At 72.6% G+C, this 89604-nt stretch carries 77 protein-coding genes and 1 pseudogene (1 of these 78 cut by a window edge); 34 read left to right on the top strand and 44 right to left on the bottom strand.

Features of this window, described 5'->3' with window-relative positions; genetic code table 11:
- Positions 1-200 precede the first annotated feature (200 nt).
- The 8 genes and pseudogenes from Q3W68_RS25980 to Q3W68_RS25945 form a co-directional block, all read left to right on the top strand.
- Positions 201-1247, top strand: coding sequence for a LacI family DNA-binding transcriptional regulator (locus Q3W68_RS25980; protein ID WP_302907928.1), 1047 nt, complete (start codon positions 201-203; stop codon positions 1245-1247).
- 40 nt (positions 1248-1287) lie between these two features.
- Complete coding sequence (locus Q3W68_RS25975) at positions 1288-2883, top strand: FAD-dependent oxidoreductase (protein WP_064445379.1); 1596 nt, start codon at positions 1288-1290, stop codon at positions 2881-2883.
- Between the two features lie 21 nt (positions 2884-2904).
- Entirely contained in the window at positions 2905-4188 is a 1284-nt protein-coding gene (locus tag Q3W68_RS25970) for an ABC transporter substrate-binding protein (protein WP_302907927.1), read from the top strand.
- Between the two features lie 11 nt (positions 4189-4199).
- Positions 4200-5147, top strand: coding sequence for a carbohydrate ABC transporter permease (locus tag Q3W68_RS25965; protein WP_302907926.1), 948 nt, complete (start codon positions 4200-4202; stop codon positions 5145-5147).
- Complete coding sequence (locus tag Q3W68_RS25960) at positions 5137-5979, top strand: carbohydrate ABC transporter permease (protein ID WP_302907925.1); 843 nt, start codon at positions 5137-5139, stop codon at positions 5977-5979. The genes Q3W68_RS25965 and Q3W68_RS25960 overlap by 11 nt, the downstream gene beginning before the upstream one ends.
- The gene (locus Q3W68_RS25955; RefSeq protein WP_302907924.1) at positions 5976-6896 is read left to right on the top strand and encodes an ROK family protein; all 921 of its coding nucleotides are present in this window, start codon (positions 5976-5978) and stop codon (positions 6894-6896) included. Before Q3W68_RS25960 ends, Q3W68_RS25955 begins: the two co-directional genes overlap by 4 nt.
- The gene (locus Q3W68_RS25950) at positions 6893-7606 is read left to right on the top strand and encodes an N-acetylmannosamine-6-phosphate 2-epimerase (protein ID WP_302907923.1); all 714 of its coding nucleotides are present in this window, start codon (positions 6893-6895) and stop codon (positions 7604-7606) included. The genes Q3W68_RS25955 and Q3W68_RS25950 overlap by 4 nt, the downstream gene beginning before the upstream one ends.
- Positions 7603-8940, top strand: a pseudogene (locus Q3W68_RS25945) (DUF4127 family protein); the annotation flags it as partial. The gene Q3W68_RS25950 and the pseudogene Q3W68_RS25945, both read left to right, overlap by 4 nt.
- Before the next feature lie 340 nt (positions 8941-9280).
- Here Q3W68_RS25945 and Q3W68_RS25940 read toward each other — a convergent pair.
- From Q3W68_RS25940 to Q3W68_RS25900, 9 genes are all read right to left on the bottom strand, one after another.
- On the bottom strand, positions 9281-9997 hold the full coding sequence (locus tag Q3W68_RS25940) for a VOC family protein (protein ID WP_302907922.1): 717 nt from the start codon (positions 9995-9997) through the stop codon (positions 9281-9283).
- A gap of 92 nt (positions 9998-10089) precedes the next feature.
- Positions 10090-10422 carry a TfoX/Sxy family protein gene (locus tag Q3W68_RS25935; RefSeq protein ID WP_302907921.1) on the bottom strand — a complete coding sequence of 111 codons (333 nt, stop codon included), beginning with the start codon at positions 10420-10422 and terminating at the stop codon, positions 10090-10092.
- Between the two features lie 39 nt (positions 10423-10461).
- The gene (locus Q3W68_RS25930; RefSeq protein ID WP_120569019.1) at positions 10462-11055 is read right to left on the bottom strand and encodes an NTP transferase domain-containing protein; all 594 of its coding nucleotides are present in this window, start codon (positions 11053-11055) and stop codon (positions 10462-10464) included.
- A gap of 140 nt (positions 11056-11195) precedes the next feature.
- Complete coding sequence (locus Q3W68_RS25925; RefSeq protein ID WP_302907920.1) at positions 11196-12899, bottom strand: bifunctional 3'-5' exonuclease/DNA polymerase; 1704 nt, start codon at positions 12897-12899, stop codon at positions 11196-11198.
- Between the two features lie 103 nt (positions 12900-13002).
- Positions 13003-13953 carry a carbohydrate ABC transporter permease gene (locus tag Q3W68_RS25920; protein WP_302907919.1) on the bottom strand — a complete coding sequence of 317 codons (951 nt, stop codon included), beginning with the start codon at positions 13951-13953 and terminating at the stop codon, positions 13003-13005.
- Positions 13954-13966: 13 nt separating this feature from the next.
- Positions 13967-14908, bottom strand: a complete 942-nt coding sequence (locus Q3W68_RS25915) for a carbohydrate ABC transporter permease (RefSeq protein WP_120569017.1) — start codon at positions 14906-14908, stop codon at positions 13967-13969.
- Between the two features lie 22 nt (positions 14909-14930).
- Positions 14931-16343: an N-acetylglucosamine/diacetylchitobiose ABC transporter substrate-binding protein gene (gene ngcE, locus Q3W68_RS25910; RefSeq protein ID WP_302907918.1), complete on the bottom strand. Its 1413-nt coding sequence runs from the start codon at positions 16341-16343 to the stop codon at positions 14931-14933.
- Positions 16344-16366: 23 nt separating this feature from the next.
- Positions 16367-17116, bottom strand: a complete 750-nt coding sequence (locus Q3W68_RS25905; protein ID WP_120569015.1) for an SIS domain-containing protein — start codon at positions 17114-17116, stop codon at positions 16367-16369.
- Positions 17113-18060: a MurR/RpiR family transcriptional regulator gene (locus Q3W68_RS25900; protein WP_120569014.1), complete on the bottom strand. Its 948-nt coding sequence runs from the start codon at positions 18058-18060 to the stop codon at positions 17113-17115. Before Q3W68_RS25900 ends, Q3W68_RS25905 begins: the two co-directional genes overlap by 4 nt.
- A 157-nt stretch (positions 18061-18217) precedes the next feature.
- On the opposite strand from Q3W68_RS25900, the gene Q3W68_RS25895 reads away from it, so the two are divergent.
- A complete protein-coding gene (locus tag Q3W68_RS25895) occupies positions 18218-19207 on the top strand; it encodes an N-acetylglucosamine kinase (protein WP_302907917.1) in 990 nt (329 codons plus the stop codon).
- Between the two features lie 150 nt (positions 19208-19357).
- Here Q3W68_RS25895 and Q3W68_RS25890 read toward each other — a convergent pair whose 3' ends face one another.
- The 4 genes from Q3W68_RS25890 to ngcE (Q3W68_RS25875) all read right to left on the bottom strand — a co-directional run bounded on the left by Q3W68_RS25890 (position 19358) and on the right by ngcE (Q3W68_RS25875) (position 23232).
- Positions 19358-19894 (bottom strand): hypothetical protein, encoded by a 537-nt coding sequence (locus tag Q3W68_RS25890; protein ID WP_302907916.1) that lies wholly within the window; start codon positions 19892-19894, stop codon positions 19358-19360.
- An 85-nt stretch (positions 19895-19979) separates the two neighbouring features.
- Positions 19980-20912 carry a carbohydrate ABC transporter permease gene (locus tag Q3W68_RS25885; protein WP_302907915.1) on the bottom strand — a complete coding sequence of 311 codons (933 nt, stop codon included), beginning with the start codon at positions 20910-20912 and terminating at the stop codon, positions 19980-19982.
- On the bottom strand, positions 20909-21817 hold the full coding sequence (locus tag Q3W68_RS25880; protein ID WP_302907947.1) for a carbohydrate ABC transporter permease: 909 nt from the start codon (positions 21815-21817) through the stop codon (positions 20909-20911). The genes Q3W68_RS25885 and Q3W68_RS25880 overlap by 4 nt, the downstream gene beginning before the upstream one ends.
- Positions 21817-23232, bottom strand: a complete 1416-nt coding sequence (gene ngcE, locus Q3W68_RS25875; protein WP_302907914.1) for an N-acetylglucosamine/diacetylchitobiose ABC transporter substrate-binding protein — start codon at positions 23230-23232, stop codon at positions 21817-21819. The genes Q3W68_RS25880 and ngcE (Q3W68_RS25875) overlap by 1 nt, the downstream gene beginning before the upstream one ends.
- Before the next feature lie 163 nt (positions 23233-23395).
- Here ngcE (Q3W68_RS25875) and Q3W68_RS25870 point away from each other — a divergent pair, with 163 nt between their 5' ends.
- Positions 23396-24829, top strand: coding sequence for an acyltransferase (locus Q3W68_RS25870; protein WP_302907913.1), 1434 nt, complete (start codon positions 23396-23398; stop codon positions 24827-24829).
- A gap of 3 nt (positions 24830-24832) precedes the next feature.
- On the opposite strand, the gene Q3W68_RS25865 is transcribed toward Q3W68_RS25870, so the two are convergent.
- A complete protein-coding gene (locus Q3W68_RS25865) occupies positions 24833-26128 on the bottom strand; it encodes an aspartate aminotransferase family protein (protein WP_302907912.1) in 1296 nt (431 codons plus the stop codon).
- A 102-nt stretch (positions 26129-26230) separates the two neighbouring features.
- Between Q3W68_RS25865 and Q3W68_RS25860 the strand changes: the two genes are divergently transcribed.
- Positions 26231-27193 (top strand): hypothetical protein, encoded by a 963-nt coding sequence (locus Q3W68_RS25860; protein WP_368045769.1) that lies wholly within the window; start codon positions 26231-26233, stop codon positions 27191-27193.
- A 57-nt stretch (positions 27194-27250) separates the two neighbouring features.
- On the opposite strand, the gene Q3W68_RS25855 is transcribed toward Q3W68_RS25860, so the two are convergent.
- Positions 27251-27937, bottom strand: a complete 687-nt coding sequence (locus Q3W68_RS25855) for a Tat pathway signal sequence domain protein (protein ID WP_302907910.1) — start codon at positions 27935-27937, stop codon at positions 27251-27253.
- Positions 27938-28285: 348 nt separating this feature from the next.
- Here Q3W68_RS25855 and Q3W68_RS25850 point away from each other — a divergent pair, with 348 nt between their 5' ends.
- The 3 genes from Q3W68_RS25850 to Q3W68_RS25840 all read left to right on the top strand — a co-directional run bounded on the left by Q3W68_RS25850 (position 28286) and on the right by Q3W68_RS25840 (position 30402).
- Positions 28286-29041 (top strand): TetR/AcrR family transcriptional regulator, encoded by a 756-nt coding sequence (locus Q3W68_RS25850; protein ID WP_302907909.1) that lies wholly within the window; start codon positions 28286-28288, stop codon positions 29039-29041.
- A gap of 184 nt (positions 29042-29225) precedes the next feature.
- Positions 29226-29855 carry a DUF6230 family protein gene (locus Q3W68_RS25845; RefSeq protein ID WP_302907908.1) on the top strand — a complete coding sequence of 210 codons (630 nt, stop codon included), beginning with the start codon at positions 29226-29228 and terminating at the stop codon, positions 29853-29855.
- A gap of 1 nt (position 29856) precedes the next feature.
- Complete coding sequence (locus Q3W68_RS25840; RefSeq protein WP_302907907.1) at positions 29857-30402, top strand: DUF6114 domain-containing protein; 546 nt, start codon at positions 29857-29859, stop codon at positions 30400-30402.
- A 71-nt stretch (positions 30403-30473) separates the two neighbouring features.
- Here the strand turns inward: Q3W68_RS25840 and murD are convergent, their stop codons facing one another.
- Positions 30474-31820 (bottom strand): UDP-N-acetylmuramoyl-L-alanine--D-glutamate ligase, encoded by a 1347-nt coding sequence (gene murD, locus Q3W68_RS25835; protein WP_302907906.1) that lies wholly within the window; start codon positions 31818-31820, stop codon positions 30474-30476.
- A gap of 87 nt (positions 31821-31907) precedes the next feature.
- On the opposite strand from murD, the gene Q3W68_RS25830 reads away from it, so the two are divergent.
- Positions 31908-33257, top strand: coding sequence for a hypothetical protein (locus Q3W68_RS25830; protein ID WP_302907905.1), 1350 nt, complete (start codon positions 31908-31910; stop codon positions 33255-33257).
- A 178-nt stretch (positions 33258-33435) separates the two neighbouring features.
- On the opposite strand, the gene Q3W68_RS25825 is transcribed toward Q3W68_RS25830, so the two are convergent.
- The 3 genes from Q3W68_RS25825 to Q3W68_RS25815 all read right to left on the bottom strand — a co-directional run bounded on the left by Q3W68_RS25825 (position 33436) and on the right by Q3W68_RS25815 (position 37720).
- A complete protein-coding gene (locus tag Q3W68_RS25825; RefSeq protein ID WP_302907904.1) occupies positions 33436-35241 on the bottom strand; it encodes a PucR family transcriptional regulator in 1806 nt (601 codons plus the stop codon).
- 169 nt (positions 35242-35410) lie between these two features.
- The gene (argG, locus tag Q3W68_RS25820) at positions 35411-36862 is read right to left on the bottom strand and encodes an argininosuccinate synthase (RefSeq protein WP_252447647.1); all 1452 of its coding nucleotides are present in this window, start codon (positions 36860-36862) and stop codon (positions 35411-35413) included.
- Between the two features lie 45 nt (positions 36863-36907).
- Positions 36908-37720 (bottom strand): TrmH family RNA methyltransferase, encoded by an 813-nt coding sequence (locus Q3W68_RS25815; protein WP_368045768.1) that lies wholly within the window; start codon positions 37718-37720, stop codon positions 36908-36910.
- A 102-nt stretch (positions 37721-37822) separates the two neighbouring features.
- Between Q3W68_RS25815 and Q3W68_RS25810 the strand changes: the two genes are divergently transcribed.
- Positions 37823-39655 (top strand): thiamine pyrophosphate-requiring protein, encoded by a 1833-nt coding sequence (locus Q3W68_RS25810; RefSeq protein ID WP_302907902.1) that lies wholly within the window; start codon positions 37823-37825, stop codon positions 39653-39655.
- A 4-nt stretch (positions 39656-39659) separates the two neighbouring features.
- Here the strand turns inward: Q3W68_RS25810 and Q3W68_RS25805 are convergent, their stop codons facing one another.
- Positions 39660-40220: a dihydrofolate reductase family protein gene (locus Q3W68_RS25805; RefSeq protein ID WP_302907901.1), complete on the bottom strand. Its 561-nt coding sequence runs from the start codon at positions 40218-40220 to the stop codon at positions 39660-39662.
- A 115-nt stretch (positions 40221-40335) separates the two neighbouring features.
- On the opposite strand from Q3W68_RS25805, the gene Q3W68_RS25800 reads away from it, so the two are divergent.
- Positions 40336-40935, top strand: coding sequence for a thymidylate kinase (locus Q3W68_RS25800; RefSeq protein WP_302907900.1), 600 nt, complete (start codon positions 40336-40338; stop codon positions 40933-40935).
- Positions 40936-41003: 68 nt separating this feature from the next.
- Here Q3W68_RS25800 and Q3W68_RS25795 read toward each other — a convergent pair whose 3' ends face one another.
- From Q3W68_RS25795 to Q3W68_RS25780, 4 genes are all read right to left on the bottom strand, one after another.
- On the bottom strand, positions 41004-43214 hold the full coding sequence (locus tag Q3W68_RS25795; protein ID WP_302907899.1) for a transglycosylase domain-containing protein: 2211 nt from the start codon (positions 43212-43214) through the stop codon (positions 41004-41006).
- 102 nt (positions 43215-43316) lie between these two features.
- The gene (locus tag Q3W68_RS25790) at positions 43317-44120 is read right to left on the bottom strand and encodes a hypothetical protein (RefSeq protein ID WP_302907898.1); all 804 of its coding nucleotides are present in this window, start codon (positions 44118-44120) and stop codon (positions 43317-43319) included.
- A gap of 124 nt (positions 44121-44244) precedes the next feature.
- On the bottom strand, positions 44245-45351 hold the full coding sequence (locus tag Q3W68_RS25785) for an SPFH domain-containing protein (RefSeq protein WP_302907897.1): 1107 nt from the start codon (positions 45349-45351) through the stop codon (positions 44245-44247).
- Positions 45352-45356: 5 nt separating this feature from the next.
- On the bottom strand, positions 45357-45830 hold the full coding sequence (locus Q3W68_RS25780) for an NfeD family protein (RefSeq protein WP_302907896.1): 474 nt from the start codon (positions 45828-45830) through the stop codon (positions 45357-45359).
- Between the two features lie 98 nt (positions 45831-45928).
- Between Q3W68_RS25780 and Q3W68_RS25775 the strand changes: the two genes are divergently transcribed.
- The gene (locus Q3W68_RS25775; protein WP_302907895.1) at positions 45929-47239 is read left to right on the top strand and encodes a serine hydrolase; all 1311 of its coding nucleotides are present in this window, start codon (positions 45929-45931) and stop codon (positions 47237-47239) included.
- Positions 47240-47419: 180 nt separating this feature from the next.
- Here the strand turns inward: Q3W68_RS25775 and Q3W68_RS25770 are convergent, their stop codons facing one another.
- Positions 47420-48232: a DUF3097 domain-containing protein gene (locus tag Q3W68_RS25770; protein WP_302907894.1), complete on the bottom strand. Its 813-nt coding sequence runs from the start codon at positions 48230-48232 to the stop codon at positions 47420-47422.
- A 161-nt stretch (positions 48233-48393) separates the two neighbouring features.
- Between Q3W68_RS25770 and Q3W68_RS25765 the strand changes: the two genes are divergently transcribed.
- Positions 48394-49188 (top strand): hypothetical protein, encoded by a 795-nt coding sequence (locus Q3W68_RS25765; RefSeq protein ID WP_302907893.1) that lies wholly within the window; start codon positions 48394-48396, stop codon positions 49186-49188.
- Positions 49189-49210: 22 nt separating this feature from the next.
- On the opposite strand, the gene Q3W68_RS25760 is transcribed toward Q3W68_RS25765, so the two are convergent.
- The 7 genes from Q3W68_RS25760 to Q3W68_RS25730 all read right to left on the bottom strand — a co-directional run bounded on the left by Q3W68_RS25760 (position 49211) and on the right by Q3W68_RS25730 (position 56223).
- Positions 49211-50074 carry an HAD-IIA family hydrolase gene (locus Q3W68_RS25760; protein WP_192580785.1) on the bottom strand — a complete coding sequence of 288 codons (864 nt, stop codon included), beginning with the start codon at positions 50072-50074 and terminating at the stop codon, positions 49211-49213.
- On the bottom strand, positions 50023-51054 hold the full coding sequence (locus Q3W68_RS25755; protein WP_302907892.1) for a ferrochelatase: 1032 nt from the start codon (positions 51052-51054) through the stop codon (positions 50023-50025). Before Q3W68_RS25755 ends, Q3W68_RS25760 begins: the two co-directional genes overlap by 52 nt.
- A gap of 134 nt (positions 51055-51188) precedes the next feature.
- The gene (gene fabI, locus Q3W68_RS25750) at positions 51189-51956 is read right to left on the bottom strand and encodes an enoyl-ACP reductase FabI (protein WP_302907891.1); all 768 of its coding nucleotides are present in this window, start codon (positions 51954-51956) and stop codon (positions 51189-51191) included.
- A 24-nt stretch (positions 51957-51980) separates the two neighbouring features.
- A complete protein-coding gene (gene fabG, locus Q3W68_RS25745; RefSeq protein ID WP_120568989.1) occupies positions 51981-52685 on the bottom strand; it encodes a beta-ketoacyl-ACP reductase in 705 nt (234 codons plus the stop codon).
- A 558-nt stretch (positions 52686-53243) separates the two neighbouring features.
- Complete coding sequence (locus tag Q3W68_RS25740) at positions 53244-54194, bottom strand: VWA domain-containing protein (RefSeq protein ID WP_302907890.1); 951 nt, start codon at positions 54192-54194, stop codon at positions 53244-53246.
- Positions 54191-55138 (bottom strand): DUF58 domain-containing protein, encoded by a 948-nt coding sequence (locus tag Q3W68_RS25735; RefSeq protein WP_302907889.1) that lies wholly within the window; start codon positions 55136-55138, stop codon positions 54191-54193. Before Q3W68_RS25735 ends, Q3W68_RS25740 begins: the two co-directional genes overlap by 4 nt.
- The gene (locus Q3W68_RS25730) at positions 55117-56223 is read right to left on the bottom strand and encodes a MoxR family ATPase (protein WP_013287375.1); all 1107 of its coding nucleotides are present in this window, start codon (positions 56221-56223) and stop codon (positions 55117-55119) included. The genes Q3W68_RS25735 and Q3W68_RS25730 overlap by 22 nt, the downstream gene beginning before the upstream one ends.
- 254 nt (positions 56224-56477) lie before the next feature.
- Here Q3W68_RS25730 and Q3W68_RS25725 point away from each other — a divergent pair, with 254 nt between their 5' ends.
- The 3 genes from Q3W68_RS25725 (at position 56478) to Q3W68_RS25715 (ending at position 58835) form a co-directional block, all read left to right on the top strand.
- Entirely contained in the window at positions 56478-56687 is a 210-nt protein-coding gene (locus Q3W68_RS25725) for a hypothetical protein (RefSeq protein ID WP_302907888.1), read from the top strand.
- Positions 56688-56760: 73 nt separating this feature from the next.
- Positions 56761-57288 (top strand): PH domain-containing protein, encoded by a 528-nt coding sequence (locus Q3W68_RS25720; RefSeq protein WP_302907887.1) that lies wholly within the window; start codon positions 56761-56763, stop codon positions 57286-57288.
- 251 nt (positions 57289-57539) lie between these two features.
- Positions 57540-58835 carry a PH domain-containing protein gene (locus Q3W68_RS25715; RefSeq protein ID WP_302907946.1) on the top strand — a complete coding sequence of 432 codons (1296 nt, stop codon included), beginning with the start codon at positions 57540-57542 and terminating at the stop codon, positions 58833-58835.
- Positions 58836-58928: 93 nt separating this feature from the next.
- Here Q3W68_RS25715 and Q3W68_RS25710 read toward each other — a convergent pair whose 3' ends face one another.
- Positions 58929-59996 carry a phosphatase PAP2 family protein gene (locus Q3W68_RS25710; protein ID WP_302907886.1) on the bottom strand — a complete coding sequence of 356 codons (1068 nt, stop codon included), beginning with the start codon at positions 59994-59996 and terminating at the stop codon, positions 58929-58931.
- Between the two features lie 114 nt (positions 59997-60110).
- Here Q3W68_RS25710 and Q3W68_RS25705 point away from each other — a divergent pair, with 114 nt between their 5' ends.
- On the top strand, positions 60111-60515 hold the full coding sequence (locus Q3W68_RS25705; RefSeq protein ID WP_302907885.1) for a thioesterase family protein: 405 nt from the start codon (positions 60111-60113) through the stop codon (positions 60513-60515).
- Positions 60512-61339 (top strand): MBL fold metallo-hydrolase, encoded by an 828-nt coding sequence (locus Q3W68_RS25700; protein ID WP_302907884.1) that lies wholly within the window; start codon positions 60512-60514, stop codon positions 61337-61339. The genes Q3W68_RS25705 and Q3W68_RS25700 overlap by 4 nt, the downstream gene beginning before the upstream one ends.
- A 13-nt stretch (positions 61340-61352) precedes the next feature.
- On the opposite strand, the gene Q3W68_RS25695 is transcribed toward Q3W68_RS25700, so the two are convergent.
- Positions 61353-62255 (bottom strand): aminoglycoside phosphotransferase family protein, encoded by a 903-nt coding sequence (locus tag Q3W68_RS25695; protein WP_302907883.1) that lies wholly within the window; start codon positions 62253-62255, stop codon positions 61353-61355.
- 7 nt (positions 62256-62262) lie between these two features.
- The gene (locus Q3W68_RS25690; RefSeq protein WP_302907882.1) at positions 62263-62772 is read right to left on the bottom strand and encodes a MarR family winged helix-turn-helix transcriptional regulator; all 510 of its coding nucleotides are present in this window, start codon (positions 62770-62772) and stop codon (positions 62263-62265) included.
- A gap of 82 nt (positions 62773-62854) precedes the next feature.
- On the opposite strand from Q3W68_RS25690, the gene Q3W68_RS25685 reads away from it, so the two are divergent.
- Complete coding sequence (locus Q3W68_RS25685) at positions 62855-64081, top strand: multidrug effflux MFS transporter (protein WP_302907881.1); 1227 nt, start codon at positions 62855-62857, stop codon at positions 64079-64081.
- A gap of 79 nt (positions 64082-64160) precedes the next feature.
- Here Q3W68_RS25685 and Q3W68_RS25680 read toward each other — a convergent pair whose 3' ends face one another.
- A complete protein-coding gene (locus Q3W68_RS25680; RefSeq protein ID WP_302907880.1) occupies positions 64161-65090 on the bottom strand; it encodes a carbohydrate kinase in 930 nt (309 codons plus the stop codon).
- A gap of 328 nt (positions 65091-65418) precedes the next feature.
- Between Q3W68_RS25680 and Q3W68_RS25675 the strand changes: the two genes are divergently transcribed.
- Complete coding sequence (locus Q3W68_RS25675; RefSeq protein ID WP_302907945.1) at positions 65419-66555, top strand: lytic polysaccharide monooxygenase; 1137 nt, start codon at positions 65419-65421, stop codon at positions 66553-66555.
- 60 nt (positions 66556-66615) lie between these two features.
- Here Q3W68_RS25675 and asnB read toward each other — a convergent pair whose 3' ends face one another.
- Positions 66616-68577: an asparagine synthase (glutamine-hydrolyzing) gene (gene asnB, locus Q3W68_RS25670; protein WP_302907879.1), complete on the bottom strand. Its 1962-nt coding sequence runs from the start codon at positions 68575-68577 to the stop codon at positions 66616-66618.
- Positions 68578-68690: 113 nt separating this feature from the next.
- On the opposite strand from asnB, the gene Q3W68_RS25665 reads away from it, so the two are divergent.
- The 3 genes from Q3W68_RS25665 (at position 68691) to Q3W68_RS25655 (ending at position 74354) form a co-directional block, all read left to right on the top strand.
- On the top strand, positions 68691-70166 hold the full coding sequence (locus tag Q3W68_RS25665; RefSeq protein WP_302907878.1) for an aminopeptidase P family protein: 1476 nt from the start codon (positions 68691-68693) through the stop codon (positions 70164-70166).
- 266 nt (positions 70167-70432) lie between these two features.
- Positions 70433-72190, top strand: a complete 1758-nt coding sequence (locus Q3W68_RS25660; RefSeq protein ID WP_302907877.1) for a hypothetical protein — start codon at positions 70433-70435, stop codon at positions 72188-72190.
- A 286-nt stretch (positions 72191-72476) separates the two neighbouring features.
- Positions 72477-74354, top strand: coding sequence for a hypothetical protein (locus Q3W68_RS25655; RefSeq protein WP_302907876.1), 1878 nt, complete (start codon positions 72477-72479; stop codon positions 74352-74354).
- A gap of 70 nt (positions 74355-74424) precedes the next feature.
- Here Q3W68_RS25655 and pulA read toward each other — a convergent pair whose 3' ends face one another.
- Positions 74425-79917 (bottom strand): pullulanase-type alpha-1,6-glucosidase, encoded by a 5493-nt coding sequence (pulA, locus tag Q3W68_RS25650; protein WP_302907875.1) that lies wholly within the window; start codon positions 79915-79917, stop codon positions 74425-74427.
- A 143-nt stretch (positions 79918-80060) separates the two neighbouring features.
- Positions 80061-80705 (bottom strand): cellulose binding domain-containing protein, encoded by a 645-nt coding sequence (locus tag Q3W68_RS25645; RefSeq protein WP_302907874.1) that lies wholly within the window; start codon positions 80703-80705, stop codon positions 80061-80063.
- 195 nt (positions 80706-80900) lie between these two features.
- Here Q3W68_RS25645 and Q3W68_RS25640 point away from each other — a divergent pair, with 195 nt between their 5' ends.
- On the top strand, positions 80901-81500 hold the full coding sequence (locus Q3W68_RS25640) for a GNAT family N-acetyltransferase (protein WP_302907873.1): 600 nt from the start codon (positions 80901-80903) through the stop codon (positions 81498-81500).
- Positions 81501-81539: 39 nt separating this feature from the next.
- Here Q3W68_RS25640 and Q3W68_RS25635 read toward each other — a convergent pair whose 3' ends face one another.
- Positions 81540-82193 carry a GPP34 family phosphoprotein gene (locus Q3W68_RS25635; RefSeq protein ID WP_302907872.1) on the bottom strand — a complete coding sequence of 218 codons (654 nt, stop codon included), beginning with the start codon at positions 82191-82193 and terminating at the stop codon, positions 81540-81542.
- 199 nt (positions 82194-82392) lie between these two features.
- On the opposite strand from Q3W68_RS25635, the gene Q3W68_RS25630 reads away from it, so the two are divergent.
- A complete protein-coding gene (locus Q3W68_RS25630) occupies positions 82393-83904 on the top strand; it encodes an APC family permease (protein WP_302907871.1) in 1512 nt (503 codons plus the stop codon).
- 52 nt (positions 83905-83956) lie between these two features.
- Here the strand turns inward: Q3W68_RS25630 and Q3W68_RS25625 are convergent, their stop codons facing one another.
- Positions 83957-84346 carry a hypothetical protein gene (locus Q3W68_RS25625; protein WP_030274248.1) on the bottom strand — a complete coding sequence of 130 codons (390 nt, stop codon included), beginning with the start codon at positions 84344-84346 and terminating at the stop codon, positions 83957-83959.
- Positions 84347-84387: 41 nt separating this feature from the next.
- Entirely contained in the window at positions 84388-85140 is a 753-nt protein-coding gene (locus tag Q3W68_RS25620; RefSeq protein WP_302907870.1) for a hypothetical protein, read from the bottom strand.
- On the opposite strand from Q3W68_RS25620, the gene Q3W68_RS25615 reads away from it, so the two are divergent.
- Together Q3W68_RS25615 and Q3W68_RS25610 are read left to right on the top strand one after the other, a co-directional pair.
- Positions 85139-85327, top strand: a complete 189-nt coding sequence (locus Q3W68_RS25615; protein WP_141708223.1) for a hypothetical protein — start codon at positions 85139-85141, stop codon at positions 85325-85327. The two genes, Q3W68_RS25620 and Q3W68_RS25615, sit on opposite strands and share 2 nt — an antisense overlap.
- A 41-nt stretch (positions 85328-85368) precedes the next feature.
- Positions 85369-86220: a hypothetical protein gene (locus tag Q3W68_RS25610; protein ID WP_302907869.1), complete on the top strand. Its 852-nt coding sequence runs from the start codon at positions 85369-85371 to the stop codon at positions 86218-86220.
- A gap of 646 nt (positions 86221-86866) precedes the next feature.
- On the opposite strand, the gene Q3W68_RS25605 is transcribed toward Q3W68_RS25610, so the two are convergent.
- A complete protein-coding gene (locus tag Q3W68_RS25605) occupies positions 86867-87520 on the bottom strand; it encodes a DedA family protein (RefSeq protein WP_302907868.1) in 654 nt (217 codons plus the stop codon).
- Positions 87521-87543: 23 nt separating this feature from the next.
- On the bottom strand, positions 87544-87900 hold the full coding sequence (locus Q3W68_RS25600; protein ID WP_302907867.1) for a VOC family protein: 357 nt from the start codon (positions 87898-87900) through the stop codon (positions 87544-87546).
- Positions 87901-88056: 156 nt separating this feature from the next.
- Here Q3W68_RS25600 and Q3W68_RS25595 point away from each other — a divergent pair, with 156 nt between their 5' ends.
- Positions 88057-89604 carry the 5' portion of an aconitate hydratase gene (locus tag Q3W68_RS25595; RefSeq protein ID WP_302907866.1) on the top strand. Its footprint extends 1308 nt past the window's final position, so only the first 1548 of its 2856 coding nucleotides appear in the window; it begins with the start codon at positions 88057-88059; its stop codon lies off the right edge, out of view.

Below are 89604 nucleotides of genomic sequence, written 5' to 3'. Positions count from 1 at the left end.
TCGCGCGTCCGGTCGACCCTTGTCAAGAGCCCGCCCGAACATCCGCCGGGCGGCGGCGTGCGCGGTTGCTAATCCGCATTACATCAGGGAGTTCATCGGTTGGAAATCTTCCGGCCACCCCTTGACAGGACGCCGGGAGAGCAGAGAGGCTCCATCCCGACCGATCGCTAATACGCATTAGCGGAAGTGGAAGGATCGACGTGACCCCTCCCCCCAGGCGTGTCACCCAGCGTGACATCGCGCGCATGGCCGGCGTCAGCCAGGCGACCGTGTCGCTGGTGCTCAACAACCGCACCGACGCCGACGTCCGGATCGCGCCGGAGACACGGGACCGGGTGTTGCAGGTCATCGCCGAGACGGGATACGCCGCCGACCCGGCCGCCCGCCGCCTCGCCTCCGGGTTCAACCGGATCATCGGCGTCTTCACCTACGAGCCCGCCTTCCCCAGCGGCAGCCGGGACTTCTTCCACCCGTTCCTGTTCGGCATCGAGGAGTACGCCGAACGAGTCGGCTGCGACCTGCTGCTGTTCACCAGCGCCCCGGTGGTGGACGGCCGCCGGCGCATCTTCCACCAGGACAACCGGCTGCGGCTGGCCGACGGCTGCATCCTGCTCGGCCGGGAGATCGACGGCGCGGAGCTGCTCCGGCTCAACCGCGACGGGTTCCCCTACGTCGCCGTCGGACGCCGCGACGACGCCGGCGGCCCCGTGCCCTACGTGGGCGCCGACTACGCCAGCGCGGTCCACCGGCTGGCCGAGCGGGCGGTGGAGCTGGGGCACCGGCGCCTGACGTACGTGGGCATGGGCACCTCGGCGGAGTCGTCGCACGACCGGCGCAGCGGTTTCCGCGCCGGCGCGACCGGCGCGGAGAGCGCCCGCCAGATCACCGCGACGGCGGAGACCGCCGACGCCACAGTGGACGACCTGCGGGCCGACGGCAGCACCGTCGCCTTCGTGGAGGACTTCGCCACCGCCGTGGCGCTGGAGGCGGCCGCCCGCCACAAGGGGCTGACCGTGCCCGGTGACCTGTCCGTCGTGACCCTCGGCGACCCGACCGTCCCGGTGCCCACCGACATCACGTTCACCGGGTTCCGCATCCCGCGCGAGGAGATGGGCCGCCAGGCCGTCGAGGTGCTGACCGGCGTCATCGACGGCAGCGCCGGCGGCCTCCAGCAGCGGCTCCTGCCCTGCGAACTCGTCGAGGGCGACACCCTCGGCGTCCCTGGATCGGCGGCCGACCGGCGCTGACACGCCCGGCCGCGCAACTGGAAGGAAGCAAGTGGTACTAATGCGTGCGGACGTCCTCGTCGTCGGGGGCGGACTGGGCGGTGTCGCCGCGGCGCTGGCCGCGGCCCGTGCCGGCCGGTCCGTCATCCTGACCGAGGAGTTCGACTGGCTCGGCGGGCAGCTCACCAGCCAGGCGGTCCCGCCGGACGAGCACTCCTGGATCGAGCAGTTCGGCGCCACCGCGAGCTACCGGGAGTTGCGCGACGGCATCCGCGACTACTACCGCCGCCACTACCCGCTGACCGAGCGGTCCCGGGCGTGGACCGACCTGAACCCGGGCGCCGGCTGGGTGAGCCGGCTCTGCCACGAGCCCCGCGTGGCGGTCGCGGTCCTGGAGCAGATGCTCGCGCCGTACCGGGGGTCCGGGCGGCTGACGGTGCTGCAGCCGTACCGGCCGGTCGCGGCCGAGACCGACGGCGACCGGGTCACCGGCGTCACGCTCGCCCACCGGGACCGCGACGAGCGGATCGAGGTGGAGGCGCCGTACGTCCTGGACGCCACCGAGACCGGTGAGCTGCTGCCGCTGACCGGCACCGAGTACGTGACCGGGTTCGAGTCGCAGGCGCAGACCGGTGAGCCGAGCGCGCCCGCCGAGGCGCAGCCGCTGAACATGCAGGCGGTGTCCGTCTGCTTCGCGCTGGACCACGTCGACGGCGACCACACCATCGACCGTCCCGCCGGCTACGACTTCTGGCGCGACTACAAGCCGGACTTCTGGGGCGACCGGCTGCTGTCCTGGCGGTCGCCGCACCCGCGCACGCTGGAGATCGTCGAGCGCAGCTTCACGCCGAACCCGGACGACGACCCGCTGGGCGTCAACGCCGACCAGCGGCTCAACCCGGGCGACGGCAACCTGTGGACGTTCCGGCGCATCGCGGCGCGGCGCAACTTCGTCGACGGCGCGTACGGCAGCGACATCACGCTCGTCAACTGGCCGATGATCGACTACTTCGAGGGCCCGGTCATCGACGTGCCGAACGCGTCCTGGCACCTGTCCCAGGCGCGCGAGCTGTCGTACTCCGTCCTGTACTGGCTGCAGACCGAGGCGCCCCGCCCCGACGGCGGCACCGGCTACCCGGGACTGCGGCTGCGCGGCGACGTGACCGGCAGCCCCGACGGGCTGGCGCAGGCGCCCTACATCCGGGAGTCGCGCCGCATCCGCGCCGAGTACACGGTGGTCGAGCAGGACCTCTCCCTCGCGGTACGCGGCGAGCACGGCGCGGTGAGCTACCCCGACTCGATCGGTGTCGGCATGTACCGCATCGACCTGCACCCGTCGACCGGCGGCGACAACTACATCGACGTCGGCTCCTGCCCGTTCGAGATCCCGCTCGGCGCGCTCATCCCGCAGCGGATGGAGAACCTGCTGCCGGCCGGCAAGAACATCGGTACCACGCACATCACCAACGGCAGCTACCGACTGCACCCGGTCGAGTGGAACGTCGGTGAGGTCGCCGGCCTGCTGGCCGACTTCTGCCTTGCGCGGGGCGAGTCCCCGCGCGCGGTCCGCGGCACCCCCCGCCTGCTGGCCGAATTCACGGACCGCATCTCGGCCGCCGGCGTGGAATGCCGCTGGCCGCAGATCGCGGGCTACTGAACCCCCGGTGAGGAGAAGAAAGTGAGATACGGAAGACTGTCCGGCCTGGTCGCGGCGACCATGACCGGTGTGCTCGCCCTGACCGCCTGCGGCGGTGGCGGCGACGCCAAGGACGACGGTCCGGCGAGCCTGCGGATGACCGTCTGGTCGGCGAACGAGGCGCACCTCAAGCTGTTCAACGAGATCGCCGACGAGTACCGCAAGAACAACCCGGACGTCGCGGAGATCAAGTTCGACCCGTTGCCGTTCGAGAACTACACCACGACGCTGACCACGCAGATCGCCGGCGGCAACGCTCCGGACCTCGCCTGGATCTTCGAGAACTCGGCTCCGGACTTCGTCGCCTCCGGTGCGCTGAGCCCGCTCGACGACACGCTGAAGAAGGCCGACGGCTACCAGTACGACGACCTGTCCCCCGCCACGCTGAAGCTGTGGCAGAACGACGGGAAGCTCTTCGCGTACCCGTTCTCGACCTCGCCGTTCGGCGTGTTCGTCAACAACGACATGCTCAAGAAGGCCGGGCAGAAGACCCCGGCCGAGCTGATCGCGGCCGGGCAGTGGAACTGGGACACCGCGCTCGCCGCGGCCGGCGCCACCGCCGCGAAGTCGGGCAAGGCCGGGCTCGTGGTCCGCGACTTCGACTACAAGGGCTGGGACAACCTGGCCACGTTCTGGACCGGCTGGGGTGCCCAGGCGTGGAGCGAGGACGGCCGCAGCTGCGGGTTCAACAGCCCGGAGATGGTCGAGGCGATGACCACGCTGCACAAGGCGATCTTCACCGGCAAGGCGCTGCCCGGGCCGGGCACGACCGCTGACTTCTTCGCCGGTGACGCGGCCATGACCGTCACCCAGATCTCGCGTGCCTCGCTGCTGAAGGAGAACGGCTTCGACTGGGACCTGGTCCCGCTGCCGGCCGGCCCGAAGGGCCCGTACGCGGTGGTCGGCCAGGCCGGCATCGGCGTGATGAAGAAGAGCCCGCACGCCGAGCAGGCCGCCGACTTCCTAGCCTTCTTCACCAACCCCACCAACTCGGCGAAGCTGGCCCAGTTCTTCCCGCCGCCGCGGCAGTCCCAGCTGACCGCCGAGACGCTGGCCAAGACGAACCCGCAGCTCAAGCCGGAGCAGCTGCAGAAGGTCGTCATCGACGGCATCACCAACGGCACGGTCAAGCCCAGCCACTCCGGGCAGGCCGAGCTGAGCCAGCAGGTGCGTGCCGCGCTCGACCCGCTGTGGAAGGCGGACGCGGACGTCAAGGGCGTACTCGACGGCGTCTGCTCCAAGATCCAGCCGCTGCTGGCGAAGTAGGGCCGAGGATCATGACCCAGACGGACACCAGGGTGGGCCCGGCAGCTGCCGGGCCCGCCCCGGGCCGGGCCCGGCCGTTCTGGACCACCCGCCGCCGGGACCAGCTCACCGGATACCTGTTCATCACCCCGCAGCTGCTCGGCAGCGTGGTCTTCGTGATCCTGCCGCTGGTCCTCGTGGTCTGGTACAGCCTGCACGAGTGGAACGTGCTGGCCGGCAGCTTCGACTACATCGGCACCGACAACTACGCCGCGCTGGCCGACGACCCCAACCTGGGCCCGGTGCTGCGGTCGACCGGCCTGTTCTCGGTCGGCCTGGTCGTGTTCAACCTCGGCCTGGCGTTGCTGCTGGCCGTCCTGCTCAACCAGAAGCTGCGCGGCACCATCGTGTTCCGCACCCTGTTCTTCTCCCCCGTGGTGGTCTCGCTCGTCGCGTGGACCATCGTCTGGGGCTTCCTGCTGCAGGACAACGGCGGCGTCAACGGCCTGCTCGACACCATCGGCGTCGACGGCCCCAACTGGCTGCGCGGCGAGGGCACGGCGATGCTGTCGGTGATCGTCGTGCAGGTGTTCAAGAACGTCGGCCTGAACATGGTGCTGTTCCTGGCCGCCCTTCAGGGCGTGCCGGCCGAGCTGTACGAGGCCGCCGAGGTGGACGGCGCCAGCCGGATGCGCCAGTTCTGGCGGATCACCGTGCCGCTGATCAGCCCGACGATCATGCTCACGTCGATCATCACGGTGGTCGGCTCGCTGCAGGTCTTCGCGCAGATCGCGGTGCTCACCCAGGGTGGGCCCGGCACCTCCACCACGGTGCTCGTCTACTACCTCTACCAGCAGGCCTTCCAGTTCCATCACTTCGGCTACGGCGCGACGCTGTCGATCCTGCTGTTCGTCATCGTGCTCGCGCTGACAGTGCTGCAGTGGCAGATGCGCAAGAGGTGGGTCTTCCATGAATCGTGACCTGTCCCGGCGGACCAAGCTGGTGCTCTACGGGGTGCTGATGGTCCTGGCCGTCCCGTTCGTGTTCCCCACCTGGTGGATGGTCACCTCGTCGCTGAAGCCGGTGGCGGACATCTTCTCCTTCCCGCCGCAGCTGCTGCCGACCGATCCGCGGCTGGACGCGTACCGGCGGGTGTTCGAGCTGCAACCGTTCGGGCAGCAGTACCTGAACAGCCTCTACATCGCGCTGCTGGTCACCGTCGGCACGCTGGCCGTGGCGTCGCTGGCCGGGTACGCGTTCGCGCGGATCCGGTTCCGGGGGCAGAACGTGCTGTTCCTGGTCGTCCTCGCGGGCCTGCTCATCCCGAGCGAGGTGACGATCGTGCCGCTGTTCCAGATGTTCTTCAAGCTCGACCTGATCGACACGCACTGGCCGCTGATCCTGGTGCCGATCTTCGGGGCGCCGAGCGTGCTGGCGACGTTCATCATGCGGCAGTTCTTCATCAGCCTCCCCGGTGAGCTGGAGGAGGCGGCCCGGGTCGACGGGCTGGGACGCTTCGCCACGTTCTGGAAGATCGCGCTGCCGCTGTCCCGGCCCGCGCTCGGCGCGGTGGCCATCTTCACGTTCCTGCACAGCTGGAACCTGTACCTGGAACCGATCGTGTTCCTCTCCTCGCCGGACAAGTTCACGCTGCCGCAGGCGCTCACCCAGTTCGTCGACGCGTACGGCGGTCCGATGTGGGACGTCCAGCTCGCGGCGGCGTCGATGACCGCGCTGCCGGTGCTGGCGGTGTTCGTCGTCGCGCAGAAGCAGTTCGTCGAGGGCCTCGCGCACACCGGTCTGAAGGGATGACCGAGCCGGTCGTCGGGATCGACATCGGCGGCACCAAGACCGCCGCCGCCCTGGTCGGTCCCGGCGCGCGGGTGCTCGGCCGCCGCGAGGCGCCCACCCCCGCGCGCGGCGGGCCGGCCGCGGTGCTGGACACCGCCGCCGGCCTGGCCGCGGACCTGCTCGCCGCCGCCGGCCCCGGGCCGGTCGGGGTGGGCACCGCGGGCACCGTCGACCCGGCGACCGGCGCCGTCCGGTACGCGACCGACAGCCTGTCCGGATGGGCCGGCACCCCGGTCGCCGACGAGCTGGCCGCGCGACTGGGCCGGCCGGTGCGCGTCACCAACGACGTCGCCGCGGCGGCGCTCGGCGAGTGCTGGGCCGGCGCCGGACGGGGCCGGGGGCACGTGCTGCTGGCCGCCGTCGGCACCGGGCTGGGCGGCGCGATCGTCAACGACGGGCGGGTCGAGGGCGGCGCCCGGGGCGCGGCCGGACAGCTCGGGCACCTGCCCGTCCCGGGCGCGCACCGGCTGCGCTGCGGCTGCGGCCGGTACGGGCACCTGGAGGCGATCGCCTCCGGCACCGGCCTGGCCGCCGCGTACGCGCTGGCCGGCGGTGACCCGGTGGCCGGGCGGGAGGTGGCGCGGCGCGCGGCGGCCGGTGACGCGACCGCCCGGCAGGTCGTCGAGCGGGCCGGCGCCGCGCTCGGCGCGGCACTGGCCGGGCTGGTCGCCCTGCTCGACCCCGAGGCGGTCCTGGTCGCCGGTGGCGCCGCCGGCACCCTTCTGCCCGCCGCGACTGCCGCCTACCGGGCGGAGCTACCCGGCGGCTGGGCGCACGTGCCGCTGCTTCCCGCGGCGCTGGGCGCCGACGCGGTGGTGGTCGGCGCCGCCCGGCTCGCCACCGCACCGAACCACCACGACGGAGGGACCAGCACGTGAGTGTCCTGGACGAACTGGCCGGCGGGCTGGTCGTGTCCTGCCAGCCCCTGCCCGACGACCCGGACGACCCGATGCGCGACCCGTACGTCCAGGCCCGCGTGGCCGCTGCCGTGGTCCGTGGCGGCGCGGTGGCGGTCCGGGTCAACGGCCCCGACGACGTACGGGCGGTACGCGCCGCCGTCGACGTGCCGGTGATCGGGCTGTACAAGCACGGCACGCAGGGCGTGTTCATCACCCCGACCGCCGGGCACGCCCTCGAAGCGGCGCGGGCCGGATCGCACGTCGTCGCGGTGGACGCCACCGACCGTCCCCGGCCCGACGGCCGGACCTTCGCCGACACCGTCCGCGCGGTGCACGAGCAGAGCGACGCGCTGGTCCTGGCCGACGTCGCCACGGTGGCCGAGGGCGTCGCCGCCGTCGAGGCCGGCGCGGACGCGGTCGCCACCACGCTGTCCGGCTACACGCCGGCCGGCCCACCGATCGACGGGCCCGACCTCGGGCTCGTGGCGCGACTCGCCGCGCTGCTGCCCGTACCGGTGATCGCCGAAGGGCGCTACCGGACCACGGAGCAGATCAGCCGGGCCTTCGAGGCGGGCGCCCACGCGGTGGTGACGGGCAACGCCGTCACCTCACCGCTGTGGATCACCCGCCGGCTGGTTCCGGCCACCCCCCGGGCGGCGAGCGCGCCGGAGAAAAGGGAGCATCGATGAAGAGAAGAACCCTTCTTGCGGCCACCGGCGCGGCCGGCCTGGCCACCGTCGCCCTCGGCGGCCCCGCGTTCGCCCGGCCCGCCGGCCGGCGACCCAGCGTGGCGCTGGTGCCGCTGGACGACCGGCCGGTCAACACGTACTGCGCCGAGATGACCGGTGCGAGCGCCGACGCCGAGGTGCTGCTGCCGCCGCGGAACCTGCTGGGCCGTTTCTTCACCCCCGGTGACGGCGCCGGCATCGCCCGCTGGCTCGACGGCACCGACGGCGTCGACGGGTACGTGATCTCGGTGAGCATGCTGGCGTACGGGGGCCTGATCGCCTCGCGTACCGCCGCACCGGCCCTGGCCGACGCGTTGCGCAACCTGGAGGCGATCCGGCGGCTGCGCGCACGCCGGTCCGACGCGGTGATCGAGGTGCACGACACGATCCAGCGGCTCGCCGTCACCAGCACCGGCACCGACCTGGACAACTACCGTGACCTGCTGGTCCAGTGGGCCAAGCTGTACGACCAGGTGGTCAACCTGGGGCAGGAGTCGCTGCGCGGCCAGCTCGACGCCGTGCGGGCGCGCATCCCCGACGCCGTGGTCGAGGACTATCTGGCCGCGCGGGCACGCAACCACCAGGTCAACCGGCTGATGGTGGAGTGGGTCGCGGACGGGACGATCAGCCACCTGGTGCTCTCCGAGGACGACACCGCGCCGGTCGGCCTGGCCCGCGCCGAGCGGGTCGAACTGGAGGCGCTGGTGGCGCGGCTCGGCGTCGGCGACCGGGTGGAGATCTTCCCCGGCGCCGACGAGGTCGACGCGCTGCTCGTCGCGCGGGTCGTCGCCGCCGGTGCCGCGCCCACCTACCGGGTGGAGTACGCCGGGGTGTCCGGCGAGGGCTGGACCGCCGCGCTGGAGGGCATCCCGTTCGCGGAGAACATCCGCCGGCACGTCACCTCGGTGGGCGGCCGGGTGGTGACCGGCGACGCGGACATCGTCCTCGCGGTGAACACCCCGTCGGCCACGACCGGGCAGCGGGGCGCGGACCTGGACGCGTTCGTCGGCCGCATCGGCGAACTGCTGGCCGCCGGCACCCCGGTGATCGTGGTGGACCCGCTGATCGTCAACAAGGGCGACCACGACCTGGTGTCCCGGATGGAGGCCCGCCTGGACCTGCCGGCGCTGCTGTCGTACTCGGGGTGGAACACCGGCGGCAACGCGCTCGGGCTGGCGCTCGCGCACGGCACCGCGCGGTGGGCATACCTGCGTTCCTCCGGCAGCGGCTTCGGCGTGCCGGAGCTGCGCGGACCGGCCCAGGCGCACGCCGAGTACCTGCTCTACCGGTTCGTCAAGGACGACCCGTGGAAGAACGTGGTGCAGGTCGACGCGTACGCGCACGCCCGCGCAGGGTTGGGATCCGCTGGCGCTGACCGCCGAGCAGAAGCGCTACTTCGACGGCTGGGTACGCGACCGGCTGGTGCCGCTGACCGAGCGGTACTTCGCCGACCACTTCGCCGGGCACGAACTGGTGCTCGGGGTACGCGGACGCAAGACGTTCACCGCGACGCTGGACCGGGTCGCGGCGGTGCGGGTCGAGCTGCCGTGGGACCGGCTGTTCGAGGTCACGCTGGAGCCGAGTCTGCGGCTGCGCTGACCGGTGCGGGTGCGGTCCCCCGGGGCCGCACCCGCCTCAGCGGGCTGTCAGCAGGCAGAACTCGGTGCCGTCCGGGTCGGCCAGCACCACGTCGTCGGCGGTGTGCTTTCCCGTACCGGCCCGGGTCGCGCCGAGCGCCACCAGCCGGTCGATCTCCGCGTCCCGGTCACCGTCCGCGACCAGATCCAGGTGTACGCGGTCCCGCCCGCCGGTGGGCATCAGCGGCGGGCCGCTCCAGGTGACCTTCGCGCCTCCGCGCGGCGACTGGATCGCTGTCTCCTCGTCCTGGTGCCAGACCAGCGGCCAGCCCAGCGCCCCGCTCCAGAAGAGGCCTGCTGCCCGCGTACCGTCGCAGTTGACCGCGCCGAGCCGGCCGCAGCCGGCGAGGAAGGTGTTGCCCGCCCCGATGACGCAGAGCTCGTTGCCCTCGGGGTCGGCGAGCACCACCTGGTCCTCGTCCGGGCCCTGACCGATGTCGATGTGCCGCCCGCCCAGCGCCAGCGCGCGGTCGACCGTCTCCTGCTGGGCCTGGGGCGACGCGCTGGTCAGGTCGAAGTGCACGCGGTTCTGCACGGTCTTCGGCGCATCGCTGGGCAGGAAGCGGATGCGGAAGTCGCTGTGGGCGTCCGGGCCCAGCGCCACGCCCTCGCGCGGGTCGTCGAGGATCTCCCGGCCGAGCACCCCGGACCAGAATCGCGCGAGCCGCCGCGGGTCGCCCGCGTCGAGGCTGACCGCGTAGAGGTGAACCGCCATCTGTCCGTCTCCGATCCGCCGCCGTCGTCGGAGGCAGGCGGAGCCTAGGCCGGACGGGTCCGGGCGCGCAGCCGGATTTCCCCGCGGTCGCGTTACTTCGCCGGCAGGGTGCGCGTGAAGTGGACGCCACGGTCGACCCAGCGGGCCAGATCGGCGTCGCGCTCGCAGGCATCGGGCGACACAGTGACCCAGCCCCGCATCTCCCGGCCCCGCATGACTGTCGCCTCGGCGCCGGGCTCGGCCAGCGCGCGCTCGGCCTCGGCCGGGTCGACCCGGATCATCAGGCCGCCCGCGCCGCGCACGACCACCGCCATGTTGCCGCGCAGCATCATCGCCAGGCCGCCGAACATGCGCCGCTCGGTGATGCCGGGCTCGCCTCCGAGGCGTTCGCGTACCCGGTTCGCCAGGTCCTCGTCGTAGGCCATGACGGCATCGTGGCATCCGGATCCGACAGCGGGCGCGCCTCAGGCGCCGACGCGCTGTTCGGGGATGGACAGGCCGTAGAGCGCCATCAGCTCCGGGCTGTCGATCCGGCTGCCGTCGGCCACCGAGTCGCAGGCGATGTCGACGATCTGGTCCTTGTGCGCCAGCAGGTACGGCCGCGCCCCCACGTCGGCGCTGGCCAGCGTGGCGATGCCGGACCAGTGCCGGCGGCCGAACAGCATCGGGTAGCCGCGCAGTCCGTCGTAGGTGGCGCAGACCAGCACGTCCGGGTACGGCAGCGCGGTGACCCGGCGGACCGCGGCCGCGGTGAGCCCGGGCATGTCCACCGGCACCACGACCACGGCTTCGATGTCGTCGTCGGTGAGCGCGGCGAGCCCGGCCCGGATCGAGGAGCCCACGCCGGTTCCCCACGCGCGGTTGACCACGACTGTGGCGCCGCTCAGGTCGGTGGTCTGCCGCACCTGCTCGGCCGCCGCGCCGAGGACCACCACGACCTGTGCGCAGCCCGCCTCGGCCATCGTGTCGATCATCTGGCTGACCAGCGGCTTCTCGCCCTGGTGCAGCAGCGCTTCGGGTCCGCCGATGCGGCGGCCGCCACCGGCGGCGATGATCATTGCAGCGATCCGGTTCAGCGGTGCCCCCTCGATCTGGGGACGGACCGGGCACAGCCGCCCGGTCCGTCCCGTCGTACGCACACCGGACCCAACGAGCGCGGCCGGGGGCGGGTAGCGGGGCAAAACGGAAAATTGCGTGACTATGCCGCGTCCGCGTAGCAGTCCACTGAAGACAGGTCGAGCGGGAACCGGACCGGGGTGTCGCCGAACAGCAGCCGGGTGGCCCGCCCGCCGGCGGCGGTGACGGCCCCGGCGACCGCCGCCGCCTGCCCGGCCGGGCAGTGCACCACCACCTCGTCGTGCTGGAAGAAGACCAGCTCCGCCTCCGTCCCGGCCAGCTCGGTGCGCAACGTGGCCAGCAGCGTGGAGGCCCACTCGGCGGCGGTGGCCTGGATGACGAAGTTGCGGGTGAAGCGCCCCCGCGAACGGGCCGCCCGGGCCGACGGGCTGTGCGGATCGGCCCCGCCCTCCGGCAACGGCTCCTCCCCCTCGGCGAACCCCGCCGACCCGGGCGGGCAGGTACGCCCCAGCCAGGACCGGACCAGCCCACCCGCCTCACCGGTGCGGGCCGCCGCCTCCACGTAGCCGAACGCGGTCGGATAGTTCTTCCGCAGCACCGCCAGGGCCGGCACCGCCGCCCCGCCGGTCTGCCCGTACATCGCCCCGAGCAGGGCCACCTTGGCCTTCGCCCGGTCACCGGCGAACGCGTCCCGGGCCAGCGCGGCGTACAGGTCACCGGCACCGCCCGCCGCGGCGAGCCGCTCGTCGCCGGAGACCGCCGCGAGCACGCGCGGTTCGAGCTGACCCGCGTCGGCCACCACGAACGTCCAGCCCGGGTCCGCCACCACCGCCTGCCGGATCACCTTCGGGATCTGCAACGCCCCGCCGCCCCGGGTCGCCCACCGGCCGGACACCACCCCGCCCGGCACGTACTCCGGGTGGAACCGGCCGCCGGAGACCCAGGCGTCGCGCCAGGCCCAGCCGTGCGCCGTCCAGATCCGGTACAGCTCCTTGTATTCCAGGACCAGCGGCGCCGCCGGGTGCTCCACCCCGCGCAGCACCCAGGCGCGCGTGTTCGGCAGGTCCACGCCCGCTCGGGCGAACGCCCGCAACAGCTCCGCGGGCGAGTCGGCGTGCACCTGGCGTACGCCGAACGCGTCAGCGATCCGGGCCTGCAACTCGGCCAGCCGGCGCGGCGGCCCGCCGACCGGTGACGCCTCGCCGAGCAGGTCGGCCAGGATCGCGTCGTGCACGTCGGCGCGCCAGGGCAGCCCGGCCGCGCCCATCTCGGCGGCCACCAGCGCGCCCGCCGACTCGGCGGCCACCAGCAGCCGGAACCGGCCGGGATGGGTGGTCGCGGCGATCCGGGCGAGCTGGTCGGCGTACACCCGGGTCAACGCCGTGATGCCCGGACCCGGCGGGCCGGACGGCGGCTCGAACAGCGCGGCCTGGGCGTGGCCCGGCGGCTCGGGCGGGCGGGGCGCCGGGTCCGGCGGGACCGGCGCGCCGGTGACCCGGGCCCAGGCGGCCGGCAGCGCGCGGGGCTCGCCCCACCGGCCGGCGTGCCCGAGCAGCAGCGCCTCGGTCAGCTCGACGTCGTGGCAGCGGTCGAGCCGCACCCCGGCGCGCAGCAGCGCCGGGTAGACGCCCGCCCAGGCGGCCCAGAGCCAGCGGGGGCGCCCGGCGGCCTCGCGGGCGGCCACGGCGGCGGCCAGGTCGGCGACCTCCTCGGCCGGGCCGGCCGGGGTGCCGTCGGCGTGCAGCGGTTGCAGCACGCCGCCGCCCCGCTCGTCCGCCACCACCGCCACCAGCACGGACGCCATTCTGCCCGGTGCCACCGACACGCTCCGCGTGTAAGGAAGGGCCCCCTGTTAACGCCTCCGGTAGAGGAAGGGCCCCTTCTTAACGCTGAGCGTTAAGAAGGGGTCCTTCCTTACACGCGGGGGGTTACTTGCCGACGCCGGCGGTGAGGCCGGACTGCACCTGGCGCTGGAAGACGACGTACACGATCAGCACCGGCAGCATCGCCATCGTGACCCCGGCGAACAGTCCGGACCAATCGGACTTGTAGCCCTGGTTGACCGACAGCTCGATCAGCCCCTGGGCGATCACCTGGTTCTTCGGCTCGCCGGAGACCGACTGCATGAGCAGCGTCGGCAGGTACCACTGGTTCCACTGGCCGAGCACGTTGAAGATGCCGATGCTGATCAGGCCCGGCTTGGCCATCGGCAGCATCACGCTGAAGAACGTACGGGTGTGCGAGGCCCCGTCGACCTGGGCCGCCTCGGCGATCGAGTCGGGCAGCGTCCGGAAGAACGAGTGCATGAAGAAGATCGTGAACGACAGCGACCAGGCCACGTAGACCAGGATCAGCATGAGGTGCTTGTTCGGGCCGAGCAGCGGGAGGCTGACCCCGGTGTTGTAGACGCCCTTGAACAGCGGCACCGCGGCCAGGTAGATCGGCAGCGTCAGCCCGGACAGGAACATCCAGTAGATCAGCCGGTTGCCGCGGAACTCGTAGCGCGCCAGGGCGTACGCCGCCATCGAGCCGAGCAGCATCGTCAGCGTCACGCTGAACACCAGCACGAGCAGCGTGTTCAGGAAGAAGCTGTCGATCCCGGCGGTCCAGGCGCGGGCGAAGTTGTCCCACTGCAACGCGTCGGGGATCAGCGACAGCGGCTCGCGGATCACCTCGGAGTCGGTCTTGAGCGCCGACATCACCACCCACAGCAGCGGGTAGACCACCATGATCGCCCAGACCGCGAGGAACAGGTGGGAGAAGCCGTTGAAGATCCGGCCGCCGAAGCCGTTGCCGACGTCCCGCCGGTCCGCGGGCGGCCGGTCCGGCGGCGCCGTGTCGGACCGGGCCGGGCCGGAGGTGTGGGTCACAGTGCTCATCGTCCAGACCTCCTCAGTACTCGATCCGCTCACGGCGGGTGATCCGAAGCTGGAGCGCGGCCAGCAGGATGGTGAAGATGGCCAGCGCGACGGCGATGGCGCAGGCGTAACCGAACTGGCCCTTCTGGAACGCGTTGAACTGGATCACCGAGGCGAAGATCTCGCTGGCGTGGTTCGGCCCGCCCTGGCTCGGCGTCATGACGAAGACCAGCGCGTACATGTCCAGCGCGATGAAGCCCAGATAGACCCAGGCGACCGAGATGCTGTCCCGCAGCAGCGGCAGCGTCACCTTGAAGAACGTGTGGAACCGGCCCGCGCCGTCGAGGATCGCGGCCTCGTAGATGTCCTTCGGGATCGACTGCATCGCGGCGGAGAACAGCACCATGTAGAAGCCGGCGCCGCTCCACACCGCGATGAACAGCAGCCACCAGAGCACCGCCGGTACGCCGAGGAACGGCTCCGGATCGGCGGTGAAGGCGATCGGGTTGTCCGCGTCGACCAGCCCGATCTTGATGAGCAGGCCGTTGATCAGGCCCTGCCCGTCGGTGCGGTAGATCTGCTGCCACATGACGGCGATGACCACCAGCGACAGCACCTGCGGGAAGAAGAAGATGACCTTGTAGATCCCGGAGCCGAACACCCCGCGGATGCCGGCCCTGTCCTCGCGTCCGCCCACGTTGAGCAGGAACGCGAGGAACAGGGCCAGCGCGATCGTGAACAGCGGCACGGTGACCAGGAAGAACACGTTGTGCCAGAACGCCTTCCGGATCAGCTCGTCGGAGAACAGCCGGACGTAGTTGTCCAGCCCGACGAAGCGCTGGGAATCGGAGTACCCGCCCCAGTCGGTCAGCGAGTATCCCGCCGCCTGGGCGAACGGCCACACCACGTAGAACAGGTACAGCGCGACGGGCAGGGCCAGGAAGCCCGTGACGAAACGCGCGACTCCGTGCCGCATTGGACTCACTTCCTCGCGGTGATCAGGCGGTGCGGGTCTGCTTCTTGATCGACGAGTCCTTGGCGACCTTGTCGGCGGCCGCCTGCATCTTGTCGACGAACTGCTGCGCGGTCAGGCGGCCGGCCATCAGCTCCTCGGAGAGGTTCTGGCTCTCCTTGTCCAGGTCGGCGTAGAAGTCCGGGAACTTCACCGAGATCAGGTCCGAGGTGCCGTTCTTCATCAGCGAGTTCGCCGACGCCAGCGCGGTGTCCTGGACGTTGTCGCCGGAGCCCTTGGTGGAGGCCAGCGACTTGGTCAGCTCGGCGAACTTCGCCGAACCGGCCTTGGAGAGGATGGCCCGCAGGAACTCCTTCGCGGCCTCCTTGTTCGGCGCCTTGCTCGGCACCACGAAGCCCTCGCCGGAGGAGGCGAAGACGTCCTTGGCGGCCTTGTCCCCGCTCTTGCTCCAGTAGTCGGAGATGGTCATCTCGAAGCCCGGCGGGATGGTCGCGGCCATCTCGTTCTTCAGCCAGGTGCCGACCTGGATGAACGCCGCCTTGCCGTCCAGGAACGCCTGCTGCGACTGGGTGTGGTCGAGCTTGCCCGGCAGCAGCAGCCTGTCCTTGACCAGCTTCTCCCACGGCTCCAGCGCCGCGACGATGCCGTCGGCCTTCCAGGCGCCGTCCTTCAGGTTGTCGATGTCGACGACGGCCTGCTTGCCGACGGCCTTCCAGATGCTGGCGAACAGCGCCCAGCGCGGGTAGTAGCCGTGCACCGCGTCGTGCACGTACGGCGCCATGCCCTTGGCCTTGATCTTCGGCGCGAGCGCGAAGAACTCGTCCCAGGTGGTCGGCGCCGTCCACCCCTCCTTCTTGAACAGGGCGGCGTTGTACCAGTTGCCCCAGACCGTGTACGCGACGTTGACGACGTAGAACTTGCCGTTCTGCGTACCGTCGGCGACGGTGCCCGGCAGCAGGCTGTCGGCGACAGTCCCCTCGCTGTCCCAGGCCGGCGCGGTGAGCAGGTCGTCCAGCGGCTCGATCGCGCCCTCGTTGATCAGCGTGCTGCGGTCCATCATGTCGGCGCCCGAGTTCATCACCAGATCGCTCGGCTGCGTCGCCATCTTGGGCTGCTCTTCGGTCTTGATCTTCTGGGTGGAAGACATGTTGACCGTGACGTTCGGGTGCTTGGCGTTGAAGATGACCTTGTCTTCCTTGGCCCACTGGTCGCCCAGGCCACCGTTGAAGACGACCACCTTGACCGCGCTGCCGTCCTTGACGCCGAACGGGTTGTCCTTGCTCTTGGCCGCGCCGCCGCCGTCGGACTTGCTCGGCTCGCTGCCGGCGCACGCGCTCAGCAGACCCGCCGCCGGTACGGCCAGCAGACCGGCCGCCGCGGCGCGCCGCAGCAGGGTCCGACGGCTGACGTCGCCGAACTTCTCGGGGGAAACCGACATCTTGTCTCTCCTTGTGGGTCGGGTCAGGCGGTTCGCCGGAGACGCCCGGCGTACCGCGACTCGAGGGCGAGGTTGTGCTCGTCCCCACCGGGGACGTTGGCGGAGAGGTAGACAGGGGGTACCTCTCCGGCCTGGTGGAACCGTCGTACGACCTCGGCGGTCAGCAGCTGCGCCAGCAGCGCCGCGGTGACCGACGAGACCGCACAGACCGCGCCGCCGCCCTCGAGCGGCAGCAGTGCGTCGCCGTACGGCGCGCCGTTGTCCAGCACGACGTCGGCGAGGTCGGCGAGCCGGTGCCCGGAGGGGTGCCGAGGAGCTACCCGGGCGGTGTGCTCGACCGAGGTGACAGCGATCAACGGGTGGCCGCCGCGCTTGACGAGCGTCGCCAGCTCGACGACCGAGCCGTTGATGCCGGACTGCGAGGCGACCACGAACACGTCCCCCGGCTGCGGCGCCGCCAGGGCGTAGAGCTGGTGCGCCACGGCTGGGTCGCGTTCCAGCTTCGGGTCGGCGAGCACGTCGCGGGGCGCGTCACCGTGCAGCACGAGGTCGTGCAGGGAGAGCCGGTTGGCGGGGACCAGACCGCCGGCCCGGGCGACCAGTTCGGCGGCGAACGCCTCGGAGTGGCCGGCGCCGAACGCCTGGAGCACGCCGCCGGCGCGCAGCCCGGAGGCGATCAGGTCGGCCGCGCGGTCCACCGCCACGGCCTGGCTGTCCACCAGCCGGTCGAGCACCGGGCGGACCGCGTCGGCGTACCGCTGGGCACTGATCATGAGAGGGCCCCCTTGGCGGCCTTGTGCCCGTCGACGGCCTGGGCGGTACGCCGGAAGGCCGCGTGGGCGCGGTCGTGGGTGCGCTGCGCCACCGCGATGTAGAGCAGGTCGAGCACGACGAGCTGCGGGTGCCGGGCGGAGAGCGCGTCCGGCCGGAACGTGGTGGCCTGGCTGGCGGTGACCAGCACGATGTCGGCCAGCTCGGCCAGCGGCGAGCGGGGGAAGCCGGTGAGCGCGACGGTGGTGGCGCCACGGCTGCCGGCCTCGGCGAGCAGCTCGATGGTCTCCCGGGTCTGCCCGGTGTGCGAGATGCCGAGTGCGACGTCCCCGGCACCGAGCAGTGCGGCGCTGGCCAGTCCCTCGTGCACGTCGCTCCAGGCCCACGCGGCGACGCCGATGCGGTGCAGGCTGAACTGCATCTCCTCGCCGACGAGCGCGCTGCCGCTGGCCCCGAAGATGTTGACCCGGCTGGCCCCGGCGATGGCGACCGCCGCGCGTTCCACCTCGGCCAGGTCGAGCAGTGCGGCGGTGTCGTGCATGGCCCGCGTGTCGGCGGCCATGATCTGGTCGAGCACGCGGGACAGCGGGTCGCCCGGCTGGATCTCCCGTCCGATGTCGACGGTCCAGCCCGCCGAGCGCGCCCGCCCGGTCTCGGCGGCGATGCCGAGCCGCAGGTCGGCGTAGCCCTCGAAGCCCATCGCCCGGCAGAACCGGGTGATGGTCGCCGGTGACGTGCCGCTGCGCTCGGCCAGCTCGACGATTGTGGCACGGGCCGCCGCCTCCGGGTCGCTGAGCACGTGCTCGGCGACCCGGCGCAGCGCCCCGGTCAACTCGCCCGTACCGGCCCGGACCCTGGCCAGCACCCCGTCGGCGCCCAGCCGGTCGGCCGGACCGGCATCGACCACCGCGGTCGCCGCGGAAGTCTCCACCTCGTGCTCGGCCATCGGCGGAAGCCTTTCGGAAAAGAGTGTTAACTGTTAGTGGTAAAAGTTCTTACTGAAGGCCCCTCCGTGTCAAGAGCGTGGGTGAAGTTTTCAAACTGTTACCTGGCGCACGGCCGCGATCTTGCGCCCGGCGACGCGGCCGACCAGCATGAGAACCATGTCGGACACCGTCGTGCTCGGCCTCGACGTCGGGGGCACCTCCACCCGCGCGACCGCGCTGAGCCTCGACGGCACCCGCCTGGGCACCGGCCGGGCCGGCGGCGGCAACCCCACCAGCCACGGTGCCGAGCGGGCCGCCGCCGAGTTGCTCGCCGCCCTGCGCGCGGCGCTCGCCGGCATCGACCCGCTTCGGGTACGCGCCGGCGTCATCGGCCTCGCGGGAGCCGGCCGCCTCCTGGCCGACCCGCACGGCCGCGACGCGTTCGACAGCGCGTGGGCGCAGGCGGGACTGCGATGCCCGTACGCGGTGCACGGCGACGCGCTGGTCGCCTACGCCTCCGGCACCGCCGCCCCGGACGGCACGGTGCTCGTGGCCGGCACCGGCGCGATCGCCGCCCAGGTACGCGACCTGCGGCTGGACCGCACCGCAGACGGCCACGGCTGGCTGCTCGGCGACGCGGGCTCGGGGTTCTGGCTCGGCCGCGAGGCGGTCCGCCGGCTCCTGACCGACCTGGACCGCGCCGACGCCCCCGGTGACCTGGCCCGGCAGGTGCTGGCCGAGCTGACCGGCACGACCGCTGTGGACGATCAGCCGCGTGCCACCGCCGGCGCCGTGGTGCAGGCGGTGACCCGGCGGCCACCTGTGGAACTGGCCCGGCTCGCGCCGCTCGTGATCTCGTCGGCCCGCGACGGGGAACCGACTGCGGTCGCGCTGATCGCCGAGGCCGCGGCGCTGCTGGCGGAGAGCGTGTCCCGCATCCGCCCCTCCGGCGCCACCGATCCGGTGGTGCTCGGCGGCGGGCTGCTCACCGGCGACACCCCGCTGGCCGGTGCGGTACGCGCCGAGCTGGCCGAACGGTGGCCGGACGCAGCGCTGCACAGCGCCGGGGACGGTGCCGCCGCAGCGGCCTGGCTGGCCGCCCGCGACCTGCCCGAGGTGACCGACCCGGCGGCACTGCACACCCGCCTGGTCCCCTCACCCCGCTGACCCACACCCGCCCCGCCCCGCCGCCCTGCGCTGTGCTGCGGCGCTCGGCCGTTGGTGGAACGCCATGGGTGTCATAACGCCCGTTTGACACCCATGACGTTCCACTCGCCGATCCTGCGGATGGGGACGTCGGCCGGCTTCTCGGGGTGATCAGTATCGGTCTTGCGGGTTGGGTTGGGTCGGGTGCCAGCCCTGCTGAGCGGGCTGGCCGGGAGCGGGCGGGAACGCCTGACCGGGCTGGCCGTGCCCCGTCCCCGGGTACGTGCCCGGCTGCTGCTGACCGCCCGGGTACTGCTGCTGCCCGTACTGCTGCCCGCCCGGGTACTGCTGCGGCCCGCCTGCGAACTGCTGACCGCCCGGGTACTGCTGACCGCTGGGGTGCTGCTGGCCACCCGGGAACGAAGGCCCGCCCGCGAACTGCTGCGCGGCGGCCTGCTCGCGGGCCTCCTTGCGTGCCTTCACGGCGCGCACGATCAGCAGGATCGGCAGCACGAAGACGTAGAAGAAGATCCGGTAGCGGTCGCCGTCGAAGAGGAACAGCAGGTAGAAGCCGTACCCGAAGAAGGCCAGGCCGATGACCACGTTGAGGATGCGGGAGCCCTTGCCCTGTTCCTTGACCGCCACTCCGACGGCGACCATCGCGATGCCGCCGAGCAGCAGCAACAGCGTGTAGAGGAGGAAGAACATGATATTCCTGTCGATAGATGAGCGTGCCCGCTCACCCTAGGTCAGGCCGGTCGTCCCTACTGCCCCGTTGCCTGTGGCAACGACGTCACTTGAGCTGCCCGGCGGTCAGTCCGGACTGGACCTGGCGCTGGAACGCCACGTACACGACGAGCACCGGCAGCACCGCGATGGTCAGGCCGGCGAACAACTGGGCGTAGTCACCGGCGTAGCCCTGGCTCACCGCGAGCGAACTCAGCCCCTGGGCGAGCATCCGGTCCTGCCCGTCGCCGGGCAGCAGGACCTGCGGCAGCAGGAACTGGTTCCAGTGGCTCAGGAAGTTGAAGATCGCGACACTGATCAGTCCCGGTCGTGCCATCGGCAGCATCACCCGGAAGAACAGCCGGAAGTGCCCGCACCCGTCAATCAGCGCGGCCTCCGCCACCGACGTCGGCAGCGTCCGGAAGAACGCGGTCAGGAAGAACACTGTGAACGGCAGTGAATACGCCGTGTAGACCAGGATCAGGCCCGGCCAGGTGCCGAGCAGGCCGACGCTGCGGACCACGAAGAACAGCGGCACCAGGGCCAGGAAGACCGGGAACATCATGCCGCCGACGAACAGGTAGTAGACCACCTGCCGGCCGCGGAACTCGTACCGCGCGAAGACGTACGCGGCGGTGGCGCCGAGCAGCATGGTCAGGCTCAGCGAGCCGGCCACCACGACGATGCTGTTGAAGAAGAACCGCCCGATGTGGGCGCTGGTCCAGGCGCGCGACCAGTTGTCGAACCGCAGCGCCTCGGGCAGCCCCCACGGCTCGGCGATGATCTCGCCGTTGGTCTTGAGCGAGCTGAGCACCATCCAGGCCAGCGGCAGCACCGTCATGGCCGCCCAGAGCAGCAGGAAGCCGTGGGAGAAGACGTTCGCCACGCCCAGTTCGCGGCGCGGCGGCCGGTCGCCCGCCCGCGCCGCACCGGCCGGGCGGGCGGTGCCGGCGGCCGTGGCGCCGGTCATCGCGCCGGGGTCGGGGTCCAGTGTGGTCACGAGTACTCGATCCGATCACGCCGGGCGGTGCGCAGCGCCAGCACCGCCACCGAGAGGGTCAGGAAGAACATCGCCACACCGATCGCCGAGGCGTACCCGAACTTGTTCTCGCTGCCGAACGACGTGTCGTACATCCGCAGCCCGATCACGTCGGAGGAGAAGTTCGGCCCGCCGTTGGTCATGAGCTGGACCAGGATGAAGCCGTCCAGCGCCGCGATGGCGAGGTAGATCCACGCGACCTGGATGGTGTCCCAGAGCAGCGGAATGGTGATCTTCCGCAGCATCGTGGCGCGGGACGCTCCGTCGAGCAGCACCGCCTCGTAGATGTCGCGCGGGATCGCCTGCATGGCGGCGCCGAAGAGCACCACGTAGAAGCCGACGTTGCTCCACACCATCACCGCCAGCACGCACCAGAACGCGAAGCGCGGGTCGCCCAGCCAGGCCGGCGTGGCCAGCCCGACGGCGCGCAGGGCGCCGTTGAGCAGGCCACTGGTCGGGCTGTAGATCTCCTTCCAGAGCAGCGCGATGATCACCACCGAGAGCACCTGAGGGAAGAAGTAGACGAGCCGGTAGAACGAGGTGCCCCGCACCCCGGTCACACCGGCCCGTCCCTTGCGCCCACCCATGATGAGCATGCTGGCGAAGAACAGTCCCAGCCCGATCGTCACCACCGGCACCACGGCGAGCAGGATCGCGTTGTTCTCCAACGCGTTCCACACGTACCCGTCGTGCAGCAGCGTGCGGAAGTTCGCCATGCCGACCGGGTCGGCCTGCGCGGAGTAGCCCATCCAGTCGGTGGTGGAGATCTGAAAGGCCTGGAGGTACGGCGACAGCACGAAGATGCCGTACAACGCCAGTGGGGGCAGCAGGAACGTGAGGATCAGGGGGAGGCGGCCCTGTCGCATCACGCCGACCGCTTGTACTTCTTGACCGAGCTGTCCTGCGCGATCGAGTCGGCGCCCTTCTGGCACTGGTCGAGGAACTCGGCCGGGGAGATACGGCCGCTGAAGAACTCGCCGCAGGCCGCGTCGACCAGGTTGCGCTCCAGCTTGCGGTAGTAGTTGTTGTAGACCCAGTTGAAGCCGTTGGACCCGGACGCGTCGAGCGCCTTGACCACGGTGCTGAGCCCGTACGGCAGCTCGATGCCCTCGGTGGCGCCGGCGACCACGGGCAGGCTGGCGACCTTCCTGGTGAAGTCCTGGGCGCCCTTGCGGGACAGCATGGTGCGGAAGTACTCCAGGCCACCGGCGACGTTGCGCGCCTTCGCCGGCACCATGAACGGCTCGCCGGCGGTGCCGCGGATCGCCTCGTACGGCAGCTTGTCGCCGCTGCCCAGGCTCGGCGTCGGCGCGACTGTCATGTTGAAGCCGGGCGGCGTGACGTCCTTCTGCTCGCTCTCCAGCCAGGAGCCGCAGGAGATGAACGCGGCCTTGCCCTGGCACCACGCGGTCTGCGACTGCTTGTGGTCCAGGCCCGGGGAGCCGTCGAGGATGAACTTGTCCTTGACGATCTGGTGCCAGGCGTCGGCGGCGGTCTTCATGGCGTCCGACTTCCAGGCGTTGGGCTCCAGGTTGTCGATCGCCAGCGCCACCGACGGGCCGCCGAGCTTGATCGCTGTGGAGATCAACGGCCAGCTCATGTAGCGGGGGTGCACACCGGCGTACGTCCAGGGTGCGATGCCCGCGGCCTTGATCCGGCGGCAGAGCGCGATGTGGTCGTCCCAGGTCTTGGCGTCCTCCCAGCCACGGTCGGCGAACAGCTTGGTGGAGTGCCAGATGCCGTACACCGTGTAGGTGTAGTTGAGGACCAGGAACCGGCCGTCGTAGGAGCCGACCTCGACGGTGCCGGGCAGCAGCGTGTCCTTGACCGTCTTGCCGGGCGTGTCGAGGCTCGGCGCGGCGAGCAGCTCGCCCAGGTCGGCGAGCGCGTTCTGGGAGACCAGACCGTTGAAGTCGATCTGGCCGGCGCCGGAGTTGTTCACCACGTCCGGCGGGCTGCCGTCGACGAAGCGGGGCTGGAGCGTCTTGCTGATCTCGGCGGTGGCCGAGTGCTTGATCTCCGCCTTGGGGTACCGCTCCTTGTACATGGCCTCGTGGGCCTTGGCGTAGTCCTCCCCGAAGCCGCCGTTGAAGATCACCACCTCCAGCGGGGCGTCCTCGGCCACGCCGAGCGGGTTCTGCTCGCTCTTGGTGCCCTTGTACGCGCCCTTGTCGCCCTCGTCGCCACCGCCGGAGGTGGCGCAGCCGGCGAGCAGGCCGGCGGCGGGGGTGGCCAGCAGACCGGCGGCGGCGCTGCGCCGAAGGATCTCACGCCTGTTCATCGCATCTCCTCGGTCCGGGTACGCGCGGTGAGCACCCTGTCGCTTGTCTTCACAAGACGCATTTCTAATGAAGAATTTCTACGACAGTGCGACGGGGACCACAAGACCTCTCGACCGATCCGTTATCCGTACCGGTCGGAGCCGGCTGGCCTAGCCTGACCTCATGCGCCGCCTGCGGCAGCTCGCGCAACGCACGCCGCCCGGGCGGGAGCGCTACATCGACCTGCTCCGGGCGGTGGCCATCACCATGGTCGTGCTCGGCCACTGGGGCGTCACCGCCATCGGGTACGACGACGGCCGCCCCACCGGCCACTCGGCGCTTCCGGACCTGCGCTGGGCCTGGCCGCTGACCTGGGTGGCCCAGGTGATGCCGGTCTTCTTCCTGGTCGGCGGCTACGCCAACGCCGCCTCGCTGGCCTCCCACCGGCGCCGGAGCGGGTCGGCGGCCGGGTGGCTGGTGGACCGGAGTGCCCGCCTGGTCCGCCCCACCACCGTGTTGCTGCTGGTCCTGGCCGTGGGCGCGGGGATCGCCACGCTGCGCGGTGCCGACCCGGCGCAGGTGCGCACTGTGGTCTGGTTCGCCACCATCCCGCTGTGGTTCCTGGTCGCCTACGTCGCCGTGGTGGCGCTGACCCCGCCGATGTACGCGCTGCACCGCCGGTTCGGGCTCGCCGTTCCGGTGGTGCTCGTGGTGCTGGTGGCGCTCGGCGACCTCGGCCGGCTCCTCGGCCCGGAGACGCTCGCCGAGGGCAACTACATCTTCGGCTGGCTGGCCGTACACCAGCTCGGTTTCGCCTGGTACGACGCCGCTCGGGCGGACGCCCGCCGCAGCGATGACGCGGCCGGCGCGGGGGCGGCCGCCGGTACCGCGGCCGGTGCCGGTAACGGCGGTCCCGTGGGCCTGTTCCGCCGCGAGCTGCCGCTGTCGGCCCGGGCGGGCGGGGTCCTGCTCGGCGCCGGGCTGGTCGCGCTGGTGCTGCTCACGGTTGCCGGACCGTACCCGGTGGCGATGCTGCACGTGCCCGGCGAGCGGCTGGACAACGCGGCGCCGCCCAGCGTGGCGCTGATGGCCGCGGCCGCCGCCCAGCTCGGCCTGATCCTGCTGCTGCGGTGCCCCGCCGGGCGCTGGCTGCGCCGGTCCGGCCCGTGGCAGGCGGTGCTCGCGGTCAACGCGGTGGTGCTCACGCTCTTCCTCTGGCACCTGACCGCCGCGCTGCTGCTCGTCGGACTGCTGGACGCGCTCGGCGTGCTGCCCGCTCCCCCGGCCGGCTCGGCGGCCTGGTGGGCGTGGCGCGTGCCGTGGCTGCTCGCGCTGGCCGCGGTGCTGGCCGTGCTGGTCGCCGTCTTCGGCCCGGTCGAGGCCCGTACCCGTCGCGCGCCCGCCGCCGGGCGGCCCGGGGCCGGTGGCCGGCGGCTGCGCGCCGGCCTGGCCGTGGCCGGGTACGCGGGCGTCCTGGTCGGCCTGCTGCTGAACAGCCTGGCGCCCAAGACCGCGCCCGAGCCGCTCGGCCTGCCCGGCCCGGCGCTGGTGGCGTATCTGGCCGGGGCGGGTCTGCTGCGGCTGCTCAGGTCCGGACGGGGAGAACGGCGGGCTTGACGTTCACGCCCCGATCGAGGTGCGGATGGCCTCGACCATGATCGCCAGACCCTCGCGGGCCTCGTCCTCGGTGAGCGTCAGCGGCGGGCCCATCCGGATCACGTTGCCGTACAGGCCGCCCTTGCCCACCAGCAGGCCGCCGGCCCGGCACGCCTCGAAGACGCGGGTGGTCAGCGCCGCGTCCGGCTCGACGGTTCCCGGGTGGACGAACTCGACGGCGAGCATCAGGCCCTTGCCGCGCACCTCGGCGACCTGGTCCAGCCCGGCGGTGGCCGCGCGCAGGCCGTCACCGAGGATCGCGCCGACCCGGGCGGCGTTGGCCTGGAGGTCGTGGTCGAGCAGGTAGTCGAGCACCGCGTTGCCGGCGGCGGTCGAGACCGGGTTGCCGCCGAAGGTGGAGAAGCTGATCGCCGGCACCGACTCCAGCACGTCGGCCCGGCCGACCACGCCGGCGAGCGCGAAGCCGTTGCCGATGCCCTTGGCGAAGGTGAGCAGGTCCGGCGTCACACCGTGCGCCTGGTAGCCCCAGAAGTGCTCGCCGGTGCGGCCCCACCCGGTCTGCACCTCGTCGCTGATCAGCAGGATGCCGTGCTCGTCGAGCACCTTCTTCCAGGCGGCGAAGAGCCCGTCCGGGCCGTGCACGAAACCGCCCACGCCCTGGACCGGCTCGGCGATCAGGCAGGCCACGTCGCCAGCGGTCTGGGTGGCGAGCACCTCGCGCAGGTCCTCGACCGCCGCGTCGACCCGGTCGGCGGCGTCAAGCCGGGCCAGCAGCCCGCGCAGCCGTTCGCCGGAGTGCAGCCAGGCCACCTGCAACGGGTTCAGCGCGCTGGCTGACCAGCCGCTGTTGCCGGTGACGCCCATCGTCGCGTACGACCGGCCGTGGTAGCTGTTGCGGACCGCGAGGATCTGGTGCGAGCGCCGGTGATTCGTGGCGGCCAGCAGCGCTGCCTCGTTCGCCTCGGTGCCGGAGTTGGTGAAGAAGACGCGGGCGTCCGGGATGCCGGAGAGCCGGGCGATCTTCTCGGCCAGCTCGACCTGCCGGCGGATCAGGTAGAGCGTGGAGGTGTGCACGAGGCCGCTGCGCAGTTGCCGCTCGACCGCCTCCCGGATCTCCGGGATGTCGTGACCGATCATCGTGGTCAGCACCCCGCCGAAGAAGTCCAGATAGGTCCGCCCGGCCGCGTCCGTCACGCGGCGGCCGGAACCGGCGACGAGTTCCAGCGGTTCGGCGTAGTAGAGCGGCATCCAGGACGGGAGCACGGCCCGGTGCCGGGCCAGCAGGTCGTCGGAGGTCATCGGCGCACCCTTCAGCGGAGGTGGATCCCCGCAGGCTCCCACCGCGACCGGGGCAGGGACAACCGTCCCGGCGGTAGCATCCGCCGGGTGCGGACGGATCGGGTGACGCTGCCGGGAGGCGCGGCGGGGACGACGCGGGCGCAGTTTCTGGCCGGCGTCCGGTCCTGGGTGGAGTCGGCGCCGGTGCGGCGTCTCGTGGCGCACTTCGGCGGCGACTGGCCCGACGGCGACCTGGCGGCGGTGCTGGCCCGCCTGGACGCGTTCTCCGCCCGCCGCTGGGACTTCCGGCAGGGGCGGGAACGCCCGGACGCCCGCGAGCCGGCGTTCGACCCCGCCACCGCCGACCTGGTGCTGAGCGCCGCCGCCGCGCTGGGCCTGGTCCGCGCCGTCGCGCCGGCCCGGTCCGGGTACGCGCACCTGCTGGTGCTCGGCGGGCTGGCGCACGCCTGCCTGCGGCGCACGGCGTACGCGGCGGTGCTGGCCCGGACGGCGGCCGAGGTGACCGGCGAGGTGGCGGTGCTGGGCAGCTTCCGGCCGCTCTCCGCGGCCGAGTCCCGGGTGCTCGACGCCGCCGGACTGTCCGGCTGCGCCACCGAGGTGGACGTCCTCGACGCCGGCGTGCGGCTGGCGTTCGGGGTGGCCGAGCCGGACGACGAGCGCGGCGAGCCGGCCGGTCATCCGCACCGGTCCTGGTCCTCGCGCACCTACCGGCCGGCCGGGCTGCCCCCGGTACGGGTGCTCGCCGCGCCGTCCGGCGAACCGGAGCGCCGTCGCGCGCACACCGCCGACACGCAGCGGTTCTGGGCCGAGCACGTGCGGCTGCGCGCGGACGACCCGGTGCTGATGGTGACCGCCCCGATCTACGTGCCGTTCCAGCACTGCGACGCGCTACGGACGCTCGCCGTGCCGTACGGCTGCGGCATCGAGACGGTCGGCGTGGACCCGGCCGCGCGCGCCGCGGTCGACGTACCGGAGCCGGCCCTGACGCCGGGCCGCTACCTCCAGGAGATCCGGTCGGCGCTGCGGTCGATGCGCGCGCTGCACGCGACGCTGACGACGGGCTGAACCGGCGTGCGGGCCGGCGCCCGGCGAGTCGCCGCGCACCGGCCCGAGAGCCGGGTGTCAGTTGACGTAGACCGCCGGGCTGCCGGTCTTGCTGGTGTCCTTCACCGGCGAGTACGTCGCGGTGAAGTACGCGGTGCCGAAGCACAGCGACGGGCCGGAGAACTTGGTCAGGGGCTGGTTGGTGAAGCTGATCGAGTTGGTGGCGTTCGACGCCGTACCGGTGAGCGAGTTCGTGCTGGTCCGGTAGACGCAGGTGATCGCGCCGAGCAGCGAGTTGAGCACGACGGTGCTCTGGATCGGCGCCGCCGTCGTCCCGGAGATCTTGACCACGCCGGCGCTGGTGACGGAGGTGGTGTAGGGCAGGTTGTTGACGGTCACGCTCTGCACGCCGGTGGTGCCGAAGACGTTCGTCGTGCAGCTGGAGAACGACTGCGCGGTCAGGCTCTCGGTCGCGGTGCCGGGAGCGGTCGGGTTGGTCAGCACCTTGGCGCTGAAGCTGGACGCGGCGCACTTGATGCCGGTGGTGCCACTGGTCGAGGAGTAGAACGTGGCGTTGGTGCCGCTGCGCAGGCTGGCCTGGATGACGTCGCCCACCGACACGGCGGTGCCGGCGACGGTCGGGTAGGTCAGCACCGCGCTGGCGAGCGAGGTGGTGGGTGCGGCGGTGGCGGGGGCGGCGCCGACCAGACCGGTCAGCAGCGCCAGGGCGGCGAGGCCCGCGCCGATACGTCCGTACCTGGGCATGGTTGTTCCTTCCGGCGGTGGGACAGGAAACGGTGCCGGCGGCGTCCGGAGTGGACGGAGCCGGTTTGGTGCGGCGGCCGGGATGAGGGCCGCCGGTGGTGGTGCGCCGTTGCGGCCTCAGCGGGCCGGGCGGCGTGGCGCAGTGCGGCGTCGCCGCGTCACCTGGATCTCTCCGGTCTTGGGGGGACGGGTCCGCGCGGCGATAATGGCAGCCATCCGGCCCTCCTTCGACGCGTTCGGGTGATCCACGAGGAGAGATCACCAGCGGTGACGAGGCGTGAACTGAGCGTGTCGAAAGTTATAAACCCCGGAGGGTCGTAAAGTCAACGCATCAAGAAAGGTCGATGGGTGACAGTCCCGAGCCCGCCGTCGCCGGCACCCGTGCCCCTGCCGGGCGCCCGCCACGGCCGCGACCCGGACCGCGCCATCAAGCGCGGCCCGCGCCGCGTGCCGGCCGAGGAGGTGGCGGCGACCCAGCGCGACCGCCTCTTCGACGGGCTGGTCCGGGAGGTCGCCACCCGGGGGTACGACAACGCCCGGGTCAGCGACATCTGCCACGCCGCCGGGGTCACCCGGCCCGCGTTCTACGCGCTGTTCAGCGGCAAGCAGGACGCGTTCCTGGCCACGTACCGGCACGGCATCGCCGTGGTGTCGCACCTGATGGAGGACGCCTACCGCGACGCCGGCCCGGCCTGGCCGCAGGCCGCCCGGGCCGCACTGCGCACGCTGCTCGACGTGCTGGCCAGCGTGCCCGCCTTCGCCCGGATGGCACTGGTCGAGGTGGACGCGGCCGGCCCGGACGCCCGCCGGGAACGCGACGCGCTGCTGCGCAGCTTCCGCCGGTTCTTCGCCGGCGCCGGGCCGGATCCGGCCGACGTGGACCGGGAGGCACTGCTGTCCACAGTGGTCGGCGGCATCCACGCCACCATCCGCGAGCGGGTGGCGCAGGGGCGGGCGGAGGAGCTGCCGCTGCTGCTGCCGGCGCTCACGTACGCGGCCACCGCGCCGTTCCTCGGCCCACGGGAGGCGGGCCGCGTCGCCCGGGCGGACCGGGCGGACGACGGCCCGGCCGCCACCGCGCCCTGCGCGCCCGGCCAGCCCTGAGGAGTCGGAAACCACAGCGGTTTTTCACTTTGGCCGCTTTTGGCAAATGCCGCTCAACGAACTGCTACAGGCAGTTGACCGCCCCTTTACTCAGCGGTAACTTCGGCCTGCGCCCCTCGGCGCGCACATCCTGCGAAGCCAATTCACATCGTCGCAGGTGAATTGATCTCGAAAGGGGCCCGGCATGCCGGAGCAGATCGAGCAGATCGACACCGATCAACCGAGAAGCGGCGTGCGCTGGCGCCGGTTCGCCGTCACGTTCGGCACCGTGGTCGCCGGCGCGGCCGGCATGGTGGTGCTGACCGCCCAGGGTGTGCTCGGCGCGCAGTTCGCCATCTCGGGCATGCCGTTCACGGTCACCGCCGACAAGCTGGAGGGCACCGGGTTCGAGCAGTTCGCCACGCTCGACCAGATGATCCCGGACAGCCCCAACCAGGGCGACACCGGCGGGCAGGTGCTCGTGATCGTCTCGGCCATCGACAAGGCCGAGCTGACCAATCTCTGCCAGAGCATCAACCTGGGCGGGACCAACCTGCGGATCACCGCCGGCAATTCCGGCAAGCCGGTGACCGCCCGCACGCTCGTGGTCGACGGCGACGAGATCGCCGGTAACGCCTCCTTCAAGAACATCGACGTCGGGCAGGACGCCAGCACCGTCGACAAGGTCCCCGGGGTCAAGGGCAACCCGGGCGTGTTCGCCCAGCAGGCCGACACCGTGACCATCACCAACCTGCGGCAGAACAACTACGCCACCACAGCCGCCATCTTCACGCTGCCCAACCTGCGCATGGGCTTCAGCTCCGAAGGGTGCTGAGGTGACCGCAGGACAGCACTCGGCGCCCGCCGCCGGCGTTCGTACACGCTGGCGGCGCTGGCGCCGGGCGCGGCCGTTCACCGCCGGGCTGCTCATCGCGCTCGGCGGCGCGGAGATGCTCGTGACGCTGCGCGCGCCGCTCGGGGTGCTGCTGCACGTCGGGCCGCAGGGGCTGGCCGCGTACCTGGTCCCGGCCGTCCTGGTCATCTGCGGCGTGCTGCTGGTCACCACGCCGCAGCAACGCGTCTTCTACGCGGTGCTCTCCCTCGTTCTCGGGCTGGTCTCCTGGCTCACCTCCAACCTGGGCGGGTTCCTGATCGGCATGCTGCTGGCGCTCGTCGGCGGCGCGCTCGCGTTCGCCTGGACGCCGGTCAAGGCGCGGGCGGCCCGCAGCGCCCCGGAGGCTGGGCCGGCCGAGACGGAGCCCGCCGAGGTCGCGCCCGCGCAACGGGAGCCGGTCGACCGGTCCGCGCCCACGGAGTCCCTCGACGCGATCCTGTCGGCCGAGCCGGCGCCGCACCGGGACGCCCGGGCGGAACGCGGCTGACCCAGCGGGCGACGCCGCTCAGGCGGCCGGTGTCGCTCAGTGGGCGGTGCCGGCTCGGCAGGCGGTGTCGCTCAGCGGGCGGTGTCGGCCACCGCCTGGGCGAACACCTCGGAGCGGTGCTCGAAGTTGCGGAACCGGCCGTAGCTCGGCGCCGCCGGGGACAGCAGCACCACCCCGCCGGCCGGGGTCAGCTTGCGGGACAGCCCGACGGCGGCGACCAGGTCGTCGGCCAGCTCGGTACGCACCGACGGCAGCCCGGACAGCGCCTCCACGATGCGGGGGCCGCTGTCCGGCACGCCGATCACGGTGATCTCCCGGTCGGCCAGGTGCGCGCGCAGCGGGCTGTAGTCCAGCCCTCGATCGGCGCCGCCGACGATCACGGTCAGCGGCCGTCCCTCGTACGCGTCGATCGCGTGCATGGCCGCGTACGGGCTGGTGGCGAGCGTGTCGTCGACGAACGTCAGCCCGGACGGATCGGCGATCTCGGTGAGCCGGTGCGCCAGGCCCTGGAACTCGGCGACCGCCACGGCGAGGCTGTCCTTGCGCGCCACCACGTCGACGCCGAGCGCGTCCAGCACGGCGAGGGCGACGCAGAGGTTGCCCTCGTTGTGCCGCCCGACCAGCGGCAGCACCGCGCGCGGGAACAGCGGCGTGTCCCGCAGGTGGAACCACTGCGTGCCGTCCGGTCCGGTGGCCACGTGCGTGGTGTCCGGCGAGCCGGCCCGTACCGCCGCCCGGTCACCCAGCTCGGCCGCCAGGCGCGGGTCGGCGCCGTTCACCACCACGGCGTGCGGACCGTGCGCGAGCAGGTTGAGCTTGTCCCGGTAGTACTCCCGCTCGCCGCCGTGCGCGTCCAGGTGCTCGGGGAACAGCGCGGTCACCACCGCCACCCGCGGCGAGTCGGTCAGGTCGGAGCACTGGTAGCTGGACAGCTCCAGCACGTACAGCTCCGCCTCGGGCAGGTCCAGCAGCGGCACCCCGATGTTGCCGCCGAACACGTTCGGCCGGTCCATCGCGGTGAGCAGGTGGCTGATCAGGCTGGACGTGGTGCTCTTGCCCTTGCTGCCGGTCACCCCGACGGTCCGGTCCGCGTGGTCGGCCATCCACAGCGCGCTGCCCTGCGTGACGGGCACGGACCGGCGGCGCAGCTCCACCATCCACGGATGGGTGTTCGGCACGCCCGGCGAGCGGACCACCACGTCGGCGGCGGCCAGGCGCTCGAAGCCCTCCTCGCCGGTGACGAGCGGCGCCGCCGCGGCGAGCGGACCGTCCCACGGCAGCGTGAGGAAGTTGGCGCTGTCGTCGACGACGACCAGGCCGGCCGGCCCGTGCGCGGCGATCGCGGTCACCGCGGCCCGGCCCTCGCGGCCGGCACCCCAGACGGCGACATGACGTCCGCGCAGATCAGACAGGCGCACGGGCTCTCCTCGGACTCGGTCGACGCAGGGCGGGCAGGGTCCGGCCCAGCCGGACACGGACGGACGAACCAGGGCCTAGTATGGCGTGTGCCCAACGAGCAGCTGCGGCGGATGGACGCCTTCACCTTCCCGTCCTACTCGATCGACTTCGCCACCGGCGAGGTCCTGTTCGACTACGCCCTGACCGGTCCCGACGGCGAGCAGCGGTTCACCGAGGTGATCACGCTTCCGCTGCCGGCCGAGCCGGTCTCCGACGCCACGGCGGCCACCCTGGCCCGGGTGCTGGAGCTGCTGCACGTGGTCGCCGGCGTCAGCTACTACAAGGCCGCCGCGCCGCCCCGGCTGGTGCTGCCCGCGCCGCTGGGCGCCGCCGCCGCCGAGCTGGTCACCGCCGTCTACACCAAGGGCCTCGCCGAGTACGCGTACCGCAACGAGCTGCCGCACGTGCTGCAGCTGCGTCCCGAGGTGCCGTCCGGCACCGTGGACCCGGCCGTGCCGGTGGACAACTCCGACCGCCGTCCGCTGTCGGCGGTGGGCGGCGGCAAGGACTCCATCGTCACGCTGGAGGCGCTGCGCCGCGCCGGCCTCGACCCGGTGCCGTTCTCGGTCAACCCGAACCACGTGATCGTGTCGGTGAACGAGGCGTCGGACCTGGTGCCGCTGGCCGCCCGGCGGCGGCTGGACCCGGTGCTGTTCGAGCTGAACGCCGCCGGCGCGCGCAACGGGCACATCCCGGTCACCGCGATCAACTCGCTGATCGCGGTGGCGACCGCCGTCCTGCACGGGCTCGGCCCGGTGGTGATGTCGAACGAGCGTTCCGCGTCCGACCCGAACCTGATCTGGAACGGCCACGAGATCAACCACCAGTGGTCCAAGGGGGTCGAGGCGGAAGGGCTGCTGCGCGCCGCGCTGGCCGAGCACGCCGGGCTCACCGAGCCGTACTTCTCGTTGCTGCGTTCCCTGTCCGAGCTGCACATCGCCCGGCTGTTCGCCGAGATCGACCGGTACGACGCGGTGGTGACCAGCTGCAACGCCGCGTTCAAGCTGCGCGACGCGAGCGAGCGCTGGTGCCGCGACTGCCCGAAGTGCCGGTTCGTGTTCCTGGCCATGGCGCCGTTCATGCCCCGGGAGCGGCTCACCGGCATCTTCGGTGGTGACCTGCTGGCCGACGAGTCGCAGATCCCCGGCTACCGGGAGCTGCTCGGCATCGACGGGCACAAGCCGTTCGAGTGCGTGGGCGAGGTGGAGGAGTCGGTGGTCGCGCTGAGCCTGCTCGCCCAGCAGGAGCAGTGGCGCGACGCCCCTGTGGTACGCGCCCTGGTGGCGGCGCTGCCCGACACCGCCTGGCAGGCGGCGGCGACCTCCGACGTGTTCACCCCCGGCGGCGACAACTACGTCCCCGCCCTCTACGCCAAGACCCTCACCGCCCTGACCTGACCCCTCCCGCCCCTCTCCCCCTCCCCCGCCCGCCTCGCCTCGCCGCGCCTCGCCTCGCCGCGCCTCGCCCGTCGATCATGAAGTTAGGCCGGCGATTTGTCGGGATCGGCGCCGCCAACTTCATGATCAACCCGTCGGGCGGAGGGCGGAGAGGGCGGGACCGGCGTGACGGGGTGGGTCAGGGGGCGCGGATGGCGTCCAGGGCCAGCAGTGCCACGTGCAGGGACAGGCACCTGTCGACCGAGTCGAGGTCGGCGTCGAGGATGCGGCCGATGCGGGCCAGCCGCTCGTAGAACGCCGGCCGGGACAGGTGCGCGGCAGCAGCGCCGGCCGACTTGTTCCGGCCCTGCTCCAGGTACGCCCGCAACGTGCCCAGCAACTGCTCCCGTGGATGCTGGGCGTCGTAGGCGAGCAGTGGCCCGAGTTCACGCTCGACGAACGTCTGCAACCGGGGCTCGTCGCGCAACAGGTGCAGCAGCCCGGCCAGCCCCACGTGCGGCAGGCGGTAGCAGGGCAGATCCCGGGGATCCCGCCGGGCCGCCTCGGCGACCTGCCGCGCCTCGATCAGTGACCGGCGCGCCTCGCGCAGGCTGCTCACACCGGACCCGGCCGCCACCACGATCGCGGCCCGGGGCGGCGCGTCGACCGGGCGCGCACTCCCCGACGCCACAGCCCGTCCGGCGGGCCGGTCCGGAGCGTCGACGGTGCGGGCCGGGCGGGCGGCGGGGGCAGCGTCGAGGCGTACCCGGCGCAACGCCGCGGCGAACGCGGACAGTGCCTTCTCCTCGGCGGCCGGGTCGGGAAGCGCCAGCAGCGCGCCCACGGCCTGGTCGTCGAGCGGGCTGGTCAGCGCGGTGAGCTTGGCGTCGCGGACGGCCTGGCTGACCGCCTCGGCGAGGTCGCGCAGCCGGGCCGGGCCGGCTTCCGGGCCTTCGACGTCGGTGTCGCGGCGCGTGCCGAGCCGGGCCGGGGCGGGCTCGTCGTCGGGGGCGCCCGCGTCGCCGGCGGGCTCGTCGGCGCGGTGCCGGACCACGACGCCGACCAGATGCCGGCGGTCCAGGACGACGCCGAGCGCCTTGGCGCGCAGCGCCACCTCGTCCACCGGGCGGGTGTGGTCGATCAGGGCGGTGAGCAGCGTACGGTGGATCTGCCGTTCCAGGCCCTCGGCGTCGCGCCGGATCAGCCGGCCCAGCGCCAGCGTGGAGGCGGCCCGCTCGATCAGGATGGTCAGCCGGGTCGGCGGTGTGGACTCGGTCGCCGGCCAGCGCAGCAGCAGCCGCCCCCAGTCCTGTCCGCGCGCGCCGACAGTGGTGACGAGCCAGCCGCTGTCCGGGTCGTACGCGGTGCGCCCGGGCGGGCGGATCTGCCGCGAGTGCCGTTCCCAGCCGTCCAGCAGCAGTTCGGCGTTCTCCCCCGCCGGGTCGTACGCGAGCACCTGCCGGGACAGGTTCTCCAGCACCATCGGGCAGCCGGCCAGCTCGACGGCCTGCCGCAGCACCTCGGCCGGTTCGGCGCCCTCCACCGACAGTTCGGTGAACCGCTGGTGGATCTCCTCGGTGGCACGCAGCTCGGTGAGCTGGGCGTCCACTATCAGCGCGTGCACCGCCTCGGTGATCCGGACGAACGGGGTGCCCCGGCGCAGCTCGATCAGGGGCAGGCCGCGTCGTTCGGCGGCCGCGGCCATCACGCGTGGCACTCCGCTGACGTAGCGGCGGCCCAGCTCGACCACCAGCCCGGAGACGCCGACGTCGGCCAGTGCGCCGATGAACTCGCGGAGCCCGGCGTCGTCACCCGGCAGGCCGATCCCGGTGGTCAGGACCAGTTCCCCGCCGCCGAGCAGGGTGGCGATGTCCGGCACCTCGGCGATGTGCACCCAGCGCACCGACCGGTCCAGCCCGGCGTTCCCGGCGACCAGGCGCGGCGCGCCGTGGCGCACGGGCACCAGGTCCAGCACCTCACGCACGGTAGGGAACACGGGCGACACGCTACCCTGCGTCACCACCGTTGCCGAGGCCCGGACGGCCCACCGACCGACCGGCGAGGCGGGACCGGCGGGATGTGAGGCGGGACCGCCGGGCGGGGGCGGCGGAACGAGCCGCGGACCGCCGCCCGGTCGGGCAGCGGTCCGCGAACGTCGGTGCGGGAGGCGGCGGTCAGTCGACGCCGAACTCCATGGCGGCCCGGTCGAGCGCCTCGTCCTCGGCGGTGGGCACGCCCCGGGACGCGATGGCCTCCGCGCCGCCCTGCGGCATGGCGCCGATCAGCCCGGTCGAGGCCGCCTGGGCGGCGCCGACGACCCGCTGCGGGGTGCCGCCGCCGACCATGCCGACGGAGGCGTACTGCTCCAGCTTGGCCCGCGAGTCGGCGATGTCGAGGTTGCGCATGGTGAGCTGGCCGATCCGGTCGGCCGGGCCGAACGCCGAGTCCTGGGTGCGCTCCATCGACAGCTTGTCCGGGTGGTAGCTGAACGCCGGGCCGGTGGTGTCCAGGATCGAGTAGTCCTCGCCCCGGCGCAGCCGCAGCGTGACCTCGCCGGTGACCGCCGTGCCGACCCAGCGCTGCAGCGACTCGCGCAGCATCAGCGCCTGCGGGTCCAGCCAGCGGCCCTCGTACATGAGGCGGCCGAGGCGGCGGCCCTCGTTGTGGTAGTTGGCGAGCGTGTCCTCGTTGTGGATGGCGTTCACGAGCCGCTCGTACGCGGCGTGCAGCAGCGCCATGCCGGGGGCCTCGTAGATGCCCCGGCTCTTGGCCTCGATGATCCGGTTCTCGATCTGGTCGGACATGCCCAGGCCGTGCCGGCCGCCGATGGCGTTGGCCTCCAGCACCAGGTCGACGGCGCTGCCGAACTCCTTGCCGTTGATCGTCACCGGGCGGCCCTGGTCGAAGCCGATCGTGACGTCCTCGGTGGGGATCTCCACGGACGGGTCCCAGAACTTGACGCCCATGATCGGCTCGACCGTCTCGATGCCGGTGTCCAGGTGTTCGAGCGTCTTGGCCTCGTGGGTGGCGCCCCAGATGTTGGCGTCGGTGGAGTACGCCTTCTCGGTGCTGTCCCGGTAGGGCAGGCCGCGCTCCAGCAGCCACTCCGACATCTCGGTGCGCCCGCCCAGCTCGGTGACGAAGTCGGTGTCCAGCCACGGCTTGTAGATCCGCAGCTGCGGGTTGGCCAGCAGGCCGTACCGGTAGAACCGCTCGATGTCGTTGCCCTTGAACGTCGAGCCGTCACCCCAGATCTGCACGTCGTCGGCGATCATGGCGCGGACCAGCAGCGTGCCGGTCACGGCCCGGCCCAGTGGCGTGGTGTTGAAGTAGGCCCGCCCGCCGGAGCGGATGTGGAAGGCGCCGCAGGTCAGCGCAGCGAGCCCTTCCTCGACCAGGGCGGCGCGGCAGTCCACGAGCCGGGCGACCTCGGCGCCGTAGGTGTGGGCGCGGCCGGGCACCGAGGCGATGTCGGGCTCGTCGTACTGGCCGATGTCAGCGGTGTAGGCGCAGGGGACGGCGCCCTTGTCGCGCATCCACGCGACCGCTACCGAGGTGTCGAGGCCGCCGGAGAAGGCGATGCCGACACGTTCGCCGATGGGCAGGGAGGTGAGAACCTTGGACACAAGGAAGATTATGCACGGTCTCGCATGGTCATGCAAGCCGGTGCGTCAGAACGCGTCGTCGCGCCCCAGCTCCCAGAACGCCACCGCCGCGGCGGCGGCCACGTTCAGCGAGTCCACGCCGCGCCGCATCGGGATCACCACCCGCACGTCGCTGGCCGCCTGCGCGGCCGCGGTCAGGCCCGGCCCCTCCGCCCCGAGCAGCAACGCCGCCCGCTCCCGCTGCGCCGGGGTCAGCCGCTGCATCGGTACGGCATCCGGCGCGGGCGTCATCGCGAGCACCGTGAAACCGGCCGCCCGGACCTGGTCCAGTCCCTCGGGCCAGCTGTCGAGCTTGGCGTACGGCACCGCGAACACCTCACCCATGCTGACCCGTACGCTGCGCCGGTAGAGCGGGTCGGCGCAGGTCGGCGACAGCAGCACCGCGTCGACGCCGAGCGCTGCGGCGCCCCGGAAGATCGCGCCCAGGTTGGTGTGGTTGTTGACGTCCTCCAGGATCACCACGCGCCGGGCGGCGCCCAGCACCTCGTCGGCGGACGGCAGCGGCTTGCGGTGGAACGACGCGAGCACGCCCCGGTGCACGTGGAAGCCGGTGGCGCGCTGGAGCACGTCCGGCGTGGCCGCGTACACCGGCGCGTCACCGGTGTCCAGGTCGGCGAGCTGGTCCACCCGCTTGGCGTCGACCAGGTACGACCGGGCCGGGTAGCCGGCCCGCAGCGCCCGCCGCAGCACCAGCTCCCCCTCGGCGATGAACAGCCCGTGCGGCGGTTCCCAGCGGGTACGCAGCTCCACGTCGGTGAGCGCGCGGTAGTCGGCGATCCGGTCGTCGTCGGGGTCGGTGATCTCGTGGACGGGCACCAGGCGATTCTGCCCGGCCCGTCCGGCCGCTCCGGCGCGGGCCGGGTTTCCGTCGTCCCGCCCGGGGAAGGGAGCCGGAAGGCCGACGGCGACGGAGGGACCACGATGGGCGCGGATCACGACGGCAACCTCCCTCGCGACGCCACAGTCGCCGACTACCTGGTGGCCCGGCTCGCCGAGTGGGGCGTGCACCGCTACTACGGCTACCCCGGCGACGGGATCAACGGCATGACCTCGGCGTTGCAGCGGGCCGAGGGGCGCGCCCGGTTCATCCAGGTCCGGCACGAGGAGACCGCCGGTTTCGCGGCCGGCGCGCACGTCAAGTACGGCGGCGGCCCGCTCGGCTGCGTGGTGGTGACAAGCGGTCCGGGCGCGATCCACGCGCTCAACGGCCTGTACGACGCCAAGCTCGACCACCAGCCGGTGGTGGCGCTGCTCGGGCACACCGCGCTGCCCGCCGAGGGCGGCGGCTACTACCAGGAGGTGGACCTGCTCTCGCTCTACAAGGACGTCGCCTCGGCCTTCCTGGCCCAGCTCGACGACCCGTCCCAGGCCCGGCACCTGGTGGACCGGGCCTGCCGCACGGCGCTGGCCCGGCGTACCGTGACCGCCCTGGTCCTGCCCTCCGACGTGCAGGACCTGCCGGCGGTGCCGCACCCGCCGCACGCCCACGGCTACTACCACACCAGCGCGGTGCCGAGCAGCGCGCCGACGGTGCCGCCGGAGGCCGACGTGCGCCGCGCCGCCGAGGTGCTGCGCGGCGGTGAGCGGGTCGCGATGCTGGTCGGGCAGGGCGCGCTGGGCGCCGAGGACGAGGTACGCCGGATCGCCGACCGCCTCGGCGCCGGCGTCGCCACCGCGCTGCTCGGCTTCACCGCGGTCGACCACCGGCAGCCCTGGGTGACGGGCGCGATCGGCCTGCTCGGCAGCCGCCCGAGCTGGCAGCTCATGCGCGAGTGCGACCGGCTGCTGATCGTCGGCAGCCAGATGCCGTACTCGGAGTTCTACCCGCCGGAGGGGCAGGCCCGCGCGGTGCAGATCGACATCGACGGCACCCGGATGGGGCTGCGCTACCCGACCGAGGTGAACCTCACCGGCGACGCCGGGCCGACGCTGCGCGCCCTGCTCAAGGAGCTGGGTCCGGGGCCCGGCCCGACCGCCTGGCGGGCCACCCTCGCCGACGCCACCGGCAAGTGGCGGGCCTCCCAGCGCGAGGTCGCCGCCCAGCCGGCCGACCCGGTCAACCCGCAGTCGCTGTTCGCCACGCTCGACGACGCGCTGCCGGACGACGCCATGCTCGCCGTGGACTGCGGCACCGCCACCGCCTGGTACGCCCGGCACGTGCGGGTCCGCCCCGGCATGCTGGCCAGCCTCTCCGGCACGCTGCTCTCCATGGGCGGCGGGATGCCGTACGCCCTGGCGGCGAAGTTCGCCCACCCGGACCGCCCGGTGATCGCGTTGCTCGGCGACGGGGCGATGCAGATGAACGGCGTCAACGAGCTGATCACGGTGGCGAAGTACTGGCGGGAGTGGGCCGATCCCCGGTTCGTGGTGCTGGTGCTCAACAACCGGGACCTGGCGTTCGTCAGCTGGGAACAGCGGTCCGGCGAGGGCACGCCGATGTTCCCGGACAGCCAGGACCTGCCCGACGTGGCGTACCACAGGTGGGCGGAGGTGCTGGGCCTCGGCGGTGAGCTGGTCGACTCCCCCGCCCGGGTGGACGGCCTGTGGCAGCGGGTGCTCGACGCGGACCGGCCGGTGGTGGTCAACGCGGTGGTGGACCCGGCCGAGCTGATGCTGCCGCCGCACTTCACAGTGGAGCAGGCCCGCAAGACCGCCGCCGCGGTGCTGCGCGGGGACAGCGACCGGGCCGGCATCGTGCGGCGCGGCGTGCCGGCCGCGCTCGCCACGTACCGGCCCCGCCGCCGGGGCCGCTGAGGCGTCAGGCCCGCTCGTAGCGCAGCAGCACCGACCGTCCGTCGAAGGCACGCGTCTCGATCAGCCGCAGGTTCTGGCGAGCCAGGTCGGGCAGCACCTGCCGGCCGCCGCCGAGCACCACCGGGTGCACGATCACCCCGTACTCGTCGACGAGCCCGAGCGCGGCCAGCGCCGTCGCCGCGCCGGTGCCGCCGGTGACCAGCAGGTCGCCGGGGAACCGTTCGCGGACCTCCGCCATCTCCTTCGCCAGGTCGCCGCCGCCGACGACCAGGGCGCCGTGGCCGGCCTCGGCGAGCGTCCGGGAGACCACGACCTTCGGGGTACGCCGCCAGATGGGCGCGAACGCCAGGTCGTGCGGGTGGTCGGAGATCGACTCGGCCTGCGGCCAGTAGGAGGACATCATCTCCCACACCCGCCGCCCGTAGACGAAGGCGGCGGCCCGCTCGGACAACCCGATCGAGTACGCGGACAGCTCCTCCCCCATCTCCGGCCAGTCGAACTCCCCGTTCGGCCCCTCGATGAAACCGTCGACCGACGTGTGCACCCAGTAGACGACCTTGCCCATGATGTGTCCCTCCGCGTCGCGCGGCGCTCCCGGGACGGGCGCGCTCGCCAGGGGGTCGGAGCCGGCCGGGCGTATCCGACAGCCCGGCGGCGTCGATTTCAGGCTAGCCTCGGGCGTGGCCCGCCCCGTGATGATCGCACTGATCGGCGTCGACGGTTCCGGCAAGACGACCCAGGCCAGAGCGCTCGCGGCCCGGCTGCGCGAGCGGGGTGTCCGGGCGCGGTACTTCGAGAACGCCGGTGGGCGGCCGCTGTGGAACCGGCTGGCCCGGGCGCTCGGCCGCGCCGACGGGGTGGCGCTGTTCGGCCGTACCCTCTATCCGGCGCTGGAGGCGACGGTGCGCGCGGCGGCGATGGCCCGGACCGTCGCGGTGGCCCGCCTGACCGGACGGGTGGCGGTGCTGGACCGGTGGACCTGGTGCCAGGACGTGATCATGACGGCGCGGGGCGACCGGGGACGGCGCGTGGTGCGCGCCGCGTACGCGGTCTTCCCGCGCCCGGCCGTGGTGTGCTTCCTGGCCACCTCCCCCGAGGTGGCCCGGCGGCGGGTGGCCGCGCGGGGCATCGACACCGAGGAGCTGGCGCACCTGCGCGCGCTGGACGCCGCCTACCGGGCGCTGCCGGAGTTCGGCACGTTCGTCACGCTGGACGGCGAGGCCGATCCGGGCGAGGTGGCCGCCGCCCTCGACGCGGCCGTGGGTGCGGCGCGGCGTTGAGCCGTACCTGGGCGCGGCGTTAAGAAGGGGCCCTTCCTCTACCGGAGGCGTTAAGAAGGGGCCCTTCCTTAACCGCGGTCGCGCAGCCAGCGGAGCACGTCGGAGGGCAGCTCGCGGTCCTCGCGGTCCTCGCGCTGCTCGCGGCGGTCCGGCTCGGTCCGGCGGGGCGGCTGGGGGCGCTGCGGGTCGCCGACCAGCGCCCGGCTCGGCGCGGTGAAGCCGGCAACCGGCTTGCCGGTGAGCGCCGTCCTGATGGTCCGGGCCACCGCGTCGATCACCTTCGCCTGCACGGCGGAGCCGACCAGGTCGGTGACGTCGTCCGGGTTGGCGGCGATGCCGGCCACCGCGACCTGCGGGGTGTAGCCGACGAACGTCTCGGTGGCGTTGCGCTCCGAGCTGCCGGTCTTGCCGGCCACCGGGCGGCCGACGATCGAGTCGACGGCGGTGGCGGTGCCGCCGTTGCACTGCCCGAACGCGGACTGCTGGCCGACCGGGCAGCGGGCCGCGTCGGTGGCGGCGCGTGCCACGTCCGGTTCGAGCACCCGCTTGCAGGACGGCTGCGCCACGTCGACGGCGTCGCCGTCGGGCGCGGTCACCGACACCACCGGCAGCGGCGTGCAGTACGTGCCCTCGGCGGCCACCGTGGCGTACGCGTTCGCCAGGTCCAGCGGAGTCGTGGCGGCCACGCCGAGCGTGAACGCGCCCCAGTTCGCGGCGTTGTCGCGGGCGAACGCGGCGTCGGAGTCGGCCCGGAAGGTGATGCCGAGGCGCTGGGCCATCTCCACCACCTTGTCCTCGCCGACCTGCTCGGCCAGCCAGACGAAGTACGTGTTGACGGAGCGGCCGAAGCCGTCCCACATCATCCGGTAGCCGTCCATCCACTGCGGGTTGGCGTTCGCCGGGCACCACGTGCCGTCGCAGTTGCCCTCGTCGTCCGAGGCGTACCGGGTGGGCAGCCGGCTCGGGGCGTCGAAGCCGGTGGACAGCGGCTTGCCGGCCTCCAGCGCGGCCAGCATGGTGAACATCTTGAACGTCGAGCCGGCCTGGTAGCCGTCGACGCTGGCGCCGCCGGAGATCAGCGGGTTGACGGTGTTCGGGTGGTTGGCCTGCCCGGCCGGGTTGTCGTCGAGGCTGTAGTGCCGGTTCACCGCCATGGCGAGCACGCGGCCGGTGCCGGGCTCGACCGCCGCGATCGGCAGCGCCCGCTTGTTGCCGTACCCGTAGACCTTGGTGGCCTGCTCCTGCGCGGTCTGCTGGATCTTCGCGTCCAGCGTGGTGACGACGCGGTAGCCACCCCGGCGCAGCGCCTGCTCCCGCTCCTCGGGCGTGCTGCCGAAGGCCGGCTGGGTGAGCCACCACCGGCGCAGGTAGTCGCAGAAGAAGCCCCAGTCGTCGTGGCCCTGCGCGGTGGCGGTGCAGCCGTTGGGCTGGGCGGTCGGGCGCAGCTTCAACGCCTCGGCCTTCGCCGCCGTGGCCTGCTGCGCGGTGATCGCGCCGGTCTCGGCCATCGCGTCGAGCACGTACCCGCGGCGCGCGAGCGCCTGGTCCTTGTCGCCGTCGATCGGGCTGTACGCGTCGGGCGACTGCACCAGGCCGGCGAGCAGCGCCGCCTCGCCCAGCGTCAGATCGGCCGGCGCCTTGCCGAAGTAGCGCTGGCTCGCGGCGGCGACGCCGTACGCCCCGGAGCCGAAGTACGCGATGTTGAGGTAGCGGTTGAGGATCTCGTCCTTCGACAGCGACTGCTCCAGCGCGTTCGCGTACCGGATCTCCTGGAGCTTGCGCCCGACTGTCTGCTCGGTGGCGGCCTGCCGCTCCTCCGGGGTGCGGTTCGGGTCGGTCTTGAGCACGTTGCGGACGTACTGCATGGTCAGCGTGGAGCCGCCCTGCTCGGTGCCGCCGCCCTTGACGTTCGCCACCAGCGCGCGGGCGATGCCGCGCAGGTCCGCGCCGCCGTGCGAGTAGAACCGCCGGTCCTCGGCCGCGATGATCGCCTGCCGCATCACCGGGGCGATCTCGGCCAGCGGCACGTCGGTGCGGTTCACGTCGTAGAACGTCGTGATCAGCGTCTTGCCGTCGTTGGCGTAGAGGTAGGAGCGCTGCGGCTGCACGGGGGTGCGCAGCGCGTCGGGCAGGTCCGCGTACGCGCCGAGCGCCGCCCGGGCGGCGAACCCGCCGAGCAGTCCGCCGGGGAGTGCGGCGACCGCGAGGACGAGCCCGGCGAGCAGGCCGGCCAGCAGCACGGTGAACAGCCGCGACAGCGGCGACCTGGGAGACGGCATGCACGCAAGGATTGCCACGAAAGCCGCCTACCGGCCACCTCGCCAGGCAACTGTCAGTTACCTCACGGCAACTGTTCAGCTGCCGGCCACCGGACGAACCGGTCATCCGGCGCCGAGTGGGCCCTTCGGTGACGCGGGCGGCACCGGTGCGGCGGCGACACTGGCGGCCGCCGCGTCCCGGGCGATCGTCTCGGGCACCAGGCGACCGCTGCGGTAGCCGATGCCGATGCCGGCGACCAGCACGAAGATCGCGCCGAACGTCTGGAGCGAGCCGATCAGCGCGCCACCCAGCCCGAGCAGCGGTGCGGCGATCATCAGCATGGTCCCGTCGCCGTAGGAGAACATCCCGGACCGGGCGACCGACCAGCCGGTGAGGAACCAGCCCAGGCTGTAGAGCGTGGCGCCGAACAGCACGATGCCGCGCGCGGTCACGCCGAACACCGGTGTCTGCTCGGCCAGCCCGGCGAACGGCAGCATCAGCACCATCCCGCCGATACTCGCCAGCAGCCCGGCCAGCGCGACGCGGCGGCAGCGGGTGGCGGCGAGCAGGCCGGTGAGCGCGAGCAGGGCGAGCAGCCCGAGCCACACCGCCGCGACCCAGCCGACCAGGTAGAGCGCCCGGCCGTCGGCCGGGTACGGGTCGTTGCCCACGCCGCCGTCGCTGGCCATCGCCACCAGGCCGTAGAGGACCGCGTACGCCGGCAGCAGCCAGACCGCGGCGCGGGCGAACCGGCGGATCGACCAGGCCCAGGTCGCGTCGGTGGCCGGCGTCCCCGGGCCGGGTTCGGAGACGAACGGCAGGACCCCGAAACCCCCTCCGGTACGCCGGGAGCCGATCGGCCCGGCGGGGTCGTGCGCGCCGGGGACCGGGGTACGGGAGAACAGCCGGTTCGCCGGGTCCTTCATGCCTCACCTCGTTCGCGCCGTGGCCCGGGACGCGCAACGGCGCTCCGGCCCTGCTCACCACCCGTCCTGGAACCGATGGTGGCAGCCGCCGGAGCGCCGCATGAGGGATTCTCGGATTTGCCGGTCAGCCCCGCTCGCGCTGGTCCGCCGGGTCGTTCACCAGGCTGGCCGGTGACACCGGCTCCGGCGCGGGCAGGCCCTGCGGGGCGTTGCCGCCGGTCGCCTGCGCCTCCGCCACGCGTACCTCGTCGTGGATCTCCTGGGCCGCGATGGCCGCGGCCTGGGCGGCCTCGGCGGCCTCCCGCTCGACCTCGCCGGCGCTCTTGGCGGCCTCCGGCGACGGCTGGTCGCCGACCATGTTCGCCAGCCCGCCCAGCGCGCCGCCCATGCCCTCCAGGGCCCTGGTCAGCTCGGTCGGCACGATCCAGACCTTGTTCGCAGTGCCGTTGGCGATCTGCGGCAGCGCCTGGAGGTACTGGTAGGCCAGCACCTTCTGGCTCGGGTTGGCGGTGTGGATCGCGTCGAAGACGGTACGGATCGCCTTGGCCTGGCCCTCGGCCTGCAGGATCCGGGCCTGCCGGTCACCGTCGGCGCGCAGCACCGCGGCCTGCTTCTCACCCTCGGCGGTGAGGATCTGCGACTGCTTGTGCCCCTCGGCGTTGAGGATCGCGGCGCGGCGGTCCCGCTCGGCGCGCATCTGCTTCTCCATCGAGTCGCGGATGCTCGGCGGCGGCTCGATCGCCTTGATCTCGACCCGGGTCACCTTGATGCCCCAGCGGCCGGTGGTCTCGTCCAGTACGCCGGACAGGTGCCGGTTGATCTCCTCGCGGCTGGTCAGCGCGCGCTCCAGGTCGAGCGAGCCGATCACGTTACGCAGCGTGGTGACGGTGAGCTGCTCGATGGCCTGGAGGAAGTTGGAGATCTCGTAGGTGGCGCGAACCGAGTCGACCACCTTGAAGTAGAGAACCGTGTCGATCGAGACGACCAGGTTGTCGGAGGTGATCACCGGCTGGGGCGGGAAGCTGACCACCTGCTCGCGCATGTCGACCTTGGTGCGCACCGCGTCGACGAACGGCACCAGCAGGTTGAGGCCCGGGTTCAGCGTGCGCTTGTACTTACCGAGCCGCTCCACCACGTCCTGACGCTGCTGCGGCACGATCCGTACCGCCTTGAACAGCGTGACCACACCGATCAACGCCACCGCGATCATCAGGATCGCCAGAAACTCCATACCGTTCACCTTTTCCCTTCGGGCAGCTCGCCCGGGGTGGAAATGTCGTCCTGCCAGACCAGGGCGGTAGCGCCCCGGACCTTTATCACCTGCACCCGCTCACCCTCGGCGTACGTGCGCGTCGCGTCGTACGAGCGGGCCGTCCACAGCTCACCATCGATCTTGACCATGCCGCGGTCGGCGTCGACGGGCTCCAGGACCACAGCGGTGGCCCCCTCCAGCGCCTCGACCCCGAACGGCTGCTCCCCGGTCTCCAGCGCCGGCCGCGCGTGCCGCCGGACCACCGGACGGACCACCGCCACCGACAGCGCCGACACCACCGCGAAGATCACCGCCTGGAGCGCCACCGGCGCACCGAGCGCCGCGGCGCCGGCTGCGGCGAACGCCCCGATCCCGAACATGATCAGGAAGAGCGTCGTCGTGAAGATCTCGGCGACCGCCAATACCACACCCAGAACGATCCAGAACACGGCGTCCACGAGAACAATCCTGACACGTCAACGCACGTGTCATCGAACTGTCATGATCGCTAGGCTCGGCACGGCGTACCGCGCCCCCGGCCGACGAGGAGGACGACATGTCCCTGCTGCCCGAGACCGCGCGTCAGGTGGACCTGCTGGTCGCCCGGGCCCAGGCCGAAGGGCGGGGCCCTTCGCTCGCGCTCGGCGTGGTCCGCGACGGCCGCCTGGCGCACCTGGCCGTCGCCGGTGAGACACCCCGCCCGGACGGCGACCTGCAGTACCGGGTCGGCTCGATCACCAAGACCATGACCGCGGTGCTGGTGATGCAGCAGCGCGACGCCGGCCGGCTGGCGCTGGACGACCCGCTGGACGCGCACCTCCCCGGCACCCCCGTCGGCGAGCTGACCGTGCGCCGGCTGCTCGGCCACGTCAGCGGCCTGCAACGCGAGCCGGACGGCGACTGGTGGGAGCGCGCCGGGGGCACGGACCTGGACACGCTGCTGGCCGGGCTGACACCGGACAAGATCGCGCACCCGCCGCACTTCGTCTACCACTACTCGAACCTGGCGTACGGGCTGCTCGGGGCCGTACTGGAACGGATCACCGGCACGCCGTGGGCGAAGCTGCTGACCGAGCGGCTGCTGGCACCACTTGGCATGCGCCGCACCACGTACCACCCGACCGAGCCGTACGCCACCGGCTACGTCGTCCACCCCTGGCACGAGACGCTGCGGGAGGAGCCGCGCACCGACACCGGCGCGATGGCCCCGGCCGGGCAGCTCTGGTCGACAGTCGAGGACCTCGGCCGCTGGGCGGCGTTCCTGGCCGACCCGGACCCGGCGGTGCTCTCCCCCGCCACGCTCACCGAGATGTGCGCGCCCGTGGTCATGAACGACCTGGATTCGTGGACCGGCGGGCACGGCCTCGGCGTGGAGCTCTACCGGGTCGGCGACCGCGTGTACGTCGGGCACGGCGGCTCCATGCCCGGGTACGTCGCCGGCCTGGCCGTGCACCGGCCCACCCGCACCGCAGTGGTCAACTTCGCCAACTCGTACGGCCTGCGCGGCCACCACATCGGCGCGCTCGGCCGGGAGGCGCTCACGCTGGTGCTGGACGCCGAACCGCCCGCGCCCACACCCTGGCGCCCGGCCGACCCGCCCGCCGCCGACGTAGCCGCGCTGACCGGCCGGTGGTGGTGGATGGGCGGCGAGTACGAGTTCCGCGTCGACGCCGCCGGGGACCTGGTCGGCGGCCTGGTGGGCAAGCCGCTGCTCCGTTTCACTCCCGAGGGACCGGACCGGTGGCGGGGCCGATCCGGCTCCCAGGACGGCGAGATCCTCACGGTGATCCGCGACGCTTCCGGCACCCCGGTGGCCCTGGACATAGCCACCTTCGTCCTGACCCGCTCCCCCGACGAAGCCCCATAACCCCCGCCGCCGCCCCGGCGCCCTGCCCCCGCCGCGGTGATCAAGGAGTTTGTGTCGGCGTTGATCTGCAGCACGCCCACAAACTCCTTGATCAACCAGGCGAGGGGCGCGGGCACGGTCGCCCCCGGACCCCAACCGCGACCACAGCCCTGAGAGCAACCACGACCGGGCAGCGACCACTCACCCGGGCTCGGTGACGAAGTCGATCAGGCGCTCCATCGCGTTGATCAGCGGCGTCTCCACGTCGGCGAAGCTGTCCACCCGGGACAGGATGTGCCGCCACATGTCGGCCGGCTCGGCCACCCCGAGCGCCGCGCACACGCCCTCCTTCCAGGGCTGCCCAGGAGGCACCACCGGCCATGCCGCGATGCCGAGCGCCGCCGGGCGTACCGCCTGCCACACGTCGACGTACGGGTGCCCGGTGACCAGCACGTACGGCGAGTTGACCCGGGCCACGATCCGGCTCTCCTTCGAGCCGGGCACGAGGTGGTCGACGAGCACGCCGAGGCGGCGGCCCGGGCCGGGTGCGAACGCGCGTACCTCGTCGGTGAGCGCGTCGATGCCGTCGAGCGGTTCCACCACCACACCCTCGATGCGCAGGTCGTCGCCCCAGATCCGCTCGACCAGCGCGGCGTCGTGCACTCCCTCGACCCAGATCCGGCTGGCCTTGGCGACCTGCGCCCGTACGCCGTCCACAGCGATCGAGCCAGACGCGGTACGCCGTCGCGCGGCGGGCACCGGGGCGCTGGCGGGCCGCCGCAGCGTGACCGGCTTGCCGTCGAGCAGGAACGCGGCGGGCAGCAGCGGGAAGTTGCGTCGCCGCCCGTGCCGGTCCTCCAGCACCACAGCGCCCGAGTCGAAGCCGACGACGGCACCGCAGAACCCGGAGTCGGCGTCCTCGACCACCAGGTCGGGTTCCGCGTCGACCTCGGGGGTCACCTTCCGTCGTCGCCAGTCGCCGGCCAGCACGTCCCCGTCGTATCGCCCCGCCATGCCGCTGACGCTAACCAGCGTCTCGGCGTGTCGCTCGGCGACGCGCCGACCGGGCCACCATCCGTCGGCACGAAACGGTGCGAAGGGGGTAGTTGGGGCCAGGTCGCGCCGCCGGAGCGGCAGCCGAGACAGCAGCGGCGCGGAGCACGTACCCTTTCCGCATGTCCTCCCCCGCAACGGGCGCGGCCACGCTGGCTCCGCGCCGGTCGAGCCGGTTCGTCGCCTGGGTGCGTGCCTGGCGAGCTGGCCTGGTCCCGTTCGACGAGGTGGCCGACGCCGTCGCCGGCGACGAGGAACACCTCGTCGCCGACGCCCCCGGCACCTGGACCGACGTGTCGCTGCGGGAGGCGCTGCCCAGCCTCGCCAAGCACTCACCAGACGACATCCGCCTGGTGCTGCCCGCGCCCGGCGACCCCCGCGGCCTGCCCGGTCCGGGCGCGTTCGCCGGGGCGGCGCTGGTGGCGGGCGAGGCGGTGGTGACGAGCGGGATGGGGCTGGTGCCCGAGGTCCGTACCCACACGTCCGGGTCGGGGATGACCTGGGAGACGGTGCTCTGGCGGGTTCATCCGCTGCCGGCCGATGCGCCGAAGGCGTCGCTCGCCACGCCCGGCGCGGCGGAGGCCGAGGCCGAACTGGCCGCCGTGCTGGCCGAGACGACCGCCACGCTGACCCGCCTGGACGTCGCGCAGTGGCGGCCCGAACTGGCCGGCGCGCTCGCCGCGCTGCGCCGTCCGGACGGCGCGACCGACCTGCCGCCCGGCTTCGATCCGCGGGCCCGCCGGCTGTTCGCGCGCGCCGCCGTACTCGATCGGGTGCTGGCGCTGGCCGGGGAGAGCGCGCCCGGCGGCGCGGTGAACACCTACGAGGCGCAGCAGCGCGACGCGGCGCTGCGGCCGCTGACCACCGCGTGCCGGCAGGCCCTGGTGGCCGCCTGCAACGCGCCGCTGCGGCTCTAGCGGGCCCCGGCGACGCCCCCGCTCAGACCTCGTCGATCAGGTCGGCCACCGAGTCGACGATGCGCGACGGACGGTACGGGTACCGCTCCGCCTCGGTCCGGCTGCTGATCCCGGTGAGCACCAGGATCGTCTCCAGCCCGGCCTCCAGGCCGCACAGGATGTCGGTGTCCATCCGGTCGCCGATCATCGCGGTCGACTCGGAGTGCGCGTCGATGGTGTTCAGCGCCGAGCGCATCATCATCGGGTTGGGCTTGCCGACGAAGTACGGGTCGACGCCGGTCGCCTTCGAGATCATCGCCGCCACCGAGCCGGCCGCCGGCAGCGCGCCCTCCATCGACGGGCCGGTGGCGTCGGGGTTGGTGCAGATGAACCGGGCACCGTCGTTGATCAGCCGGATCGCCTTTGTTATCGCCTCGAAGCTGTAGGTGCGCGTCTCCCCCAGCACCACGTAGTCCGGGGCGAAGTCGCTGAGCACGTACCCCACCGCGTGCAGCGCCGTGGTCAGGCCGGCCTCACCGATGACGTACGCGGTGCCGCCCGGCCGCTGGTCCGCCAGGAACTGGGCCGTCGCCAGCGCGGACGACCAGATCGCCTCCTCCGGCACGTCCAGCCCCATCCGGGCCAGCCGGGCCTGGAGGTCGCGCGGGGTGTAGATGGAGTTGTTCGTCAGCACCAGGAACGGCTTGCCGGAGGCACGCAGCTTCTTGACGAACTCCGGGGCACCGGGCACCGGCTGCCCCTCGTGCACCAGCACGCCGTCCATGTCGGTGAGCCAGCTCTGCACCGGTTTGCGGTCAAGCATCGTGTCGTCCCCAGGGTGTCGTCGGGTCGGGCTCAGGGCCGGCGGGCCGGGGGCACGCAGCACAACGCCGGGCAGGTGTCCCAGGCGGGCAGTTCGCCGAGACGGCGGCGCAGTCGGTCCCCGTCCGGGGCGGTGCGCTCCAGGACCAGCTCGCGGACCATCGCCACGAACCGCGGATCGGTGCCCGGCGTGCCGGCCCGGACGAAGTCCAGGCCGAGCTGCTTGGCCGTCTCCAGCGCCTCGGTGTCCAGGTCCCACACCACCTCCAGGTGGTCGGAGACGAAGCCGATCGGGCTGACCACCACGCCGGTCACGCCCTGCTCGGGCAACGTGGCCAGGTGGTCGTTGACGTCCGGCTCCAGCCACGGCACCTGCGGCGGGCCGGACCGGCTCTGCCAGACCAGGTCGTACGCCAGGTCGGGCGCGGCCGCGGCGTGCACCAGCCGGGCGACCTCCTCGAGCTGGGCGGTGTAGCGGCCGCCGTGCGGGCCGGCGGTGGCCGCCGCCGACATCGGTACGGAGTGCGCGGTGAAGACCAGCCGGGTGCTGTCCCGCTTCGCCGGGTCGAGTTGGGCCAGCGCGGCGCGGACCGCGTCGACGTGCGGCTCGATGAAGCCGGGGTGGTCCCAGAACTGGCGCAGCTTCTCGATCAGCGGGGCGTCCGGGCCGACCGCGGCGCGGGCCGAGGCGATGTCCTCCTGGTACTGCCGGCAGGACGAGTAGCCGCCGTACGCGCTGGTGACGAACGCCAGCGCCCGGGTGATGCCGTCGTCGCGCATCCGCGCGACGGTGTCGGCGAGCATCGGATCCCAGTTGCGGTTGCCCCAGTAGACCGGCAGGTCGACGCCGTTGGCGGCGAAGTCCTCGCGGATCGCGGCGAGCAGGTCACGGCACTGCTGGTTGATCGGCGACACCCCGCCGAAGTGCATGTAGTGCTCGGCGACCTCGGCCAGCCGGTCCGGCGGCACCCCCCGCCCCCGGGTCACGTTCTGCAGGAACGGGAGAACGTCCTCGGGCCGCTCCGGGCCACCGAAGGAGACCAGCACCAACGCGTCGTACGCCATGGGGCCATTGTTCCTCGCCCGCGGTCACGGCGTGGCGACGCCCCCTGGTCGGTGCGGTGACCGCCGGGGCCTGGAGTGTTAAGAAGGGGCCCCTCCTATGCACGAGGCGTTAAGAAGGGGCCCTTCCTTACACCTCAGGCGCCGATGGCGTGGTAGCCGCCGTCGACGTGGACGATCTCGCCGGTGGTGGCCGGGAACCAGTCGGACAGCAGCGCCAGGCAGGCCCGGGCGGCGGGCTCCTGGTCGGTCAGGCTCCAGCCCAGCGGGGCCCGCTCGGTCCAGGCGTCCTCGAACTGGTCGAAGCCGGGGATGGACTTGGCCGCGATGGTCCGCAGCGGGCCGGCCGCGACCAGGTTGCTGCGGATGCCCTGCTTGCCCAGGTGCAGCGCCAGGTAGCGGGAGGCGGACTCCAGCCCGGCCTTGGCCACGCCCATCCAGTCGTAGACCGGCCACGCCTTCGTGGCGTCGAACGTGAGGCCCACCACGGCGCTGCCGGCGGACATCAGCGGCAGCGCGGCCATCGCGAGGGACTTGTACGAGTAGGTGGAGACCTGGAGCGCGGTGGCCACGTCCGCCCAGGGGGCGTCGAGGAAGCCGCCGCCGAGGCAGCTCTGCGGGGCGAACCCGATCGAGTGCACGACGCCGTCCAGGCCGTCGACGTGCTCGCGTACCTTGTCGGCCAGCCCGGCCAGGTGTTCCTCGTTGCTGACGTCCAGCTCGATCACGGGCGCCGGCTCGGGCAGCCGCTTGGCGATCCGCTCCACCAGGGAGAGGCGGCCGTAGCCGGTGAGCACGACCTGGGCGCCGTTCTCCTGGGCGAGCTTCGCCACCGAGAAGGCGATCGACGCGTCGGTGATGACGCCGGTGACAAGCAGCCGCTTACCGGCGAGAAGTCCGGACATTGCGTGTCTCCTCCGTGCTCTTGCTCAGTGACCCATGCCGAGGCCGCCGTCGACCGGGATGACGGCGCCGGTGACGTATCCCGCCGCGTCCGAGGCGAGCCAGGTGACGACGCCCGCGACCTCGTCCGGGGTGGCCATCCGGCCGGCCGGGATCGACTTGCGGATCTCGGCCTTGCGCTCCTCGGGCAGGCCGGCGGTCATGTCGGTGTCGATGAAGCCGGGCGCCACCACGTTCGCGGTGATGTTGCGGGTGCCCAGCTCGCGGGTGATCGAGCGGGCCACGCCGACCAGGCCGGCCTTGCTGGCCGCGTAGTTGACCTGGCCCGCGCCGCCGGAGAGTCCGACCACCGAGGAGATGAAGATCATCCGCCCCCACCGGCCGCGGAGCATCTTCGTCGAGGCCCGCTTGGCGACCCGGAACGAGCCGGTCAGGTTGGTGTCGAGGACGCGGGCGAACTGCTCCTCGGACATCCGCATGATCAGCGTGTCGTCGGTGATGCCGGCGTTGGCGACCAGCACCTCCACCGGGCCGAGTTCGGCCTCGATCGCGGTGAACGCGGCGTCGACCGACTCGGCGTCGGTCACGTCGCACCGCACGCCGAACAGGCCCTCCGGGGCTTCCCCGCTGCGATAGGTGACCGCCACCCGGTCGCCCTGCTTGGCGAACGCCTGCGCGATGGCCAGGCCGATCCCCCGGTTCCCGCCGGTCACCAGCACGGTTCGGGCCACGGATCCCCCTCTGCTCCAGTGATCTCTCGGTCGGTCGGAGCCTAGGGGTTACCGACAGGTAAGCGCTAACCCGCGCAGGTCACAGCGCCGCGCCGACCGGGGTCCGCGGGACCGGCGGCCGCGCGCGCGACACCCGCACCCCCGGTGTACGATCACCGGGTCTGCGGGCCGCTCTGCGCCCGCGTTCCGGGCCCCGCCGACCGACAGGAGGTGATCGCTGTGCGAGATAGCGATCCTCCCAGTCGTGGCCGGGCCCACAGTCAGCTCCGCTGAGCCACGGCTCGGTCGACGCGGCTGACCCGCTTCCCGCCCTCCGCACCGCATCCGCTCTCCGGCGACACCTGCCGGGGTGGCCCTGCCGCGCGGCGGAGCACCCGGTCACGACTTCGTGCGCGTACGCCCCGACCCCCACGGCCCCTCCCGGGCCGACTGTCGCCACGGAGCACACCCATGAGCCGTTACGCCGCCCCGCTGGGCTTCACCCTCGCCGCCGTCTGGGTGGCCGTCCTGTTCGTGCTGGCCGGCGGCGGTCACTGACCACCGCCGGCCGGTTCCGGCTCACACCAGCCGGGACGTCCAGAGCAGACTCAGCCCGCCCGCGCACAGGGCCAGCAGCAACGCGATCCCCGCGTACCACTGGGTGATCTCGCGCGGCTCGGTCCGGTAGCCGATCGAGCTGCCCATGTCCTGGTAGACCTGCTTCAGCTCGCTGGCCGACGCGGCCTCGTAGAAGAAACCCTGCGTGGTCTCCGCGAGCTGGGACAGCGCCGTGCGGTCCACCGGCACCCGCTGGAGCTGGCCGCCGATGTCGACCTGCCCGGAGTCGGTGCCGAACGCGATGGTGGACACCGGCACGTTCGCCGCCTGCGCCGCCGCGGCGGCCTCCTCGACCGAGCGGCCCGACGTGCGGTAGCCGTCGGACAGCAGCACGATCCGGGCCGGCGGGATGCCGGCGGCGCCGTCGGCCGGCACCGAGCGGATCGCCTCCAGGCAGGTGAACACCGCCTCGCCGGTGGCTGTCGCCTCGGCCAGCACCAGCCCGTCGATCGCGGTGGTGACGGCGGCCCGGTCCTTTGTCGGCGGCACCAGCACGTTCGCCGACTTGGCGAACGAGACGAGCCCCAGGTTGTAGCTCTGCGGCAGCTCGCCGACGAACTGCTTGGCCGCCTCCTGCGCCGCCTCCAGGCGGTTCGGCGACACGTCGTCGGCCTGCATCGACAACGACACGTCGATGGCGAGCATCACGGTGGCCCGCTCCAGCGGCTCACGGGTGTCGATCGCCGGCCGGGCCAGGCCGGTCGCCAGCACCAGCAGGCAGAGCAGGAACGCGGTCGCCGCGACGTGCCGCCGCCAGCCCAGCCCCTTCGGCGCGACGGTACGCAGCAGGTCGACGTTCGTGAACCGCAGCGCGTACTGCCGGCGGTGCAGCTGCCGCCAGACGTACGCGGCGGCGAGGGCGAGCACCGGCAGCACTGCGAGCAGCCACCACGGTTGCAGAAAACGGATCATCGAGTCGTCCCCCGGGTGCGGGCGTGCCGCTGCGCGGCGACGAAACGCACCATGTCCAGCAGCCAGTCTCGGTCGGTACGCAGGCGCAGGTGGGCCGCGCCCGCGGCGCGCAGCTCGGCCGCGATCGCCCCGCGCTGGGCGGCCGCCGCCTCGGCGTACCGGCGGCGCAGGCCCGGGTCCGCGGTCTGCACCTCGTGCAGCTCACCGCTCTCCGGGTCGACCACCGGCAGCACCCCCACGTCGGGCAGTTCCAGTTCCCGCGGATCGACCACCTCGACGGCCAGCACGTCGTGGCGGACCCGCAGCTTACGCAGCGGCCGCCCCCACTGCTGCGGCGGCGCGAGGAAGTCGGAGATCACCACCGCCACGCCGCGCCGCCGGGGCGGCCAGTTGAGCATGTCGACGAGCGCGCCGAGGTCGCTGCGGCCGGGCCGGATCTCGGCGCCGGCGACCGCCCGCAGCAGCCCCTGGGCCTCCTTGCGGCCGGAGCGGGCGGGCAGCCGCAGCATCGTCCCCGGCCCGCCGGTGCCGACCACCGCGCCGATCCGGTTGCCGCCCCGCACCGTGAGGTGGGCCAGCGCGGCGACCGCGGCCACCGCCACGTCCCGCTTGAGCCACCGCCCGGTGCCGAAGTCCAGGCTGGCCGACATGTCGACGGCCAGCCACGTCTCCAGTTCACGGTCGGCCACCGTACGCCGCACGTGTGGCGTGGTGGTGCGGGCGGTGACCGGCCAGTCCATCCGGCGCACGTCGTCGCCGGGCCGGTACTCCCGGGACTCCCCCGCCTCGCTGCCCGGTCCGGGCAGCAGCCCGGCGTAGTCGCCCTGGAGCAGCCCGTCCAGCTTGCGGGTGACCATGAGCTGGAGCCGGGCCAGCGCGGCCCCGGAGCGGTCCCCGGTGGCACTCAGCGGGGTGGGCGGGGTCACGGCCGCTGCCCGGGCCATCCGTTGTGCGGCACTGCCGGCGGCGGTGGCGTGGCCTGCTGGCGGGGCGCGACGGCGGGCAGCGGGATGGTCGACATCACCCGGTGCACGATGTGGTCGGCCGGTACGTCGTCGGCGAGCGCGTCGTAGCTGAGCACCAGCCGGTGACGCAGGATGTCCGGCGCGATGTCCTGCACGTCCTGCGGCAGCGCGTAGTCCCGGCCGCGCAGCAGCGCCAGCGCGCGGGTGGCCCGGACCAGGCCGAGGGAGGCGCGCGGGCTCGCGCCGTACTGGATGAGCTGGGCCACGTCGGGCATGCCGTGCTCGGCCGGGGCCCGGGTGGCGAGCACCAGCCGGACGGCGTAGTCGACGAGCGCGTTGTGCACGAACACCTGGTCGGCCTTGTGCTGGAGCGCGACCAGGTCCGGGGTGTCGAACACCCGGGCCGGCTCGGGCGGTGCCACGCCCATCCGGTAGACGATCTCGCGCTCCTCGGCGTCCGTCGGGTAGCCCACGACGATCTTCATGAGGAACCGGTCCCGCTGCGCCTCCGGCAGCGGGTAGACGCCCTCCTGCTCGATCGGGTTCTGGGTGGCCATGACCAGGAACGGGTCCGGCACCCGGTGGCTCTCGCCGCCGATGGAGACCTGCCGCTCGCTCATCACCTCCAGCAGCGCCGACTGCACCTTTGCCGGCGCGCGGTTGATCTCGTCGGCGAGCAGGAAGTTGACGAAGACCGGGCCCAGCTCGACGTCGAACTTCTCGCTGGACTGCCGGTAGATCCGGGTGCCCATGATGTCGGCGGGCACCAGGTCGGGGGTGAACTGGACCCGGGCGAACGAGCCGCCGACGACCCGGGCCAGGGTCTCCACGGCGAGCGTCTTCGCCACACCCGGCACGCCCTCCAGCAGGCAGTGACCCCGCGCGAGCAGCGCGACGAACATCCGCTCGACCATCCGGTCCTGGCCGACGATCACCCGCTTGGTCTCGAACAGCGCCCGCTCCAGCAGCGTGGCGTCCTGTGCCGGGGTGGTGCCCGCCGGGGGCGGCGCGTCCGGCGCCACCTCGGTCGGGTTCGGCACGTCGGGTGTGGTCGGCTGGGCCACCGGTCCTCCACAGCAGGGTCGTCGTCGCGGCGTGGTGCGTATCAAGACTGTCATGCCTCGCTGAGAGCCGAGGGTGGGAGAGGCACGATTTTCGCCGCGCCGTCCGGCCACGCCGTCCCGCCGCGCGGGAAACGCTGAACACGGGTGGACAACAAGGGGTCCGCCGTGTGTACGATTCACCCCGTCGCCGGGCGGCTCCCCCCGTGGCCGCCCGGCGCTAAAACTCCCGGCGTGCGGCCTCTAGACTCGCCCCGGTGACGACTCCCACCACCCCGGACGAGACGCTGATCTGCTCGGCGCGGGGGTGTCGCGCACCCGCCGCCTACCAGCTCCGCTGGCACAATCCCCGCCTGCACGCGCCCGACCGGCGCAAGACGTGGCTGGCCTGCCCGGACCACCGGGTCTCCCTCGGTGACTTCCTCGACGCACGCGGCTTCCTCCGCGAGGTGGTCGCGCTTCCCTGATCGCCTACGCTCGAAGCGTGAGCGAGCAGACGACCCCAGCACGTACCGGCGGCGAGCACGGCAGGTCCTCCCGGTGAGCGGTGACGGCCCCGCCGGCCTCCCGCCCGCCTCGCGCAGCGCGTTGGAGCCCTGGCCGGACACGGTCCGCTGGCAGCCGATCTCCCGCGACCTGATCTGGGTGGAGCTGATCCGGCTCGGCATCGGGCTGGCGGTGGCGCTCGTGGTGCTCGGCGTGGCCTGGGCGATGTCCGGGCACTGGCTGCTCGGCGCCGCCGTCGGCGGGGCGCTGCTGCTGGGCGTCTGGCGGTCGGTCACCATCGTGCGCGCGGTCCGCGCCTGGGGGTACGCCGAGCGCGACGACGATCTGCTCGTGCGGCACGGCCTGCTGGTGCGGCGGCTGTCAATCGTGCCGTACTCGCGGATGCAGTTCGTCGATGTGAGCGCGGGTCCGCTGGAGCGCGCCTTCGACCTCGCCACCGTGCAATTGCACACGGCCGCCGCCGCGAGCGACGCCCGGGTGCCCGGGCTGCGCCCGGCCGAGGCGTCCCGGCTGCGCGACCGGCTCACCGCGCTGGGCGAGGACCGGGCGGAGGGCCTGTGAGCGAACGGAGCGACTCCGGCGCCCCGCCGCCCCACGACGACCGGCCCCAGCCGACCCCCGGACCACCGCCCGGATACGGACCACCGCACGGATACGGACCACCTCCCGGGTACGGACCGCCTCCCGGGTACGCGGCGACGCCCGGTCCCGACGCGACGCCCGGGCCGTGGCCCGCGCCGCTGCCGCCGTACCCGGGACCGTGGGGTCCGTCCGCCGGGCCGCCCGCGGGCGGCGAGGAGCCCCGGCAGCGGCTGCACCCGCTCAGCCCGGCGCTGCACGGCGCGAAGTCGCTGGTCGTGGTGATCGCCGGGCTCTCCTGGTCGACGCTGTCGCGCGTCGGGTTCGGCTGGTTCGCGGTGCTGGTCACCGTCTTCGTGCTCGGCGCCACGGTGCTGTCGGTGGTGAGCTGGTGGAACACCGGCTACCACCTGGTGGGCCGCGAGCTGCGCGTGTACGAGGGCCTGCTGTGGCGGCGTACCCGGGCCATCCCGCTGGAGCGGCTGCAGGCGGTGGAGGTGGTCCGGCCCCTGCTGGCCCAGCTCACCGGCCTGGCCGAGCTGCGGCTGGAGGTGGTCGGCGGGGGCAAGACCGAGGCGCCGCTGGCGTACCTCAGCGTGGCCGAGGCCACCGCGTTGCGGCAGCGGCTGCTCGCGGTGGCCGGTCGTTCCGCACCGGCGCCGGCCCCGGTGGCCGAGCCCGGCGCGCCGGTCGCGCCGCCCGTCCCGGAGGGGCGCCGGCTGCACGCCGTCCGCAACCAGGACCTGCTGGTCAGCCAGTTGCTCACGCCGCAGGCGTTCCTGCTGCCGCTGGGCCTGGTGTTCGTCGGCGCCCAGTTCCTCTCCGAGGGCTCGTGGTCGTTCATCGCGGTGGCCAGCACGCTCACCGCGATGGCCGGCGTGGTGCTGCAGCCGATCCGCCGGGTGCTCGACGACTGGAGCTTCCGGCTCGACCGGGACGACGGCACGCTGCGCGTGCACAACGGGTTGCTGGAGACGCGGGTGCAGACCGTGCCGCTGCACCGGGTGCAGACAGTACGGGCGACCTGGCCGCTGCTGTGGCGGATGAAGGGATGGTTGCGGCTGCGGCTGGAGGTGGCCGGCTATTCGGCCGGTGAGCCGGACGACCGCAACCGCCCGGACCGGCTGCTGCCGGTCGGCGACGCGGGCACCGGCGCGATGGTCGTGGCGGAGGTGCTGCCCGGCGTGCGGCTGGACGCGCTGCCCGCCACGCCGCCCCCGTCGCGGGCCCGGTGGCTGCGCCCGCTGAGCCGCAAGGTGGTCGGCGCCGGTCTCGACGAGCAGGTCTTCGTGGCCCGCTCCGGGCTGCTGACCCGGCAGTTGACGCTGGTGCCGTACGCCCGGATCCAGAGCGTGCGCGTCACCCGCGGTCCGGTGCAGCGGCTGCTGCGGCTCGCCACCGTGCACGCGGACACCGCCGGTGGGGCCGGGGCGGCGGCCGTCGACCGGGACCTGGCCGACGCGTGGGAGCTGGCCGCGGAGCTGACCGAGCGGTCGCGGGCGGCCCGCCGGACCGACAACGACCGCTGACCACCGGGGGGCCGCGGCGCCCCGACGGCGGCCCGGCGACGACGACGGACCGGCGACGACGGCGGACCGGCCGCCCGTGGCGGCGGCGCGGGTCTACCGGCGCTCGGCGGGCACCGCGTCCCGGTCGTCGGCGGCCCGGTCCGGGGTGTCGGCAGCGGTGTCGTCGGCGGCCGGCGCCCCGGCGGCGACGGCGGGCTCGCCGGCCCGCCGGGCCCGCCGCGCCGCCCACCAGCGCTCGGCCAGGCCGACCACCAGGAACGTCATGCCCACGTACGCCCAGCCGACGAGCACGTCGATCAGGTAGTGCTCGCCGCTGTACATCAGCGTGAACGTCATGGCCAGCGGGTACGCGAGCATCAGCGGCCACCAGCGCTTACGCACCGACCGCATGAAGAACAGCACCACGAACAGCGCGAACGCGGTGTGCAGCGACGGCATCGCGGCCACCGGGTTGGAGGCGATCTGCCCGGCGTTGAGCAGGTTGCCCGCGCCGTGCATGCCGATCTCCTTCCAGCCCCGGGTGGAGATCCGCGCGACCTCGGTGAGCAGGCCGTTCTGCGCCGCCCACCACGGCGGCGCCGCCGGATAGGCGAAGTAGGTGACCAGTCCGGCCGCGCACAGGAAGCCCCAGCGGGACATGTACGCGATCCAGCGCTGCCGGTTACGCATCCACAGCACTGCGGCGGCGGCGAACGTCGCCACGAAGTGCGAGAAGTAGATCCAGCTCACCAGCACGTCCCACCAGCGCACCTCGGACGCGTCGTACAGGCGCTCCTGAAGCCAGATGGTCGGCACCTCGCCCCCGGTGAGCCACCCGGTGAGGAAGCGGTCGGCGACGATCAGCTCCATGGCGTGCGGGGTGGCGCCGTTGTCGGCGAACCCCCGGGACAGGTTGTACGCGGCGAGCAGCAGCACCACCGGGATCCAGTCCCGGGCGAACCGCAGGTGGCTGCGCCACGGGCGGGCCGAGTTCCACGCGATCGTGCCGGCCCAGATCCACAGGAACGCGTACGCCGGGTCGGTGGGCAGGCCGATGGCGAGCCAGGCGACGACGAACGCGACGCCCCAGATGGTCATCGCGATCACACGGCGGCGCCCACCGTCGGGCGACTCGGTGGTCGCGTCGGGGGCGGGGGTCGGAGATTGTGTCAGCTCGGCCATCGCGGACAAGGTTAACGGCGGGCGACCGGCGGGCCTGCGGGCGGGCGGCGACGACGGACGGGCGGCGGCTCGGACGCCGGACGGCCGCGGGTCGGCTGCACTAGGCTCGGCCGCATGCAGGAGCAGCCGGAGCCGCCCTTCACGCCGGGCCTGACCGCCCGGGTCGAGCTCACAGTGACCGACGCCGACACCGCGCAGGCGGTCGGCTCCGGGGACGTGCCGGTGCTCGGCACACCCCGGGTGCTGGCGCTGGCCGAGGCGGCGACGGTGGCCGCCACAGCGACCCGGATGCCGTCCGGGTCCACCACCGTCGGCGTACGGGTGGAGCTGGAGCACCGCGCGGCCACCCCGGTGGGGCGTACCGTGGCGGCCCACGCCGAGCTGGTGAAGGTCGACGGGAAGCGGCTCGTCTTCGACGTGACGGTCATCGACGGGCCCACAGTGGCGGCGCAGGGGCGCGTCGAGCGGGCGCTGGTCGACCGGCAGCGCTTCGTCGAGCGGGCCCTCGGCCCGTCATGACCGCCGGTTTCACGGAGGTCGCCGCCGGGGTGCACGTGAGACGTGAGCCGGTGCTCGCGGTGAACGTCGTGCTGGTGGTCGGCGACGGCGCGGCGCTGCTCGTCGACACGCTCTCCACCGCCGGGCAGGCCCGGGAGCTGGCGGAGGCGGCACGGGCGGTGACGCCGTACCCGTGGACGATCGTGAACACGCACCACCACTTCGACCACTGCTTCGGCAACGCCACGCTGGCCGGGCCGGAGACCGCGATCTACGCGCAGGCCCAGGCCGCGGCGGCGCTGCGCGACCGGTCCGACGCGGTGCGGCGCGCCGCGTACGAGGAGATGCGCGCCGGGCATCCGGCGCTGGCCGAGGAGCTGGCGCAGACCGAGCTGCGGGCGCCGACGCACGAGGTGCACGAGGAGACGGTGCTCGACGTGGGCGGCCGGCGGGTGCTGCTGCGCCATCCCGGCCACGGGCACACCGACGCCGACCTGGTGGTGCACGTGCCCGACGCGGACGTGCTGGTCGCGGGTGACCTGGTGGAGCAGAGCGGACCGCCGGCGTTCGAGGAGTCGTACCCCCTGAGGTGGCCGGACGCGCTGGCCGACCTGCTGCGGATGACCACGCCCGCGACGGTGGTGGTGCCCGGCCACGGCGAGCCGGTCGGCGTGGACTTCGTCCGCGAGCAGCACGCGCAGCTCGCGCGGCAGGCGTGGCTGATCCGCGCCGGGCACACCGGCAGCGCCCCGCCGGAGCGGGTGGCGGCCGAGTCGCCGTTCGGCGCCCGGCCGGGCCTGGTCGCTGCCCGCCGCGGCTACGCGGAGCTGGACGGCACTGCGTGACCGGCCGCCGAGCTCAGTCGACGTCGGCGAGGATCTCGCGCAGACGGTTGCGGCACTCGGCGACGAACGCCGGGAACGTGTCCCAGTAGTAGGAGACGCCGCTGGCCGCCACCCCGAGCGCCCACGCGCGGGCCCGCGCCCAGGTCACGTCGTCCACGCCGAGCGCCTCCCGGTAGGCGTGCCGGGCCTGCGGCGGGAGATCCCAGATCGGCGCGTGTTCGGCGTCCGGGTGGCCGACGGTCAGGCCGCCGAAGTCGATGACCGCCCGCAGCCGGCCGTCGTGCACGAGCAGGTTGGTGGGCTTGAGGTCGCCGTGCAGCCAGACGTGCGGCCCGGCCGGTTCGGGCAGGGTGAGGGCGTCCCGCCAGAGCCGGACCAGGGTGTCGACGTCCGTCTCGTCGCCGATCCGGCTGCGGCAGTCGTCGAGCGCCGCGGAGATCCAGGTGTCGCAGGGACGCAGCGCGCCGCCGCGGTATCCGCTCAGGTCGCCCGCGCGGGTCGCGCCGAGCAGGTCGGCCGCGTGCAGACGCCGGACGAACACGGCCAGGTCGGCGCCGAGGGCGGCCCAGTCCTCCACCGTGCCGGGCCGGACCTCGTCACCCGGTATCCACCGCTGCACCGACCACGGCAGCGGGAAGGCGTCGGCCGGAACGCCGGCGTACACCGGCTCGGGCACCCGGTACGGCAGCAGCGGCGCGAGCCGGGGCAGCCACCGCTGTTCCTTGCGCAGGGCGCCGGCCTTCTCCGCGGTGCGCGGCAGCCGGACGAGCAAGTCGGCGCCGAGCCGGTACATCGTGTTGTCGGTGCCGGCGCCCGCCGGCGTCAGCGGCAGCGCGGCCCACTCCGGGCGCTGGTCGGTCAGCAGCGCCCGGACGACCGCCTCGTCCACGGGTATCTCGTCCTGGTGCAGGGCCATCCGGTGATCATGCGGGGCGGGCCGGGGCGACGGCCACCGGGTTTCCGGCGACCCGTCCGGGCGGTTCCGGCCGGGCGTGCTCCCGCAGGGCGCCGAGCAGCGCGTCGAGGTGCGGGGCGGCGGCCAGGATGGCCGCCCGCGCCGCCGGATCCAGCTCGGCCAGTGCCTCGCCGAGCAGCGCGGCGCGGTGTGCCTCGTAGTCCTCCATCCGCGCCCGGGCGGCCTCGGTCACGTGCAGCCGGACCACCCGCCGGTCGTCGGGGTCGCGGTCACGGGCCAGCAGCCCGGCGTCGGTGAGGTCGCGGACCAGCGTGCTCACCGTGTTGGGCGCGGTGCAGAGGCGCCGGGCCACCTCCTTGCCGCTGATCCCCGGCGTCTCGCGGACCAGCAGGAGCAACTCCACCTGCGCCTCGGGCAGCGGGTCACGTCGGACACGCGCCCCGGTCCGCCGGCGCAGGAGCCGGTGCAGCTCCCCCACGACCGCGCCGACGCGTGCGACCTGCTCGTTCGTCGCCACGGGGTCACCCGCCTCACATCGCAATAGTTCTGACTACAGATGTAAGGTACCCGAGCAGACCGGATCCAGGGGGTACCCACTCGTGAGCAACGCCGCGCCGACCGCCGCGCGCCCGACCACCGACCGTACCGCCGCCTCCACCGGCGGCGTGACGCTGCTGGTGCTGCTGGGCGCGCTCACCGCCATCGGCCCGCTGTCGCTGGACATGTACCTGCCGGCGTTCCCGGCCATGACCCGCGACCTCGGAGCCGACCAGGCCGGCATCCAGCTCTCGCTGACCACCTGCCTGATCGGCCTGGCCCTGGGCCAGCTCGTCACCGGCCCGCTCAGCGACCGCTGGGGGCGCCGCCGTCCGGTGCTGGTGGGCGTGGTCGCGTACACAGTGCTGGCGCTGGCGTGCGCCGCGGCGCCGAACGCCCCGCTGCTGGCCGCCGCACGGTTCGCCCAGGGCGTCGCCGGCGGCATGGGCGTGGTGGTCGCCCGCGCTGTGGTCCGCGACCTCTACTCCGGCCGGGACGCCGCGAAGTACTTCTCCCGGCTCACACTGGTCTTCGGGGTGGCGCCGGTGGCGGCGCCCGGCGTGGGCAGCCTGGTGCTGCGGTTCGGCTCGTGGCGGGCCGTCTTCGTGACGCTCGCCGTCATCGGGGCGGTGCTCGCCGTCGCGGTTGCGCTGCGCCTGCCGGAGACGCTGCCGGCCGAACGCCGCAGCGCCGGCGGCCTGGGGGCGACCGTGCGGACCATGCGGTCGCTGCTCGCCGACCGGGTCTACCTCGGGTACGCGCTGACGCAGGGCTTCGCGTTCGCCGGGCTGTTCGCGTACATCTCCGGGTCGTCGTTCGTGTTCCAGGACGTCTTCGGCGTCTCCGCGGGGGTGTTCAGCGTCATCTTCGGCGTCAACGCGCTCGCCCTGGTGGCCACCGGGCAGGCCAACGCCCGGCTGCTCGACCGGTTCACCCCGCGCCGGCTGCTGGTCACCACGCTCGTGGTCGGCCTGGTCACCGCGGTCGGCGTGCTGACCGGCGCGCTGGCGGGCAGCCTGGCCGTGACGGCGGTGGCGCTGTTCGCCTTCGTCGGCTCGCTCGGCATGGTGATGCCGAACAGCACCGCGCTGGCGCTGGACGCGCACGCCCGGCACGCGGGCACCGCAGCCGCGCTGATGGGCGGCATCCAGTCGGTGGTGGGCGCGCTGGCCGCGCCGCTGGTCGGGCTCGGCGGCGAGGGCAGCGCGCTGCCGATGGCTGTGGTCCTGGCCGGCGCCGCGTTCCTGTCCCTGACCGCCGTCCTGACGATGACCCGCACGCGCTCCTGAACTCGCCCGCCGCACGTGGCGGCGGGTGTGAAGAAGGGGCCCCTTCTCTACCTGAGGCGTTAAGAAGGGGCCCTTCCTTTCACGGGAAGCGGGTGGACACCGCGGTGCGGGTGGGCATGGCGGTGGCGCCGCCGGGCGACTCGCACACCACCGCCGCCACCCGCAGCGCGAACGCGACCCGCTCCCGCCAGCTGGCCGGGTCGACCGGCTCACCGGCAGCCAGCAGGTCGGCCACCAGCGCGCCCATCACCGAGTCCCCCGCGCCTGTCGCGTCCACCGCGTCCACCTTCGGCGCGGGTACGCGCACCACGTCGTCGGCGGCCGCGACCAGGGCGCCGTCCGCGCCCAGCGTGACCACGACGGTGCTCGCGCCCAGTTCCCGCAGGTACGCGGCGACGCCCTCGACCGGCTCGTCCGGGTAGAGCACCCGCGCGTCGGCGGCGCTGAGCTTGACCAGGTGTGCCCCGGCCGCGAACTCGGCGACCACCGCCCGCAGCCCGTCCAGCGCGCCCGGCGCGGTCAGCAGGCGGGGCCGCACGTTCGGGTCGAACACCCGCAGCCCGCCCGCGATCGACCAGGCGCGCCGGGCGGCGGCCAGCACCGGCGGGTCGAGCAGCACGATCGAGCCGCAGTAGAGCACGTCCGCGCCCTCGACCAGCGCCACGTCCAGGTCGTCCGGGCCGAGCAGCGCGTACGAGCGGGGTTCGCCGTAGAAGCGGAAGTCCGGCTCCGCACCGGCGAACGTGGCCACCGCCAGCGCGGTCGGGGCCGGGACCGTCACCGTCCCGCTCACGTCCACGCCGGCATCGGTGAGGAACGCGCGGATCCGTCCGGCCAGCGCGTCGTCGCCGAGCGACCCGACGAACCGCGCGTCCCCGCCGAGCCGGGCGATCGCCACCGCCACGTTGAGCGGTCCCCCGCCGATCGCCTGCCGGTAGACGGGCTCTCCGTCGTGCTCGGCGTCGAGCAGGTCCACAAGCGCCTCGCCGAGCACCACCGCGTACCCCATCCTGGCTCCCCTCGTCGTCCTCCCCCGATCCTGGCGCATGCCGGTGCCACCGCGCGCCGGGACCTGGGCATCGAGCAGGGCCTATTGCGGGCCGCGCCCGGACGTGGTGGGATGGCGGTGCCGGGTGACGGCGCGGGGGCTGCCGCGCCACCGGCCGCCGGGTCGATCAGACGCGAGGGCATCCACGGTCCGTGGGCAACGGACCGCAGACGGTGCGCGCCCGTCGACGGCCCCGGCCGCACGCTGACCGGGCGCGGGCACCGCGATCGTCGCATCCGCTCGTCCCAGCGGGGCGGGCCGAACCGGGCCACGCTCCGCGAGTCAGGAGATCCCCGTGCACCGATCCCGTACGGCCGCGTTGCTCACCGCGGCCGCCACCCTGGCCCTGGGCGCGTTCGCCCTGGCCACCAACTCCGGACCGGCGGCCGCGCACGGCGCGGCCATGACGCCGGGCGCCCGCACCTACCTGTGCTGGAAGGACGGCCTCACCGGAACCGGTGAGATCCGGCCGAACAACCCCGCCTGCTCGTCGGCGGTGGCCGAGAGCGGGGCGAACTCGCTGTACAACTGGTTCAGCGTGCTGCGCTCCGACGCCGGCGGGCGGACCGTCGGGTACATCCCCGACGGCAAGCTGTGCAGCGGCGGCAACCCCGGCTTCAGCGGGTACGACGCGGCGCGCACCGACTGGCCGGTCACCCACCTGACGGCGGGCCGGTCGATCGAGTTCCGGTACAGCAACTGGGCCCACCACCCGGGCACGTTCTACTTCTACGTGACCAAGGACAGCTGGAGCCCGAACCGGCCGCTGGCCTGGAGCGACCTGGAGGAGCAGCCGTTCCTGCAGGTGACCAACCCGCCGCAGCGCGGCGCTGTGGGCACCAACGACGGCCACTACTACTTCACCGGCAACCTGCCGTCGAACAAGAGCGGCCGGCACATCATCTACTCGCGCTGGGTCCGCTCGGACAGCCAGGAGAACTTCTTCGGCTGCTCCGACGTGACGTTCGACGGCGGCAACGGCGAGGTGACCGGGATCGGCTCGGGCGGCAGCAACCCCCCGACGACCGCGCCGCCGACCACCGCGCCGCCGACGACCGCTCCCCCGACCACCGCGCCGCCGACCACTCCTCCGCCGGTGACGAGCAGCCCGACCATGCCGTCCGGCTCCTGCATGGCGGTGTACAAGGTGGTCAGTGCCTGGGGCGGCGGCTTCCAGGGCGAGGTTACGATCATGAACCACAGCACCCGGACGTACTCCGGGTGGACCGCGAACTGGACCTGGCCCAGCGGCCAGACCATCAACCAGGTGTGGAACGGCACGTTGAGCGGCAGCGGGGCGTCGGTGAGCGTCTCCAACGCCGCCTACAACGGCAGCGTCCCGCCGGAGGGCACCACCACGTTCGGCTTCACCGCGAACTTCTCCGGCACCAACTCCCTGCCGACAGTCACCTGCACCGGTCGCTGATCACGCACTGAGAAGGGCCCCCGGGAGACATCCCGGGGGCCCTTCCTCGTCACGCTCGGGTCAGCGGACCATGCTGCCGACGACCGGCTTGGTGAGCAGCGCGGACTGGTTGCGCTGGATGCCGGGGTCGAGCGTCTTGGCCACGAAGATGGCGTGCCAGATGCAGAAGATCAACACCGTCCACACCTTGCGGGAGTGGTCGGCCTCCTCCCGCTTGTGCTCGTCCAGCAGGCGCAACGCGTACGACAGGTCGATCAGATCGCCCGCGCCCGAGGTGGACAGCACGTGCCGCGCCCACTCGTACATCTCGCCGCGCAGCCAGACCCGGGTCGGGGTCGGGAAGCCCAGCTTCTTGCGGTTGACGATGGCCGGCGGCACGACGCCCTGCAGCGCCTGGCGCATCGCGTACTTGGTGGCCTCGGAGCGGGGCGGCAGCTTCAGGTCGACCGGGATGCCGGCGGCGACGTTGAACACCTCCCGGTCCAGGAACGGCACCCGCACCTCCAGCGAGTGCGCCATCGAGATCCGGTCGGCCTTGACCAGGATGTCGCCGCGCAGCCAGGTGTAGAGGTCGACGTACTGCATCTTGGTGACGTCGTCCAGCTCGGTGCACTCGGCGTAGATCGGCGCGGTCACGTCGGTGTAGCGCACCGAGGGGTCGTAGCGGCGCAGCAGGTGCTGCTTCTCCTCCTCGGTGAACATCCGGGCGTTGCCGTAGTAGCGCTGCTCGATCGGGGTGGTGCCGCGCTCCAGGAAGCTCTTGCCCTTGACCCCCTGCGGGATCGCCTTGGACACCGCGCGCAGGCCCTTCTGCACGCCGTCGGGCAGGCTGTTCACCGCGTTGAGCGACAGCGGCTCCCGGTAGATCGTGTAGCCGCCGAAGAACTCGTCCGCGCCCTCGCCGGAGAGCACCACGGTGACGTGCTCGGCGGCCTTCTTCGCCACGAAGTAGAGCGGCACCAGCGCCGGGTCGGCGACCGGGTCGTCGAGGTGCCAGACGATCTTCGGCAGCGCGTCGATCATGTCCTGCGGCCCGATCTTGGTCGGGATCGTGGTCACGTCGAGGTGCCGGGCCGAGTCCTGGGCCACGTCGATCTCGGAGTAGCCGGGCACGTCGTAGCCGACGGTGAAGGTGAGGATGTTCGGGTTGAACTCGCGGGCCAGCGCCACCACGGCGGTGGAGTCGATGCCGCTGGACAGGAACGAGCCGACCGGCACGTCCGAGCGCATGTGCATCCGTACGCTCTCGCGCAGCGTCTCCCGGATGTCGTGGTAGAGCCGCTGCTCGTCCGAGACCGGGGCCGGGCGGAACACCGGGCGGTACCAGCGGCGCACCTCGATCCGGCCACCAGGGGTCCAGGTCAGGTACTCACCCGACCCGATCCGGCTGATCCCCTTGTGCAGCGTGCCCGGCTCCGGGACGTACTGCAGCGTCAGGTAGTGACTCAGGTTGGCGGTGTCGATGCCCGCGTCGCCCTGGTACGCCGAGTGCGCGAACGGCAGCAGCGCCTTCTTCTCCGAGGCGAGGTAGAGGCCGTCCTGGGTCTGGAGGTAGTGCAGCGGCTTGATGCCGAAGTAGTCCCGCGCGCCGAAGGCCCGCCGCTCCTGCCGGTCCCAGATGACGAACGCGAACATGCCGCGCAGCTTGGTGAGCACCTGCTCACCCCAGTAGTGGTAGCCGGCGACGATCACCTCGCCGTCGCCGTTGGTGGCGAACTGGGCGCCGTAGTCGCGGATCAGCTCGTCGCGCAGCTCGATGTAGTTGTAGATCTCGCCGTTGAAGGTGAGCAGGTAACGCCCGCCCGCGTAGGGCAGGGGCTCGTGGCTCAGCGCCACGTCGATGATCGCCAGGCGCTTGTGCGCGAACACGCCGTCCGCGTACCGGCCGGAGGCGTCGCCGACCACCTCGACCCCTGTCTCGTCCGGGCCGCGGTGGTGCAGGCACTCCAGTGCGCCGGCGATGTTGTCGCGGTGGGCGGCGGCGTCGCCGCGCGCGCTGAAGAAGGCCAGGAGTCCGCACATGGTCGCCATCTTTCCACGCGCCGGAAGCCGTCGTCGCGGCACCGCAGGCACCTCCCGCTGTCGTGCGCGCGGTACCGTCGGGACCAGCGACGAGGCTCAGGGAGGGGCGGATCATGGCCGAGGAGCGGACCGGGCAGGGCAAGGCGGCGGACGGCACGGAGTCGCACGACCCGGATTTCCCGGAGGCGTTCCTGTCGTTCATGCGGCAGGGCTGGCGGGACACCGAACTGCCGGTCACCCCGCGCCCGGAGGTGCCCAACCACGCCAAGCGGCGGGCCGCGCTGGCCGAGGCCTTCCCGGGCGAGACGCTGGTCATCCCCACCGGCAACGAGAAGGTACGCGCCAACGACACCGACCACCGGTTCCGGCCGGGCAGCGACTTCGCGTACCTGACCGGCGACCTGGAGCCGGACAGCGTCCTGGTGCTGCGGCCGGGCGGCGAGTCCACGCTGTTCATGCGTCCCCGCTCGTCCCGGGCGACCGACGAGTTCTTCCGCAGCCGCCACGGAGAGCTGTGGGTGGGCCGCCGGCCGACGCTGCGGGAGAAGTCCACCGAGCTGGGCCTGCCGACCGCCGACCTGAGCGAGCTGGACGCGGCGCTGGCCGAGCTGGCGCCGGGACGTACCCGTGTGCTTCGCGGTTTCGACGCCCGGGTCGACGCCGCAGTGCGTCAGTACGACGGCGCGCGCGCCGAGGGTCAGCCCGGCCGCGACCGGGAGCTGGCGATCGCAATCGCCGAGCTGAAGCTGGTCAAGGACGAGTGGGAGATCGCGCAGCTCCAGGAGGCGTGCGACGCCACGGTGCGCGGCTTCGAGGACGTGGCACGGGCGCTGCCGGCCGACCGCGGGGTCTCCGAGCGGCTGCTGGAGGGCGTCTTCGCGCTGCGCGCCCGGCACGACGGCAACGACGTGGGCTACGGCTCGATCGTCGGAGCCGGCGAGCACGCCACGATCCTGCACTGGGTGCACAACCACGGCGCGACCCGTCCGGGTGAGCTGCTGCTGATGGACATGGGCGTGGAGAACCGCAACCTCTACACCGCCGACGTGACGCGGGTGTTCCCGGTCGACGGGCGGTTCACGCCGTTGCAGCGCCAGGTCTACGACGCGGTGTACGCCGCGCAGCAGGCCGGCATCGAGATGTGCCGGCCCGGCGTGGCTTTCCGGGACGTGCACCTGGCCTCGATGCGGGTGCTGGCCGAGGCGCTGAAGGACCTCGGGCTGCTGCCGGTGAGCGTGGACGAGGCGATGGACCCGGCCTCCACCGTCTACCGGCGGTGGACGCTGCACGGCACCAGCCACATGCTCGGCCTCGACGTGCACGACTGCGCCAACGCGCGCAAGGAGACCTACCGGGAGGGGCCGCTCGGCGAGGGATACGTGCTCACCGTCGAGCCGGGGCTCTACTTCCAGCCGGAGGACGAGCTGGTCCCCGAGGAGCTGCGGGGCATCGGCGTGCGGATCGAGGACGACATCCTGGTCACCGCCGACGGCCCGGTGAACCTGTCGGCCGGGCTGCCGCGCGCCTCCGCCGAGGTGGAGACCTGGCTGGCCGAACAGCGTGAGGCGGGCCCCCGCCTGCCGGGCTGATCCCCGCGGGCCGCGATCTCCGGCGGGCCCCACCACCGCGCCTCTACGGCAGGTGGTGGGGCCCGCCGCCGTCTGGGCGTTTCCCGTCCTGCTCACGTGGTTGGTCACGGACCGCCGATCGTGGGAGGAATGCGGGCTTTTTTCGGATACGTCTTCCTCGCGAGGAACCTTCTCATACGGTGCTGATCAGAGGCTACAACCGGTTTGTAGCTGGTCGCCCGGCCTGGGGCGGTGCGACCCGTTTGGGAAGAACCGAAAGGGCTCTCATGTCGAACGACGTAACGACACCCGACGGCGGCGCGCCGATGGCGCCCCCGCCGCGGACGAGCAAGCGGCGGGCGCTCTGGGTCGCCACCGGCGTGGCCGGGCTGACCGGCGTCGTCGGGCTGGCGGCGCTCGGCGGTCTCGCCGCCCGCGACGACAAGTCCGGCACCGAACCGGTGGCGGAGAACCACGCCGCCGCGCCGCAGAACGCCGCCGACGACTCCCGCGCCGAGGGCGGCGAGAAGGGCGAGGACGGGTACGGCAAGGACGGCAAGGACCGTGGCCAGGAAGGCCGCGACCATGGCGAGTGGGGCCCGGACAAGGGCGAGTACGGCAAGGACGGCAAGGACGGCCACGGCAAGACCCGCGAGGTCGCCTGCGACGACGACGCCCTGGTCGACGCCCTCGAACTGGCCAACCGCGACCACGGCGGCACCCTGAAGCTCGCCGAGAACTGCACCTACGAACTCGGCGTCAAGGACCGCAAGTTCGGCTCCGCCCTGCCCGAGATCAAGCAGGACGTCACCATCAAGGGCAACGGCTCCACCATCAAGCGCGACGCCGAAGACACCTTCCGCATCTTCCGCGTCGCCGACGGCGGCGACCTCACCCTCAAGGACCTCACGGTCAAGGGCGGAAACGCCAACGAGTTCAAGTACCCCGGACCGTCGGTGCCGAAGGCGGCCGGACCGGACGGCAAGGACGACGACAAGCGGGTCGAGGGCGACGGCGGTGCGCTCCTGGTCGAGCGCGGCGGCAGCGCGCACCTGCACAACGTCAAGCTGGTCGACAACAACGCCGAGGGCGACGGCGGTGCCGTCGCCAACTACGGCCGCACCTGGCTCAAGGACAGCAAGGTCGTCAACAACCACGCCCAGGGCGACGGCGGCGGCGTCTACAACGAGGGCATCCTCAAGGTCGAGGAGACCCACGTCGACGACAACACCGCAGGCGGCAACGGCGGCGGCATCGCCAACGGCAGCGGTGCGCACCACGACGGGCCGATCGACCTGGCCTCGGCCGCGAAGGCCGACAAGGGCGAGCACGGCAAGCACCAGGCGGGCACCGTCGAGATCACCGGGGCGTACGAGGGCAAGGACGCCTCGCTGAGCACGCTGAGCCACAACCGGGCGGGTCGCAACGGCGGTGGCCTGTTCAGCAGCGGCGGCTGGGTCACGGTCTCGTTCACCGCGATCGGCGGCAACGTCGCCTGCGAGAACGGTGGTGGCGTCTACGCGGAGAACACCGACCTGCTGCTGGAGAAGGTCCACGTGGCCGGGAACCACGCCGACGGCAACGGCGGTGGTGTGGTGACGACCGGCGGGCGGGACTGGTCCGGCAACGGCGCCGAGAAGGACGGCCTCGCGGGGAGCGCCACGATCGCCGACAGCGCCGTGGTGGACAACACGGCCGGCCGGTTCGGCGGCGGCATCTACAACGGCGAGTGGCTCATCAAGATCGAGGACGGCTTCCTCGCCCGCAACCACGACAAGGACGACAACGCCACCCTCACCATCCGCGACACCGACATCAAGGGCAACACCGCCCTCAACGGCGGCGGCATCTTCAACAACAAGGCGAAGATCACCCTGACCAAGACCCACGTCACCAAGAACACCGCCACCGACTCCAGCAAGCTCCACCGCGTGGCCGGCGGCGTCCTCAACAACGAAGGACGAGTCAAGCTCGACGACAACTCCCTCATCAGCAACAACGACCCCACCAACTGCGCCAACACCGTCGAGGACTGCTTCAACTGACGGAACCACCACATAACCGGGGAGCCCTCCTCGCGCCACGGCGCGAGGAGGGCTCCCACCCCGGACGTGGCCCTACTGGCCGTGGTGTCCCCCGCCGGGGCATCCGGGCCGCACTGCGCCCGCCCATCCCACCCGCACCCTTATGCGGGTTTTTTTCGTGTATGGCCACGAGGCGAAGAAGGTTCTCATACGGTCGTCTTCAGCAGCTACAACCGATTTGTAGCGAAGGCCGCCTCGCCAGGGCGAAGCGACCTTGTCAGGTACAAGGAGAGGGCAGAGAGCTCCGATGTCCAACTACCTTCGCAATAACGATGACGCCACCAGCAAGACCATCTCCCCGCTCCGGCGTCGCCGGATGTGGCTCGCCACCGGCGTTGTGGGCCTGACCGGAGCGGTCAGCCTCGCCGGCGTGGCCTACGCGACCACCGGTGCCACCGGCCCGCACCGGCTCGCCGACGTCAAGTGGTCGACCACGCAGCAGCTCAGCGACGGCGACCACGGCGACAAGGGCGAGTACGGCAAGGACGGTTACGACCAGGACGGTTACGACAAGGACGGGTACGGCAAGGACGGCAAGGACCGTGGCCAGGAAGGCCGCGACCATGGCGAGTGGGGCCCGGACAAGGGCGAGTACGGCAAGGACGGCAAGGACGACCACGGCAAGACCCGCGAGGTCGCCTGCGACGACGACGCCCTGGTCGACGCCCTCGAACTGGCCAACCGCGACCACGGCGGCACCCTGAAGCTCGCCGAGAACTGCACCTACGAACTCGGCGTCAAGGACCGCAAGTTCGGCTCCGCCCTGCCCGAGATCAAGCAGGACGTCACCATCAAGGGCAACGGCTCCACCATCAAGCGCGACGCCGAAGACACCTTCCGCATCTTCCGCGTCGCCGACGGCGGCGACCTCACCCTCAAGGACCTCACGGTCTCCGGCGGCAACGCCAACGAGTTCAAGTACCCGGGTGGCGGGGCTCCCGGTGGCGGCCAGCCGCCGGCTGCCGCTCCGGCGGTGGCGGCCCCGGCCGCGGCCCCGGCTGTCGCGGCTCCGGCCGCGGCGACCACCGCAGCCGCTGCCACGCCGGTCGCCGACGGCGGCATGAACGGCGGCAAGGACGACGACAAGCGGGTCGAGGGCGACGGCGGCGCGCTGCTCGTCGAGCGCGGCGGCAGCGCCTACCTGGACAACGTCAAGCTGGTCGACAACAACGCCGAGGGCGACGGCGGTGCCGTCGCCAACTACGGCCGCACCTGGCTCAAGGAGAGCAAGGTCGTCGACAACCACGCCCAGGGCGACGGCGGCGGCGTCTACAACGAGGGCATCCTCAAGGTCGAGGAGACCCACGTCGACGACAACACCGCAGGCGGCAACGGCGGCGGCATCGCCAACGGCAGCGGCCTGTCCGGTGGGCACGGTCCGGCGGCCTCGGCCGCGCCGAAGGGCTACGACAAGAAGGGCAAGCACCACGAGGCCGGGATCGTCGAGATCTACGGTTCCGACCACGGCAAGGACGGCGTCAAGTCGAGCCTGTCGGACAACCGCGCCGGCAAGAACGGTGGCGGCCTGTTCAGCAGCGGCGGCACCGTGACGGTGTCCTTCACCGCGATCACGGGCAACACCGCCTGCGAGAACGGTGGCGGTGTCTACGCCGAGAACACGGACCTCGACCTGGACAAGGTGCACGTCGCCAAGAACCACGCCGACGGCGACGGCGGCGGTGTCGTGGTCACCGGCGGCAAGCACTGGGGCTACCCGAACGACAAGGAGCACGCCAGCGCCACGATCGCCGACAGCAAGATCGTCGACAACACCGCCAACCGGTTCGGCGGCGGCATCTACAACGGCGAGTGGCTCATCAAGATCGAGGACGGCTTCCTCGCCCGCAACCACGACAAGGACGACAACGCCACCCTCACCATCCGCGACACCGACATCAACGGCAACACCGCCCTCAACGGCGGCGGCATCTTCAACAACAAGGCGAAGATCACCCTGACCAAGACCCACGTCACCAAGAACACCGCCACCGACTCCAGCAAGCTCCACCGCGTGGCCGGCGGCGTCCTCAACAACGAAGGACGAGTCAAGCTCGACGACAACTCCCTCATCAGCAACAACGACCCCACCAACTGCGCCAACACCGTCGAGGACTGCTTCAACTGACCTGACGGCCCGGGGTACGCGACCGGCCCCCTGCCACGCGACGTGGCAGGGGGCCGGTCGGCCGTGTCGGTCAGCTCTGGACGAACACCGCCACGCTGCGCGCGGGCACGGTGAACGCGCCGGCGGCCCGGTCGAACGACGCGGTACGCAGCGCCGGGTCGGCCGAGTTCCGCAGCACCGGATGCAGCGCCACGTTCGCCCCGCGCAGCCCGGCGACTGTCTGCTTCGCCGTCTCCGGCGTGGCGTTGAACACGACTGTCACCGACTTCCACTTCCCGTCCAGCCCTCGCGCGTCGAGGGTCATGGTGAGCACGCCCGGGGTCTCAGTCGTCCCGGACAGCGGGAACGCCACCCGCTTCTGCACCTGCTCGGCGGTGTCGAGCCCGAACACCGGCGAGGACCGGCGCACGCGCAGCAGCTCCGCGTACCGGGCGTCGGCCAGGTCGATCGCCGCGCAGTCCGGCACCAGCGACGAATCGGCCAGCAGCGGCTTCGCGTACGACCACTTGTCCTTGTTGTCGGCCTCCGGCGGCAGGCCGGCGCCGAACCCGTTGCCCTGGGCGCAGTCCCACCGGATCTGGTTGAACCAGTCACCGGAGTTGTACGAGTTGCGGTCCAGCGACTTCGAGCGCAGCCGCTCCGAGCCGGTGGTCACGAACCCGGCGCCCTGCCCGAGCGCGGTGGTCGCCAGCGCGAGCACCTGCATCCGGGCCCGGTCCTGCGCCGAGGTCCCCTGCGGCAGCTTGTACGCCAGCGCGTCGTACAGGATCTCGTTGTCGTGCGCGTCGACGTAGGTGACCGCCTCGCCCGGCGCGGCGGTGTACCCGGCCGGGGCGCCGTTGTAGTCGACCTGGGCGCCGGTGACCCGCTTGCCGGTGGAGTCGGTGAACCGGTAGCCGCGCAGGTTCCCGGTCAGCCCCACCTTGATCAGGTCGTGCTGGTGCAGCAGCCGGGCCCGCTGCTCGGCGGCGGAGCCGTTCACGTCGTCGCCGTTGGGGTCGGTGTAGAGGCCGGAGGCGAAGCCCTGCACCCGCGGGTTGGCGTCGAACGGGCCGCCGCCGCGCACCGCGTCGCGGAGCCGGTCGTTGAACGTGCCGACGCCAGTGCCGGCCATGTTGGCCTGGGTGGCCTGGGTGAACCGGGCGTCGTCGGCGACCTCGCCGAAGTTCCAGCCCTCGCCGTACAGCAGGATCTTCCGGCCGTCCACGCCGTCGCGGGCCAGCGTGAGCTTGTCCAGCGCGGCCCGTACGGCCAGGATGTTCGCCTTCGGGTGGTGGCCCATCAGGTCGAACCGGAAACCGTCCACCTTGTACGCCTTGGCCCAGGTGACGAGCGAGTCCACCACGAGCTTGCCCATCATGGCGTGCTCCGGGGCGGTGTTGGCGCAGCAGGTCGAGTTGGCGACGGTCCCGTCCTCCAGCAGCCGGTGGTAGTAGCCCGGCACCACCTGGTCGAGCACCGACTTCGGGTCGATGCCGGCCGCCGAGGTGTGGTTGTAGACCACGTCCATGACCACCCGCAGGCCGGCCTTGTTCACCCCGGCGACCATCTGGCGGAACTCGGTGGTGCGCTTCGCGCCGTTCGGGTCGACGGCGTACCCGCCCTCGGGCACCGTGTAGTGCAGCGGGTCGTACCCCCAGTTGTAGCCGTCGGCGCCGGCGACCGCCGCGACGCACTTCTGCTGCTCGTCGGAGTCCGGCGGCAGCGCGGCCAGGTCGCAGGCCGGCCGGGCCTGGTCGGCCCGCTTCTCCGGGATGGTGGAGAAGTCGAAGGCCGGCAGCAGGTGCAGGTGGTTGACCCCGGCGTCGCCGAGCTTGCGCAGGTGCTTCATGCCTGCCGTGTCCGGGTCGGTGAACGCCAGGTAGGTGCCCCGCCGTTCGGCCGGGACCGTGGTGTCGGCGATGGAGAAGTCGCGTACCGACAGCTCGGAGATCTGGACCTTCGACGCCGGCGGGGCGGCCGGCTTGCGCAGGTTCGCCCAGCCGGCCGGCGCGAGCGCCGGGTCGGTCAGGTCGACGATCTGGCTGTGCGTGGAGTTCGCCGCGAGCGCCACCGAGTACGGGTCGGTCACCGACGCGGTGACCATCTTCTGCGTGGCCGGCTGCCACGCCTGCACCCGGTAGCGGTAGTAGCGGCCGTTCCACGCCTTCGTGCCGCGGACCGACCAGACGCCGGTGCGGTCGTCGCGGCGCATCGCCACGCTTGTCGGCTGGGCCGTAGGCGAGTCGAACAGCTCCAGCGACACGGTCCGCGCGGTCGGCGCCCACACCGCGAGGGTGGGCACCCGGCCGGCGAACGTCGGGCCGAGCTTCGCGCCGGTCGCCGCCGCGTAGACGTCGTCGAGCACGCCGGGGATCTGCACGCCGGTGGCGGCGAGCAGCGCGCCCTCGGCGTCCCGCTCGGTGACCACGATCTGGCCGCGCAGCGCCGCGGGCACCTCGGCCAGGTCGGCGCGGTCGAGCGTGAAGGCGCGCGAGGCCCAGAGATGGGGGTACGCCTGCCGTTGCGCCTCGGTCAGCCCGTTGCGCTGCGCCCGCAGCGGGATCGTGGTGTACGTGCCGGTCAGCTCACCGTCGGCGAGGCCGATCCCGCCAGCCGGGGCGACTGCCAGCGCGTACCGCCTGCCGTCGGTCGGCCCGGTCGGCCAGGCGACAGTGGCCCTGTCGATCCAGTGCGCCTTCTGCTTGGTGAGGTCGAGGTCCTTGGCGGCGCCGGACGTGGTGGTCGGCAGCAGCCGTCCCTTCACGCCGCCGAGCAGCCACACCTCGCGTCCGGCGCTGGCGAAGTCGAGCCGCTGGTCCTCGGGCTGGTCCTTCTCGTCGCCTCGGTGGATGATGTAGCTCAGCCCTGCCGCTCCGGCGGCCAGGGGCACGCGGAACACCGCGCCGTACGCGTCGATCTTCTCCGGCCTGAGCGGGGCGGCCCAGTCGGTCGGGTTGGCCGCGCCGTCCCACAGGTGCAGGCCCCAGCCGTCGTAGTTCCCGTCGGCCTTGCGCCAGTGGATAAGCGCGGTGTTCTGGTCGACGGGCGGGTCGGGTTCGCCGGTGGCGGCCTGCCGCGTCGGGTAGACCGCCGGGTCGCCCTGCTTGACCCAGACCTCGCCGGTCGCCGTCACGTCGACGGTGCGGTCGTTCGCGACGTCCTTGTTGCCGTCGCCGTCGATCACGAGGAACCCGACGGTCTTCGCGCCGGGCTTGAGCTTGACCCAGGCGAACCGGCCGTACGAGTCCTCACCGGCGAACGGCTGCCCGGCGGGCCACTGCGTCACGTACGCCGGGTCGATGTCGCCCCAGGCGTAGAGCCGCCAGTCGTCGTACCCGCCGGCCGGGCGCTGGTAGTGCACGATCGCCCAGTCCCGCGACGCACCCTGCGCCGGGGTGCCGACGGTGCCGGTGGCGCGGGCGGTGGCGGTGCGGCCCTTGCCGTCGCGGACCACCGCCTTGTACTCCACGCGGGTGCCGCCGGGCAGGCCGGTCAGGTCGTGGTGCACGGTGTACGGCGCACGCTGCGCGGCGCCCAGCAGCGTCCACTTGCCGCCCGCGACCCGGGCGGCGAACGTGACGGTGGCGAGCGGGTCGCCGGTGACCTGGGCGGTGACGGCGACCTTGCCGGGAACCGGATCGTCGCCCGGCTCGGTGATCGTGATCTTCGGTGCGCCGGCCTGCGGGATCGACCGGTCGGCCTTCAGCACCAGCGCCGACATCGCCGGCACGGTGACGCTCAGCTTGCCGTCCGCGCCGGCCGTCGCTGCGGCGGCGCCGCCGTACACGCCGGTGAAGCGGGCGCCGGCCGACCAGGTGTCCACCGTGACAGTCTGCGGTGTCGCGGCGTTGTTCACCGCCGCCACGTACTCGATCCGGTCGGACGGCAGGACGCGGGAGAACGCGAAGACGCCCGGCCCGTCGGCCGCGTACCGGGTCACCTGCACGCCGTCGCGCAGCGCCGGGTGCGCCGACCGCAGCTCGCCCAGTTCGGCGATGGTCCGGTAGAGCGGGTGGCGGGTGTCGTACTGGTCGGCGGCGTGGGTACGGGTGGTGCCGATCAGGTCGTCGTCGAGGTAGTCGGCGGTCCGCGAGGCGAACATGTCCTGCCGGGCGTCCTTGTCACCGCCCGGTCCGGTGAAGCCCTGCTCGTCGCCGGAGTAGACGACCGGCTGGCCGCGGGTGAGGAACATCAGCTGGTGGGCGAGCCGGCTGCGGTTCAGCTGGGCGGCGTCGTCACCGCCGGCGGCGGCGACGAACGAGCCGATCCGGCCCATGTCGTGGTTGCCCAGGAACGTGGTGAGCCGGTTGGCGTTCGTGTCGCGCGCGGAGTACAGGTCGTCCTTGGCGTAGACGTCGGCGAGCGCCTTGGCCGAGCCGTCGGCGGCGGCGTAGCCGCGTGCCGCCTCCTGGAACGAGAAGTCGAGCGTGGCGGGCAGCCCGCCCTGCCGCACGTAGGTCGACTGGATCTCCTGCTCGGCGCTGTAGACCTCGCCGAACATGAAGAAGTCCTTCTTGCCGGCCTTCGCGGCGGCGGCGTCGATGCCGCGGGCGAACTGCGGCCAGAAGTCGAGGTTGGCGTGCTTGACCGTGTCGAGGCGGAACCCGTCCACGCCGGCCTTGCCGATCCACTGGGCGTAGATGTCGGTCATGCCGCGCACCACCTCGGGACGCTCGGTCCACAGGTCGTCGAGGCCGAAGAAGTCGCCGTACTCGCTGTTCTCGCCGGCGAACGTGGAGTCACCGCGGTTGTGGTACATGGTCGGGTCGTTCAGCCACGCCGGTACCTTGACCTTCGCGTCGGCCGGGGTGGCGAACACCGGGGTGTACGGGAACGACTTCTCGTCGACCGCCGGGAACCTCCGGGTGCCGTCGGCGTAGTTGCGGTCCTCGAAGGGGCGTCCCTGCGCGTCGCGGTAGGGGGCGGTCTTCTTGTCCACGTAGCCGTACTTGTCCTCGGCGTACCGGATGACGTCGGCGGTGTGGTTGACGATGATGTCGAGGTAGACCTTGATGCCCCGCCGGTGGGCCAGGTCGACCAGCTTCTTCAGTTCGGCGTTGGTGCCGAAGTGCGGGTCGACCTGGGTGAAGTCGGTGATCCAGTAGCCGTGGTAGCCGGCCGAGACGTCCGCGCCGGTGCCCTGCACCGGACGGTTCTTGAAGATCGGCGCGAGCCAGATGGCTGTGGTGCCGAGGCCCTGGATGTAGTCCATCCGGTCGATCAGGCCCTTGAGGTCGCCACCGTGGTAGAAGCCCTTGTCCGTCGGGTCGAGGCCGGTGGTGAGCCGGCCGCCGGTCAGGCCGCCGGTGTCGTTGCGCTTGTCGCCGTTGGCGAAGCGGTCCGGCAGGACGAAGTAGAACTGCTCCGCCTTCTTGGTGCCGGTGGCGGCCTTGAGAAGCGCGTCGGGGGACGGCTCGCGGTTCCACTGCGGAGCGTTGCCGGCGGCGAGGACGTCGGGGGCGGCGGCCGGGGCGGCGTCGGCGCCGAGCTGGTGGAGGGCCACCGGCACGCCGACGAGAGTGAGTACGAGGGAGGTGACCAGGGCGAGCAGCGCCTTGGGGGATATCGGCGGCGGTTTCATCGACGGCCTTTCTCTGGTCGCTGATTCGCCCGCACGCTAGCCCTTGCCGAAACATTCTGCAATACCTTGCAAACCATGCCGCAACAAAGCAGTCACCTTGCAAGAGGAGGCATCCGACGCCGGCCCCTACCGGGCCGCGCGGTCTAGCGTTCGGCGCAGGGTGTGCCGTCGACGGTGCAGCTCACCGGCCGGATGCCGGCCCGCTCGATGTGGAACCGCACCGGCAGGGACTGCCCGGGAGCAAGGTCGAACCCGCTGCGGTAGGTGAGCACGCCGTCGTCGAAGCGGAACACGCCCTGCTCGGCGCCCTCGACCCAGGCGGTGACCAGCCGGCCACCCGGGAACACCGCGCGCACCGTCCAGCCCTGCGGCGTACGCGCGGTGTTGACCAGCAGCACCTCACCGATGAAGCCGCCGTCGAAGACGCTCGGCACGCTGTACCGGCCGGTCACCGCCGACGGCGGCGTCGGAGAAGGTGTCGGAGGCAGCACCGGCCGGGCCACGCCCCGGGGGCTGGGGGTCGGCGCGGCCGGAGTCGGCCGGGCGGGCAGCACCGTGGACCGGGGCGACAGGCCCGGCACCACCGCAGCGGTGGCGGAGACCGGCGGCGGGCCGGTGGGGGTGACCGCCTCGGACGTCGGCGGGACCTGCGGCAGCGACATCACCGGATCCGCCGGGCCGGCCGCCGGGAACGTCCGCCGGCCCCGCACCGAACCGAGCGCCACCACCAGCAGGACCACCATCACGACCACGCCCGCGGCGACGAGGATCCAGGGGGACGAGGTCATGGCGGCCCCGGGTTGCGGGCCGGGACGACGCGTGCGGGGCATGGTCCTCCTGTCGGGGTCCGGGCCAGCGTAGCCACCCGGACCGGGTCGCGGCGAGCATCGCGGTCGACCCCTGCCGCCCGGCCTGGACACCTGATACCTTGCACGCCGATCAATGACCACAATGGCTCGTCGAGCCGGTAGGACGGATAGCCAGTGACTGAGTGGCAGGGCAACATCCGGCGCGCGTCCGCTGAGGACGCCGCTGTCGTGACCGCGATCCTCGCCGAGGCGTTCATGCGGGATCCGGTGAGCGGCTGGGTCTTCCCGGCCGACGACCACCGCGCACAGGTCCATCCCGCCTTCTTCGGACCGTTCGTCGCGCTGGCGCTGCGTACCGGTGAGGTGCACATCGCCGGTGACGGGCTGGGCGTCACGCTCTGGCTGCCCACCGGCGAGGGGCACGACGCCGAGGACGGCGGCGAGTTCGACGGGATGGAGACCGCGATCGGCGCGGAGGCCATGAAGCGGTTCGGCACGCTCGACGAGATGATGAGCGCCCGGCACCCCGGCGAGCCGCACTGGTACCTGCCCTTCATCGGGGTGCACCCGGACCATCACGGCAAGGGCGTCGGGTCGGCGCTGCTGCGTAACAAGCTGGCCGAGCTGGATCAGGCCGGCACCGCGGCCTACCTGGAGGCCAGTTCGCCGCGCAACGCCGCGCTCTACGAGCGGCTCGGGTTCCGGCGCCGCCCGGTCACGCTGGATCTGCCGGAGGGCCCCAGCCTCTACCCGATGTGGCGCGACCCGGCCTGACCGGTACCGTCCCGCCCCGGCCTCACCCGGGGCGGGACGTCATCGCCGTACCGTCGTGGTGGTGACGTCGAGCGCGCCCACGACGGCGGCGAGCAGCCCTTCGAGCTGAGCCGGCAGGAACCGGCGGCAGTCACGCATCCGCGTGGCCACCTGCGGATCGAAGATGTGCGTGGCCAGCCCGACCGCCTCCGCGAGCGTCGCCAGCAGCAGCGTCCCCGGGTCCAGCTCGGCCGGGGACGAGTGCATCAGCATCGCGGTCAGCCGCACCCGCGGCGAGGCCGCCTGGTTCGGGTCGATGGCCGGCCAGCGCACCGTCCGGCCGATCAGCTTGCCCTGCTCGCGGCGGAGCACGCCGGCGGTGACCAGCCGGGTGCCCACCCGCTCGTTGATGTTGAGCTGGGTCCGCAGGTAGCGGATCCACAGCCGGGCCGGATGCGCCCCCTCGCGGCGCAGGATCTCGGTGATCAGCAGGTCGGTGAGCGGCTCCTGCCACAGCCGCGGGTCGACGGCGGCGATCCCCCCTCCGTCGAGGGCGATCCGGCCCTCGAACATCAGCTCGGCCAGCGCGGCGCCGGCCAGCCCGCACTCCAACCGGTCGACAGCGACGTGCGGCTTGCCGGTGAACTCGTCGTGTCCGATAAGGAACAGCGCATCCGCAAGCCGGTAAGTGGCCTGCGCCCCGGGGTAGGTCATGGTCCATCCTCGAACGGTGGCCGTGATCGTCGACACGGGACGGTACGGCATGACCACGCACAGCTCAATTCCGGCCGTTCAGGCGCACCCCAATCGATATCGAAGTGGGGTTGTCACGATACGTGATCACCAATACCCTGCTTCAGGTTGTTCCGAAGTAGACACATCAATTCCCTCACCCCCCTCCCCTGGAGAAGCCTTGTCCTCCGATCCGTTCTTCTCCGACGGTGGGCTGCGCCGCGGTCGTCTCGGCACCGCTCACCTCGTCTTCTTCACCGTCGCCGCGTCCGCCCCGCTGACCGTTCTCGGCGGTGGTGTCACCACCATGTACGCGGTCAGCGGCAACATCGGCGCCGCGCTCGGATACGTGCTCCTCGCCGCCGTGCTCGCCGTCTTCGCCACCGGCTACGCCGCGATGAGCCGGTACGTCGCCAACGCGGGCGCGTTCTACGCGTACATCGCCAACGGCCTCGGCCGGGCCGGCGGGGTGGCCGGCTCGGCTGTCGCGCTCGCGGCGTACAACGCGATCCAGATCGGTCTGTACGGCCTGCTCGGTCAGATCCTCGGCGACTTCATGGACGCCAAGGCCGGCATCAGCCTCGACTGGTGGGTCTGGGCGCTGCTGGCCTGGGTCTTCATCGGCGCGCTCGGCGTGCTGCGCATCGACCTCAACGCCACGGTCCTCGCGGTGCTGCTCATCCTCGAGTGCGTGGCCGTGCTGATCTTCGACCTGGTCGCCTTCGCCAACCCCGACGGCGGCACCGTCACCACCGCCGGCATCAGCCCCGGCCACCTGTTCGGCGCCGGCTTCGGCGCGGTACTCGCGTTCACCATCGCCTCCTTCACCGGCTTCGAGAGCGGCGCCATCTACAGCGAGGAGGTCAAGGATCCGCGGCGCACCGTGGCCCGGGCCACCTACATCGCGGTGGCGTTCACCGGTCTGTTCTACGCCTTCTCGGCCTGGGCGCTGACGGTGCTCACCGGTCCGGAGAACGCCCCGGCGGCCAGTGCCGAGGCGGGTCCGGGCATCATCTTCGGCGCGCTCGACCAGTACACCGGCGCCGTCGTCGCGGACATCGCCAACGTCCTGTTCATCACCAGCGTGCTGGCCGCCCTGCTGTCGTTCCACAACGGTGTGGCGCGTTACCTGTTCGCGCTGGGCCGGGAGCGGGTGCTGCCGCGCTTCCTCGGCGCCACCTCCAGCCGCAGCGGCGCGCCGGTGGCGGGCTCGCTGGTGCAGAGCGTCCTCGCCGTGGTGGTGTTCCTGGCGTTCGCGATGACCGGCCGCGACCCGGTCATCGACCTGTTCACCTGGCTGTCCGGCGCCGCGGCGGTCGGCGTCGTACTGCTGATGACGCTCACCTCGGCCTCCGTGGTGGGCTTCTTCCGGGGCCGTCAGGGCCCGGAGAGCGCGTGGCAGCGGGCGATCGCCCCGGCACTCGGCACGGTCCTGCTCACCGTCGTGCTGCTGGTGCTGCTGTTCAACTTCGACGCGCTGCTCGCCCCCGACACCGCGAGCTACCTGAAGTGGCTGCTGCCCGCGATCCCGGTGGCGGCGGGCGTGGTCGGCCTGATCTGGGGCGCGATCCTGCGCACCAGCCGGCCGGAGACGTACCGCCGGATCGGCCAGGTCACCGAGGAGGGCCTGCACGAGCCCGGCCTGCACCCGGCCCCCGAGGCCGACCGCTGGGCCGGCGCCCACCACCGCTGACGTCAGTCGGTGCGGCGGCCGGCCCGCGGGGCCGGCCGCCGCACCACCACGATCAGGCGGTACGGATGACTGTGCAGATCACCGGACCGTCCTCGGTGGTGCGCAGCAGGTATCGGTAGCGCTCGCCGGGCACCGCGCCGCCCTGGCTGTCCAGGAACTCCCAGCGCACCGCCACCTCGGTGAGCAGCGCCGAGATCTGCTGCACGTCCTCGATCTGCGCGTTCGCCGCGACGAGTTCGCGCTCCTGGTAGTCCGGCGCGGCGCCGACGAAACTGAGCGCCACCGCCGCCGGCGAGGTGAACGAGAAGCTGTAGGTGTCGGCGACCACCAGGCCCGGCAGGGCGTAGCAGCCGGCGATGGCCGGCACGTCGGCGGTGGTCAGCGCCACGCCGTACCGGTCGAAGAAGTCGGTGAGCGTGTCGAGGTCGGTGGAAGCCGTCACGACGCTCCTCATTACCGGCCCGCGCCTGCGGCAAACCTTCCTCAGCGCGGCGGGATCCGCACCTCGATCTCGGCACCGAGGTGCGCGCCGCCGCGCAGCGCCAGGTCGTCGCCGCTCCAGAACCGGCCCGGGTCGTACCAGTTGGGCCGCCGCCCGGCGGGCAGCAGACCCATCGCCTCGTAGGTCACCGCGACCACCTCCGCGCAGTACGCCGTCTCCAGCGCGGCGGCGTTCTCCCTGCCGGCGTCGCCGGTCCCGCTCGTGTCGCCGCTGTCGCCGGTCTTCTGCTGGTTGCCGATCGCGCCCCTGTCGCCGGTCCTGCCCCGGTTGCCGATCTCGCCCAGCAGGCCGCCGAGGCTCAGCCGGCGCGGGTGCGGCAGCCGGCCCCGCGCCCACCGCCAGGCGAGCTGCGCGGTGGACGGGAACGGCGTCCCGTCCAGGCGAGCCACGGTACGCAGCACCGCCTCCTCCATCGCCGCGTCGGCCGGTGGTTCGAGCTGGCGCAGCCAGCCCCGCTGGCCGTACCGGTTGGCCCAGACGCAGACCGCGTCCCGCAGGTCGTGCAGCTGCACGCCGCGCTGGTGCGTGCCGGTCCACATGTCCGGCAGCGAACGGCCCAGCTCGGCGTGCCACATCAGCGGCGGCATGTCGTCGAGCACCACCGCCATGCCCACGTGGTTCACCGGGCTGTTCGTGGTGAGCTGGATGGCCCGGTCGGGCACGCTGCGTCCGCGGAACACCCACAGGTCGCCGGTACGGGTCAGCTCCACGGCCTCGTCCAGGCTGATGCTCATGGAGGACTACCCTATGCGGATGCGGCAACGGATGCGGTGGTGGAAGGTACTCGGTCTCGCGGGTCTCGCCGGCGTCGCGGCGACCGGAGTGGTGGTGGCGCGGGCCGAACGGCGGCGCCGGGCGTACACCCCGGAGGAGATCCGGGACCGGCTGCGCGAGCGGCACGCCAAGGCCTCCTCGTCCTGACCGGACAGTCGGGGGCGGCGGATTCTCCTACCATCGCAACGATGGGAACCGTTTTCTGGGAGAGCCCGTTCGTCCTCGATCCCCCACCGGCAGCCGTTGAGCGGCACGGCGACGTCGACCTGCACGTGCCCACCGGCGACGGCCGGCATCCCGCGGTCGTCGTCGTGCACGGCGTTCCGGGACCGCCCGAGGCGCCCGACGCGCGGGACTGGCCGCTCTACCGGGGCTACGGCGCGCTGCTCGCCGAGGCGGGCGTGCTGGCCGCGATCCCCCGGCTCACCGTGGCGAGCCCGGACGACCTGTACACGGTCGCCGCCCGGGTGGCCGCCGCCGCCGAACTGCTCCGCGCCGACCCGCGCGTCGACCCCGACCGGCTCGGCCTCTGGTTCTTCTCCGGCGCCGGCCTGCTGCTCGGCGACTGGCTCCGCGACCCGCCCGCCTGGCTGCGCGGCGTGGCCGCGACCTATCCGCTGCTGGCCCCGCTGCCCGGATGGCCCCCGGTGGACCCGCGCTTCCGCCCGATCGACACCCTCGACCAGTCCGCGGCTCAGGACGCCGCCGCTGCGTCCGGCACGGCCTCCCCCGAGAACGCCGGCGTCGACCCCACTCGGCCGGACGCGACCTCTCCCGACGCCGCGACCGTCGACGGCGCGCAGGCGGAGGGCGCGGCACGGCCGACGCTCGTGCTGACCCGGGCCGGGTGGGAGCGGCCCGAAGTCGCTCCCACCGTCGAGGCGTTCACGGCTGTCGCGCGGCGGCGCGGCGTCCCGTTGTGCGTGGTGGACGTGCCGAACGGACAGCACGGATTCGACGCGCTGGACCACACCGAGGAGTCCCGGGCCGCCGTCCGCACCGCCCGCGACACCTTGGTCACCCTGCTCACCGCCCCCTGACCCCCACCGCCGGCCCGCACCGAGATCCCGCCCTCATCCCCACCGCCACTTCCCACTTCCCACTTCCCAGGATCACCGTCCCGCAAGGCGGAACGCACACAAGATCTTGGTAGGAAACGGCCCTCATAGGGGCCGTTTCCTACCAAGATCTCGACCACCCCACGGGCAACCGCCCCCCCACCGCGTCGATCATGAAGTTAGCGGCGACAAATCGGGCACCAGCCACCGCTAACCTCATGGTCAACGGCGCAGAGCAGTGCGGGGCATTGCGCGTATCCGTTAACCCCACTCACCCGGCACAGCGGTCCACCCCGCCGGCCCTGCCCCGCCGCCGGGTTGGGCGCCCCTCGCCCATCCGGCCCGAACTGCCCGCCTTCCCGGCCCACCCCGGTCAGCCACGCCCCTCCCCCGGCCGACCCGGCCTACCCCGCCCGCCCCCCAATCCGCCTCGGTGATCAAGGGGTTTGTGTCACTGGGGAGAGCCCTCACAGGACACAAACTCCTTGATCACCGAGGCGGGGGCGAGGGCGAGCCGAGGCGAGCCGAGGCGAACCGGTACGAGGGAGAGTGCTGTGCGGTCCTGGACCGTGATGTCCTGGGGGCGCTGGACCGGGCCGCCCGCCTTCAATCGGCCGGGGGAAGCCGGTCAGCGGTCGGCTGCGGGGACCGGATCGGGCTGGTCGGGGGCCTCGGACGGGTCCAGGCGCTTGGCTCGGCGGCGCAGCCACGCGGTGCTGACCACGCCGGCCAGTACGGCCAGCACCAGCCCGGCCCAGGAGATGTCCTTGAGCCAGTGCTCGGCGGCCTGCCCCAGATAGAACAGCAGGTAGGTGGTGCCGAACGCCCAGACCAGCCCGCCCGCGGCGTTCGCGACCAGGAACCGGCGGTACGGCACGCGCAGCGCCCCGGCGAGCGGCCCGGCGAGGATGCGCAGCAGCGCGACGAACCGCCCGAAGAACACCGCCCAGACGCCGTGCCGGGCGAAGCTCAGCTCGGCGCGGGCCAGGTGTGCCGGGCCCAGGTGTTTCGGGAAGCGCCGGCCGAGCCGTTCCAGCAGGGGGCGGCCACCGCGCCGGCCCACGGCGTACCCGATGGAGTCGCCGACGATGGCGCCGGTCGCCGCGGCGGCGGCCACCCACTCGGGCGCGACGGCGCCGGTGGCGGCGAGCAGCGCGGCGCTGACCAGCACGATCTCGCCGGGCAGTGGGATGCCCATGCTCTCCACGCCGATCACGCCGCCCACGAGCAGGCAGATCAGGGCCGGCGGGAGCGCGGCGAGCCAGTGCTGTACGTCGACCACCCGCCGACCCTACCCGCGCCCGGTCAGCCCGCGGGGGCCAGGAACTCCAGCCGGTTGCCGTGCGGGTCGTACGTGTGGAACCGCCGCATGCCGGGAATCTCGTCGTCGCCCCAGGTCACGGCGTGCCCGGCGGCTTGCAGGCGGGCAGCCAGCTCGTCCAGGTCGGGGCGCAGCAGCGCGGGGTGCGCCTTGCGGGCGGGACGGAAGTCGTCCTCGACGCCCAGGTGCAGTTCGGCGTCGTACCCGGTGAACCAGCAACCACCGCGGGCGGCCAGGGCCGGGGGCTTGGGCTTCTCGGTGAGGCCGAGCAGCCCGGCGTAGAAGGAGCGGGACGCGTCCTCGGAGCCGCGGGGGCAGGCGAGCAGGACGTGATGGATCATGGTGGCACCTCCTCGTCCCGCAGCGTGGCACGAGGTTGCACGAATAGCAAGACGGACGTACGGTTTTGTAGAGACCGACGCAGGTAAGTGTTGCCTAAGCACGGCAGCGCTCCGGTCGGTGCGACAAACTGCTCAGGACTACTCACGGTCGCTGGTGTGAAGGAGTACGACGTGGCGAGCCTCGACACCTTCGGTGCGAAGACCCAGCTACGCGTCGGAGACGCGAGCTACGAGATTTTCAGGATCGACAAGGTGGAGGGCCACGAGCGGCTGCCCTACAGCTTGAAGATCCTGCTGGAGAACCTGCTGCGGACCGAGGACGGCGCGAACATCACCGCCGACCACATCCAGCAGCTCGGCGCGTGGGACGCCACCGCCGACCCGAGCGTGGAGATCCAGTTCACCCCGGCCCGGGTGCTGATGCAGGACTTCACCGGCGTGCCCTGCGTGGTCGACCTGGCAACCATGCGCGAGGCGGTCCGTGACCTGGGCGGCGACGCCACCAAGGTCAACCCCCTCGCTCCGGCCGAGCTGGTCATCGACCACTCGGTCATCGCCGACCTGTTCGGCCGCGAGGACGCCTTCGAGCGCAACGTCGAACTGGAGTACGAGCGCAACAAGGAGCGCTACCAGTTCCTGCGCTGGGGCCAGACCGCGTTCAACGAGTTCAAGGTCGTCCCGCCGGGCACCGGCATCGTGCACCAGGTAAACATCGAGTACCTGGCTCGTACGATCATGGAGCGCAACGGCCAGGCGTACCCGGACACGGTCGTCGGCACCGACTCGCACACCACCATGGTCAACGGCCTGGGCGTGCTGGGCTGGGGCGTCGGCGGCATCGAGGCCGAGGCCGCGATGCTCGGCCAGCCGGTCAGCATGCTGATCCCCCGCGTCGTCGGCTTCAAGCTCTCCGGTGAGATGCCGGCCGGCACCACCGCCACCGACCTGGTGCTGACCATCACCGAGATGCTGCGCAAGCACGGCGTGGTCGGCAAGTTCGTCGAGTTCTACGGCCCGGGCGTCAGCGCGGTGCCGCTGGCGAACCGAGCCACCATCGGCAACATGTCACCCGAGTACGGCTCGACCGTGGCGATCTTCCCGATCGACGCCGAGACCGTCCGCTACCTGGAGCTGACCGGCCGCGACGCGTCCCAGGTGGCGCTGGTCGAGGCGTACGCCAAGGAGCAGGGCCTCTGGCACGACCCGGAGCGCGAGCCGGAGTACTCCGAGCGCCTGGAGCTGGACCTGAGCACCATCGAGCCGTCCCTGGCCGGCCCGAAGCGCCCGCAGGACCGGGTGCCGCTGGGCAGCGCCAAGACGCTGTTCCGCGCCGCGCTCAGCGACTACGTGGCCGCCGACGAGACCGGTGGCGACCCGGGCCGCAAGCCCGGCGTGCCGCAGCAGGAGAAGCCGTTCGGCGCCGACGGCCCGGCCGACGAGGCGTCGGCCGAGTCCTTCCCGGCCAGCGACTCCCCCGCCAACGGGATCAACGACCCGGCGGACGCGCCGCGCGACCTGGAGACCGCCGCGGTGGGCGCGGGCGGCCGGGCCACCAATCCGGTACGCGTGACCGGCGCCGACGGCGTCGAGTACGAGCTGGACCACGGCGCCGTGGTGATCGCCGCGATCACCTCCTGCACCAACACCTCGAACCCGCAGGTCATGATCGGTGCCGCGCTGCTGGCCCGCAACGCGGTGGAGAAG

Source organism: Micromonospora sp. C28ISP2-4, assembly GCF_030519385.1.
In the GTDB taxonomy this organism is placed as follows: Bacteria; Actinomycetota; Actinomycetes; order Mycobacteriales; family Micromonosporaceae; genus Micromonospora; species Micromonospora tulbaghiae.
This window is presented reverse-complemented; position numbering and strand designations above follow the sequence as displayed.

Bases quoted from the DNA above. Each gene is read 5' to 3' on its own strand.
- Q3W68_RS25975 (WP_064445379.1), top strand. From the start codon at position 1,288: ATGCGTGCGGACGTCCTCGTCGTCGGGGGCGGACTGGGCGGTGTCGCC.
- Q3W68_RS25965 (WP_302907926.1), top strand. From the start codon at position 4,200: ATGACCCAGACGGACACCAGGGTGGGCCCGGCAGCTGCCGGGCCCGCC.
- Q3W68_RS25960 (WP_302907925.1), top strand. From the start codon at position 5,137: ATGAATCGTGACCTGTCCCGGCGGACCAAGCTGGTGCTCTACGGGGTG.
- Q3W68_RS25955 (WP_302907924.1), top strand. From the start codon at position 5,976: ATGACCGAGCCGGTCGTCGGGATCGACATCGGCGGCACCAAGACCGCC.
- Q3W68_RS25940 (WP_302907922.1), bottom strand. From the start codon at position 9,997: ATGGCGGTTCACCTCTACGCGGTCAGCCTCGACGCGGGCGACCCGCGG.
- Q3W68_RS25935 (WP_302907921.1), bottom strand. From the start codon at position 10,422: ATGGCCTACGACGAGGACCTGGCGAACCGGGTACGCGAACGCCTCGGA.
- Q3W68_RS25930 (WP_120569019.1), bottom strand. From the start codon at position 11,055: ATGATCATCGCCGCCGGTGGCGGCCGCCGCATCGGCGGACCCGAAGCG.
- Q3W68_RS25920 (WP_302907919.1), bottom strand. From the start codon at position 13,953: ATGAGCACTGTGACCCACACCTCCGGCCCGGCCCGGTCCGACACGGCG.
- Q3W68_RS25915 (WP_120569017.1), bottom strand. From the start codon at position 14,908: ATGCGGCACGGAGTCGCGCGTTTCGTCACGGGCTTCCTGGCCCTGCCC.
- ngcE (WP_302907918.1), bottom strand. From the start codon at position 16,343: ATGTCGGTTTCCCCCGAGAAGTTCGGCGACGTCAGCCGTCGGACCCTG.
- Q3W68_RS25905 (WP_120569015.1), bottom strand. From the start codon at position 17,116: ATGATCAGTGCCCAGCGGTACGCCGACGCGGTCCGCCCGGTGCTCGAC.
- Q3W68_RS25900 (WP_120569014.1), bottom strand. From the start codon at position 18,060: ATGGCCGAGCACGAGGTGGAGACTTCCGCGGCGACCGCGGTGGTCGAT.
- Q3W68_RS25895 (WP_302907917.1), top strand. From the start codon at position 18,218: ATGTCGGACACCGTCGTGCTCGGCCTCGACGTCGGGGGCACCTCCACC.
- Q3W68_RS25890 (WP_302907916.1), bottom strand. From the start codon at position 19,894: ATGTTCTTCCTCCTCTACACGCTGTTGCTGCTGCTCGGCGGCATCGCG.
- Q3W68_RS25880 (WP_302907947.1), bottom strand. From the start codon at position 21,817: ATGCGACAGGGCCGCCTCCCCCTGATCCTCACGTTCCTGCTGCCCCCA.
- ngcE (WP_302907914.1), bottom strand. From the start codon at position 23,232: ATGAACAGGCGTGAGATCCTTCGGCGCAGCGCCGCCGCCGGTCTGCTG.
- Q3W68_RS25870 (WP_302907913.1), top strand. From the start codon at position 23,396: ATGCGCCGCCTGCGGCAGCTCGCGCAACGCACGCCGCCCGGGCGGGAG.
- Q3W68_RS25865 (WP_302907912.1), bottom strand. From the start codon at position 26,128: ATGACCTCCGACGACCTGCTGGCCCGGCACCGGGCCGTGCTCCCGTCC.
- Q3W68_RS25855 (WP_302907910.1), bottom strand. From the start codon at position 27,937: ATGCCCAGGTACGGACGTATCGGCGCGGGCCTCGCCGCCCTGGCGCTG.
- Q3W68_RS25845 (WP_302907908.1), top strand. From the start codon at position 29,226: ATGCCGGAGCAGATCGAGCAGATCGACACCGATCAACCGAGAAGCGGC.
- Q3W68_RS25810 (WP_302907902.1), top strand. From the start codon at position 37,823: ATGGGCGCGGATCACGACGGCAACCTCCCTCGCGACGCCACAGTCGCC.
- Q3W68_RS25805 (WP_302907901.1), bottom strand. From the start codon at position 40,220: ATGGGCAAGGTCGTCTACTGGGTGCACACGTCGGTCGACGGTTTCATC.
- Q3W68_RS25795 (WP_302907899.1), bottom strand. From the start codon at position 43,214: ATGCCGTCTCCCAGGTCGCCGCTGTCGCGGCTGTTCACCGTGCTGCTG.
- Q3W68_RS25790 (WP_302907898.1), bottom strand. From the start codon at position 44,120: ATGAAGGACCCGGCGAACCGGCTGTTCTCCCGTACCCCGGTCCCCGGC.
- Q3W68_RS25785 (WP_302907897.1), bottom strand. From the start codon at position 45,351: ATGGAGTTTCTGGCGATCCTGATGATCGCGGTGGCGTTGATCGGTGTG.
- Q3W68_RS25775 (WP_302907895.1), top strand. From the start codon at position 45,929: ATGTCCCTGCTGCCCGAGACCGCGCGTCAGGTGGACCTGCTGGTCGCC.
- Q3W68_RS25770 (WP_302907894.1), bottom strand. From the start codon at position 48,232: ATGGCGGGGCGATACGACGGGGACGTGCTGGCCGGCGACTGGCGACGA.
- Q3W68_RS25765 (WP_302907893.1), top strand. From the start codon at position 48,394: ATGTCCTCCCCCGCAACGGGCGCGGCCACGCTGGCTCCGCGCCGGTCG.
- Q3W68_RS25755 (WP_302907892.1), bottom strand. From the start codon at position 51,054: ATGGCGTACGACGCGTTGGTGCTGGTCTCCTTCGGTGGCCCGGAGCGG.
- fabI (WP_302907891.1), bottom strand. From the start codon at position 51,956: ATGTCCGGACTTCTCGCCGGTAAGCGGCTGCTTGTCACCGGCGTCATC.
- Q3W68_RS25740 (WP_302907890.1), bottom strand. From the start codon at position 54,194: ATGATCCGTTTTCTGCAACCGTGGTGGCTGCTCGCAGTGCTGCCGGTG.
- Q3W68_RS25735 (WP_302907889.1), bottom strand. From the start codon at position 55,138: ATGGCCCGGGCAGCGGCCGTGACCCCGCCCACCCCGCTGAGTGCCACC.
- Q3W68_RS25710 (WP_302907886.1), bottom strand. From the start codon at position 59,996: ATGGCCGAGCTGACACAATCTCCGACCCCCGCCCCCGACGCGACCACC.
- Q3W68_RS25705 (WP_302907885.1), top strand. From the start codon at position 60,111: ATGCAGGAGCAGCCGGAGCCGCCCTTCACGCCGGGCCTGACCGCCCGG.
- Q3W68_RS25700 (WP_302907884.1), top strand. From the start codon at position 60,512: ATGACCGCCGGTTTCACGGAGGTCGCCGCCGGGGTGCACGTGAGACGT.
- Q3W68_RS25695 (WP_302907883.1), bottom strand. From the start codon at position 62,255: ATGGCCCTGCACCAGGACGAGATACCCGTGGACGAGGCGGTCGTCCGG.
- Q3W68_RS25680 (WP_302907880.1), bottom strand. From the start codon at position 65,090: ATGGGGTACGCGGTGGTGCTCGGCGAGGCGCTTGTGGACCTGCTCGAC.
- asnB (WP_302907879.1), bottom strand. From the start codon at position 68,577: ATGTGCGGACTCCTGGCCTTCTTCAGCGCGCGCGGCGACGCCGCCGCC.
- Q3W68_RS25665 (WP_302907878.1), top strand. From the start codon at position 68,691: ATGGCCGAGGAGCGGACCGGGCAGGGCAAGGCGGCGGACGGCACGGAG.
- Q3W68_RS25660 (WP_302907877.1), top strand. From the start codon at position 70,433: ATGTCGAACGACGTAACGACACCCGACGGCGGCGCGCCGATGGCGCCC.
- Q3W68_RS25655 (WP_302907876.1), top strand. From the start codon at position 72,477: ATGTCCAACTACCTTCGCAATAACGATGACGCCACCAGCAAGACCATC.
- pulA (WP_302907875.1), bottom strand. From the start codon at position 79,917: ATGAAACCGCCGCCGATATCCCCCAAGGCGCTGCTCGCCCTGGTCACC.
- Q3W68_RS25645 (WP_302907874.1), bottom strand. From the start codon at position 80,705: ATGACCTCGTCCCCCTGGATCCTCGTCGCCGCGGGCGTGGTCGTGATG.
- Q3W68_RS25635 (WP_302907872.1), bottom strand. From the start codon at position 82,193: ATGACCTACCCCGGGGCGCAGGCCACTTACCGGCTTGCGGATGCGCTG.
- Q3W68_RS25615 (WP_141708223.1), top strand. From the start codon at position 85,139: ATGGAGGACTACCCTATGCGGATGCGGCAACGGATGCGGTGGTGGAAG.
- Q3W68_RS25620 (WP_302907870.1), bottom strand. From the start codon at position 85,140: ATGAGCATCAGCCTGGACGAGGCCGTGGAGCTGACCCGTACCGGCGAC.
- Q3W68_RS25610 (WP_302907869.1), top strand. From the start codon at position 85,369: ATGGGAACCGTTTTCTGGGAGAGCCCGTTCGTCCTCGATCCCCCACCG.
- Q3W68_RS25600 (WP_302907867.1), bottom strand. From the start codon at position 87,900: ATGATCCATCACGTCCTGCTCGCCTGCCCCCGCGGCTCCGAGGACGCG.